The sequence below is a fragment of the Aggregatibacter sp. 2125159857 genome (assembly GCF_017798005.1).
Classification (GTDB): Bacteria; Pseudomonadota; Gammaproteobacteria; order Enterobacterales; family Pasteurellaceae; genus Aggregatibacter.
In genome coordinates this window covers 920179-1035521 of the sequence record NZ_CP072548.1, presented here as the reverse complement: position 1 = coordinate 1035521, position 115343 = coordinate 920179, and the positions used below count along the sequence as shown (strand labels likewise).

The 115343-nt window shown below is 41.4% G+C and carries 104 protein-coding genes, 1 tRNA gene and 5 pseudogenes (1 of these 110 running past the window's edge); 44 read left to right on the top strand and 66 right to left on the bottom strand.

Translation table 11 applies throughout. The features are described from left to right. A protein-coding gene (gene ung, locus J5X96_RS05200) for a uracil-DNA glycosylase (RefSeq protein ID WP_209362044.1) crosses the window boundary here: on the bottom strand, window positions 1–200 show its 5' portion. It extends 469 nt beyond the left edge of the window; the window shows 200 of its 669 coding nt (coding positions 1–200); the start codon lies at window positions 198–200; its stop codon lies off the left edge, out of view. A gap of 285 nt (window positions 201–485) precedes the next feature. Between ung and grcA the strand changes: the two genes are divergently transcribed. Then, window positions 486–869 (top strand): autonomous glycyl radical cofactor GrcA, encoded by a 384-nt coding sequence (gene grcA / locus J5X96_RS05195; protein ID WP_209362042.1) that lies wholly within the window; start codon window positions 486–488, stop codon window positions 867–869. Between the two features lie 895 nt (window positions 870–1764). On the opposite strand, the gene J5X96_RS05190 is transcribed toward grcA, so the two are convergent. Together J5X96_RS05190 and J5X96_RS05185 are read right to left on the bottom strand one after the other, a co-directional pair. Further along, on the bottom strand, window positions 1765–2247 hold the full coding sequence (locus tag J5X96_RS05190; protein ID WP_209362040.1) for a hypothetical protein: 483 nt from the start codon (window positions 2245–2247) through the stop codon (window positions 1765–1767). Window positions 2248–2275: 28 nt separating this feature from the next. Continuing rightward, window positions 2276–3364 (bottom strand): annotated as a pseudogene (locus J5X96_RS05185) (IS1595 family transposase). Between the two features lie 232 nt (window positions 3365–3596). Here J5X96_RS05185 and J5X96_RS05180 point away from each other — a divergent pair. After that, entirely contained in the window at window positions 3597–3773 is a 177-nt protein-coding gene (locus tag J5X96_RS05180) for a hypothetical protein (protein WP_209362039.1), read from the top strand. Between the two features lie 86 nt (window positions 3774–3859). On the opposite strand, the gene J5X96_RS05175 is transcribed toward J5X96_RS05180, so the two are convergent. From J5X96_RS05175 to J5X96_RS05160, 4 genes are all read right to left on the bottom strand, one after another. Further along, window positions 3860–4651 carry a hypothetical protein gene (locus tag J5X96_RS05175; protein ID WP_209362037.1) on the bottom strand — a complete coding sequence of 264 codons (792 nt, stop codon included), beginning with the start codon at window positions 4649–4651 and terminating at the stop codon, window positions 3860–3862. Beyond that, window positions 4632–6068: a restriction endonuclease subunit S gene (locus J5X96_RS05170; protein WP_209362035.1), complete on the bottom strand. Its 1437-nt coding sequence runs from the start codon at window positions 6066–6068 to the stop codon at window positions 4632–4634. Before J5X96_RS05170 ends, J5X96_RS05175 begins: the two co-directional genes overlap by 20 nt. Window positions 6069–6124: 56 nt before the next feature. Further along, complete coding sequence (locus tag J5X96_RS05165) at window positions 6125–8146, bottom strand: N-6 DNA methylase (protein WP_209362033.1); 2022 nt, start codon at window positions 8144–8146, stop codon at window positions 6125–6127. 97 nt (window positions 8147–8243) lie between these two features. After that, window positions 8244–8576, bottom strand: a complete 333-nt coding sequence (locus J5X96_RS05160; protein WP_209362031.1) for a helix-turn-helix domain-containing protein — start codon at window positions 8574–8576, stop codon at window positions 8244–8246. Between the two features lie 131 nt (window positions 8577–8707). Between J5X96_RS05160 and J5X96_RS05155 the strand changes: the two genes are divergently transcribed. Both J5X96_RS05155 and J5X96_RS05150 read left to right on the top strand, forming a co-directional pair. Next, window positions 8708–9745 carry an IS1595 family transposase gene (locus tag J5X96_RS05155; protein ID WP_209362029.1) on the top strand — a complete coding sequence of 346 codons (1038 nt, stop codon included), beginning with the start codon at window positions 8708–8710 and terminating at the stop codon, window positions 9743–9745. Window positions 9746–9749: 4 nt separating this feature from the next. Next, window positions 9750–10172, top strand: coding sequence for a hypothetical protein (locus J5X96_RS05150; RefSeq protein ID WP_209362027.1), 423 nt, complete (start codon window positions 9750–9752; stop codon window positions 10170–10172). A gap of 28 nt (window positions 10173–10200) precedes the next feature. Here J5X96_RS05150 and J5X96_RS05145 read toward each other — a convergent pair whose 3' ends face one another. Beyond that, window positions 10201–10698 carry a hypothetical protein gene (locus J5X96_RS05145; protein WP_209362025.1) on the bottom strand — a complete coding sequence of 166 codons (498 nt, stop codon included), beginning with the start codon at window positions 10696–10698 and terminating at the stop codon, window positions 10201–10203. Window positions 10699–10843: 145 nt separating this feature from the next. After that, entirely contained in the window at window positions 10844–11707 is an 864-nt protein-coding gene (gene hchA / locus J5X96_RS05140; RefSeq protein ID WP_209362023.1) for a glyoxalase III HchA, read from the bottom strand. 127 nt (window positions 11708–11834) lie between these two features. On the opposite strand from hchA, the gene J5X96_RS05135 reads away from it, so the two are divergent. Continuing rightward, window positions 11835–12737, top strand: a complete 903-nt coding sequence (locus J5X96_RS05135) for a LysR family transcriptional regulator (RefSeq protein WP_209362021.1) — start codon at window positions 11835–11837, stop codon at window positions 12735–12737. Between the two features lie 31 nt (window positions 12738–12768). Here J5X96_RS05135 and J5X96_RS05130 read toward each other — a convergent pair whose 3' ends face one another. Both J5X96_RS05130 and J5X96_RS05125 read right to left on the bottom strand, forming a co-directional pair. Then, the gene (locus J5X96_RS05130; protein WP_209362019.1) at window positions 12769–13809 is read right to left on the bottom strand and encodes an LLM class flavin-dependent oxidoreductase; all 1041 of its coding nucleotides are present in this window, start codon (window positions 13807–13809) and stop codon (window positions 12769–12771) included. An 11-nt stretch (window positions 13810–13820) separates the two neighbouring features. Further along, on the bottom strand, window positions 13821–14009 hold the full coding sequence (locus tag J5X96_RS05125; RefSeq protein WP_256436933.1) for a zinc-binding dehydrogenase: 189 nt from the start codon (window positions 14007–14009) through the stop codon (window positions 13821–13823). Window positions 14010–14043: 34 nt separating this feature from the next. On the opposite strand from J5X96_RS05125, the gene J5X96_RS05120 reads away from it, so the two are divergent. The 5 genes from J5X96_RS05120 (at window position 14044) to era (ending at window position 18920) form a co-directional block, all read left to right on the top strand. Continuing rightward, the gene (locus tag J5X96_RS05120) at window positions 14044–14382 is read left to right on the top strand and encodes a hypothetical protein (RefSeq protein WP_209362017.1); all 339 of its coding nucleotides are present in this window, start codon (window positions 14044–14046) and stop codon (window positions 14380–14382) included. Between the two features lie 123 nt (window positions 14383–14505). Then, window positions 14506–16302, top strand: coding sequence for a translation elongation factor 4 (gene lepA, locus J5X96_RS05115; protein WP_209362015.1), 1797 nt, complete (start codon window positions 14506–14508; stop codon window positions 16300–16302). 11 nt (window positions 16303–16313) lie between these two features. Then, the gene (gene lepB / locus J5X96_RS05110) at window positions 16314–17336 is read left to right on the top strand and encodes a signal peptidase I (protein WP_209362007.1); all 1023 of its coding nucleotides are present in this window, start codon (window positions 16314–16316) and stop codon (window positions 17334–17336) included. A gap of 1 nt (window position 17337) precedes the next feature. Further along, on the top strand, window positions 17338–18018 hold the full coding sequence (gene rnc, locus J5X96_RS05105; RefSeq protein ID WP_209362005.1) for a ribonuclease III: 681 nt from the start codon (window positions 17338–17340) through the stop codon (window positions 18016–18018). Then, window positions 18015–18920, top strand: a complete 906-nt coding sequence (gene era / locus J5X96_RS05100; protein WP_209362004.1) for a GTPase Era — start codon at window positions 18015–18017, stop codon at window positions 18918–18920. The genes rnc and era overlap by 4 nt, the downstream gene beginning before the upstream one ends. A gap of 91 nt (window positions 18921–19011) precedes the next feature. On the opposite strand, the gene murA is transcribed toward era, so the two are convergent. Genes murA through mlaF form a run of 7 tightly spaced genes read right to left on the bottom strand, consistent with a single transcriptional unit; the run spans window position 19012 to window position 23708 of the window. Beyond that, on the bottom strand, window positions 19012–20289 hold the full coding sequence (murA, locus tag J5X96_RS05095; RefSeq protein WP_209362002.1) for a UDP-N-acetylglucosamine 1-carboxyvinyltransferase: 1278 nt from the start codon (window positions 20287–20289) through the stop codon (window positions 19012–19014). Window positions 20290–20307: 18 nt separating this feature from the next. Further along, window positions 20308–20565 (bottom strand): BolA family protein, encoded by a 258-nt coding sequence (locus tag J5X96_RS05090; RefSeq protein WP_021616404.1) that lies wholly within the window; start codon window positions 20563–20565, stop codon window positions 20308–20310. Next, window positions 20565–20924, bottom strand: coding sequence for a lipid asymmetry maintenance protein MlaB (locus J5X96_RS05085; RefSeq protein WP_209362000.1), 360 nt, complete (start codon window positions 20922–20924; stop codon window positions 20565–20567). Before J5X96_RS05085 ends, J5X96_RS05090 begins: the two co-directional genes overlap by 1 nt. A 3-nt stretch (window positions 20925–20927) precedes the next feature. After that, complete coding sequence (mlaC, locus tag J5X96_RS05080; protein WP_209361998.1) at window positions 20928–21569, bottom strand: phospholipid-binding protein MlaC; 642 nt, start codon at window positions 21567–21569, stop codon at window positions 20928–20930. A gap of 27 nt (window positions 21570–21596) precedes the next feature. After that, the gene (gene mlaD / locus J5X96_RS05075; protein ID WP_021616401.1) at window positions 21597–22109 is read right to left on the bottom strand and encodes an outer membrane lipid asymmetry maintenance protein MlaD; all 513 of its coding nucleotides are present in this window, start codon (window positions 22107–22109) and stop codon (window positions 21597–21599) included. A 22-nt stretch (window positions 22110–22131) separates the two neighbouring features. After that, window positions 22132–22917 carry a lipid asymmetry maintenance ABC transporter permease subunit MlaE gene (gene mlaE, locus J5X96_RS05070; protein ID WP_021616400.1) on the bottom strand — a complete coding sequence of 262 codons (786 nt, stop codon included), beginning with the start codon at window positions 22915–22917 and terminating at the stop codon, window positions 22132–22134. After that, a complete protein-coding gene (gene mlaF, locus J5X96_RS05065; RefSeq protein WP_209361996.1) occupies window positions 22911–23708 on the bottom strand; it encodes a phospholipid ABC transporter ATP-binding protein MlaF in 798 nt (265 codons plus the stop codon). Before mlaF ends, mlaE begins: the two co-directional genes overlap by 7 nt. 246 nt (window positions 23709–23954) lie before the next feature. Here mlaF and lptC point away from each other — a divergent pair, with 246 nt between their 5' ends. From lptC to rapZ, 5 genes are read left to right on the top strand one after another with little or no spacing between them, the layout of a single operon-like run. After that, the gene (gene lptC, locus J5X96_RS05060; protein ID WP_209361994.1) at window positions 23955–24539 is read left to right on the top strand and encodes an LPS export ABC transporter periplasmic protein LptC; all 585 of its coding nucleotides are present in this window, start codon (window positions 23955–23957) and stop codon (window positions 24537–24539) included. Continuing rightward, on the top strand, window positions 24520–25041 hold the full coding sequence (gene lptA, locus J5X96_RS05055) for a lipopolysaccharide transport periplasmic protein LptA (protein ID WP_209361992.1): 522 nt from the start codon (window positions 24520–24522) through the stop codon (window positions 25039–25041). Before lptC ends, lptA begins: the two co-directional genes overlap by 20 nt. A gap of 8 nt (window positions 25042–25049) precedes the next feature. Beyond that, window positions 25050–25775, top strand: a complete 726-nt coding sequence (lptB, locus tag J5X96_RS05050) for an LPS export ABC transporter ATP-binding protein (protein WP_021616396.1) — start codon at window positions 25050–25052, stop codon at window positions 25773–25775. Between the two features lie 3 nt (window positions 25776–25778). Next, the gene (gene ptsN / locus J5X96_RS05045; protein WP_209361990.1) at window positions 25779–26306 is read left to right on the top strand and encodes a PTS IIA-like nitrogen regulatory protein PtsN; all 528 of its coding nucleotides are present in this window, start codon (window positions 25779–25781) and stop codon (window positions 26304–26306) included. 30 nt (window positions 26307–26336) lie between these two features. After that, on the top strand, window positions 26337–27191 hold the full coding sequence (gene rapZ, locus J5X96_RS05040; RefSeq protein ID WP_209361989.1) for an RNase adapter RapZ: 855 nt from the start codon (window positions 26337–26339) through the stop codon (window positions 27189–27191). Window positions 27192–27353: 162 nt separating this feature from the next. On the opposite strand, the pseudogene J5X96_RS09740 reads toward rapZ, so the two are convergent. From J5X96_RS09740 to rhlB, 9 genes and pseudogenes are all read right to left on the bottom strand, one after another. Then, window positions 27354–27512: pseudogene (locus J5X96_RS09740) on the bottom strand (IS200/IS605 family transposase); the annotation flags it as partial. A 298-nt stretch (window positions 27513–27810) separates the two neighbouring features. Then, window positions 27811–28113, bottom strand: a complete 303-nt coding sequence (gene ybeD, locus J5X96_RS05035; protein ID WP_021616393.1) for a DUF493 family protein YbeD — start codon at window positions 28111–28113, stop codon at window positions 27811–27813. A gap of 98 nt (window positions 28114–28211) precedes the next feature. Next, window positions 28212–29399 carry a serine hydrolase gene (locus tag J5X96_RS05030; RefSeq protein ID WP_209361987.1) on the bottom strand — a complete coding sequence of 396 codons (1188 nt, stop codon included), beginning with the start codon at window positions 29397–29399 and terminating at the stop codon, window positions 28212–28214. 26 nt (window positions 29400–29425) lie between these two features. Further along, window positions 29426–30298 carry a septal ring lytic transglycosylase RlpA family protein gene (locus J5X96_RS05025; protein ID WP_209361985.1) on the bottom strand — a complete coding sequence of 291 codons (873 nt, stop codon included), beginning with the start codon at window positions 30296–30298 and terminating at the stop codon, window positions 29426–29428. A 48-nt stretch (window positions 30299–30346) separates the two neighbouring features. Beyond that, a complete protein-coding gene (gene rodA / locus J5X96_RS05020; protein WP_021616390.1) occupies window positions 30347–31468 on the bottom strand; it encodes a rod shape-determining protein RodA in 1122 nt (373 codons plus the stop codon). Continuing rightward, entirely contained in the window at window positions 31455–33395 is a 1941-nt protein-coding gene (mrdA, locus tag J5X96_RS05015; RefSeq protein WP_245193439.1) for a penicillin-binding protein 2, read from the bottom strand. The genes rodA and mrdA overlap by 14 nt, the downstream gene beginning before the upstream one ends. Then, window positions 33396–33863, bottom strand: coding sequence for a 23S rRNA (pseudouridine(1915)-N(3))-methyltransferase RlmH (rlmH, locus tag J5X96_RS05010; RefSeq protein WP_209361983.1), 468 nt, complete (start codon window positions 33861–33863; stop codon window positions 33396–33398). It abuts the gene before it with no gap. Between the two features lie 58 nt (window positions 33864–33921). Continuing rightward, complete coding sequence (rsfS, locus tag J5X96_RS05005; RefSeq protein WP_021616387.1) at window positions 33922–34230, bottom strand: ribosome silencing factor; 309 nt, start codon at window positions 34228–34230, stop codon at window positions 33922–33924. Window positions 34231–34295: 65 nt separating this feature from the next. Further along, window positions 34296–35552, bottom strand: a complete 1257-nt coding sequence (gene rhlB, locus J5X96_RS05000; protein ID WP_209361982.1) for an ATP-dependent RNA helicase RhlB — start codon at window positions 35550–35552, stop codon at window positions 34296–34298. A 290-nt stretch (window positions 35553–35842) separates the two neighbouring features. On the opposite strand from rhlB, the gene rho reads away from it, so the two are divergent. Further along, window positions 35843–37105, top strand: a complete 1263-nt coding sequence (rho, locus tag J5X96_RS04995) for a transcription termination factor Rho (protein WP_021616385.1) — start codon at window positions 35843–35845, stop codon at window positions 37103–37105. A gap of 89 nt (window positions 37106–37194) precedes the next feature. Here the strand turns inward: rho and J5X96_RS04990 are convergent, their stop codons facing one another. From J5X96_RS04990 to J5X96_RS04965, 6 genes are all read right to left on the bottom strand, one after another. Beyond that, window positions 37195–37413 carry a hypothetical protein gene (locus J5X96_RS04990; RefSeq protein ID WP_209364700.1) on the bottom strand — a complete coding sequence of 73 codons (219 nt, stop codon included), beginning with the start codon at window positions 37411–37413 and terminating at the stop codon, window positions 37195–37197. Continuing rightward, the gene (locus J5X96_RS04985) at window positions 37349–39514 is read right to left on the bottom strand and encodes a hypothetical protein (RefSeq protein WP_209364697.1); all 2166 of its coding nucleotides are present in this window, start codon (window positions 39512–39514) and stop codon (window positions 37349–37351) included. The genes J5X96_RS04990 and J5X96_RS04985 overlap by 65 nt, the downstream gene beginning before the upstream one ends. A gap of 132 nt (window positions 39515–39646) precedes the next feature. Further along, window positions 39647–40693 carry a ferric ABC transporter ATP-binding protein gene (gene fbpC, locus J5X96_RS04980; RefSeq protein WP_209364694.1) on the bottom strand — a complete coding sequence of 349 codons (1047 nt, stop codon included), beginning with the start codon at window positions 40691–40693 and terminating at the stop codon, window positions 39647–39649. Window positions 40694–40709: 16 nt separating this feature from the next. Then, window positions 40710–42767 (bottom strand): iron ABC transporter permease, encoded by a 2058-nt coding sequence (locus J5X96_RS04975; protein WP_209364691.1) that lies wholly within the window; start codon window positions 42765–42767, stop codon window positions 40710–40712. Between the two features lie 66 nt (window positions 42768–42833). Further along, window positions 42834–43868, bottom strand: coding sequence for an ABC transporter substrate-binding protein (locus J5X96_RS04970; RefSeq protein ID WP_209364690.1), 1035 nt, complete (start codon window positions 43866–43868; stop codon window positions 42834–42836). A gap of 155 nt (window positions 43869–44023) precedes the next feature. Beyond that, complete coding sequence (locus J5X96_RS04965; protein ID WP_209364687.1) at window positions 44024–45064, bottom strand: ABC transporter substrate-binding protein; 1041 nt, start codon at window positions 45062–45064, stop codon at window positions 44024–44026. Between the two features lie 262 nt (window positions 45065–45326). Between J5X96_RS04965 and udk the strand changes: the two genes are divergently transcribed. Genes udk through J5X96_RS04945 form a run of 4 tightly spaced genes read left to right on the top strand, consistent with a single transcriptional unit; the run spans window position 45327 to window position 48949 of the window. Continuing rightward, window positions 45327–45977, top strand: coding sequence for a uridine kinase (udk, locus tag J5X96_RS04960; RefSeq protein WP_209364685.1), 651 nt, complete (start codon window positions 45327–45329; stop codon window positions 45975–45977). A 9-nt stretch (window positions 45978–45986) separates the two neighbouring features. Further along, the gene (dcd, locus tag J5X96_RS04955; RefSeq protein WP_209364683.1) at window positions 45987–46571 is read left to right on the top strand and encodes a dCTP deaminase; all 585 of its coding nucleotides are present in this window, start codon (window positions 45987–45989) and stop codon (window positions 46569–46571) included. Continuing rightward, complete coding sequence (locus tag J5X96_RS04950; protein ID WP_209364681.1) at window positions 46572–47771, top strand: hypothetical protein; 1200 nt, start codon at window positions 46572–46574, stop codon at window positions 47769–47771. Then, complete coding sequence (locus tag J5X96_RS04945; protein ID WP_209364679.1) at window positions 47771–48949, top strand: sugar transporter; 1179 nt, start codon at window positions 47771–47773, stop codon at window positions 48947–48949. Before J5X96_RS04950 ends, J5X96_RS04945 begins: the two co-directional genes overlap by 1 nt. 27 nt (window positions 48950–48976) lie before the next feature. Here the strand turns inward: J5X96_RS04945 and J5X96_RS04940 are convergent, their stop codons facing one another. From J5X96_RS04940 to J5X96_RS04890, 11 genes are all read right to left on the bottom strand, one after another. Further along, on the bottom strand, window positions 48977–49501 hold the full coding sequence (locus tag J5X96_RS04940; protein WP_209364677.1) for a DUF1523 family protein: 525 nt from the start codon (window positions 49499–49501) through the stop codon (window positions 48977–48979). Window positions 49502–49532: 31 nt separating this feature from the next. Continuing rightward, window positions 49533–50315 carry a TatD family hydrolase gene (locus J5X96_RS04935; protein ID WP_209364674.1) on the bottom strand — a complete coding sequence of 261 codons (783 nt, stop codon included), beginning with the start codon at window positions 50313–50315 and terminating at the stop codon, window positions 49533–49535. A gap of 3 nt (window positions 50316–50318) precedes the next feature. Next, window positions 50319–51302, bottom strand: coding sequence for a DNA polymerase III subunit delta' (locus J5X96_RS04930; protein WP_209364672.1), 984 nt, complete (start codon window positions 51300–51302; stop codon window positions 50319–50321). After that, the gene (tmk, locus tag J5X96_RS04925) at window positions 51299–51931 is read right to left on the bottom strand and encodes a dTMP kinase (RefSeq protein ID WP_209364670.1); all 633 of its coding nucleotides are present in this window, start codon (window positions 51929–51931) and stop codon (window positions 51299–51301) included. Before tmk ends, J5X96_RS04930 begins: the two co-directional genes overlap by 4 nt. 1 nt (window position 51932) lies before the next feature. Next, window positions 51933–52979, bottom strand: coding sequence for an endolytic transglycosylase MltG (gene mltG, locus J5X96_RS04920; RefSeq protein WP_209364668.1), 1047 nt, complete (start codon window positions 52977–52979; stop codon window positions 51933–51935). A gap of 208 nt (window positions 52980–53187) precedes the next feature. Then, window positions 53188–55239, bottom strand: coding sequence for an ATP-binding protein (locus J5X96_RS04915; RefSeq protein ID WP_209364667.1), 2052 nt, complete (start codon window positions 55237–55239; stop codon window positions 53188–53190). A gap of 63 nt (window positions 55240–55302) precedes the next feature. Then, window positions 55303–57300 (bottom strand): DUF262 domain-containing protein, encoded by a 1998-nt coding sequence (locus tag J5X96_RS04910; RefSeq protein WP_209364665.1) that lies wholly within the window; start codon window positions 57298–57300, stop codon window positions 55303–55305. Beyond that, window positions 57293–58618: a DUF262 domain-containing protein gene (locus tag J5X96_RS04905; RefSeq protein WP_209364664.1), complete on the bottom strand. Its 1326-nt coding sequence runs from the start codon at window positions 58616–58618 to the stop codon at window positions 57293–57295. The genes J5X96_RS04910 and J5X96_RS04905 overlap by 8 nt, the downstream gene beginning before the upstream one ends. Before the next feature lie 37 nt (window positions 58619–58655). Next, the gene (locus J5X96_RS04900) at window positions 58656–59408 is read right to left on the bottom strand and encodes a PP2C family serine/threonine-protein phosphatase (RefSeq protein ID WP_209364662.1); all 753 of its coding nucleotides are present in this window, start codon (window positions 59406–59408) and stop codon (window positions 58656–58658) included. A gap of 10 nt (window positions 59409–59418) precedes the next feature. Further along, entirely contained in the window at window positions 59419–60252 is an 834-nt protein-coding gene (locus tag J5X96_RS04895; RefSeq protein ID WP_209364661.1) for a Sir2 family NAD-dependent protein deacetylase, read from the bottom strand. Further along, window positions 60249–60449, bottom strand: coding sequence for a DNA translocase FtsK (locus tag J5X96_RS04890; RefSeq protein ID WP_209364772.1), 201 nt, complete (start codon window positions 60447–60449; stop codon window positions 60249–60251). Before J5X96_RS04890 ends, J5X96_RS04895 begins: the two co-directional genes overlap by 4 nt. A 227-nt stretch (window positions 60450–60676) precedes the next feature. Here J5X96_RS04890 and rhuM point away from each other — a divergent pair, with 227 nt between their 5' ends. After that, the gene (gene rhuM / locus J5X96_RS04885) at window positions 60677–61672 is read left to right on the top strand and encodes a RhuM family protein (protein WP_209364659.1); all 996 of its coding nucleotides are present in this window, start codon (window positions 60677–60679) and stop codon (window positions 61670–61672) included. Window positions 61673–61729: 57 nt separating this feature from the next. On the opposite strand, the gene J5X96_RS04880 is transcribed toward rhuM, so the two are convergent. From J5X96_RS04880 to rng, 6 genes are all read right to left on the bottom strand, one after another. Next, window positions 61730–62446 carry a hypothetical protein gene (locus tag J5X96_RS04880; protein WP_209364658.1) on the bottom strand — a complete coding sequence of 239 codons (717 nt, stop codon included), beginning with the start codon at window positions 62444–62446 and terminating at the stop codon, window positions 61730–61732. Between the two features lie 10 nt (window positions 62447–62456). After that, window positions 62457–62954 carry an opioid growth factor receptor-related protein gene (locus J5X96_RS04875; RefSeq protein WP_209364657.1) on the bottom strand — a complete coding sequence of 166 codons (498 nt, stop codon included), beginning with the start codon at window positions 62952–62954 and terminating at the stop codon, window positions 62457–62459. 86 nt (window positions 62955–63040) lie between these two features. Beyond that, window positions 63041–63751, bottom strand: coding sequence for an NAD-dependent deacylase (locus tag J5X96_RS04870; protein ID WP_209364655.1), 711 nt, complete (start codon window positions 63749–63751; stop codon window positions 63041–63043). After that, the gene (locus J5X96_RS04865) at window positions 63735–64646 is read right to left on the bottom strand and encodes a hypothetical protein (protein WP_209364653.1); all 912 of its coding nucleotides are present in this window, start codon (window positions 64644–64646) and stop codon (window positions 63735–63737) included. The genes J5X96_RS04870 and J5X96_RS04865 overlap by 17 nt, the downstream gene beginning before the upstream one ends. Window positions 64647–64704: 58 nt before the next feature. Then, a complete protein-coding gene (locus tag J5X96_RS04860) occupies window positions 64705–65658 on the bottom strand; it encodes a YafY family protein (protein WP_209364651.1) in 954 nt (317 codons plus the stop codon). 181 nt (window positions 65659–65839) lie between these two features. Beyond that, window positions 65840–67315 (bottom strand): ribonuclease G, encoded by a 1476-nt coding sequence (rng, locus tag J5X96_RS04855; protein ID WP_209364646.1) that lies wholly within the window; start codon window positions 67313–67315, stop codon window positions 65840–65842. A 137-nt stretch (window positions 67316–67452) separates the two neighbouring features. Between rng and putP the strand changes: the two genes are divergently transcribed. From putP to J5X96_RS04830, 5 genes are all read left to right on the top strand, one after another. After that, the gene (gene putP, locus J5X96_RS04850) at window positions 67453–68973 is read left to right on the top strand and encodes a sodium/proline symporter PutP (RefSeq protein WP_209364643.1); all 1521 of its coding nucleotides are present in this window, start codon (window positions 67453–67455) and stop codon (window positions 68971–68973) included. 23 nt (window positions 68974–68996) lie between these two features. Beyond that, window positions 68997–69962, top strand: coding sequence for a tRNA 5-methoxyuridine(34)/uridine 5-oxyacetic acid(34) synthase CmoB (cmoB, locus tag J5X96_RS04845; RefSeq protein WP_209364639.1), 966 nt, complete (start codon window positions 68997–68999; stop codon window positions 69960–69962). A gap of 86 nt (window positions 69963–70048) precedes the next feature. Next, entirely contained in the window at window positions 70049–71347 is a 1299-nt protein-coding gene (purA, locus tag J5X96_RS04840) for an adenylosuccinate synthase (protein ID WP_209364636.1), read from the top strand. 66 nt (window positions 71348–71413) lie between these two features. Beyond that, window positions 71414–72085, top strand: a complete 672-nt coding sequence (locus J5X96_RS04835) for a DUF484 domain-containing protein (RefSeq protein WP_209364634.1) — start codon at window positions 71414–71416, stop codon at window positions 72083–72085. A 640-nt stretch (window positions 72086–72725) separates the two neighbouring features. Beyond that, a complete protein-coding gene (locus J5X96_RS04830) occupies window positions 72726–74315 on the top strand; it encodes a carbon starvation protein A (RefSeq protein WP_209364632.1) in 1590 nt (529 codons plus the stop codon). A gap of 118 nt (window positions 74316–74433) precedes the next feature. On the opposite strand, the gene nagK is transcribed toward J5X96_RS04830, so the two are convergent. Both nagK and J5X96_RS04820 read right to left on the bottom strand, forming a co-directional pair. Then, entirely contained in the window at window positions 74434–75348 is a 915-nt protein-coding gene (gene nagK, locus J5X96_RS04825; RefSeq protein ID WP_209364630.1) for an N-acetylglucosamine kinase, read from the bottom strand. A 53-nt stretch (window positions 75349–75401) separates the two neighbouring features. Continuing rightward, window positions 75402–76145, bottom strand: coding sequence for a phosphatase PAP2 family protein (locus J5X96_RS04820; RefSeq protein WP_209364771.1), 744 nt, complete (start codon window positions 76143–76145; stop codon window positions 75402–75404). Window positions 76146–76218: 73 nt separating this feature from the next. Here J5X96_RS04820 and ribA point away from each other — a divergent pair, with 73 nt between their 5' ends. Continuing rightward, window positions 76219–76872 (top strand): GTP cyclohydrolase II, encoded by a 654-nt coding sequence (gene ribA / locus J5X96_RS04815; protein ID WP_021615603.1) that lies wholly within the window; start codon window positions 76219–76221, stop codon window positions 76870–76872. A 301-nt stretch (window positions 76873–77173) separates the two neighbouring features. Here ribA and J5X96_RS04810 read toward each other — a convergent pair whose 3' ends face one another. Then, a complete protein-coding gene (locus tag J5X96_RS04810) occupies window positions 77174–77557 on the bottom strand; it encodes a hypothetical protein (RefSeq protein ID WP_209364628.1) in 384 nt (127 codons plus the stop codon). 73 nt (window positions 77558–77630) lie between these two features. On the opposite strand from J5X96_RS04810, the pseudogene J5X96_RS04805 reads away from it, so the two are divergent. Beyond that, window positions 77631–77756 (top strand): annotated as a pseudogene (locus J5X96_RS04805) (meth protein); the annotation flags it as partial. A gap of 275 nt (window positions 77757–78031) precedes the next feature. On the opposite strand, the gene J5X96_RS04800 reads toward J5X96_RS04805, so the two are convergent. Further along, on the bottom strand, window positions 78032–79054 hold the full coding sequence (locus J5X96_RS04800; protein ID WP_209364625.1) for a ParA family protein: 1023 nt from the start codon (window positions 79052–79054) through the stop codon (window positions 78032–78034). Window positions 79055–79431: 377 nt separating this feature from the next. Here J5X96_RS04800 and J5X96_RS09835 point away from each other — a divergent pair. Continuing rightward, window positions 79432–79636 (top strand): annotated as a pseudogene (locus tag J5X96_RS09835) (vitamin B12 dependent-methionine synthase activation domain-containing protein); the annotation flags it as partial. Between the two features lie 194 nt (window positions 79637–79830). Then, window positions 79831–81675 carry a reverse transcriptase domain-containing protein gene (locus J5X96_RS04790; protein WP_209364624.1) on the top strand — a complete coding sequence of 615 codons (1845 nt, stop codon included), beginning with the start codon at window positions 79831–79833 and terminating at the stop codon, window positions 81673–81675. A gap of 328 nt (window positions 81676–82003) precedes the next feature. Here J5X96_RS04790 and selD read toward each other — a convergent pair whose 3' ends face one another. Beyond that, a complete protein-coding gene (selD, locus tag J5X96_RS04785) occupies window positions 82004–83044 on the bottom strand; it encodes a selenide, water dikinase SelD (RefSeq protein WP_209364770.1) in 1041 nt (346 codons plus the stop codon). 633 nt (window positions 83045–83677) lie between these two features. Between selD and accA the strand changes: the two genes are divergently transcribed. Beyond that, a complete protein-coding gene (accA, locus tag J5X96_RS04780) occupies window positions 83678–84631 on the top strand; it encodes an acetyl-CoA carboxylase carboxyl transferase subunit alpha (RefSeq protein WP_021615598.1) in 954 nt (317 codons plus the stop codon). A gap of 64 nt (window positions 84632–84695) precedes the next feature. Further along, window positions 84696–86006 carry a tRNA lysidine(34) synthetase TilS gene (tilS, locus tag J5X96_RS04775; RefSeq protein WP_209364623.1) on the top strand — a complete coding sequence of 437 codons (1311 nt, stop codon included), beginning with the start codon at window positions 84696–84698 and terminating at the stop codon, window positions 86004–86006. A gap of 51 nt (window positions 86007–86057) precedes the next feature. Here the strand turns inward: tilS and J5X96_RS04770 are convergent, their stop codons facing one another. After that, window positions 86058–87389 carry an NCS2 family permease gene (locus J5X96_RS04770; protein ID WP_209364622.1) on the bottom strand — a complete coding sequence of 444 codons (1332 nt, stop codon included), beginning with the start codon at window positions 87387–87389 and terminating at the stop codon, window positions 86058–86060. Window positions 87390–87891: 502 nt separating this feature from the next. Beyond that, window positions 87892–88302 (bottom strand): DUF805 domain-containing protein, encoded by a 411-nt coding sequence (locus J5X96_RS04765; protein ID WP_209364621.1) that lies wholly within the window; start codon window positions 88300–88302, stop codon window positions 87892–87894. A gap of 114 nt (window positions 88303–88416) precedes the next feature. Between J5X96_RS04765 and galE the strand changes: the two genes are divergently transcribed. From galE to adk, 4 genes are all read left to right on the top strand, one after another. Continuing rightward, window positions 88417–89433 (top strand): UDP-glucose 4-epimerase GalE, encoded by a 1017-nt coding sequence (galE, locus tag J5X96_RS04760; RefSeq protein WP_209364620.1) that lies wholly within the window; start codon window positions 88417–88419, stop codon window positions 89431–89433. A gap of 5 nt (window positions 89434–89438) precedes the next feature. Further along, the gene (gene hypA, locus J5X96_RS04755; RefSeq protein ID WP_209364618.1) at window positions 89439–89780 is read left to right on the top strand and encodes a hydrogenase maturation nickel metallochaperone HypA; all 342 of its coding nucleotides are present in this window, start codon (window positions 89439–89441) and stop codon (window positions 89778–89780) included. A gap of 18 nt (window positions 89781–89798) precedes the next feature. Next, window positions 89799–91094 (top strand): AmpG family muropeptide MFS transporter, encoded by a 1296-nt coding sequence (locus tag J5X96_RS04750; protein ID WP_209364769.1) that lies wholly within the window; start codon window positions 89799–89801, stop codon window positions 91092–91094. Window positions 91095–91225: 131 nt separating this feature from the next. Next, window positions 91226–91870, top strand: coding sequence for an adenylate kinase (adk, locus tag J5X96_RS04745; protein WP_209364612.1), 645 nt, complete (start codon window positions 91226–91228; stop codon window positions 91868–91870). A gap of 81 nt (window positions 91871–91951) precedes the next feature. Here the strand turns inward: adk and J5X96_RS04740 are convergent, their stop codons facing one another. Next, window positions 91952–93835: a YadA family autotransporter adhesin gene (locus J5X96_RS04740; protein WP_245193484.1), complete on the bottom strand. Its 1884-nt coding sequence runs from the start codon at window positions 93833–93835 to the stop codon at window positions 91952–91954. Between the two features lie 119 nt (window positions 93836–93954). After that, window positions 93955–95169 carry an aromatic amino acid transporter gene (locus J5X96_RS04735; protein ID WP_209364608.1) on the bottom strand — a complete coding sequence of 405 codons (1215 nt, stop codon included), beginning with the start codon at window positions 95167–95169 and terminating at the stop codon, window positions 93955–93957. A gap of 166 nt (window positions 95170–95335) precedes the next feature. Between J5X96_RS04735 and J5X96_RS04730 the strand changes: the two genes are divergently transcribed. Continuing rightward, window positions 95336–98386, top strand: a complete 3051-nt coding sequence (locus tag J5X96_RS04730; protein ID WP_209364606.1) for a glycoside hydrolase family 2 TIM barrel-domain containing protein — start codon at window positions 95336–95338, stop codon at window positions 98384–98386. A 318-nt stretch (window positions 98387–98704) separates the two neighbouring features. On the opposite strand, the pseudogene J5X96_RS09735 reads toward J5X96_RS04730, so the two are convergent. The 5 genes and pseudogenes from J5X96_RS09735 to uvrB all read right to left on the bottom strand — a co-directional run. Continuing rightward, window positions 98705–99385 (bottom strand): annotated as a pseudogene (locus tag J5X96_RS09735) (hypothetical protein); the annotation flags it as partial. A gap of 109 nt (window positions 99386–99494) precedes the next feature. Beyond that, window positions 99495–99965, bottom strand: coding sequence for a phosphohistidine phosphatase SixA (sixA, locus tag J5X96_RS04720; RefSeq protein ID WP_209364604.1), 471 nt, complete (start codon window positions 99963–99965; stop codon window positions 99495–99497). Between the two features lie 18 nt (window positions 99966–99983). Continuing rightward, on the bottom strand, window positions 99984–101318 hold the full coding sequence (glmM, locus tag J5X96_RS04715) for a phosphoglucosamine mutase (RefSeq protein WP_209364602.1): 1335 nt from the start codon (window positions 101316–101318) through the stop codon (window positions 99984–99986). A gap of 86 nt (window positions 101319–101404) precedes the next feature. Continuing rightward, a complete protein-coding gene (gene folP, locus J5X96_RS04710) occupies window positions 101405–102232 on the bottom strand; it encodes a dihydropteroate synthase (protein ID WP_209364600.1) in 828 nt (275 codons plus the stop codon). A gap of 116 nt (window positions 102233–102348) precedes the next feature. After that, a complete protein-coding gene (uvrB, locus tag J5X96_RS04705) occupies window positions 102349–104391 on the bottom strand; it encodes an excinuclease ABC subunit UvrB (protein WP_209364598.1) in 2043 nt (680 codons plus the stop codon). A 410-nt stretch (window positions 104392–104801) separates the two neighbouring features. On the opposite strand from uvrB, the gene J5X96_RS04700 reads away from it, so the two are divergent. Further along, window positions 104802–104877 (top strand) — tRNA-Asn (locus J5X96_RS04700). 129 nt (window positions 104878–105006) lie between these two features. Here J5X96_RS04700 and zevB read toward each other — a convergent pair. Both zevB and dld read right to left on the bottom strand, forming a co-directional pair. Then, on the bottom strand, window positions 105007–106011 hold the full coding sequence (gene zevB / locus J5X96_RS04695) for a zinc transporter permease subunit ZevB (protein ID WP_209364596.1): 1005 nt from the start codon (window positions 106009–106011) through the stop codon (window positions 105007–105009). 121 nt (window positions 106012–106132) lie between these two features. Further along, the gene (dld, locus tag J5X96_RS04690) at window positions 106133–107824 is read right to left on the bottom strand and encodes a D-lactate dehydrogenase (RefSeq protein WP_209364594.1); all 1692 of its coding nucleotides are present in this window, start codon (window positions 107822–107824) and stop codon (window positions 106133–106135) included. A 265-nt stretch (window positions 107825–108089) separates the two neighbouring features. Between dld and J5X96_RS04685 the strand changes: the two genes are divergently transcribed. From J5X96_RS04685 to J5X96_RS04660, 6 genes are all read left to right on the top strand, one after another. Continuing rightward, a complete protein-coding gene (locus tag J5X96_RS04685; RefSeq protein WP_209364592.1) occupies window positions 108090–109712 on the top strand; it encodes a lactate permease LctP family transporter in 1623 nt (540 codons plus the stop codon). Between the two features lie 97 nt (window positions 109713–109809). Then, window positions 109810–110535 (top strand): (Fe-S)-binding protein, encoded by a 726-nt coding sequence (locus tag J5X96_RS04680; protein WP_209364590.1) that lies wholly within the window; start codon window positions 109810–109812, stop codon window positions 110533–110535. A gap of 6 nt (window positions 110536–110541) precedes the next feature. Then, window positions 110542–111954 carry a LutB/LldF family L-lactate oxidation iron-sulfur protein gene (locus J5X96_RS04675; RefSeq protein ID WP_209364588.1) on the top strand — a complete coding sequence of 471 codons (1413 nt, stop codon included), beginning with the start codon at window positions 110542–110544 and terminating at the stop codon, window positions 111952–111954. Continuing rightward, entirely contained in the window at window positions 111954–112661 is a 708-nt protein-coding gene (locus J5X96_RS04670; protein ID WP_209364587.1) for a lactate utilization protein C, read from the top strand. Before J5X96_RS04675 ends, J5X96_RS04670 begins: the two co-directional genes overlap by 1 nt. Before the next feature lie 199 nt (window positions 112662–112860). Then, window positions 112861–114765, top strand: a complete 1905-nt coding sequence (locus J5X96_RS04665; protein WP_209364585.1) for an FTR1 family protein — start codon at window positions 112861–112863, stop codon at window positions 114763–114765. A 42-nt stretch (window positions 114766–114807) separates the two neighbouring features. Beyond that, window positions 114808–115329 (top strand): iron transporter, encoded by a 522-nt coding sequence (locus J5X96_RS04660; RefSeq protein WP_006718557.1) that lies wholly within the window; start codon window positions 114808–114810, stop codon window positions 115327–115329. Window positions 115330–115343: the final 14 nt, after the last annotated feature.

Below are 115343 nucleotides of genomic sequence, written 5' to 3'. Positions count from 1 at the left end.
TTTGGCCCGTGGTAAGGATCTTGCCCTAAAATCACCACTTTGACTTGATCAAATTCGGTTAACTTGAACGCGTTAAACACATCATGCGCCGGCGGATAAATGATTTTACCGGCCTCCCGTTCTGCGTGAACTCGCTGCAAAACGTGCTGGAAATAAGGCTGTTGTTTTTCTTGTCCAATCACATCTGTCCAAGTTTTCATCATGGCGTCCCAATCAATTTTGAATGACGGAAATTATAAAGAACCTAAGGCAAAATTCATAGCCATAAGTTGCCTTTCTTAGTTTCTAAGATGTAAGAAAAATATCTCAATTCTGTGAAATGCTAGAGAAAAATGACGCAATATTCTTGATTAAAATCAAATACCTCAAAATAATTAAAAAAAGACTTTGGTTCTACATCAAATTTATTTGAAAACTTCAAAAGTTTTGATAGAATCCGCTCAGTTCAATTAATATACAGAAAAGCCAAACTTAGGAGGCATTTTATGATTAAAGGTATCCAAATTACCCACGCTGCTAACGACAATCTTTTAAACTCTTTCTGGTTGTTAGATAGCGAAAAAGGTGAAGCACGTTGTTTATGTGCAAAAGGTGATTACTCAGAAGATCAAATCGTAGCAGTAAGCGAATTAGGTCAAATCGAATACCGTGAATTACCGGTAAACGTTGCACCAACTGTGAAAGTAGAAGGCGGTCAACACTTAAACGTGAACGTATTACGCCGTGAAACATTAGAAGACGCTGTATTACATCCGGAAAAATATCCACAATTAACCATTCGTGTTTCCGGTTACGCCGTGCGTTTCAACTCTTTAACACCTGAACAACAACGCGACGTTATTACTCGTACTTTCACTGAAAGCTTGTAATTTCATATTGAGTAAAAAGAACCCCCGATAAATTCGGGGGTTTTGCTTTTTTCCCCCATGTTTTCCGATCATTCAGTATGACCGCTTGGGCAGTGAAAATAAACGGAAAGTATAGGGTGCCGTCAGAAACGAAACTTACGTTTAATCCGTGGGTAATAAATTACCCATGGTTAGACATAGTTGCTCACTTTTGGGGAACTTGCAGTTTGTAAAATAATTATGGATATGAAACCTTATGTTTAAGAAAAAATCAATAGCGTTAAACCATGATGCATTTTCTATTCCTGAAGATGATCTATTAGTTACTGACGCACTTGTTGGCTAGTATGCCATAGTTATGCCGCCCCCCACAAACCGAAGACACAAAACAGGTGTGAACGTGTTAAATTTCCACCGCTCTTTTTAACCCTTGAATTTACAATCCAAGTGCAACAAACGAATGAAACCCGTCCCAATTTGGTCATTGTGAACGTGAAGCCGTCGGAAAATGAGAAATTTAAAGCCATGGTGTTGCCGGAAATGACGTAATCCCTGAAAGTGGAGCCGGGTGTGCCGGTGATGTATGTCACTACGGTGAAAGAACAACCGAATCGTTGGGTGTTCTTTGAAATCTACGCCAACGATGGGACTTATACGGCACACCGATGAGATGTTGCAGGATAAGCAAAGTATCGAAATCCGTCCGACCTATTTGGACTACAAAGGCAGATTGGTTTTTAATGTAAGTGGCAGATAAGCTTGCACAAACGTAAAAAGTGCGGTCGAAATTCACGGTATTATGTAGCAGTTGCACAAAGACCAAAATTTAAACAAAACTGCACAAAAATGCCCTTATTTCGATAAGGGCATTGTTTTTACTATAATTGTATTTTACAGAATTCTGCTCATTTTTCCATTACTCGCTTTTCGGTTTTCTTCTAAACAATTTTTCACGTTGCTCCTCTAATAGCATTTGTTCCATTATCGCAGGATAGGCTTGCTCGCAAAGTGTAATATATTCTGGTTGGGTAAGGTGTTCCCTAATTTTAGTCGGGCAACGTAGATAGATTTTATCTTCTGCAAAACTACTAATAATAGAAAGCATCTGATAAGGTTTCCCATCTTCGGTTTCAAACACTTCATCGGTAAATTGCATTTCAAATATCGCCACGACTACCTGATTATTAGCGATTTCATAGGCTCCATAAAATATCAATGGATTACGGGGTAAAGTACCGACTTCTTTCGCAAGTTCTCGCAAATTGTGATAGAACAATAGATAGGCATCATCTTTTACGTTTGAATACATCTGAGCCAGTTCTCGCATAAAGGTTTTGAAGGTTTCATAGTCCATCTTTTTTAAATCCACATTAAGTGGCGTGTGTGTCATGGTTTCCATCATTGTTCCTTATGTTGTTTTAAATTATTTAGGCTACGGCTAAATATTGGTTATCGTTTGAGGCTTCCAAACATAAACTTTCCAATCCAAATTTTGCCGTAGGTTTCTTATTTCCCTGCCAGTAGCCAGTTAAATCTCGTGAAGGTCTGGTTTTTAAACAGCGTTTTAGTACGTTGTCGAATTTGTCTTTATCTGACTGGTAACGAAAATCCTCACGCTATGCGGTTTCATTCGCATAGTGCATCATGTAATTATTTCCCATCTTATGATACACACCCATAATCATTCTTCTAAATCTTGCAAAGAAGGATTCAGCTAGGTTATTGGTGGTGCCATCAATCGAGCAATATTCTTGCGAATGGTTTACGCGACATAAGTCATAGTAAAATGCCAAGCCATCATAAGCAGGATTTTCATCAGCACAAATTGTAGATTTTGGTGCGACTAAGCGATGTGTTAAAGCAAACATATCATCAGCATTTTCCTCTTTAACTAACGCAACGAGTGTGCGGTCGGCTCCTTTTGTTATTTCCTGATTTGCAGCTTGTTGACGGAAAACCATAACGCAGGATTTATCTTTACGTTGGTGACATCTCTTACGTCTATCAATTCGCTTATGTTTAAAATTTTTGGGGCGAAGGTAGTTATTCACATAACAACCATTAATATGAATAATGCCTGTGAGTGGTGTGTAATCTTGCGTTTTTTCAACTGCTTCACGGAATTTATGTAGTAATGCCCATGACGTTTTATATTGCACGCCAATATGACGAGATAAGTTAAGCGCAGAAATCCCTTTACTATTGATAGTGAAATAATAAACCGATAACAGTAGCTTTTTTAGGGAAAGTTTAGTGTGCTGAAAAATCGTACCACTTTTTACAGAAAAACGATGTTGGCAATGTTTGCACTGCCATTGCTTACGAGAAGAAATAAAATAGGCTTTATGCTCAATCTGGCAACGAGGGCATTCAACCGTGTAAAAACAATGAGAATTTCCCCAACGAGCATTTTTCAGAAAGATAAGGGCTTCACTATCAGATAAATCATAGATCGCAGAGATAGATAAATTGCGATAGGCAGAAAGTAATTGTGGTGGCGTTTGCTTCTTTTTCATTTATTTGTTCAACATTCATAATTAGCTCCTGACTTATTGCTTTATGCCCAATAAGTCGCGTTTCTCTTGTTAAATTGGTTGAACAAATTAAATATAAAAAAAGCAAACGAGAAGATTTGCTTAAAAGTGGGAATATTCTAGTTCAAAATTTACTTAGTTTGCAATAAAAAGATGCCCTTTAAAGCTCTTATCGCCATCACTATAACAGCAAGAATATTGATTAATTAAGGTTATGAGCTATGTGAATTTCCTTGTGTTGCAAGGTGTTAGCCAAACGCTGGAAATGAGAAATCGCCCACTTGAAAATCTTAAGTCAGCTCAAAGCGTTTGGGTTTTGAATACCTATGAACACTACAAGGAAATCATGCTAGAAATCAATAAACCGAAAGGCATAATGCTTGCCAGTTAGCCGAGTAATTGGCTTAGTGATTTACTGGGGCTTACTAAAAGTATTGAGCAAGACTATTATAAATGTATTCACACAACAATTTTATATTAAAGTCCAATAACTAATTGTCTCATTACTCTATACGCCGCTTCGTAAACTTTATTTGTATCTTTATCAGGGGCAATTTCCCCGTGAAATAAAGCATTTCTTAAATTATAAATTATTTCTAAAGTAGCTTTATAAATTAAATCTTCATTATCAATAAACTGATATTCTCCAATCTTTAAATAAGGCTCAGATTTTGTTAATAATGAAATCTTTTTTCTTGGATTAGCTTCTTCAAAAATTCCATTGATCTTACGTTTCTGAGAATCACTTAAACATTTAAATTCTTTGTCACAATTAAAATGCGCTAAATCATACTCGTTGTGAGTGTAGCATAATACAGTTTTTTTACTTGAATTCTTCACTGTGGCAGTGACTCTTTTTATACCAACTCGTTCTAATTCAATATGAACGTGATATGAAATATTTCTATTATAATAGTTTTGTGTTAAATTTTTTTTATCTAGCTCTACCATAAATTCTTCAAAATATAGTCTATCTCCGCCATATACTATATGATTATTTAATAAAAAATAATGGAAGTGAGCGAGATTATTTTTAAAGTACGAGCTATCTTCATTATTTCCATTTAGTAAACTTAAAAATCTCTTCCTAAATAAGCATTCTGGAGATGATTTTATTTGATTAATGGCTTCTCTATCTGTTTTTAAGTTAGGATAAGAATTTTTATACCAAGCATTAAATGAAATCCAACTTTTAACAAAATATGTGAAGTAATCTATATCAGATAATGACTTCCATTTTTCTATATTATCAGTGTACATTGCAGTCATTAGTTTGTTTTCCTTTTATAAAATCCAAAGCTGATTCTTGATCTTTTTCAATTGCTAACTCAACAGCTTTCTTAGCTTTTTCTAACAATCCTTTACTCTTAATACGTAAGTAATTAGATTGTCGGATTAAATCGGCGATTTGGGTTTGAATTTTCTCTTCTACATTTGGAATAACAATTTGTTTAATATCGTTTGCAGAAATATTTGTTTGAACGCCACCAGTTCCCATACGCTCTAATTGATATTTTCCGATAATCGAATTAATGATGAGCGGCAATACCTCGACATTAATATTTTGAGGAGAGATTCGCATGATTCTTTGATTTACTACCGCATTTACACCTTTAGGCACTTTACAAGAGTTTCCAATAGTACCGGACATTGATATTAGTATGTCATTTTCATTTGCAACATCTTTAGGACTTAAACTAATATCTCCTTGTGGAATCAACATAGCATTAGATATATCTAATGTGCCATTCCCGATATTATTAATTCGGATTAAAGGGATTCCCGTTTCTGTATATGTCTCACTTTTGTAAGCAAAACCAGTTGAAAAATCTTTAATAAAATAATCTAAGGTATTATATCCTTTAGGATAGCTCTTGATTTTATCTATCAATTTTTCATACTTTTCCTGATAAAACTCCGCATCCAGCCTACCCGATGTACCGAAACTGTCGGCAAAGGATTTGATATTGATCGTTTGTGAAGGTGGATTGAAGTCTTTTAATTTTAAAGTGTCTAGTAGCAGTAGTTCTGCTTGTCTATACATACTTTTAGCTTCAAGTTCTAAATCAAATACTTTATCTACTAATGATGAAATTTCATAAATGAAGTCACTTTCAAATTTAGGAACATATAAACTTCTAATTGCAGCCTTATCAATTGTTAAAGGAACTGTCCCATTAATTTTTCTATTGATAATTTTTAAACCAAAATTTGTATTAAAGTAAATATAAAGAAATTTTTCATTTATACATGAATTTTCATTTGTTCTAATTAAGAACAAATTCATTCCTAATGATGTTGGTCTATTTAAATATGGCATTAAATAAGATTTACCTGGCGTTCCTATCTTATTTATAAGCAATTCACCACCAAAAACTTGGCTTTTAGATAAAAAGTTATAGGCTTTTTTTGTTATATATTTAACATTATCTGAAAAATTATTTATTTCTAGGTCTGTCGTTCTAACCATATAAGCAAAATTAGGCTCATCTAACAGTTCAAAAACTTCAGATATGGCTTCATAACTTCCATTTGCATGAAAATCAGTCAATACTGAAATCTCATCTTTTAGTACGATATTAGGAATAGATTTAATTTTTCTATAAGCGGAAATATATTCCTTCATAAAAAATTCATCATCTATTCTAAACTTTTCATTATCTAGTATGATTTCTGAAAATAGCACTTCTTTTACCTCCAGCCCCTCCAACAGTCGCTGGTATTTCGCAGCATCAAAGGGGCTTAGGGCTTTCCCACAAAAGACAATTTTTCTTTTTTAGCAAATTCTAAAAAGGCTTCAGCTATCCCATCTTGAGTTTTGCCGTCGTGGTTAAACAGGTCGTGCTTAACGATTAAATGCCCATGACTATCCAGCACTGGTGAACCATCTTCATTACGGACAAAGATTTTATCGCCGCTGTTGTCTTTACTCGGCTCCTGCATTGTGGCAAAGAAAATCGGGTAGTCTTCGACTTTCGGGCAAAGTTCATCATGCCATTTTTGCACGAATAAAACGCTGGTTTTGGTGCCAGTATGTGGTTTAAATACATTCCCATGCAAACCAACTACTGCAAGGATGCGACAACGTTCTGCAATAAATTCGCGAATGGCTTTGTCAGAGCTGTTATTGAAACGTCCTTGCGGTAATACTATCGCCATGCGTCCGCCGTCTTTTAAAAAGTCCAAATTGCGTTCGATAAAAAGAATATCGCGTCCGACTTTAGTTTGCGCTTTGCCGTTCGGTTTCTTGCCTAATTCATATTTAGCTAAAATACGACTTTCTTTTATATCGCCAGCAAATGGGGGATTAGCCATTAAAATATCGAACTTGAAATCCCTATTACTTTCATTACTTACTCGAAGCTTTCTAATTTTTTTCCAGCCTTCACCATAAGTATCTAGCCATTCTGTATCTCCTACAATTTCTTTTTTTGTATTACCTGTTTTTTCATCCCAACGCTCCCAATCTAAAGTATTTAGATGGAGAACATTCGTCTGTCCATCACCGGCAATGAGATTTAACGTTCTTGCAACACGTACTGCTTTTTCATCAAAATCTATTGCAAAGACTTTAGTGGTTACATAATCTGTACACTCAATAGGTTTTGCTTCACTGGTAAATAAATGGCTCTTATGTAATCCTTTCTCTTTAAGGATTTGTTCCCATACATGAAAAATTGTATGTACAGGGAATCCACAACTACCAGATGCAGTATCAATTATGCTTTCATCCTTTGTAGGATTAAGCATTTTTACACACATATCAATGATATAACGAGGAGTAAAATACTGTCCTTTCTCGCCCTTGCTTGATTTACTTATTAGATATTCGAAAGCTTCATCGACTACATCTAAGTTAGAATTGAATAATTTCACATCTTGAAGTGATGACACACAAACCGATAAATGTGATGGCGTAAGTTGAATTTTTGCATCTTCAGAAAATACACCTTCCCATTTTTCATTCGCTTTTTCAAATAAAGATTGAATTTTATTTTTTAATTCAATTTCTGTATTACCATTATTTCTAAACTCTAAATATCGATCTTTATTTCTTCCACTTTGCATTTCATCATAAAGTTTTGTGAAGATAAGTTTAAATACTTCTTCGAATACATCTATTCCTGCATTCGCTAGAACTTCATCCTCCATTTCTAGAATAAGATCTTTTAATGATTTTCTCTCATTGACTAATTTATCACGTTTAATTAGATCACTTATTGTGTAGCGCTCGTTTAATATATCTGAAAGTTTTTCATTTATATTAGGGATATTAGGTATATCTTCAAAATAGTTAGGATCTTTGCGGTGATAAAATGAAATTGACTCACCATTTGTCCAAACTCCCATCGGTGAACCGGTGGCATTACAATAAGATTTTAATTGCTCTTTACCATCTTTTAGTTTTGGTTTTTTAAGTTCTACTATAATATAGGCTGATGTAATGTTATCTTTATCCCATATAATAATATCTGCACGTTTCTCTTCTCTACCAAAATTTACCGCACTTTCCACGCTTATTCTATCTATTGGATAACGGTATTTATTAATAAGAGTAGATAAATATAGCTGTCTAATAACCTCTTCAGGAGTTAGTTTAATTTCTTTTTTTCGGATAAGACAAGTGACAAAATAGACTGTTTTTTCTTTTTGTTCTTTTAAAATTATTTTTTCTTCTAATTCCCTAATTTGATCTTGCGTAAATTGGGTTAATTTATATTGACTATCTTTAAGGATGGTTTCTAATTTAATAGTGTTAGTCATTAGAAACCTCCCATAAGTTTTGAAAGGTTGGTATAATTAGGCTTGTAGGTTTGTAGGGACATATTTGTTCCTTATTGAGTTAGTGTAAAATTAGCGTTTATTGTTTTTCTGATATTTCTTTAAAAGAAATAGCAAAGGCATTCTTTAAATTTTCAGGCATTGCGCGATAATCTGCAATCAGTTTTTCTTCTTGCGCTGAGATAGTATTTTTTTGCGTTACAGCTTGAAACATCTCACCTTCACCACTCACAAGCCAGTTCAAATTGACTCCCGCTCTGGCGATCCCAGCCATTCCTTCTGCATTGGGTTCACGTTCACCACCGATATAACCTTGCATTGTGCGATAAGCTATTCCTGCCTGCTCTGCAAAATCTGTAATTTTCCAGTTTTTGGCTTCACAAACTTGTCTTAATCTTTCTGATATGCACATTTGAGTGTTCCATTTTCAATTTATAATTGATAAATTACGCAAATGAGCGTATATTTGTTTTAAGTTTAAACGCATTTTATCACGTTTGAGCATATTTAAAATCTCTATTAACATAAATTTTAAACAAGACGATGACTCAGCACTTTTTACTTTCCAGCAAAGCTCGCACGCTTTCTTCCTACGAGATTGCACAACTCACGGAAGAAGAAGCGTATGATTTGCTTTGTGAATTAAGATGGGGTGGAAAAGAGTTCATCACTTGCCCTAAATGTGGGGTGCAACACAAGCCTTATTATATTTCTACACGTAAACAATGGCGCTGCAAACATTGTAATCACACTTTTAGTGTCACTTCTGGCACCATTTTTTCCAATCGCAAGAAACCGATTAAGGTTTATCTCTATGCTTTAATGGAATGGGTAAATGCCGTCAAAGGCTTATCTTCCCTTCAATTAGCTCGTAATGCAAAACTTAATCCTCGCACGGCATTTGTTTTATCACATAAATTCCGCAAGGCATTACTGGAAAGTCGTGATATGAAACCCCTTTCAGGTGTAGTGGATATGGACGGTACTTATGTTCATCCTGCACCACGTAAAGCAAATAAGAAAGCTGACCGTATTGACTATCGTTTAAAGGAAAATCAGAATCCTGATAAACGTTGTGTCATGGTTGCACGTGAGCATTATTCACCAGAAGAAAAAGCCAGTAATATGCTGCATTGTGGGGCAAAACGCTCTCACGTTTTTGTGGCGCATACAGAATCGCAATCGGTAGTGAAAAATTTTGCCGATAAATTCATTAAACCGAATACGCAAATCAATACCGATGAAAGTACGGCTTATGATGTCTTGTTGCCTTACTATGATTTGAGAACTGTAAACCATAAGGAAGAATATCGCAGCGATTTAGGTGTAACAAACAATCAGGCAGAAAGTTTGTTCAGTCGTTTCAAACGTATGTACTACGGACAAGTTCACCGTATCAGCAACGAATACTTACTAAACTATGCTAATGAAATTGCCTACCGTGAGGACAATCGCCGTACCTCAAATAAAGCGCAGTTTATTGATGTATTAAGCCGATGTTTAAAAACCACCAATGATAACAATGAATGGTGCGGTTATTGGCAACGTAAAATTATTTATCAAGAAGTGATTTGGCAGTAGATATATGGCATATAACCTAGATAAGAAACTCAAAGAGTTTGAGTTTGAGCGTAAACAGGTATTGCATCATCTTGCGTTACTTGATACGAATATCGCCATATTAAAACGTGCTATTGAGCTTACTCAACAGGAAAGTGATGTAGCCCTTTATAATACGGACAACTTTGTGTACCGTTCCAAATATAATCTCTTTAAAGGGAAAATTCGTAAATATATCGTACAAATGATGCGAGAAGCACCAGATAAAACCTTTACAATTGCCGAACTCACGCAGCGCATTTTTGATATTGAACAAAATCCTGATACACCGTCCGAAAAACACCTTGATTCCGTTCGTAAACAACTGAATGAGTTTTACAAAAGAGAATGGATCAATAGGGTTCAAATCAGCCGAAATGAGGTTCACTGGCAATGGAAACAAAAATAGCGGTATTTCTACCGCTACTTATCCATTTTTACGCAAGAGGTTTTAATCTCCATTCAGAACGCCTGAAAAATCTTCGCTTTAGTGTCCGTTTATGTAATTCAACTTCTTTCCGTTCAATAATTCCTTTCTTATACAGTTCTTTCAATACGCGAGCAACAGCTAATTCATGTTCTATTTGGGGTAGAGGATAATTTTTGCCAGTGTCTAATTCCAACGCCGCCTCTGTAATAAAGTATAATGTTTTCCAATTATCACTTTGCTTGAATACTCTTGCAACCAACAATTGAAGATTTTGCTTAAACAATCGAGGTTTTATTAGCCTTGAAACATTAAATTGTGTTTTGATTTGCCTTAAATCGAAATTGGGTTCAATGTATATCAAGGTATTCTCAAAACAAAGTATTTTATCCTCTAAATCTGATTTCTGTTGGTTTAACTGATCAAGTTGATGTTCAAGAATTGCTTTTTCTTTATAGCTACTTTCGATTAATTTGGTAAGTTGAGAAATAAGGTGGGATTCTGCCATAATAAAAATCTCCATTGAGTTAAACTTTCAATGGAGATTCTAGTATTTTCAAGCGGTTAGGTCTTTGTGCAACTGCTACATAATACCGGAAATTCATGGTGTTTTTCGACCGCACTTTATGTTATTTCAAGAAGGAGAAGGGTGATTAAGCGACGGCTTTTAACAACTCCTCTGCAGCTAAAATGCCTAAATTGTTAGACGCAAGTGGGCTGTCGCCGGTGAGCACGTTGCGGTCTTTGTTCACTTGACCGGTAATGCCTTCGTTCAACACTTTCACGCCTAACGCTTCTAAACGTTCAGCCAATAACCATTGTAATTTACCCGGAATGTAGCCGATATCCACGTTTGCGCCTTCGTCTAATGCATCTGGGAACACACAGATTTCATAACCTTTGAATGGGAAATCTTCCGGTTTTTCGCCTACGCTTGCTGCTAAGAATGCCGCAGGACCATGACATAAGCTGATGATATATTTATCATTTGCAAACGCCCAATTTAACACCGCTTTCACATCGTTACTGAACGGAAGACCGTGTAATGCTGCGTGACCACCCGGGATCAACACACCTAAATATGGTGAATCTTCCGCTGTGACTTCCGCCAAAATATCCGCTAATTTATGTGGATTTTTGAATTTCGGCAAGTAAGTTTCGTATAAGCCCATCACCGCTTCATCTTCGGTTGGCATCGCCCACATTTCAAATTTTACCGAGTTACCTGAAAGGGTTGCTACTTCAATTTCAAAACCAGCGTGGTGAATATGCAACATTGGCAACATCGTTTCCACAGGGTGGTTACCCGTTGAAAATAATTTGCCGTTTTTCATTTCTAAATAGCGTTCGTCAGAAGCCACCATTAAAATTTTGTATTTGCCACCTGTGTAAGGTTTGTCGAATTTAAAACCGTCGAAATCCGTTTTTTTCGCCACATATTGGCTTAATGAGTATTCTGATGGGAAAAATGCGTTATGTTCTGCACGGTCTGCTACTGGGCTTTTTAAATCTGCCATTTTTTTCTACTAATGTTAAAAGAATGTTTAAAAAAGATTGTTTGTTGTAATGGAGGCATTATATCCTAGTCTTTCAATTTGAAAATTAATAGAATAAGAATAAACTATTCTGAAAAAAGGAATAATGATGAATAAATTAGAAGCTCTTCGTTATTTTTGCTCCGCTGCGGAAACCCTTAATTTCCGTGAAACCGCTCAACGCCTTGCCGTTTCGCCCCAAGTAGTCACGAGAATGATTGCCGATCTCGAAACGTTATTAGGCGAAAGCCTGTTTAAACGTAACACGCGAAACATCAAACTCACCGAATTTGGCGAGCAATTTTTACCGAAAGCGACGCAATATTTGGCGAAAGGCGAACAGCTATTTGCTAAAAACAATGTAAAAGAAAAAGCAATGCAAGGTGTAGTTCGGATTACCCTGCCGCCGATGCCTTACAACGATGAAATTCTGTTTGAATTATTGACCGCACTTGAGCCCTACCCCGACATTGCGATTGATTGGCGGGTGGGCATTGATAAGCTCAAAAGCGTAGATGACCAAATCGACATTGGCTTGCGAATTTGCCAAGAACCTGAGTTGGATTGGGTGGCGCAGCATATCTGCACTTTTTCGGAAAAAATTGTCGCCTCGCCCGCCTTACTCAAGCGATTGGATTTCCCTAAAGATTTGCAAGATTTAGCCCAAAATTATCCACTGAGTGGTTTGATTGACCCCAAACTGAAACGTATTTGGCAATGGCAAATCAACGCTGAACAACGTTTTATGCCCAACAGAGCGATATTCTTCGCCTCTGACGTGCAAAGCGAATTGCAATCAGCTCTCGCTGGGCGCACTTGTTCTTATCTTATAAACAGCGTTTGTGATCCCTATTTAGAAAATGATCGATTGGTGGAACTCTTCCCCGAAATTGAAAAGCAAAAATGGCAGCTTTATTTATACCGACCATATCAAACGATCGTCGCAGAGCGGGTGATGTGGGTGTATAACAGGCTGAAAGAGATCTTGTTAGCAAAAATAGTTCAGACATAAAAAATGGCGAGATAATCTCGCCATTTTTGTTTCACGATTGCTTATCTACAATCGCTTTCAACATCGTGTAAGATTGGGCTTGTTTTTGCTCATCAAAAATATAGCTCACTGCCATAATTTCATCAAAATGTACCCGTTCGCGTAATTGCTTGAGTTGAAAATCCACGCTTTCAGGGCTACCGATAAGCGAACAAGCAGTCATTTGTTCCACTACGGCTCGCTCTTGGTTGTAAATCGAGATTTCCTCGAAATCGACTGGGCCAAAGTGCGGTTTCTTTTGAGCGTGCATTTGAGCTTTCCAAACATCTTCCTCTGATGCCAAAGGCGGTTGTAAATTTTGTTGCGCGTTAGTGACCACATTTAAGAAAAATAGTGTTTGTGTTGTCGCCAGTTGTCTCGCTTCATTATCGGTTTCGGCAACAATCGCGTTCACACCTAAGATGACATAAGGCTCAGCAAGATAGGTAGAGGGTTTGAAGTTTTTGCGATAAATCTCCACCGCCATTTCCATCATGCGTGGCGCAAAGTGTGAAGCAAAGGCATAAGGCAAGCCAAGCTCGGCCGCAAGATAGGCACTTTCGGTACTGGATCCTAAAATATAAAACGGTATATCCAAGCCTGCGGAAGGGTAAGCTGAAACAGGATTGCTATCTTTAAAGTAACCTCGAAGTTCCGCGATTTCCACAGGGAAATCCAGACTGTTTCGTCCACGACGAAGTGCTGCAGCCGTTTGCATATCAGTTCCTGGTGCACGGCCTAAACCGAGTTCAACACGGTTTGGATAAAGCGTCTCCAGTGTGCCATATTGCTCAGCCACCACATAAGGCGAATGATTCGGTAACATCACGCCACCTGAGCCCACGCGCAAGGTCTTCGTATTGGCTAGCGTATGCTGAATTAAAAGTGCGGTCGCTGAACTCACCAAATTTTTCATATTATGATGCTCAGCAATCCAATAGCGTTCAATGCCAATGCGCTCCGCGTGTTTTGCAAGATTTACCATCGAATCGACCGCTTGCGCATAAGTTTGCCCTTCACGAACGGGGGCAAGGTTGAGAATGGAAAGTTTCATGGTGTTTCTCCTTATTGATTGAGCAAAGTGAAATCCAACATCACTTTCCCAATATGCGTGCCTTTGTCCATTTCTATATGGGCTTTTGCTACGTCGTTAAAATCAAATACTTGATGAATAATCGGTTTGCCGATTTCACCGTTGCCGAGTTTTTCCCAGAGCTCGTTAATTCTAACCGCTCTTTGATGATTTACTTGTATTATACGCTGACTATCATGAGTTAAAATACATAAAATGCGAATAAACTATTCTGAAAAAAGGAATAATATAAATGAACCGGATGCTCTGCGCTCTTTTTGCGTCGCCTGCGAAACCTTCAATTTTCGTGAGACTGTGCAGCGTTTGCGCTACGTCTTTGCAAGTGGTAACTCGCACGATCACCGAGTTGGAAGAATTGCTGGACGAAAGACGGTTTTAACGCAGCTCACGGAATATTCCCCCGAATTTGGCAAAATTTTTGCCGAAAATCACGCAATTTCCGGCGGAAAGCGAGCGTTTATTTGCTTCCCCAAAATTGAGCGAGAAAGCGATATATGGTGTGGTGTATATTATCTTGCCGCCAATGCCTCATAACGATCAAATGTTGTTTGAATTACTGACCGCACTTCCCTTTTCTTTTCTAGCGATTTCCACGCTTTTCGGGTACAATCCGCCAGTTAAATTTAATGACTTTTGAATGAGAAAACTGACTGATTTATGAAGAATATTCGCAACTTTTCTATTATTGCCCATATTGACCACGGTAAATCCACCTTATCTGATCGTTTAATTCAAACCTGTGGGGGACTTTCAGATCGTGAAATGGAAGCGCAAGTGCTCGATTCTATGGATTTGGAGCGCGAACGCGGGATTACCATCAAGGCACAAAGCGTAACGCTGAACTACAAAGCCAAAGATGGCGAAACCTATCAACTGAATTTTATCGACACACCGGGACACGTTGACTTTTCTTATGAAGTATCTCGCTCTCTTGCGGCTTGTGAAGGTGCATTATTGGTAGTCGATGCCGGACAAGGTGTAGAAGCACAAACGTTGGCAAACTGTTACACCGCTATCGAAATGAACTTGGAAGTGGTGCCGATTTTAAACAAAATTGACTTACCGGCGGCCGATCCTGAACGTGTTGCGGAAGAAATTGAAGATATTGTGGGAATTGATGCCATGGAAGCCGTGCGTTGTTCGGCTAAAACCGGCGTGGGCATTGAAGACGTATTAGAAGAAATTGTTGCCAAAATTCCGGCACCGGAAGGTGACCCAAATGCGCCATTACAGGCATTAATTATTGACTCTTGGTTTGATAATTATTTGGGTGTAGTGTCTTTGGTTCGCATTAAAAACGGCACGTTACGCAAAGGCGACAAAATCAAAGTGATGTCCACCGGCCAATCATATAACGTTGATCGTTTGGGGATTTTTACGCCGAAACAAGTGGATACCACTGTATTAAATTGTGGCGAAGTCGGTTGGGTCGTTTGTGCCATTAAAGATATTTTAGGTGCACCGGTGGGAGATACCTTAACGCTACACAATAATCCGGCAAGTTCCGTTTTACCGGGCTTTAAGAAAGTTAAACCACAGGTTTACGCCGGCTTATTCCCGGTCAGCTCTGATGATTATGAAGCATTCCGTGATGCGCTTGGTAAATTAAGTTTAAATGACGCCTCCTTATTCTATGAACCGGAAAATTCCACCGCACTTGGCTTTGGTTTCCGCTGTGGTTTCCTTGGGCTGTTGCACATGGAGATTATTCAAGAACGTTTAGAGCGTGAGTACGATTTAGATTTAATCACGACGGCACCAACCGTGGTCTATGAAGTGGAATTAACCAATGGTGAGATAGTCTATGTGGACAGTCCGTCAAAACTGCCGCCGCTAAACAATATTGCTGAAATTCGTGAACCCATTGCGGAATGTAATATGCTATTGCCACAAGAATATCTCGGCAATGTGATTACCCTTTGCGTTGAAAAACGTGGCGTGCAAACCCATATGGTTTATCACGGCAATCAAGTGGCGCTGACTTATGAAATCCCGATGGGCGAAGTGGTGTTGGATTTCTTTGATCGCCTGAAATCCACCTCGCGCGGTTATGCCTCTTTAGATTACGGTTTCAAACGTTTCCAAACGGCAGATATGGTGCGCGTGGATATTATGATCAATGGTGATCGTGTAGATGCGTTAGCGTTAATTGTACATAAAGACAATGCACCATATCGCGGTCGAGAGTTGGTAGAAAAAATGCGTGAACTTATTCCACGCCAACAATTTGATATCGCGATTCAAGCCGCGATAGGCAACCACATTATCGCCCGTTCCACCGTGAAACAATTACGCAAAAACGTGTTGGCAAAATGTTATGGTGGTGATGTCAGCCGTAAGAAAAAATTACTACAAAAACAAAAAGAAGGTAAGAAACGAATGAAACAACTCGGCAATGTTGAAGTGCCGCAAGAAGCATTCTTAGCCATCTTACACGTAGGAAAAGACAAATAAGGAAAGAATTCATGTCGAACGTATTTACGATTATTTTAATCGCTGTCGGATATGGTTTGTGGAAAGTATTGGATCATTTTCAGTTACCCAATACCTTTTCCATTTTACTCATTATTTTTACCGCACTTTCTGGTGCCGTTTGGTGTTATTTGCGCTTTGGCGTGTTACCAAAACGCGCCAGACAAATTGCACGCTTGGAGCAACGCAGTGGCAAACCGCTAAACGACGAGGAAAAAACTCAAATTGAACCGATTTCAGAAAGTTCTGAATTTGTCGCGTCTTTATTTCCGGTATTAGCTTTTGTATTGATTGTTCGCTCATTTATTTTCGAGCCATTTCAAATCCCTTCTTCTTCCATGGAACCCACATTGCGTATTGGCGATTTCATCCTAGTCAATAAATTTGATTATGGCATTAAAGATCCGGTTTTCCAAAATACGTTGATAAAACGAGGCGAGCCTCAACGTGGTGATGTCATTGTGTTCAAAGCACCGGAATCCCCTAGTACCGACTACATTAAACGTGTTGTCGGCACCCCCGGCGATCGCATAATTTATAACGAAGCGAATCGTCATTTAACCTTGGTTTACGCTAAAGATGGCAAAGAATGTTTGACCGATTGTGAAACCAAAGAATTTAGCTACACGCTGCCTCAACCGAATGACAATTTCCGTTTTATTTTAGGGCGAGATCACAGCGGTAAAGTGCAATATGGCCCTGCCCCATTAGAAACCATTGAAACCGGTGATGTGACACACGCCATTCATTGGTATCCACAGCCGATTAACGAAGGATATCGTTATAAAGCCTTTAGCAAACAAGAAAATTATGTAACAGAATGGGTTGTGCCGGAAGGGCAGTATTTTGTCATGGGCGATAACCGTAACAACAGTGAAGATAGCCGTTTTTGGGGCTTTGTACCGTCACAAAATATTGTCGGGAAAGCCACCTATATTTGGCTGAGTTTAAAGAAAGAACAGGATGAATGGCCAACCGGCATTCGTACTGAACGCTTATTCCAAAAAATTCAATAATATGAGAGACCATAATTTAGATCGTTTACAACAAAAAATTGATTACCAATTTCAAAATACCGATCTTCTTAAACAAGCCCTCACCCATAGAAGTGCAGGGCATAAACATAACGAGCGCTTAGAATTTTTAGGCGATGCCATTTTAAACTTAACCATTGCCGATGCCTTATTTCATCAATTTCCCAAGTGCAACGAAGGGGAACTCAGTCGAATGCGGGCAACATTGGTGCGTGAGCCAACCTTAGCGATTTTAGCGCGCGATTTCCAGTTGGGAGACTATCTTTCACTGGGACAAGGGGAATTAAAAAGTGGCGGGTTTCGTCGTGAATCTATTTTAGCTGATTGCGTAGAAGCCATTATTGGTGCGATTTCGTTAGATAGTAGCCTCACTCACGCCACTGAAACCGTAATCCGTTGGTATCAACCTTTATTAAAAGAGATTCAACCGGGCGATAACCAAAAGGATGCGAAAACCCGTTTACAAGAATATTTACAAGGCAAAAAACTCCCTGTGCCGACATACAATATTGTGAATATTCAAGGGCAAGCCCATAACCAATTATTTATTGTGGAATGTTCCATTAAAAATGATGACCGCACTTTTATCGGTAAAGGTTCCAGCCGTCGTAAAGCAGAACAAGCGGCAGCAGAACAAATTCTTCAAGAGCTAAATATCAAATGACAGAACAACTTGAAACGTATTGTGGCTTTATTGCCATTGTAGGTCGTCCGAACGTAGGGAAATCTACCTTACTGAACAAAATTCTCGGACAAAAAATTTCGATCACTTCGCGCAAAGCGCAAACCACTCGTCATCGCATTGTGGGCATTAAAACTGAAGGTCCGTATCAGGAAATTTACGTGGATACGCCGGGGCTGCACATTGAAGAAAAACGCGCTATCAACCGTTTAATGAACCGTGCCGCCAGCAGTGCGATTACTGATGTGGATTTAGTCATTTTTGTGGTAGATGGCACACACTGGAATGATGACGATGAAATGGTACTGAACAAACTGCGCAAAACCAATGTGCCGGTTGTCCTTGCCATTAATAAAATCGATAACATTAAGCATAAAGACGATTTATTGCCATTTATTACGGAAATCAGCCATAAATTTACCTTTACCGACATCGTGCCGATTTCTGCTGAAAAAGGGAATAATTTAGAGGTAATTGAGAATATCGTGCGCCAATCTTTGCGCCCAGGTGTGCACCATTTCCCAGAAGATTATGTCACTGATCGTTCTCAACGTTTTATGGCATCGGAAATTATTCGTGAAAAATTAATGCGCTTTATGGGGGAAGAATTACCTTATTCTGTGACCGTAGAAATTGAGCAATTTAAGGTGAACGAACGCGGAACTTACGAAATCAATGCCTTAATTTTAGTTGAGCGTGACGGGCAGAAAAAAATCGTCATTGGCCATAACGGTGAAAAATTGAAAAAAATTGGTACGGAAGCCCGTTTAGATATGGCGCGTTTATTTGATAATAAAGTCCATCTGGAACTTTGGGTCAAAGTAAAATCCGGCTGGGCAGACGATGAGCGCGCTTTGCGAAGTCTGGGGTATATGGAAGACTAACCTTCAGCTAAACACCATCACTTGATTTAACTCACTTCATACCATCAAAAATCCCCTAAGACTATCGCCTTAGGGGATTTTTATTTAATCATTACATTTCTTCGTTTTCTTCAGAGAAACGCTCAATGCGAGCGCCAATACCCCGAAGTTTTTCTTCAATGCGTTCATAACCACGATCGATATGATAGATACGATCAACAATGGTTTCACCGGTTGCAATACAGCCGGCAAGAACCAAACTGATAGAAGCACGTAAATCCGTTGCCATGACTTCTGCGCCGGATAAATGATCAACGCCGTGGCAGATTGCCGTGTTACCTTCAATTTCAGCTTTGCCGCCCATCCGAATCAATTCAGGAATATGCATAAAACGATTTTCAAAAATAGTTTCGGTGATGATACTGGTACCATTTGCCACCATGTTTAGCAAGGTAAATTGGGCTTGCATATCCGTTGGGAATCCCGGGTAAGGTGCGGTGCGAATATTCACAGCTTTCGGACGATTACCCAACATATCGAGTGTAATCGTCTCTTCCGTTACATCCACTTGTGCACCGGCTTCACGTAATTTATCAATCACGGCATCTAAGGTGTCTGCCTTGGTATTTTTACAGACAATGCGTCCACCGGAAATGGCTGCTGCTACAAGGAATGTCCCGGTTTCAATACGATCGGGAACGATACTATGTTGACAACCAGTTAAGCGTTCCACGCCCTCAATGGTAATGGCATCAGAACCGGCACCGCTAATTTTAGCACCCATTTTATTTAAGAATTCTGCCGTGTCGGCAATTTCCGGTTCGCGTGCGGCATTTTCAATTACCGTTGTGCCTTTGGCTAGGGTTGCAGCAATCATAATGGAGAGTGTAGCTCCTACACTGACTTTCTCCATCACAATACGCGTACCACTTAAACGTCCATTGACGTGCGCTTTTACATAGCCGTCTTCAAGAACAATTTGAGCACCAAGGCGTTCTAAACCGCTAATGTGTAAATCCACAGGACGGGCACCGATAGAACATCCGCCCGGCAGAGAGACTTGTCCTTGGTTAAAACGGGCGACTAAAGGAGCAAGCGCCCAAATGGAGGCACGCATGGTTTTAACTAATTCATAAGGCGCGACAAAGTGATCGATTTTAGACGCATCTAAGCTCACAATACCTTGCTCATTGCGCGTTACCATAACACCGAGTTGGCGTAAGATTTTTAGTGTTGTTTCAATATCTTTAAGATCAGGCACATTGGTTAATGTGACAGGTTCTGTCGCTAAAATTGCAGCAAAAAGAATGGGTAATGCCGCATTCTTCGCACCGGAAATTTCTACGGTGCCTTTTAAACAAGATTGACCATAAACACGAAATTTTTGCATGAGAATACCCTGTAGGAATTAAGCCGGTGGATTAAGTAAACGTTCGCGTTTCCATTTTTCAACGGTATAAGTGCGAATGGAAAGTGCGTGGATTTCATTGCTGGAAATATGCCCTAACAATGGCGCATAAATCATTTGCTGCTGTTTAACTTTAGATAACCCGGCAAACTGATCGCTGACTGCGATCACGCCATAATGGGCATTTTCACCTTGGACATAAACTTCATCAAGCTGAAGTGCTTCTTTTAAAATTCGTTCAATTTCTTGCGTTTCCATTAACGATTTCCATTTTGCGGGATAAATTGTGCAATCCAATCGGATAATCCGAAAAGATCAGCTAATGTTAGTAATTGTGATGGTGGATTTTGCAGAATTTGTCTCTGCGCTTTTGTTAACAAGGTTTGGCTATGTTGTAAAAAGTCACAGAGTAATGCAAAACCGGCGGAGTCAATACGGGTAATTTGGCTTAAATCCCAAACAATCATTTGCCCGTCTAACTGCCCTTCCAATAAAAAAGAAGCACGTTGCTGCCAAAGTGGCAACAACGTGTTACGAGATAACTCTCCTGATAATTGGAGCGTCATTTTACCATCATTTACCTGTGATTCCCAATGTAAACTTTGTGTCTCTTGCATGGATTATTTGCTCAACGTAATTGGTGTATCCGCTGATTTTTGTAGCTGTGCAGTCAATGCATCGAGCCCTTGTTTACGAATGATTGGGCTCCATTCTTGCTGTTTGGTATTCACCATGCTTGCGCCACCGGCTGTCATGTCATACACCTGCCATTGACCGGTTTTACTGTTTTTATACCAATAGAAATCCACGTTTAAAGGCGGTTGATTATTCGGTTGCGCCACTTTAACGTTCACGGTCGCAAGGCTTGCAGATTCTTCCTTCATTTTGCCGATTTGAATACTTTGATCGCTATACATGGTTAACACTTGTGCATAAACCTGCTCGATGTATTTATCTAAAACGGCAAAGTAACGATCCCGCTCTTCTTGGGTTACGGTTTTATAGTTTTGTCCTAAAATTTTAGAGCCGGCATACTTCACATGAACATACGGCATTAAATCTTGGCGTACAATTGTTCTGAGGTAATTCGGATCTTGTTTAATTTTACTTTGGTTCGCTTTAATATCGCTAAAAAGTTTATTGGATACTTTTTGCGTTAAATCATAGGGCGTATCTTCCGCCATCACTTGTTGCACGGCAAAAAGTGCGGTGAAAATAACCAACGTTTTTGCTAACCAGCGTTTTACATTCAGTTTTAACATACATCCTTCTCCTGTAGGTTGTGTAAATTAGTGACTTTCGGCGGCGTCATTTGCTTCGCCTTCCGTTTTCTTATCTTCTTTATTACCGTATAAGAACTGGCCGATAAGATCTTCCAGCACCATGGCAGATTTGGTATCAACAATTTTGTCGCCGTCTTTCAGCATCGCAATTTCACCGTCGTCAAAACCGACATTTAATGCAATGTACTGTTCGCCCAATAATCCTGAGGTTTTAATGGATAACGAACTGGTTTCAGGAATCTTGTTGTACTCTTGATTAATCGCAATCGTTACTTTCGGCAAATACGTTTTCGGATCCAATTCAATATTGGATACGCGCCCAACCACGACACCGCCCACTTTAAGTGGCGCACGCACTTTTAGTCCGCCAATATTATCGAAAGTTGCATAGACTTGGTAAGATTTTGTTTCACTAAAGCCTTGTACGTTGGCAACTTTTAGGCCTAAAAAAACAAGCGAGGCAATGCCTAAAAGCAAAAATAAACCCACCCAAAATTCATATTTAATTGTTTGTCGCATACTCTTTCCTTACAAACAGAGATTAATTTGCACCGAACATCATCGCTGTCAGCACAAAGTCTAAACCCAATACCACTAATGACGCATGAACTACCGTTCTCGTGGTGGCTTTGCTAATACCCTCGGACGTTGGCATACAGTCATACCCGTTAAATAACGCAATCCATACAACAGCAATGGCAAAAAAGACGCTTTTGATTGTGCCGTTTAGAATGTCATGTTCCCATGTGACTGCGTTTTGCATAACAGACCAAAAACTCCCGGCATCCACACCTTTCCAGTCAACCCCGACTAAAGAACCGCCCCAAATTCCAATGGCGATAAAAATCATGGAAAGAAGCGGCATGGCAATAATTCCTGCCCAAAAACGCGGTGCAATCACCCGACGCAACGGATCGACCGCCATCATTTCCAAGCTGGATAATTGTTCGGTGGCTTTCATTAAACCAATTTCTGCCGTTAGGGCAGAACCGGCTCGACCGGCAAATAAAAGTGCGGTCACCACCGGGCCTAATTCTCGCAACAAGGATAAGGCGACTAATTGCCCGAGGCTGGTTTCTGCGGAGAAATCCACTAAGACCACATAGCCTTGTAACCCAAGCACCATGCCGATAAATAAACCGGAAAGCATGATGATTAATAAAGATTGCACGCCAAGAACATGCAGTTGCTTAATAAGAAGTGGGAAATGCTTCGTCACTTGCGGTTTCCCAACTAATGCGCCGAACAATAAAAAGCCGGCACGACCTAGCGCCCGTACAAAATTAATCACATTGCGCCCGAGGGCTGAAATGAAATTCACTAACATTCAAACAACTCCTCAATATAATTCGGTGCAGGGTAATGAAAATGCACCGGACCGTCTGCTTGACCTTGTAGGAACTGAGTCACCTGAGGATCTTGGCTTGCCAGCAGCTGCTCGGAAGTGCCTTCCGCGATAACATGTTTATCCGCGATAATATAAGCATAATCTGCAATGCTTAACACTTCTTGCACATCGTGCGACACCACGATCGATGTGAGATTTAAGGCTTCGTTTAACCGTTTAATGAGGCTGAGAATCACCCCCATACTAATCGGATCCTGCCCGGTGAACGGTTCATCGAACATCATTAAATCCGGATCTAATGCTATCGCGCGGGCAAGGGCGGCACGCCGAGCCATCCCACCGGAAAGTTCGGAGGGCATTAAATCGGCTGCACCACGTAAGCCAACCGCTTCCAGTTTCATTAACACGATCTGACGAATTAATGACGGTGGCAAATTCGTATGCTCACGAATCGCAAATGCCACGTTATCGAAAGTAGAAATATCGGTAAACAATGCACCCGATTGAAATAGCATTCCCATGCGTTTGCGCACTTCATAAAGTTCACGATTTGACAGTTTGCAAATATCTTGCCCATCAAACAAAATTTCCCCCTCGGTCGGCAACAACTGCCCACCGATGAGTTTTAATAACGTGGTTTTACCAATACCGGAAGGCCCCATAATGGCAGTAATTTTGCCCTTGGGAATCCTCAGATTAAGGTCATTATAAATAATTCGATCGCCACGCTTAAATGTCAGATGTTTAACTTCAATTAAAGATTCGTTCATAACACATTCGTTGCAAATAATAAGAGGCTATAAAATCGCCCCTAACTAAAATAAGCTGCGATACTCTATGAAATTCCACCGAATGTCAAATAGAATTATCTGAATTTACCCCATCGATTTTCCTTGCCGATACCTCAGTGCCCTATGTAAAAACATCATAAAATCAGACCGCACTTTTACATGCTTTTCGCAAAACTGTGCTATGATTGCGCCTTCTTATTAACTAGACTGACTTAACATAGGCTTATGAATATTCGCTGGAATATTATTTTATCGGTCATTGCGCTGGGGTTATTAGCTTGGTTTTATCGTTTACATCAAGACGATAACCATTTAACTGAACTCATTAAATCAGAAGATCGGCCGGAATATATCGGACAAAAAATGGATACTGTCGTTTATTCGCCTAGCGGTAAAAAGCAATACCTCGCCACCTCTTTGCAAGTGGAATACTACACGGCTGACGGGCATACCGACTTTCAACAACCTAAAGTGACATTACTCGAGCTGAATGTCCCCAATGCCAATACCGCAGAAAAAGAAAGCTGGGAACTCCGTGCCGATAAAGCGAGATTAACCAAAGATAATATGTTGTATTTAGAGGGCAATGTGGTGGCACAAAGCCTCTCTCCCCTCTCCCGTTTACAGCGCATTGAAACCGAAAGTGCGGTGGTAAATTTAACAACGCAGGATATTCGTTCGGACAAAATGGTTACGCTCAACGGACAAAATTTTAGTTCGACCGGCTTGAAATTAACGGGCAATTTGCAGCAACAAGTGGCTAATTTAAAAGAACAGGTAAAAACACATTATGAAATTAATAAGCAATAAACTTTTCCTTGCTTCCACATTAACTTTAATCGCCTTCTCCGCATTCGCGTTAAAAGACGATACCAATCAACCGATTAACATCGTATCCGATAACCAATCGTTGGATATGAACAGCCGTGTGGTCACCCTCAGTGATAACGTGGTGATTACACAGGGTTCTATTCTTGTCAAAGCGGATAAAGTGATCATTACCCGCCCGGAAGAAAACGCCAATAAGAAAGATACCGTTGAAGCTTTTGGCAATCCTGTTACGTTTCATCAAATGATGGATGATGGCAAACCAGTAGACGGTAAAGCCAATAAAGTGTTTTATGATTTGAGTACAGAATTTTTAACCTTAACCGGCAACGCCGAATTAAAGCAATTAGATAGTAAAATTAGTGGCAATGTCATTACTTATGATGTGAAAAAACAACAGTTGAAAGCAAACGGTTCTTCCGGCTCTCGTGTAAAAACTGTCTTAATTCCAAACCAATTAAATGATGCTAAAGGCAAGAAATAAGGTGAAACATGGCGATTCTGTCTGCTGAAAATTTAGCGAAAAGCTACAAAAAACGCCAAGTGGTTTCTGATGTAAGTTTAACCGTCAACTCCGGTGAAATTGTCGGTTTACTCGGGCCAAATGGCGCCGGAAAAACAACCACGTTCTACATGGTGGTTGGCTTGGTGAATCATGATCAAGGCAAAATTCGAATTGATGAAGAAGACATCAGTTTGTTACCAATGCACAATCGCGCTCAAAAAGGCGTAGGTTATTTACCACAGGAAGCCTCTATTTTTCGCCGCTTGAGTGTGTATGAAAATTTAATGGCCGTATTAGAAATACGCAAAGATCTGACCGCACTTCAACGTCGCGAACGTGCTGATGAGTTGATTGATGAATTCAACATTGGTCATATTCGAGACAATCTAGGGCAATCACTCTCCGGCGGCGAACGTCGTCGCGTGGAAATTGCGCGTGCCTTGGCAGCAAATCCGAAGTTCATTTTATTAGATGAACCTTTTGCCGGCGTTGATCCTATTTCGGTGATTGATATTAAGAAAATTATCAAAGACTTACGCGATCGCGGCTTAGGTGTGCTGATCACCGATCACAATGTGCGGGAGACGCTCGATGTGTGTGAGCGCGCCTATATTGTGAGTTCCGGTAAAATGATTGCCACCGGCACACCTACTGAAATTATGAATAACAAATTGGTAAAAGACGTGTATTTAGGTGCCGATTTCCAACTATAGCTTATGAAATTTACCGAATTATTAACGCCTCAGACCCTTCGTCAGGGAATGATCTCTTCCAGCAAAAAACGTGTGTTTGAATCTATCGCGCGCATTGTGGAAGAACAATTACCCATGGAAAATGGGGAACAATATTGTTTTGATTGTTTATTTAATCGTGAAAAATTAGGCAATTCCGGTTTAGGTGGTGGCGTTGCGATGCCGAAAGGCCGTCTGCCACAAGGTACAAAACCCATTGGTGTATTTATTCAATTAGAAACCCCCATTGAGTATGATGCTGCCGACAAACGGGATGTGGATTTAATTTTTGCGGTATTGATTCCGGAAAATATGTGTGGCGATTATGCCCAGTGTCTGCCGAAATTGGCTGACTATTTAATGGATAAATCACTGTGCAAACAGCTGCGTTCGGCAAAAAGTGCGGATGAAATTTGGAAAATTTTTCTGCATTATGATCAATGTGAAAATGAGCCGTCAGAATCCGATGAGGAAGATACGCTAATCTCAATGCCGGATAACGCGGAAGAGTAAGTGCCATTTGAATAAATCAAGGGGAACATCATGGAAATTATCATCATTAGCGGACGGTCGGGTGGCGGTAAATCCGTCGCATTAAGAGCGTTAGAAGATATGGGCTATTATTGCGTGGATAATTTGCCATTGGATTTACTGCCGAAATTAATTGAAATCCTGTCAGTTAGCCAAACGGCCGCTGCGATTAGTTTAGATATTCGTAATTTACCGGCGTCCCCACAAGTGTTGGAAAAGACCATTAATGATCTGCAACAACAGCACAATGTTAAAATTATTTTCTTAGATGCCGATAACAGCACTTTAGTCCGCCGCTACAGCGATTCTCGTCGTTTACATCCGCTTTCCACCCATGATCTTTCTCTGGAAGCCGCCATTGAAGAAGAAGCGAAACAGCTTGACCCTTTGATTCAACAAGCCAACTTGATTATTGATACGGGCGCGTTATCCACCCATGAGCTTGCGGAACGCTTACGTGAATTTTTACGTGGGCATTCTGATAAAGAATTAAAAATCGTGGTGGAGTCTTTCGGATTTAAATACGGCATTCCACTTGATGCGGATTATGTATTTGATGTGCGCTTTCTGCCTAATCCGCACTGGAACCACGCTTTGCGACCGCTGACAGGATTAGATGAGCCGGTAGCGGAATTTTTAAATAAACACAATGATGTACACCAATTTATTTATCTAACCCGCTCTTATATCGAAACTTGGTTGCCCTTGCTGGAACAAAATAATCGCAGTTATTTAACCATTGCTATCGGATGCACCGGCGGAAAACATCGCTCCGTTTATATTGCCGAACAGTTGGGAAGATATTTCCAAGACAAAGGCAAAAACGTCAAAATTTTACACCGCTCTTTAGAAAAACATAAAAAATAATGCCCTTTCCATATCTGAAGAATGCGTGGTCATTTAAAAATACAAAATAACAATCCGCACGTAAAACGTGCGGTTTTTAGGTTCCCCTATAAGGGCCTATACTTCACAAGCCCCTCAAGGGGCTTGTGAAAACTGACAGCCGTGTCTAATGACTTCCTTGACTTACCCCTTAAAGGGGTCAATATGTTCTTTCGTTGATAAATTATCTTGAACCATGTCTTCTTTTTCTTGATTCTTTATATAGTTCTCCACAACTTTTGCATTTAAGCCCACGATGCTGACAAAAAATCCTTTCACTCGGAAATGTCTATTTTCATATCTCTATTTTAGTGAATTGTAGCGTGCAACTTGTTGCACGAAATCGTGAATGCCCGAAAGGGTTAAATAACGTTCCGTGCGTGATTCGGTCGTGCATCAAGATGCACGCTACGAGGGGTAAATAACCCTCCTATATGTTGAATTTTGGTTGTCAGCCTTGTTCATTATATAGCGAGGATTTTTTTCTGTTCATCGCTTAAGCTATTTGGCTCCATACGCATAGCGTATGGTTTTTATAGCCAGTCTTTGGCTGGCTATAATAAAAATAGGCGGAATAATGAATTTTATTCCGCCTATTTTGCTATAACACCATGCGAACGCCTTTAATTTCTGCCAATGTTTTGTAAAGCGTTTCAATCTGTTCAATATTGTCTGCACGCACCTTGATTGAAACAGAATGATACGTACCTTTGCCGCTTTCTTTCATGGTTGGCGTATAATCCCCCTTAATGGTTTTATGCACGGTTTGCACAACATCATCAATCAAATCTGCGCGTGCCGCACCGACAACTTTAAATGTAAAATCACAAGGGAATTCAAGTAAATCTTTGAGTTTCTTATTATGTGCAAGATCCGTCAAATTAACGGTTTTATCGTGAGTCATTGTTTTTCCTAAAATAAATAAAAAATTCACCGTACTTCGTCGCCGCTGATTACATCAAAAAATCAAAAAATGCGGTCGTTTCTGCCAAGATTTTAAGTCTAACTAAATAAACTTTTAATCGTCAAGACCAGCCAATCCCAAACACGGCCTAATATCCCCGCTTCTTTGACTTCTTGCATCACTTGCAAGTTTAAACTGGCAACATCTTTTCCATCCAGTTGGTAAACGACTTTCCCGACGACTTGACCTTTGGCAAGTGGCGCTTCGAGATATTTTTTATCCAACTCATAACGAGCTTTCAACTCGGTATTTTTACCTTTCGGGATGGTAATAAATCCATCTTGCAACACACCTAATTGCACGTTATTTTCATCACCATAATAGACACGCTGTTCAGAAATCGGTTTGCCTGCTTCTAATGTTTTAAAGGTCTCAAAGTTCGCAAAACCCCATTGTAATAATTTTTTGCTTTCCACCTCTCGCCCTTTGTAAGTCGGCACACCCATCACGACAGAAATTAAGCGCATATTATTCGGGTTTGTCGCTGAAGCCACCAGATTATAACCGGCTTTATCTGTATGACCGGTTTTCATCCCATCTACATTAATAGTTTTATCCCATAATAAACCGTTGCGGTTTGGTTGCTTAATTTTGTTAAAGGTAAATTCTTTTTCCGCATAAATTTTATATTCTTCCGGCAAATCATGAATAATATGTAAACCGATAATCGCCATATCACGTGCTGAAGAATACTGCCCTTCTTCGTCTAAGCCATGCACTGTCGTAAAATTCGTATTTTTTAGCCCAAACTGACGCACATATTTGTTCATGCTCTCAATAAAGTTGGTGGTATTACCGGAAATATGCTCTGCCATAGCAACACAAGCATCATTTCCTGACACGATAATAATCCCACGATTCAGATCTGCTACGGAAACCTGTTGGTTTAAATTTAAGAACATTTTTGAGGAGCCCGGGAAATTTTTCCCCCATGCGCTTTCCCCAATGGTTACCATATCTGTGCTATGGATTTTTCCCTGTTTTAATGCTTGCCCCACGACATAGCTAGTCATCATTTTGGTTAATGAGGCGGGATATTGTCTTTGATCCGGATTCAATGCCGCTAACACCGCACCGGAATTGTAGTCCATTAAAATATAGGTTTGTGCGTTAATTTGTGGCGTAGTTACATCGTAGGCTACGTCATTTGCATTTGCGATGATGGAGGCACTGAGCATTCCGGTAAGAAGTGCGATTTTTGTTTTTGTCGCGATATGATGAAACATAATATTAAACATCCTAGATTAGGTCATTATTTGTTGTAAGCATACACAATTAAAGGCTCGGAATGTTTCCATTGTCTCAATTGTGTTTTGAGTTTTTCTATTTCGTTTTTTGATTTAAAAGGGCCAAAGTGAACATTGTATTTTTTACCCTGCGCAATCATTTCCGCTTTAATATTTTTTGATGATAATTGCTTAATGATTTTTTCAGCCTCTTTTTTGCTGGGAATATTCACCATCTTGATTTTATAACTTTCTTTTTTATTCCCTGCCTTATCCTTTTTAGCAATACGATTTCCATCGGTGGAAGCATTATTTTTAGCATTGGGTTTTAACCGTTTTAAGCCCTCCACATTTTTTGCTGATTTTGCCAATGTGGCACTCCCCGGTCCGGAAATATCGCCATTGGTATGCACGTGAAGGGCTTCAATCTGAACTAACCCCATTCCATAATTCACAATCCCAATTTCCTTTGCCGCCGCATGGGATAAATCAATAATGCGATCTTTAGCAAACGGCCCTCTGTCATTAATCCGTACAATGACTTTCCGCTTGTTATACATATTAGTCACTACCGCATAGGAATTGAGCGGAAGTGTCTTATGGGCTGCCGTGTATAGGGTGGAATCATAAGGCTCCCCCGTTGAAGTCGGGCGTCCATTAAATTTATGATGATAATAACTTGCAATACCTTTTTTCGTATATTCCTTGGCAGATTCAGGTGGATGCGTTACATAGACTTCACCATTGACTTCATAGGTTTTAGGCGAGTTAGATAACTGACGATAGATTAAACTCGGCCCTTGTATCCCATATAATTTTTTGGTTTCCGCTTGCACAGAAAGTGCGGTCAAAAACAGAAACAAAAAAAGCACGTATGTTACAGTTTGTTTTATATTCATAGAAGTTATCCCCTTCTGTCGAGTTATCTAACTAAGAAAACTGAAAACTTAATGAGTTCCCTTCAGAAAGTGTTCTTTGTGAGTATGAATCGACATAATGAGTCCGAAACCTGCCATAATCGCCACATAAGAGGTGCCGCCATAACTCACCAACGGCAACGGCACGCCTACCACCGGTAAAATGCCACTGACCATACCAATATTCACAAAAACGTAAACAAAGAAAATTAACGTTAATGCGCCAACTAAAATGCGTCCGAATGCACTTTGTGCACTCACACCAATCATGAGACCGCGCGCAATAATAAATAAGTAAATCGCTAGTAAAATTAAAAAGCCCACCATGCCATATTCTTCACTTAATACAGCAAAAATGAAATCCGTATGCGGTTCCGGTAAAAATTCTAATTGGGATTGCGTGCCTTGCATCCAACCTTTACCCCATAAGCCACCTGAACCGATGGCAATTTTGGACTGCCAAATGTGGTATCCCGCCCCTAATAAATCTTTTTCCGGATCAAAAAGGGTTAATACGCGGGCACGTTGATAATCGTGCATTAAGTAAAACCACATAATGGGGATAAAGCCGGCAAGCCCGATAATTGCGGCTAAAATCAGCCACCAACTCATCCCCGCCAAAAATATCACAAATAACCCTGAGCCGCTAACCAACACGGAAGTCCCTAAATCCGGCTGAACTGCCACCAGCAGGGTCGGCACAATAATAATGATTAAGGCAATAAAGGTTTCTTTCAGTTTAATCGGTTGTGGGCGATTCCCTAAATATACTGCCACCATTAATGGCACCGCTAACTTCACAATCTCCGACGGCTGAAAACGCACGATCCCTAAATCTAACCACCGTTGTGCGCCCTTACTCGTTGCCCCAATTAAATCCACTAGAATGAGCATCGCAATTCCAAGCCCAAATAAATAAGGCGCAATGCGCTTATAAAAATTAGGCGAAAGCTGTGCCATTACGAGCATAACCGTAAACCCTAAAACAACCTGAATAATACGGCTCTGAAACATCGCCTCATTCGCGCCGGACGCGCTATATAACACCAGCATGCCGTAACCGGTAATCACGACCAGACCAATAAATAACCACAAATCAATGTGCAGGCGACGCCATAATTCCTGCCAAACCTGACGCTCATTCATTTTCATTTGTTGATACTCCTGCCGGCATAAAGTCAGTGGGTTCGCCCATGAGCGGTTCACTTGTCTGTCTAAAATAATAATCCATAATTTTTCTCACCAGCGGTGCGGCATTACTTGAACCGCCTCCGGCATTTTCTAAAATAATGGACACCACCACTTTGGGTTTGTCATAGGGCGCAAAGGCAGTAAACCACGCATGGTCATGTAATTCTTTTTTTAGCGCACCGGCATTATAACTTTGATTTTCTTTTAAACTAAATACTTGTGCTGTGCCGGATTTGCCTGCCACCCGATAAGGCGCACCGGCAAAAGCTTTACGACCGGTACCTGCCGCCGAGTTCACGACGTTATACATACCGCGTTTTGCGACATCCCAATAATATTGCTTAGGCTCGGTAATATCAGCGTATAATTTTGGATCTTGATAAGGTTCAATCGTTGTTCCCTCAATACGTTTCATTAAATGAGGTGTCATGACTTTACCGTTATTTACTAATATAGTGGTGGCTTTCGCTAATTGAAGTGGCGTAGCCGTCCAATACCCTTGCCCGATTCCCACAGAAATCGTATCACCTTGCACCCAAGGTTTTTTGTAACGTTTCTGTTTCCATTCTCGAGTGGGCATATTTGCACTGGTTTCCTCTTGAATATCAATACCGGTTGGCACACCAAAACCAAACCGTTTCATCCAACCGGATAAACGATCAATGCCTAAATTATAGGCGGTTTGATAAAAATAGGTATCCGACGATTCGGTAATTGCCTTATTCAAATCCGTCATACCATGCCCACCACGACGCCAATCACGGAAGCGTTTTGTGGTATTCGGCAACACCCAGTAACCAGGGTCAGAAATGGTCATTTCCGGCGTAATCACATTCTCCTGTAACGCCGATACCGCAATAAACGGTTTCACCGTAGATGCCGGCGGATACGCACCTTGGGTCACACGACTATACAAGGGGCGATTCGGATCATTTAATAAACGACGATAATCTTCACCGGAAATACCATCTACAAACAAATTATTATCATAACTTGGTACTGAAACCATCGCTAACACGCTGTTATCTTTCGGATCCATCACCACAACCGCCCCTTTTTGCCCCGCCAAGAGATCGGTAATATAAAGCTGCAAATTTAAATCAATCGTCAGATGAATGCTCTTGCCGGCGACAGCCGGTTGTTCACGTAATTTACGAATCACTTTGCCACGGCTATTTACTTCTACTTCTTCAAAACCGGTGGTGCCGTGTAATGCTTCCTCATAATAGCGTTCAATGCCTAACTTGCCTAAATCATGAGTGCCGGCATAGTTAGCCAACTTTTCCTCTTTCTTTAAACGCTCTACATCACGATCATTAATTTTAGAGACATACCCTAAAATGTGCGTTAACGGCTCGCCGTATAAATAGTGCCGTTTGAAATAAGGTTTCACATCCAAACTTGGAAAATTGTATTGGTTTACTGAAAAACGCGCGATTTGCTCTTCCGTCAAATTAGGCTTTAATAAAATCGGGGTATAGCGTGAAGAACGTTGACGTTCTTTTTTAAAATTCTCAATATCGGTATCGGTTAAGCCGACCAACGCTCTTAATTCCTCGAAAGTGCGGTCTAAATTTTCAACTTTTTCCGGCACAATATACAATCCGAAAAAGGTTAAATTTTCAGCTAAAATTTGCCCATTACGATCATAAATCAACCCACGTGTCGGCGGTAACGGCAACAATTTAATTCGATTGCCATTAGAACGGGTTTGATAGCTATCGTAATTCACCACCTGCAAATCGTAAAGATTTAAGATTAAAATTACTGATAACGCCAACACCCCGATAAATGACACCAAGGCGCGACGAGCAAATAAATTGCGCTCGGCCTTTTTATCACGAATCGGATCGTATTGTGGTTGCGACAATAATTTTTTTAAGTTCATTTATTCTCGATGATAAGGATGATTGGTGGTTAACGACCACGCACGGTATAAGCTCTCTGCGACAACCACGCGCACTAACGGATGTGGCAAGGTTAAAGGCGATAATGACCAACTTTGTTCAGCTGCCACCTTACATTCAGGTGAAAGTCCTTCCGGCCCACCAATCAATAAACACAGATCGCGGCCATCATTTTTCCAACTTTCTAATTGTTGGGCAAGTTGCTCGGTGGTCCAAGGTTTGCCGGGAATATCCAGCGTCACGATTTTGCCCTTGCCGGCCGCCACCAACATGGCTTTGCCCTCCTGTTCCAAAATCCGTTTAATATCCGCGTTTTTGCCCCGCTTACCGGCAGGAATTTCAATCAGCTCAAAAGGCATCTCTTTCGGAAAACGACGTTGGTATTCCTCAAAGCCTGTGGTTACCCACGAAGGCATTTTGGTTCCAACGGCAATTAACTGAATTTTCACCTTAGCTCCTCAAAAAACAACGCAAAAAACGACCGCACTTTATATGTTTTAATATGCCTTATGCCCAAAGTTTTTCTAATTGATACATCTCACGGCTTTCCGCCTGCATGATATGTACAATAGCTTCACCTAAATCCACAACGACCCAATCAGCCGTTTCTTTGCCTTCATCACCAAATACATCGATGCCGGCAAGTTTACATTCAGTGATTAATTTCTGCGCCAAGGAAGAGACATGACGGGAAGAGGTGCCGGTGCATAAAATCATGGTATCGGTGATGGATGACTTCCCTTTTACGTTTAACGGTAAAATGTCGGTGGCTTTTAAATCCTCTAATTTATTCACCACAAACTCGACTAACGACATATTTTCTCCTCAATTCAAAAAACGGCAAATTTTAGCATTGAATAAAATCAACGCCAATCCTTTGACTAGCGTTTCGCGCGAAACGGTTTACGACGCTGATTATTCTGCGCACTGAAATTACCTTCCCGTTTTAACCGATAAGGCTTCGGAATATCCTGCAACAATGCATTCGGATCATATTGACTTACCGGAATACTGTGCCCAATGTATTCCTCAATCGCCGGGAGATTCATGGCGTATTGTTCACATGCAAAGCTAATGGAAATCCCGCTTTCGCCTGCGCGGCCGGTACGCCCAATTCGATGAACATAATCTTCCCGATCATCCGGCAAGTCATAGTTAAAAACATGGGTGACCTCTGCAATGTGCAAGCCACGCGCTGCCACATCAGTCGCCACTAAAATATCCAACTCACCGTCAGTAAATTGTTTCAACAAAGAAAGGCGTTTTTTCTGTGCCACATCGCCGGTCAACAAACCAACACGGTGTCCGTCCGCGGCTAAATAGCCCCAAATTTCCTCACATTGATGTTTCGTGTTAGCGAAGATAATGCAGCGTTCCGGCCATTCTTCTTCTAATAAGGTCAACAACAACGGGATTTTGTCTTGATTAGATGGATAAAACAGTTCTTCTTTAATTTGTTGTCCGGTTTTCTGCTCCGGTGTAATTTCCACATATTCCGGGTCATTCATATCTTCAAAGGCAAGCTCGCGCACTTTATAGGAAAGCGTAGCGGAAAACAGCATCGTCAGACGTTGTTGCGGAGACGGGCATTTGCGCAATAAATAACGAATATCGCGAATAAATCCCAAATCAAACATTCGATCCGCTTCATCTAACACCACTATTTGAATGGAATCCAAACGGATAATGCCTTGTTTCACATAATCAATTACCCGCCCGGTCGTGCCAATAAGCACATCCACACCGTTTTCAATGGCTTTTAATTGCTTGTCATAGCCATCCCCACCATAAGCAAGTGCGGTCTTAAATTTCGTTGTTTTTAAGAAAATCTGCGCATCATGTTCAATTTGCACCGCCAATTCACGGGTTGGTGCCAAAATCAACGCACGGGGTTGATTCTTATCCGTCTCGGTTGGATGAGTTAATAAATGGTGAAAAAGTGCGGTCAAAAATGCGATTGTTTTTCCCGTGCCGGTTTGGGCTTGCCCTGCCACATCTTTTCCTTGCAATGTTACCGGCAAGGACAACGCCTGAATTGGCGTACAAAATTCAAACCCATTCATCGTTAATGCTTGCAGTACCAAAGGATGCAACGGTAAATCGGCAAAACGTGCCGAACTTAAATAATTCTCTTGCATAATCATCAATTCAATCATAAAAAATTGGCGCTAAGCATAGCATGAACGGGAAAAATCCCCAAAAATTCGGCACAATTAATTTAATGGCTACTGTGAAATACGAAATATCCCTCAAAAAAACACCGCTAAAAAGAACCGCACTTTCAATTTTTCTCCGCTCAATAAAATTGGAAAAAGACCGTTTAAAACTAGACAGGCTAGTAATTTAATGCTAATTTACGCACCAATTTCAAAATCACCTCTTTTTATTTATATCTAAATATCAAATCTAAACAACTCTCAAATTAACTATGCATCTTACAGAACTTAAAAATATGCCGGTTTCCGATCTTGTGAGACTTGGCGAAGGACAAATGGGTTTAGAAAACTTAGCCCGTTTACGCAAACAAGACATTGTTTTTGCCATTTTGAAACAACACGCGAAAGGCGGAGAAGATATTTTCGGTGGTGGCGTTTTAGAAATTTTGCCGGACGGTTTCGGTTTCCTACGTTCAGCAGATAGTTCCTATTTAGCCGGTCCCGATGATATTTACGTCAGCCCAAGCCAAATTCGTCGTTTCAATTTGCAAACCGGGGATAAAATCGAAGGGAAAATCCGACCGCCGAAAGAAGGCGAACGCTACTTTGCCCTCCTTAAAGTTGACCAAGTCAATGACGACAAACCGGAAGTCTCCCGCAGCAAAATCCTTTTCGAAAACTTAACGCCATTACATGCCAACTCCCGCTTAAGAATGGAACGCGGCAACGGCTCTACCGAAGATTTAACCGCCCGAATTTTAGATTTAGCCGCCCCTATCGGGAAAGGCCAACGTGGTTTGATCGTGGCGCCACCGAAAGCGGGTAAAACCATGTTGTTGCAAAATATTGCACAAAGCATTACCCACAACTACCCGGATGTCGAACTTATCGTGTTATTGATCGATGAGCGCCCGGAAGAAGTTACAGAAATGCAACGCTCCGTAAAAGGCGAAGTCATTGCCTCTACTTTCGATGAACCGGCAACCCGTCACGTTCAAGTGGCTGAAATGGTGATCGAAAAAGCCAAACGTTCTGTAGAACACAAAAAAGATGTGGTGATTTTACTTGACTCCATCACCCGTTTAGCGCGCGCTTATAACACCGTGACCCCGGCATCCGGTAAGATTTTATCCGGTGGTGTGGATGCTAACGCATTACACCGTCCAAAACGTTTCTTCGGGGCCGCACGTAACGTGGAAGAAGGCGGTAGCTTAACGATCATCGCCACCGCATTAGTAGATACCGGTTCCAAAATGGATGAAGTCATCTTCGAAGAATTTAAAGGTACCGGTAACATGGAATTACATCTTTCCCGTAAAATCGCGGAAAAACGTGTGTTCCCGGCTATCGACTTTAACCGTTCAGGTACCCGTAAAGAAGACTTGCTCACTACCCCTGACGAGTTGCAAAAAATGTGGATCCTCCGCAAAATCCTTAACCCAATGGGCGAAGTGGAAGCGATGGAATTCCTTATCGACAAACTCGCTGTGGCAAAAACCAACGAAGCCTTCTTTGAAATTATGAAACGTTCATAATGAATCCTTGGATAGGCTAAATATACCTATTCCGTATATGAGATAAACAAAGGGCTTGATATGAATCAAGCCCTTTTTTAGTGTCTCTTTTAATGGGATGTTGTCGTCGATTTTTCGGCTTTTTCCTTGTTGATGTCTTTTCCCTTATGGGTTTCAACGCTTTCTGATTTTTGAGCGACATTCTCTTTAACAGGATTTTCTTGAACCGCACTTTCATTCGTGGAATGTTCCTTTACCTCCGGTTTACCGGAATCCTGTGGTGCCGCCGCATCTTTCGTTGCTTCTTTCGCTACCGCAGGAGGATTCATCACCAGCCTTGTCGTTCGCCTCTAACACCGCAGGCGTTTCCGTTTCATGCTGTTCAGCTTTCTGAAGCGTTTCTTGTTCAAGTGCTTCCTGTTCAGCCGCGGCTTTCCGTTCGGCTTCCGCCTGAGCAAGACGTTCCTGACGAATCGCCTCTAATGTCTTACCATTCACAAGCCATTCCTTATCCTTTTCCAAGGTCATGACATATTTTCCATCTTGCTCAGTGAAAAGGGGTATCAGCTTACCTTCGGGTTTGAGTTCCGTCTGCCATGATTGCCAAAACATCGAATTCTTTTTGATTTTTGAAGCGGCTTCCTGTGTATCATCTAGTAGCGCCTTATCAAATGAAAACGTCATTTTTCCCTTAAGATTTTGCTTAAACAACCCAGCAGACTTTTTACTCTCTTGTGGCACAGATGCCGCCCCTTTAAGAGCAAGGTTCACAGGATAAGCTTTGGTTGTCGGATAGGTATTGAGATTCAATGCTACCGTTGTGCCCTCTGTTGACAGATCCAGCGTAGTCCAGAGATTATCGAACATTTTCTTATAGCTTTCCGGTGGAAAATACGCAGTACACAAGAGACTATGCATTCCCATACAGAATTGCGTTATTGCTAACTGAGGGTAATTGTTTAGCACCATCGGCATATTTATCTGCAATCCCTCAAGTTGCACTTGCAAATCAGGCAAGGCTAACGTTTTTAATGAAAGGTGCGATGTCCCGTAATAATGTTGATTTTCCACCTTCGCATCACCGTTTACCGCCAACGCCTCCAACGCTACATCACCATAGCGAAAAGCCTTCAGCGTCATCTCCCAATGTGCCTTATCTTCCATGGACTTCACCCATTGATCTCTCAAGGCAGATAATGCTTGACTCGCTTCTTTCGGTGGTGTTTTGGTCGCCAGCGCTTCTAAATAAAACGGAATAAACGCGAATTCATTTTGTAACGGATAGTCATCCAGTTGATAGCGAATATCCGCACCGCTAAGTTGCCATTGTTTCGTTGGTTCTGTCGGTGTTTGTTTGATATCGGCTGCCTTTAATTGCAATGTAATACCGGCTTTGGCAAGATCTGTATTATTTAATTCAAGCTGGAGTGCAGTGTCCTTTAAAGAAAAATAAGGTTGCTGATCTTTTGGCACGTCAATGGATTTCACCGACAGCGAACCGTTAAAACGGTCATTATGGGTCAGCACACCAATGACAAAATTCACGGCATTTTTAACACTCGGCTGCTTGTTCAATGCGTTAAATTCACTGGCAAAATCCACCGCACTTTGCACGCCTTGTTGCTCAAGATTCAGTGATAAGCCACGCACAATCGTTGGATTTTCCTCCGCTTTATGTGCTTTATCGGTAATTTGGAAGGTTTCGCTGTTCAATTGCGTCAATAAATCTCGTTGCTGTGTCTCGGGATGCGGTTTGACATCAAGACGATAAGCAGCGTTTTTTAACTGAATTTTCGTGTTTTCACCATTTAATAAATCCACCCCAACTTGCTTGGCATTCAGTTCTAACAGCCGAATAGCATATTCATTGTCATCGACCCGCTGTAATTGTGCGTGCCCTTGCAGCTGTTCTAATTTGCTGTTTTTATCATAATTAAATCCACTCAACGTGGATTTCACCTTGATATTTTTGCTACTTGGATCAAAGTTAAATAGCACAGAAAGGGTTTGCGTTTTGTTCGTAAAATCACGAAATTCAGCAACAAGATCCGATTGCAAATAATCGCCTACCGGAGAAAATTTGCTGTTAATGGTGTTTTTATCAAGCGTGATATTAAGATTTTTATTTAATTGACGCACCAACTGTTCGGAAAGCTGAGATTCTGCCGTAATAAAAAAAGGCAACGCCGTCAGTTTGGTTGAAATCACCTCTGTGCGCTTACCCTCACTATTTTCCAAGCTAAATGTGAGGTCTCGACTAAAAAAATGATTTCCCGTTTCGGTGACATGAAGGCTGAGCTGATTATCTAAAGAATAAGGGAATTTTTGCAAAACCCGCTCCACTTGCTGATTGGTATAAAACTGTGCGCCCCCACCCAGTGCAACAAGGATGGCAGCAAGGGTTAAAGTAACTTTTCTTTTTTTACTCATGTTATTCTCAAACTTAGATGAAAAACGTTTAGACGAATTGATCACGTCAAATTTAAAAGTGCCGTAAATAATAACCGCACTTTACTCTTTTGAATACAAAGTGCGGTTAAAATTTCAATTATTTTTTAATTTTTACTGATTTTTTAACAAGAAAATGCCTTGCTCGGAAAGATGCACATAGGCTTCTTGCGATGCCGGGTTGAACTGTTCCGGACGGCAATTAATCAACAAATCTTGACCATGCCATATCGCCACAACTTCCCAATGGTTGCCCATGTACACCGCACTTTTAATCGTGCAACGTTGCGCTTCTGTGCCGGTTTCATGAAGATAAACGGCTTCCGGGCGAACGCCTGCCAAACAATCACCGTCCGGTAAATTGAATTGCGCCGCATTATTTAAGGCAAGTTCATAGCCATGAATGTTCACGGTATTGCCTTGCAATTTTGCAGGGAAAATACTGGATTCGCCCATGAAGTTAGCCAGGAATAACGAGTTCGGGCGTTGATACAGATCTTTCGCCGGTGCTTTTTGCATGATCTTCCCTTTATTCATCACGATAACTTCATCGGATACGGCAAAGGCTTCTGTTTGGTCGTGGGTCACGTATAGAGACGTGATGCCAAGGCTTTGTTGTAATTCACGGATTTTTTCCCGCATCGCACGGCGTAAGTTAGCATCAAGGTTACTTAACGGTTCATCGAACAGTAACACTTTCGGCTTGAGAACAAGCGCACGAGCAAGCGCCACACGTTGTTGTTGACCACCGGAGATTTGGTCCACATAACGATCTTCAAACCCGGCCAAATCCACCAATTCCAAGGCTTCTTTAACGCGCTGTTTACGCTCTTCCTTGCTGACGTTTTGCATGCGTAAGCCGTAACCGACGTTGTCACCGATGCTCATGTGCGGGAATAATGCATAAGATTGGAACACGATACAAATATCGCGATTTTGAATGGACGATTTTGTTACGTCTTCACCATCAATGAAAATTTGCCCGGAGGTTGGATTTTCAAGACCGGCAACCAAACGCAAAATGGTTGTTTTGCCGCAACCGGATGGCCCAAGCAACGTCACCATGGTGCCGCGTTTAATGGTTAAATCCAAATCATCAATTACCACAGATTTGCCAAAGGCTTTCGTGACATTTTTTAATACTAAGAAATCATTACTCATATTTTTTACCTACAACTTAATTCATTTTTTTCGCTTTGGAACGGGAAATGCGGGTGTCACCAACAATCCAGTCGAAGAATAAAATAATCGCCATCATCACCACAATTAAGATAGAGCCGTATGCAATGGCAATCCCATATTCACCGTCTTCGACACGGTTTAGGATGTATGCGGTTGCTACACGGGTATCCGCAGTCACCAAGAAGATGATTGCACTCACTGTCGTCATGGCACGCACGAAACTGGTGACAAGCGCAGAAAGCAAGGCCGGTTTTAATAATGGCAACACGATATACCACAGGGTTTTCCATGAGCTCCCTTTCAGAGAAAGGGAGGCTTCGTCCAGAGATTTATCTAATTGTCCCAAGCCTGCAATCGCAGCACGCATACCGATTGGCAAATCACGCATCACCATGGAAATCACCACGATAATGCTGGTGCCGGTGATGTACATTGGCGCATTGTTAAAGGCAAGAATGTAAGAGACCCCCGCCACCGTGCCCGGTACGGCAAAACAAAGCATGGTTAAGAATTCAAGGGATTTTTTCCCTTGGAAGTCTTTACGCACCACAATATAGGCAATTAATAAACCAAAAATGGCGGTAAGTGGTGCCGCGATACCGGCGTAAATTAAGGTATTAATTAAGGAAGGCCATGCACCATCACTCAATCCTTGTCCGAACAACATGGCGTAGTTCTTCAAGGTTAAGGTATAGTCCACACCCCAGTTGACGGTGAAGCTTCCGTAGAAAATACTGCCGTATAAAGCAAGGTTGAAGATAACCCAAGAGCCGAGCATGAAAATAATCGTGTATTTCAAGCCAGCAGGGAGTTCTTGTACATCGCCGCGATAAGATTTACCGGAAACGGTCACATAAGAGCGGTTACCAATCCATAAATATTGAATGATAAAAATCGCCAAGGAGAAGATTAACAACATGGATCCAAGAGTACTGGCGGAGGCGTAATCTAATTGTGAACCGGCAATGTAGAAGTAAATTTGCGTTGCAATCACATCGAAGCTACCACCCAACACCAACGGGTTACTAAAGTCTGCGAGCGATTGGATGAACACAATGAGGAACGAGTTAGCCAAGGCAGGGCGCAGTAACGGGAAAATGATGTTATAGAAGGTTTGATAACGGTTAGCACGCAACGTATAAGACGCTTCTTCAATAGACGGATGCACGGATTTTAATGCGCCATCTAAAATCATGAAGGAAATTGGCGCAAATGCCAAAATCTGTGCAATGGCGATACCGTTAAAACCGTATAACCAGTTATGATTGGTAAAACCGAAATTGGTGGATAAAAACTCGGTCACATAACCGGAGCGACCCAGCATTAAGGTAACCCCTAACCCGACGACAAACGGTGGCGTCACAATCGGCAAAATAGAGAAGATTTTACCGATAAATGCGGTACGGCGTGCGATACGGGTTGTGTAAAGGGCAAAGGCTAAACCGAACACTGTAGAAACAATACCCACGAAGCCGGATAGGAACAAGGAGTTACTGATGACACGCACAATGTAGCTTTGCGTCAAAATACGCATCACTTGTTGTGGTGCAAAGGTGTCCCCGTCGTAGAACATGGAGACAAAAATCGCCAATGTCGGGTAAACGATAAAGAAGAAAATCAGCAACACAATGCACAGCAAGGAGGCAATAATAAATTTGTCGCCTTGCATAATCTTTAACTTCGCCAAAGAGAGCGTAGCAAGTGCGGTGAAAGTGATGAGTAAAACGATCACCGAATAGCCCATGCTGATTTTCAGCACGCTGGCGCTGATAAAGGTAAATAATGTCGCCAGTGCTAATAAGTAAAGTTCCGCTTTGGCTTGTGTATTGGTTGGTAATTTTAGCCACGGCAATAAACCGTACAAAATCACCGGCAAGAACCAAAAAGCGGTAATGTTAAAAGATGACCATCCCATGGCATCAAAGAATTCATCGGCGGTGCTGTCAAACAAGCCGTAATCTAAGGCGTGGGAAGGGAGAACAAGAAATGCAACAATGGACAAGATTATCCAAAAATTCGCAGAATGTGTGATTGGTAGTTTATTTGCGTTCATACAACCTCGCATAAGAAGAAATAGAGAAGCAATGCAATAGACATTGCTTCTTTATTTAACAACAATTTATTTGGCTAGTTTAACATCATCAACCCATTTCGTGATTAAACGTTTGCGCAAGTCAGTGGCGCCGTATTTGTCAAAATCATAGTTAATCAGGTTAATCGATTTAAAATCCAACGCATAAGGGGATTGTTGCGCTGTGGTATTGGTTAAAATGGAATAGGCTTCGCCTTTTTGCCATGTTAATTCTTGCGCTTCTTTCGATAACGCCCAATCCACGAAAAGTTTCGCATTTTCAAGATTACGTGCGCCTTTAATTACGCTGACTCCACCAATTTCATATCCCGTACCTTCGCAAGGTACCACTAATTCAACCGGGGCACCTTTGGCTTTTTCTAACGAATATTCGTGTAAAAAGCCGATGCCGATTGCCGTTTCGCCACGCGCCGTGTTACGGGTTGCGGTGTTACCGGATTTGGTATATTGCGACACGTTTTTGTTTAACGCTTTCAAGTATTTGAAGGCCTCTTCTTCGCCCCAAAGCTGGATATAGGTCGCTAATTGTGTATAGCCGGTTCCTGAGCTTTGCGGATCTGCCGCTTGAATTTCATTGCGATACATTGGATCAGCTAAATCTTTCCAGCATTTTGGTATTGGCAAATTGAGTTTTTGTAAACGTTCAGGGTTCACACCAAAACCTAATACACCAAGATAGATAGCTGAGGAATAGTTGCCTTTCATTTTAGCCGGATCACGGAACTGCTCTACAATTTGTGGCAGATTTGATGATTTATAAGGCTCTAATAAGCCCATTTCACCCGCTTGGGAATGCGGATCCATGGTGCCACCATACCAAACATCACCTTGTGGGTTATCTTTTTCCGCATCGATTTTGGCTAAGATAGTGCCTGTGCCGCCACGAATAAAACTGGTTTTTACATCATATTTTTTCTCGAATGCCATGGCTTCTTGCTCGCACATAGTATTTTGTGCGCTGCAATAAATGACTAAGCGACCTTTTGCCACAGCATTGCCACTTAATAACATCCCACCGAGTACAACGCCTGAAAGCGCTAACGCAATTTTTGAGAGTTTCATTTCAACACTCCTGTGTTTTTGATTTCGAGGTAACGCACTTTTGTTGATGTGCGTCCTAATGATGGCGATAGGCTCACGCCGTGAGGACACGAACCATCAATATAAGAAAAGTGCGGTGAGAAAAATACAAGAATTTTCGACCGCACTTTGGCGTGTTATTTCGCTAATTTAACGTCTTGAACCCATTTTTCAATTAAGGCTTTGCGTTGTTCGGCGGCGCCGTATTTTTCAAAGTCATAATTGATGAGATTCAATTTATTTGGATCAAACGCCGTTGGCGATTGTTCTGCCGTTGTGTTGGTTAGGATTTGTAAGGATTCACCTTGTTTCCATGCCAATTCTTGGCCTTCTTTAGATAACGCCCAATCCACGAATAATTTCGCGTTGTCGATATTACGTGCACCTTTTAAGATGCTCACACCACCTAATTCATAGCCCGTACCTTCACATGGCACTACGAGTTCCAATGGTGCGCCATTACGTTTTTCAAGGGCGTAATCGTGTAAGAAACCGATACCCACGACCGCTTCACCGCGAGCTGCATTACGGGATGGGGTGACACCGGATTTGGTGTATTGGGAAACGTTTGGATGTAACGCTTTTAAGAAATCAAAGGCTTTGTCTTCGCCCCAAAGTTGTACGAACGTGGCAAGCGCCGTATAGGCTGTACCGGCACTTTGTGGGTCAGCAATTTGCACTTCGCCTTTCAAACGTGGATCCGTTAAGTCTTTCCAGCATTTCGGCACTTCTTTGATGCCTAATTTTTCCAGACGTTCTGTGTTCACGCCGAAACCTAAGATCCCCATGTAAATAGCAGAAACATAGTGACCTTTGGTTTTTGCCGGATCGCGGAAACGTTCTACGATTTCATCAATGTGTTTAGATTTGTAAGGTTCGATTAAACCTAATTCAGCGGCTTGCGCTTGTGGGTCGAATGTACCGCCGAACCATACGTCTGCTTGTGGGTTATTTTTTTCCGCTTCTACTTTGGCAAAAGTGCTGCCTGAGCCGTTACGAATAAAGGAGGTTTTAACATCATATTTTTCACCAAACGCTTTGGTGGTGGTTTCACATAAAATATTGGTGGCGCTGCAATAAACGACTAAGCGACCTTTTGCCACAGCCGCTTGGTTTGCCATTAAACCACCAGCTAAAAGTGCGGTGGAAATTGCAAGAGAAAGTGATTTTAACTTCATGTTGTACCTCTTTATTGTCCATGAGATGAAAATAACATGCCGATATCGCTCGGTATGCGCTTTTTAGGTGAGCATGTTACATAAAATCCCACGCCATTAATGTGAGAAGTCTCACAAAACGAAGAATTTTATGGGCGAATATGTTGCGTAAAAAATTAATTGTAGAAAAATTGTTTGTAAATGGATCTATTTATGTCAAAAAAACGCTTTTTTCTTTATAATTTCGCTAATTTATTTACTCAATGAGAGAAAGGGAAACGGTATGTCAGAGCATCAAGCATCATCTTGTATTATTATCGCCATTGCAGGCGCTTCGGCTTCAGGAAAAAGTTCTATCGCCTCTACGGTGCACAAAGAGCTTTGTCATGAATTGGGCTGTGAAGAAATCGGTATTATTGCAGAAGATAGTTATTACAAAGACCAAAGCCATTTGGAGATGTCTGAACGGGTTAAAACCAATTATGACCATCCAAACTCCATGGACCGTGATTTGCTCATAGCCCATTTGAAAGCCTTAAAAGCCGGCAACGCCGTTGATATTCCCGTGTATAGTTATGTGGAGCATACCCGAACCGATGAAGTGACCCATTTCACGCCAAAACGTATTGTGATTTTAGAGGGAATTTTATTACTCACAGACGAGCGTGTACGCCAGTTGGCAGATATTTCCGTGTTTGTGGATACGCCGTTAGATATTTGCTTTATTCGTCGTTTACAGCGCGACATGGAAGAGCGTGGACGCACCTTGCAATCCGTCATTGATCAATATCGTGCTACTGTGCGTCCGATGTTCTTGCAATTTATCGAACCGTCTAAACAACACGCCGACATTGTGATCCCTCGCGGTGGTAAAAACCGTATTGCTATCAATATGTTAAAAGCGCAAATTATGCAATTATTAAGCCAAAAATAGGAGCCTGGCATGAGATTATGTGATATCGACATTGAGCGTTATCTGGATGAAGGCTTGATTTCTCTGAATCCACGACCGTCTAACGATAAAATTAATGGCGCGACGATTGATGTTCGTTTGGGAAATTCTTTTCGTGTGTTTCGTGAACATTCCGCACCTTACATTGATTTAAGCGGCCCGAAAGAAGAAGTCTCCGCGCAGTTAGAGTCGGTCATGAGCGATGAAATTATTATTGCTGATGATGAAGCGTTCTTTTTGCACCCCGGTGTACTTGCCCTTGCCACCACATTAGAATCAGTAAAACTGCCGGCGAATATTATCGGTTGGCTGGACGGTCGTTCTTCTTTAGCCCGGTTGGGTTTAATGGTGCACGTAACGGCACATCGTATCGATCCGGGTTGGGAAGGCAAAATTGTGTTGGAGTTTTATAATTCCGGTAAATTGCCGTTAGCGTTGCGTCCGAATATGGTGATTGGCGCCTTGAGTTTTGAAGTGTTAAGTGGCGCGGCGGCACGTCCATATAACAGCCGTAAAGATGCTAAATACAAAAATCAACAAAACGCGGTTGCCAGTCGCATTGACGAGGATAAATAAATGAAAAAGATCGCCCTGATGACATTGGTCGTGATGTTGGCGATCTCAGCACTTTTTTACGTTCAACTGAATAAGCTGGAAAGTGCGGTCAGTACCAAATTAGCGCAATATAACACAGTTGTTCAAGATCTTCATATTGGCTTTTTCCCGCAGCCCTATGTGGCTTTTGAAGGGGTTAAACATAACCAAGTGACTATTGGGAAGTTAACCGGGAAATTGAATTTTTCCACGTTAATTTCCGGCAATGTGCAACTTGCGCAGTTAGATATTCAAAAGATTCGTTTTTCCGATAAGGCACATAATGCAGCGAATATACAAATATATTTCTCCGATTTCAGTCTGGATAATGTTCGCCAAGATCGCGTGCAATTCAATGGGCCTCAGCCCTTAACGCTTGAATGGGACAAACCATTATATGGTGATCTACAGCGTTTTCATTTTCGTTTCAATAAAGGGGAAATTTCCCGATTCGCCGAAAAAGACTTTGCGGTGGTGTTTGAAGACGCTGAGCTAAACCAACAACCGCTAGGCACTCTCCGTGCGGAAGTCGATTTATCCAAAGACACTAAATATGTTACCGCTGATATTATCTCGGATTGCGATTTCGTTTGCCTCGCACACCTAGATTATGCGAGCGATCCCGATCAAAGTGCGGTCAGTTTTCGAGGCAAAAATTACCCTATCGAACGTTTATTGGCGTTATTTAACTTTCCGAATACGCTCACCGGCAACACGGATTTTGACATTACCGCCGAGTTCGTTCAGTCGCGAATAAAAGCCGGTAAATTCTACTTTAGTGCGCATGATGGCGAGTTATCTGGTGTAAATTTACTGGAACTTGCCGGGCAATATTTACCGATCAATTGGCAAAATGCCGAAGTTAAACAAAAAGACGCGATCAAAACGCCGTATAAAAAATTTGTTATGAGTTCTATGCTTCAAGAGAATCAATTGAAGATTGACAAAATCCTGTTAAAAACCACCGCACTTTCAGGGGAAGGAAGCGGTCAGGTAAACTTAAAATCCATGCAATGTGATGTGAATTTAACGCTTCGAGCAAATAATGAAAAATATTCGGAATTTGTTCTGCCCCTGCGTTTCTTTAATAATTGCTACTCCCCACAATATGAAGTGCTATTTGACAAAAACTTGCGCAATCAACTTAAAGATCTTCTTAAACGTAAATTAGGGCGGGAATAATGGCCACTTTAAAAATCGTACGACGCTTAAAATTTTTTCGCGTCATTTTGTTGTCATTTGCCGCCTTTGTTTTTAACACAACAGAATTCTTACCGGTCGCCTTGCTTTCAGATATAGCCCAAAGTTTTCAGATTCCGGTAGAACAAACCGGGCTGATGATTACTATTTATGCGTGGATTGTGTCGCTGATGTCCTTACCTTTTATGCTCATGACGGCAAAGCTAGAACGACGTAGTCTGTTAATCAAATTATTCATTATTTTTATTGCCAGCCACATTTTGTCAGTTTTGGCGTGGAATTTCTGGATATTGCTACTTTCCCGTATTGGCATTGCCTTTACGCACGCCATTTTCTGGTCAATCACCACGTCCCTTGCAGTGCGTGTCGCGCCAAAAGACAAAAAAGCACAAGCCATCGGGCTGTTAGCTATGGGCAGCGCATTAGCAATGGTGCTCGGCTTGCCGATAGGACGGATTATCGGACAATATCTCAGTTGGCGTGAAGCCTTTGGGATTATCGCTTTTCTGGCGTTTTGTCTTCTTCTACTTCTCTATCGTTTCCTACCGCACTTAGCCAGCCGCAATGCCGGTTCGCTAAGCAGTGTGCCTTCGTTATTTAAACGCCCACTTTTGGTGGGGCTCTACGTGTTAACGATACTGATCGTTTCGGCGCATTTTACCGCTTACAGTTATATTGAGCCTTTTATTGTTCGCATTGGAGAAATGAGTAATGGCGTTGCCACGGCAATCTTATTGATTTTTGGGCTTTCCGGCATTACCGCCAGTCTGCTCTTCAACCGCTTACATCGTTTAGCACCGGCAAAATTCCTCTTAACGTCCATGGCGATTTTGGTCATTTCTTTAGCCTTGCTATTACCTTTTAGCCACAGTGAATTTTCCATGTATTTGTTGGCATTTGTCTGGGGAATCGGTATTTCAGGGATTGGTCTAAGTTTGCAGGTTCGTGTGCTACAACTGGCACCGGATGCTACAGATGTGGCGATGGCAATTTATTCCGGACTCTACAATATTGGTATCGGCGGCGGTGCGTTACTTGGCAATCAAGTTATGCAGCACCTCGGTTTATCCAGCATTGGGTTTACCGGTGCCGCCTTTGCAACGATCGGGCTAATGTTCTTTCTCTATATCCATCTGCGTTATGGCAAAACGCGTTCCTAGGAAAAGCCAGTTTTGCCACTGAACACATTAATTTTCGCTATCAAACCAACCACGGATAAATTGAATCGCGAAAAAGAGCGTAAAGAGCAAAACAACATAAAGAATATAAGAAACAATCGGATGGCTGGGCGAATCTGTCTCAGCCATTGCTTTTATGGATAACGCATTCGGGAATTCATCAAACATGGTCAGACGCCAGCCGTAATATTTGATTTCCACGGTTTTTTCTTCATTACCCAAGGCTTGCGCCAATGCCTGTAAATTTGCTGAGCCGAATTTGAAATAGAACGGAAAACCCCAACGGGTATCTTCGTTGCGATATACCATCACTTTGCCGTTTTCATGTTGCGTATTGATAAAATACACATCGCGGGTCGGGCCGTCTGCCGGATTGGCTTTTGTAATCGGTCCGTCTTTATCCACCCGTTTCACCTCAACGCCGGTCACTTTAGTGACATCATAGCTCGGCATCGCATAATTTATCGCCGCAGCAATGCATAAATGAAAAATAAAAATGACGGAAATAAAAAAATATTTTAAAAATTTTCTCATCTTTTTGTCCTATTGAAATGAGGTTGGTTAATTATTGTACCTGAATTTTAAATAAACGCTCGAAGTTTTGTGTGGTGATTTGCGCCATTTCCTCGGCTGACACGCCTTTCAATGTCGCAATATATTCACAGACTTCGCGGGTATATGCCGGTTGATTTTGTTTACCACGATAAGGTACCGGTGCCAAGTAAGGCGAATCGGTTTCCACCAACAGGCGGTCTAACGGCAGTTTGCGCACCACATCCCGAAGTTCTTCCGCATTTTTGAAGGTGATAATCCCTGAAATGGAAATGTAAAAACCCAAGTCTAACGCTTGTTTTGCCATGTCATAGTTTTCGGTAAAACAATGCAAAACACCACCGCACTTTTCTGCCTGATTATCGCGCAATAGGCGAATCGTGTCTTCTCGTGCTTGGCGTGTATGAATGATGACCGGTTTATTTAGCTGGTTGGCCACGTCAATTTGGCTGGCAAACACGGCTTGTTGGGCAGCTTTGTTTTCTGCACTGTAATAATAATCTAAGCCGATTTCGCCGATGGCGATGACTTTAGGATCTTGCGCCAAGCGTAACAAACGCGCGGCATCATAAGGTTCTTCTTCAAAATCCAGCGGGTGCACGCCACAGGCTAAAGAGACGTTATCGAATTTGGCTAATTCCGGATACACTTTTTCAAAACGGCTCAAGGTTACGCCAATTGCCAATAAATGTTTCACATCGCGTGCTTTTGCCTTTGCTACCACATCAGCAATATTTTCATGTAATGTTTCGTAATCCAAGGCATCCAAATGGCAATGGGAATCCACAATAAACATATTTTATCCTTCAAATACTTCAGTAATTAAACGGGTCAACCCGTCGAGTAAAATCAATTCTAAATTCAACGCCGAATTTGCTGATAAATCCGATCGCACTTTGCTAATAATTTGTGTTGCTTTTAATAATGCCGGGGCAGACAGTCCTTGGCTAAATTGAATGACACCCTGTTCAATATCCTGACAAATCCAGTCTTGGTGAATATGCAGTTTATTTTTTAAACTATCACTCAAAAAGGCTGACAACCAATCCAGCTGCTGCAAGACAAGTTCTTTAGTAAAAAATGGCAGTAATTCTAAAGGCGAACAACGGCGATAGAATAGCCAAAATTGGCGTAAAAATTCCCGTCGTTGCGCTAGTAAATTTTGCTCTAACATGGCAAGCGCGAGAAGTGGTCGACCATAATTCACCCGAAGTGCGGTCAATATATCTTGCGTTTCGGCGGACGTTTGTGATTGCAACCACTGTAATGCAGTGTCTGTGTCCGGTGGTAAGAGATTCCACACTTGGCAGCGACTGTAAATGGTTGGCAACAACGCCTTTTGCATATCGCACTGCAAAATGAAATAGGTATTTGGACGCGGCTCTTCCAGTGTTTTTAAAATGGCGTTGGCAGCGGCCTCCGTCAGACGATGCGCCTGTTCGATATAAATGACTTTATTGCCGTTTTGCTGCGCATGCTGCGTCGCTTGTTCGTTCATGGCACGAATTTGATCCACGCCGATGTCTTTGTTCTCAATAGGCGCGATATGCTGGAAATCCGGGTGGCTGTTGGCTTGCATTAAATGGCAGGCATGGCATTCGCCACAAGCCTCCGCCCCGTTGGGTGTTAAGCACATCAGACGTTTTGCCAACGCGGAACAAAGCTGTTCGGTGCCGAGGCCGTCATCGGCGCGAATCAGCAGGGCGTGATGCCCTAAAGCCTCATCAAACGCCTGTGTGATTTTGTGATAGGTCGGCACCAACCAAGGAAGTAACGGGATCATTTTGATAGCGAAACCCACCAATTTTTGACCGCACTTTTAATGTCTGCCTGCACTTGCTCAATGGATTGTTCCGCATTGATCATCACGGCTTTCGGATTGTCTTTTACCAGTTCTAAATAACGGGCACGGGTGCGGTGGAAAAAATCCAGATGTTGTTGTTCAATGCGATCCAGTTCGCCGCGTCCACGAGCTCGCGCTAAACCAACGGCTGGATCAATGTCTAAATACAGGGTCAAATCCGGTTCAAAATCGCCCAAAACGGTTTTTTTTAAGTTAGTTAAAAAAGCTGCTCCCAACTGGCGGCCACCGCCTTGGTACGCTTGAGACGACATATCATGGCGATCACCTACCACCCATTTGCCTTGAGCTAACGCAGGCTTAATGACATTGTCCACTAATTGAATTCGGGCAGCATATAACATCAACAATTCGGCTCTGTCTGTGACCGGTTCCTCTGTTTCATGTTTAATGAGGTGACGTAATTTTTCCGCTAACGGTGTGCCACCAGGTTCTCGGGTGAACACGACATCGTTAACACCCAATTCCTTTAAGGTATCCACGACACATTGATGGGCGGTGCTTTTGCCCGCTCCTTCCAAGCCTTCAATAACGATAAATTTGCCTGCCATATTATTTTCCGTTTTGTTGGCGGTACCAGCGTAAATATTCCTGCACCGCTTTATTGTGTTCATTCAAGTTCCGACTGAATTTGTGACCGCCCGTGCCGTCGGCAACGAAATAATAAAATTCCGTTTGCGCAGGATGCGCCACGGCTTGTAATGCCTCTTCGCTTGGCATGGCAATCGGCGTTGGCGGTAAACCGTCAATCACATAGGTGTTATAAGGGGTCGGCGTTTCGAGATCTTTTTTACGAATATTGCCGCTGTAATCCTCACCCATGCCGTAAATTACTGTCGGATCGGTTTGAAGCTTCATTTTGGCTTTCAAACGATTAATAAACACCGAGGCAATTTGGGGACGCTCTGCGGCGATGCCGGTTTCTTTTTCCACGATGGACGCAAGAATTAACATTTCATAAGGATCGGCTAGAGGCAAATTTTTATCCCGATTATTCCATGCCTTCTCCAACGCTTTTTTCATGCGTTCTGCAGCGCGTTGCAACAGTTCTAAGTCGGTAGAATTCGGCGTGTAATTATAAGTGTCTGGGTAAATCCAGCCATCGATAACGTGGCTTTCTGTTAAATTTTTATTGAGGTTCGTATCTATATCAAGCAGTCCGAAAACCTCATCATTGGACTTCCCTTGCAATGTCTGCTTCAAGTGCGGTGCATTTTCAAGCCGTTTTCGTAGGGTTTTAAAGGTTTCGCCTTCAACGAACATCAGCGAAAATTGCGCCTCTTTGCCGGAATTTAACAATTTCAGTAACGCTTCTACGGTGTTAATCCCATTAAGCGAATAGGTGCCGGCTTTAATTTTATTGAGCTCAGGATGCAATTTTAATAACCAAGACAGCCGATCCGCATCCTCTAAAATGCGTTCTTTTTCCAGCAATGCCACCAATTTATTGCCGGTTGTGCCACGTTCTATGGTTAATAATTGATCGTTTTGCACATTCACCGGTTGATGCAAAAATTGTTGTAATTGCTGAAATCCCCAAAATCCTGCACCGGCAAGCAGAATGAGGCATAAAAAGAAAAATAAAACGATTTTTTTCATAAACTTAAGAAAACGAGAAATTTTGCGGATTATACCACAAGCTTTCCTTTTTCAGCCCTGTTGTTTTACCGTTTTTAGCGCAAGAAAGTGCGGTGGCTTTTCACGGTGTTTTTCGCCGTGTTTTTTAAGACTGTCGCTCAATCACCACTTTAATAGCTTCCGGTGGGGCGTAAGACATCTCGCGCTTTGTCTGAAAACATAACAACGATTAAAAACCGACCTTTTTGCGGGAAAATTCCGGTTTCACAAGACATTCACCACGCAATGCGTCTAACCACTCTTCTAGATTCTCAAAGGGTGAAAAATTGTGTCGTCTCGCAACGGCAGCAAAATCGCCCGGTGTGAGTAAATTCAGCTCAAGAATACGTTTTGAATGGGGTTCATCCCATGCGCCCAAATTCAATTTTTCCACTTGTTGTTTAGCAAAATCCAAACGCTGTTGTGGCGTTAAATAATCAAATTTTAGCTTTAAATCAAAACGCCGTAATGCTGCCGGATCCAGCACATTCATCAAATTCGTTGAAACCACCATTAAACCTTCAAAACGCTCAATTTGTGTCAACATCTCATTGACTTGAGAACGTTCCCAACTACGTTCTGCACCGTCGCGTGAAAACAGGAAGGTATCCACTTCGTCCAGCACTAGCAAACAATTATCACGCTTCGCCGATTCAAATGCCTCCGCAATTTTTTGCTCTGTTCCGCCCACATAAGGATCGAGTAAATCAGACCCTTTGCACAGCAACAACGGCATATCTAACTGCTCGGCAAGCCAACCTGCCCACGCGGTTTTCCCTGTGCCCGGCGGGCCATAACAACAAATTCGACCTTTCTTGGTTCGCATTAATCCTTCACTGATTTTATGAATATTTTCATTGCAGGAAACCCACTCAAGCTGATAACTCAGTTTACTTTCCACCAACGGCTCAATTTTCTTTTTACCTTGTGCCTGTAAGGCTTCATTAAATAGCGTAAGCAAAACGTCAGAAAAGGCTTTTTTGCCGTTATCAACCGCATTTGCTACATTGAACACGCGCGTTAAAATCGCCGGCGAAAGCGACCGCACTTTGGCAAAATGCTGCACATATTCTGCCGTTAATTTACCGCCTGCCAGCTGCGAAATTAACGCCGATTTATTTTTTAACGGTAAATCCGGCATTTCAAACACAAAATCAAAGCGACGTAAAAAAGCCGCATCTATGCTGTGTACCGAATTGGATAACCAAATCATCGGCACGTTATTGTTTTCCAACAACTGATTTGTCCATGCTTTATTTTTTTGCGCAACAGAACGCTCCATAAACGAGCCGTTAAAAACATCTTCAATTTCATCAAAAATTAAAAGTGCCTGCTTGCCGTTCAATAGCGTTTGAGCAAGACGACTGTAGTTCAGGCGTTGCTCTGCCTTCACGACATCACCGTCAGAATCCATGTAAGTAATGTTATACGCCGAAATCCCTAATGCTTGTGCAAGCAATCCGGCAAATTCGGTTTTACCGGTGCCAGGCACGCCATAAATTAAAAGATTCACACCTTTCCGATGATGTTTTAGTGCCTGTTGCAAATAGGTCAACATCATCTCTTTCATGCCGGCAATATGGGCAAAATCATCCAGTTGCAAACTTGGCACTTGAGCGACTTCCGTACAAGATTTTAATAGGACGTTTTCGTTTAGTGGTTGTGTCACAAATTCATCAAAATCTAAGGTTTCGCCCCAATCTAAATAATCATGCACACTATCGGGGCGATAATCGCGATCAATCAGGCCATAAGCATCGAGTTTACTGCCTTTCTTTAAGGCAGATAGAATCTGATTTTTCGGCTGTTTAAGTAAATCCGCCATGATCGCAGCCGTTCTTTGTAAATCCGATTTCGGCAAGTACTCAAACAAATCTCGCATAGCTACTTCACTGCGTAAATGCATGGCAAAGCGGAGAAGTTCCTGTTCAACGGGATTCAGTTGCAAAAATTCTGCCAACGTTGCCAAATTTTCATACGCCTGTTTCCATAACTCCGGTAAAAGTGCGGTGGATTTTTGAAGTGTTTTATAACGCGCTTTTAAAAGCCGACGAGCAACCGTGCGTAGATTTTTATCATTCTCTAATTCTTCAGGCAGCCCAAACGCACTGGCAATTTCATCACTTCGCCAACTACTCTCCCGAAACACTTCAGAAAAACCTTTATGCTCAAATAAAACTTTAAGCATCATATTTTCAGTATAAGAAGACACTGTCGGTGGGTTTAATTTATATTCGGACATAAAAAATACTCCTTACTGGGTTAGTAAGGAGTATTTTAGTGAGGGGTGCGACAAAAGGTGTCGTTAGGAATTAGCCTTAGATAGCGGTTGATTTAGAATTTCGAGCATTTCTTTTCCATGCTCCTCTATCTCCCTTTCAGTCCACTCATTGTAGTTCATCATGATAGCTTGTTTCAGACTATCGTATTCATTATTACGATAATGCTTTTTTTTCTCTTCAGGAGAAGAATTACCCAAGCTAGAATTTTTACTTTGAGAAAGTAGATACAAATTACCAAAATCATTTAATCCTGACTCTAATTCATCTCCAACACTAGGATGCTGTGGATAATGATGCTCTACTGAACTTCTAAAGGTAAATCTAAACTTTTTCCAAATAGCCTCTTTATTTTTAATAGTTAACCATTTGTCATTTTCTGACAAAATTTCTACTCTTTGTTCTTGTTCTTGTTCTCGTTCTTGTTCTTGTTCGTGGAAAAGTTTCCATAACTGATAATCTAATCGATTAAATACAAAGTTAGGAACATTTACTCCATCATCCCAATCTTTTTTATCTCCTGAGTTTAACTCAAATTCCACTTTTTCTAATATAATCTCTGTAATATCTTTTCCTTGGCAGTTATTACCAAAATAGAAATCATCACACAATTTTTCTAGAAACTTAACATATTCATCAGACTTTATATTATCCTTATTATTAAATAACCAACGTAATACAGCATACAACCAGTTTTTGTAAATACGAGATGGGTTAGAAACATGGAACATTGAAAGTAACATCACGGCTTTTTTTGTAGGATCTGCATCATTAAGTGCTTCATCATCATTTTTATCTAAACTATTGTCGACAGACACATTTTTATAACTACCAAATGCATTTTTATAGTAATAACCTGATTTTCCTTTAACTATTTTCCATAACGACCAGTTTTCATAATCAGTTCGAATCATATTAGATTTAATCACATATAAATCAAATAAATAACGACAAACCAATAATGTATAAATAAATATTCTAACTTTTTTAGGTTTTCCTTCAAACTTACCTTCAAATGATTTTAATAGTAATTTTTCATCTAATGACACATTGCATGGATCATTTGGGGTAGAATATTTATACTTATCAAACATTTCTAAATAAATTCGTAAAACATGCATTAAGAAATTAGGAAAATCAATTACTGAAGTAAATTCGCCATCATATTTATCCTGTGATTGCTCTTCATTTTTTTCTATTTTTACCTCGGCATTAATAAGTTTTACGATACTATTTTCAGGTTCTTCAGAATTTTCAGAATTTTTAGAATTTTCATTCAAAATAGTCTTAAAAAATCCACGTACTTTTCTCCAATCATTACCTAAAATGACTTTTCTTAATTCAGAATCAAATCCCATCACAACATAACGACTCATATCTGAGCATGCATCCCAGATTTTTGCAAATAATGATTGTTCAATAGCTGTTGGCAACACCTTCATCAAACGAGCTTTTAGAATTTCATGCTTTTCAAGCTGTTCTCCACGGGTATTCATTATTTCAAAATAATGGTTTAAATCTGTACCTTCTGGTACTTCAGTTCGGATAATTTCAACTTTATCCAAAAGGAATTTTACAATTTCATCTTTATTATTTCCCCATTCATAAATTACTTTCTTAATTGTTTTTAATGCTTGTGAAAAATTACTTGGTAATTTTTCAGAATTAAGATTGGATAATGCTCGTTCAGATTCATCTCGATGTTCAAAAGAAACATTTCTAAAACTTAATTTACCAAGATAATGCATTATTAACGTGAATGTTGTTAGTCTTTGCTGGCCATCAATTACTTCAAAATCACCATTTTCTCGGCAATAGACAACTAAGCTTCCAATATAATAATTTTTATCTTGTTCTTTATTTTGTTCACAAGCATTTTTTATATCTTGAAGCAATGAACTAATTTCATTATCACCCCAAGCATAATTACGTTGGTAGATTGGAATAATATACTTACATTTATTCTCATCATTAAATAAATCAGATATGGTTAATGTTTTTACATATTCTTTAGCATTACTCATTTTCCACTCCAAAAACTTCCTTTATTTTCTTGTCTATGTTACCAAACTTATTTTCACGTATTACTGAGGTATATCTCAGCACTTGTATTGGTGTAGAGGATTTCTCTATATGATTAAATAATCCATTTTTTGAGTGAGCTTCATCTTCTATAGTTTTGAAAGTAATACGCTGATATTCAAAACGAATTCGATAAACCCATAAAAATGCTTTATTTATAAATTCATCTAAATGTACTTCACCAAACTTATCAAAATAGAATAACACTATGCATTCAAATAAATTTTTTAAATACTTATCCCCTACTCTATAACAATAATCTTGATTATTGAGAAAAGTATTTACACCCTTTCCTAGATCTTTACCGTTAATTTTTATCACTTTATCAACAAGTCCAATTCCTTCTTTAAATAATTTTTCATAGCTTTCAGCATAATACTGAACATAATCAAAAAATTGCTCACCATTTATTAGAGTTTGTATCGTTTGAAAACTTGTCTTCACAAATCTTGGATGACAAAACATAGGATTTTGTTGTGCTAATTTCTCTACAACCTTTGTTGCAAACACTGGGCTAAGATAAGGATAGGTAGCACTTTCTGATACACCTTTAAATGTCTCCAGCTCGTCCGATGTAAAAACCTCTCCGCTTTCTTGATAATGCCATCGACGTAATCTAAAAAGAATATAGTTGATAATTTTATCTAAGTTATTGATTTCTTGAGAAAGTGCAGACTTTTCCCAACGTTCAACGCAATTGTGAATAATCTCTTTGGGTTTATCATTCATTTCTCTTAAATGATACGCTTTAAGTAAATCATAAGATTCTAAAGGTTTCCCTTTTGAGTTTTGCGAGTCAAAAAATTGGAAAGCCTCATCTAAATCATCAAGTTCAATACGAACCATTTCGCAAATCTCTAAAATATAATTTTTAAATTTATCTTTATCGGAAACAGAATAATTTTTAATGAAATTATAATTATTAATTATATTATTCTTACTAACAGTATGTGTTATAGTTTCATCTAATAAAGATTTATTTGACGGTTTATTTTGATCATTTAAATAATAAAGTAACAATGAAAGTGTAATTAAACGTTGTTGACCATCAACAATATCGAATATTTCCCCATTTTTATGTATCACCACAGTTCCAATACGGTAAACTTGTTTCTGATGATGAAAATGTGTAAGTAAATCATCAATCAATTGCTGAACATTTTTAACTGTCCATTTGTATGGTCTTTGATAATCAGGAATGCTCAACTTCAAATCAAATACATCTTTAATCTTAAGTATTTTTGCTTTTTCATCACTCATAATAATTTAGGTTCCTTAGAATATTTTTTAACATGAATCAAAACGCACAGATTATAACCGACAAATCATCCGAAAACGATTGCCTTTCAATCATCTTGCGGCAAACCGTGAGGCGAGCTTTATCATCGGGATATTTCTGCCAAATTTTTTCGCGCATTTCATCTGAAAGCCCGTCGGTCAAGCCGTCAGAACAAAGTAACAGGCTTTCACCCTGTTTAATTTCAATTTCCTGATAAAAGATTTTATCTTGAAACTCGGAATAATCGGCAACCAAGCAAGAAGAAACGCCGCTATAAATTGTGGCGAAATCTTCTTCTTTTTGATAAGGAGACAGTTCTAACAATTCGGACAAAATAGAATGATCTTTTGTAATTTGTCGCCATTTTCCTGCTTCATCGATAATGTAAGCTCTACTGTCGCCCACACTGAGAATTTTGGCTTTTTGATTGAGTTGATCAATTTCCGCGGCGACGAATGTGGTTGCCGAACCAAAATAGGAGTCTGCCAACTGTTCCGATAATTTATCTTGCAAATAAGGAATGGTGTTTCGACTTAATGTCTGAATCGTTTGCAACGCCGACATGACACACTTACTGGCTTTTTCCGCGTGATTGCTATTGGAAATACCATCGGCAATGCCAATGATAAAGTGCGGTCGATTTTCAACGCGTTTTTCTGCTGTTTTTAATTTAAACTGAAAAACCGCTTCACCATTAAATAACGCATCTTGATTGTGCTTTTTATTTTTTCCAATTTGCTGACAAAAAGTGATTTGGCAGACATTTTGCATATTGGTTTCCTTATGTTGATTGATTCAATAAAACATCGATTGCTTTTAAAGCCTCAAGTGCGGTCATATCCAGCCCTAAAAAATGATGTTTTGATACGCCACCGTCTTGCGGATTAATGCGAATAAAACCGGCTTTCTTGGCTTTTGCCGTGCGTTCGGAAAAATATCGAACCGTTGGAATCGCTTTGCCTGCGCCGAGTTCAATCACCACTAAATTCGGCACGCCTTTAATCCATTGGTCTAAGGAGGTTCGTTTCAAATCTTGATAATTGCTATTGTAAAACCAGTCGTCAAACATTAAGACATTTTGTCTCGCTAAACCACCACAAAAAGGACAGCGTGGATAAGGGCTCGTTAAGCGCAAGTTAACATTATCCACTTCCGGTTGAAAATCCTTCGCCGTCCAACTTTGATGATGGCAATCATGAACACATTGCATACGTTCTAGCGTGCCATGCACTTCATAAACCCGTTTTTCTTCAAATCCGGCTTTTTGAAAATGGCCATCTACGTTGCTGGTAAACACAAAATAACCATGTGGTTTTTCAGCTGCCCAGCGTTTTAAAATTTGGTAACCTTCATGTGGCGTAGTGTTACGATATTGCACTAGACGGTGTCCGTAAAACCAATAGATCAGCTCCGTATGCGTTTCAAAGGACATCGGTGTCGCAATATCCTGAAAATTCAAGTTATGTTCACGAAATGCCGGATAGGCATTCCAAAATCCTCCACTACTTCTAAAATCCGGTAAACCTGAATCCACACTCATGCCTGCACCGGCAGTAATCAAAATGCCATCCGATTTGCGGATAAGCTCCACAGCATAGTTCAAATCATTTTTCATAGTACTTTTCTCTGCCCATTTTTCATTGTTGAAATAACACCGGCTTCTTCTAATTGCGCTAAAATTTGCACCGCTCGATTAAAACCCAACCTAAATCGTCGTTGAATCATTGAGCAAGACGCAATTTTTTGTTGTTGTACAAATTTTTTTATATCTTCAAAAAGCGGATCTCGATTAAAAGTGACTTTCATTGGCATCATTTTTCTCCTGTTTTGCGATGACAAATGGATTGAGAGAATGGTAAAAAGTAAAAAATCTCTCTTTTATAAAAAATGATATGCAAACAAGCGACAATTTTTGTCGCTATAAAATTTAAGAAGCAATTCTTTTGCAAAAATTTTTTGAAAATTAAGGTTATACAGTATTGCAATACATTTCTTTACCTGTTTATATATACATATATTTTATTATTTAAAGGAAGAATATGAATAACCAAAACCCGATTGAAATTTACCAAGCGCAAGATGGCACGACACAAGTGGAAGTCAGATTTGAAAAGGATACGGTTTGGCTTTCTCAGGCGCAAATGGCAAATGTTTTCGATACTAGCTCAGATAATATTAGCCTACATTTAAGGAATATTTTTAATGAGTCTGAACTTGATGAAAATTTAACCTCCGAGGATTTCTCGGTAGTTCGCCAAGAAGGAAAAAGACAGGTTACTCGTAAAGTTAAACATTATAATTTGGATGCAATTATTTCTGTTGGCTACCGAGTGAAATCTAAATCAGCAACAAATTTTAGAATTTGGGCAACCGCTCGTTTAAAAGAGTATCTTACTCAAGGCTATACCATTAACCAACAGCGTTTAAAGCAAAATGCACATGAACTGGAACAAGCGCTTGCACTTATTCAAAAAACGGCAAATTCCTCCGCATTAACACTAGAAAGCGGTCGTGGATTAGTGGATATTGTCAGCCGTTATACGCATACATTTTTATGGCTACAACAATATGATGAAGGTTTACTTGCCGAACCGCAAACCCAGCAAGGCGGTATGTTGCCCACCTATTCCGAAGCCTGTTCTGCACTGGCTGAGTTAAAAGCACAGCTTATGGCAAAAGGCGAAGCAAGTGATCTGTTTGGACGTGAACGAGATGATGGCTTATCTGCCATTTTAGGCAATTTAGATCAAAGTGTGTTTGGTGAACCTGCCTATCCAAGCATTGAAGCAAAAGCCGCACATTTACTGTATTTTGTCGTCAAAAACCATCCTTTTTCAGACGGTAATAAACGTAGCGGAGCGTTTTTATTTGTGGATTTTTTACATCGAAATGGGCGTTTGTTTGATCATAATGGCTATCCGGTTATCAATGATACCGGGCTTGCTGCACTCACTTTATTAGTTGCCGAATCTGATCCGAAACAAAAAGAAACGCTCATTAGGCTTATTATGCATATGCTTAAGAAAGGAGAATAACGATAAATAGCGACCGAAGTCGCTATTTACCTATCAACGTTACACTTGGTAAAAACGTTATTTACATAATTCTTTTACCGAAGCAACTAATGTTTCCATTTTGTCATAAGAATTGATACCACTCGCGCCACCAAAAAATGGACAAACACAAATTAACGTATTCTTATACTTACGATAGAATATATTAAATTCTTCTAATTCTTTAGCTTCGTATACGGCTTCTCCAGTGAAAAACTTAAAGAAGTTATCTTTTTCTGTCACTCCCGTGCAAATAATCACTTTAGGATTACATTCATCTATAAGTTGACGGTAAAAAGCACCTCGATTTTCAACACACCAATTTCTATATTCATCAAAAGTTTCAAATCCAGTCAGCTTAATGAATTGTTCATTCCACTTAATCAATGATCTATTTTTAAAATTGATTGGTAGCATATTTAATTTAAAACCAATACCTTGTGGGTAAAGCACATTATAGGTTTTAACAAAATGCTCCGTACTTTCTCCATTTTTCCACTCTAAATTGTAGTAGTACCACAAAAACCAACATATTTTTCTATTATATTGAGCAGTCCAACTACCATCAAAATCATCTTCTAACCAAGAGTGCGGTATTAATTTAGGGCTTAAACTAAACTTCTCATAAAAATCATCCGAAGAGCTTTCATCGCCAATTCCCCATTCTAACCCACAAAACCAAACATCTGAGTTAGGATTTCCGCCATCTCCTCCAGCGAAGGATACTGCCACTTTTTTAAAATCTTCTGTTACCATCATTTTGTCCTTATTGTTTAAGTAGATTTATCCAAATTTCCATTGTTTCTTCTTGAATTACGCCTTTTTCTTGACCTAATTTTATCGCCAGTTGTTGTAAACTTTTAGCCAACTCAGGATGACCACAATAATTTAAACTACGAATAATACGAGAAATCTTCTTACTTTCATGCCCAATATTGCGTAGCCAAACTTTACGTTCAGTTAATTCAGGTCTTGGGAATACTTGATTATCTTCACGATATAAACAGAAGTAATCCAGAATAAAATCAATAGAATGTAAATATTTATTTTGAATTGCTTCATCTCCAATAAAAAAAGCGCGATCTTCTTCCTTAAAAACTGGTACGGAACGATTCCATTTTGAACTCTCTGTTACGGGTAAAAGCCAAGGAATATAAAAATAAGCATCACCAATCATTTTTTTTGGCATTGACCACATATCTTGCAAAGATAAATTATGTTGGCTTTTTCTTTGTTCTAAATAAAATTCGATTACTGGGTGCATATATTTCTCATTAATTTATCAACCGCAAAACCATGCAACATAGCGATACTAAACTCGATATTTACATGAAAAGTGCGGTCGTTTTTCTATGTGTTTTTAACGTTCTCCAATAACTCTGCCACCACCTTCGGCACGCCTGCCCCGGCTTTTTCTTTTATTGCAATCACTTGCTTGCGTACAAAGCCGGTATTGGGATTAGGATCGATTAAGTAAATCGGCGTGTTGCGTGGAGCTTCATTAACCAAACCATTCGCCGGATACACCTGCAAAGAGGTGCCAATCACTAATACCACATCCGCTTGTTCAACAATCTCAATAGCTCGTTCTAGCATCGGCACCATTTCACCAAAAAAGACGATATAAGGGCGCATCGGATGTCCGTTTGGATCTTTATCGTCTAATTTCTGATCGCCAAAACAATCCACGATATAACTTTCATCAAAGCTACTGCGCGCTTTGTTTAATTCACCGTGTAAATGCAACACATTTGAGCTTCCTGCTCGCTCATGTAAATCATCCACATTTTGCGTAATGATGCGGACATCATAGTTTTTTTCTAATTCAACCAATGCAAGATGGGCTGCATTGGGCTTAGCTGCAGCGGCATTTTTACGGCGTTGATTATAGAAATCGAGCACTTTCGCACGGTTCTTTTGTAAGGCTTCCGGTGTACAAACTTCTTCGACTTTATGCCCTGCCCACAAACCGTCTTCCGCTCTGAAGGTAGGAATGCCACTTTCGGCACTAATCCCAGCACCGGTTAATACGACACAAATTGGTTTATTTTTCTCTGTCATGCTTTTTCTCCCCTCTCATTTTTAGAATCTCATCAATCTGTCTATCTCTTCCCATCATGCCAAAAATATTCCCTGCTTTATAAAGTGGTTGATAAGCATAGCTTTCAATATGCAAGAAAGGCTTATCAGAAAGGCGTTGGAAGTATTGTTTTAATTGTTCTTTTGAACGTAAGAACACCTCATATTCAGATTGAATATGAGTACACATTGCTTCAATGCGTATTTTAAATTCGTTACTTTGATGAAGACTGATAATTAAATAGACGGTTTTATGGTCTGTTGTTACCTCATCCGCATAAACACAGGCTAAATTAAATACCTGCCATTTATAGCGATCCGCAAATCCACCTATGATTCGGCTTTGCTCCTCATTTTCAACTTGCACAAGTGCGGCTGATTTTTTTAAACAATCTTGCAAAATGTCACTTGGCGTAAAAGGCCCACAACCTAAGTAAGATAAGACACAATTCCAATTAGCAAATTGTTCTGTACCAAAATGAACATGCTCGCCTTGAAATTTTCCCGCACCATTTTTAGTGCGATCATCAATTAAATAATCGCCTTGGTTGAGGTTTTTATGGTGGGATAAAATTAATCGCTTATATAATGCGGAGCCTTTCTCTTCGCCAAAATAATGCTGAATCCATTTCACTTTATCACTCCAAGCAGATGGATTATGCCAAGGTGCGGTAGAAAGGACATACACATGGTATTTTTTCATCAATTTATGGACGGCAGAAATGGCGTTTGGCATAGGCTCCATTAAGCTAAAAATGCCCTCGACTTCATCATATCGACCTTCATATTCGTGCTTGGTTTTCTCATCTAATTTTGCAATACCAGATGGAAAATCCACCATAACATTGTCCATATCTATATACACAATTTGCTTCATCTTAATGTCCTCTCTGTTGATTGCTTCATCATAAAACATAAAGCGACAATGTGTGTCGTTAGGAAATGTCCTCGAGATATACACGCTCAATTTCTTGATAATTTTCGCCAAAATGCGCAATCCACCAATTCAACATTTCACTTTCAATGACCGTGGCGGAAATTTCGTATTCACTACCGCAATCTTTCACATTTTGATCAACCGATAATGGCGTTTCTGTCAAAAATCCACCAATCGCTTTATCCACTCTGAACGTTAAGCGAATTTTTCTGCCATAACTAAAACCGAATTTTTGGCTTTCAACATACGCTTTCAAATTAAAATCCGGGCGATCAAATTGCATGGTACTCACAGTAACCTCAAGCAAACGATGCAAAGCAAGATGCAAAATATCGCCATGTTCATATTGCGCGACTAAATAACTACTCGGGCCTTGTTGCACCAAAGCAAGTGGCTTAACTTGTGCTTTGTGCTCTTTGCCGTGAATACTTCGATAATGCACCTGTAAAAATCGATTTTGATAAAGTGCGGTGCTGATTTGAGCAAAAATTTCGGGCTCAATTTTGGCGGGCAATAACGGTTGGCTGGTTGGCGCAATCGCCACTTTGTTTAGCCATTCGGAACCGGATTTTTTATTGGCATCATAGACCAAGTTATATTCGGCCTGCTTAAAAAAGGACTCCATCGAATTGAGAATATTTGCAGGCAAAATGCCTTTTAAATATTGCTTCGCCAACATTAACACCAAGGATTGCTGCTCGTTTAAAATCGGCAAATCCAACCCTTTGGTATTTTCTTTCCAGCGATAACTGTAAGGCTTGCTGAGAGTATTGCACTCAATATCAAACTGTTCAGACAGGCTTTTTAATTGACGTTGAATGCTACGAATATCGCGAGAAAATCCCATATCTTCCAGCTTCTGTTGGATTTCATGCGTGCTGATATAACTGCGTTTTGGAATTAAACGTAAAATTTCTAATTGAAAGTGCATTGTCTTGGATTCTTTTGCCATATTATTTCTCAGCGTTGTTATGTAAAAATCCCCAACATATTGTCGGGGATAAGAATTAAATTGCGTTATCCCAATACAACGATACGTTGCTCAGGACAGTTATTGTAGTGAGGGAAAAAACAACATTCGATGACGAAAAAGCTAAAACGTTCAAAAAATAGATTGTTTTCCCACCGCACTTTTACATCACCACTACATCAAACTGCTCTTGAGTGTAAAACGGTTCGGTTTTTATTTGGACTTGTTTTCCGATAAAGACTTCCAATTCTGCCAGTAAGCCGTGGGATTCTTCGTTAATTAAGTAGTCTGCAACTGCGTGAGAGGCGTAAACCACAAATTGTTCGCTGGCAAATAAATGGTGTACACGAATAATTTCGCGCATGATTTCGTAGCATACGGTTTCGACAGTTTTTACTCGCCCACGACCTTGACAAGCCGGACATTCGCAACAAAGAATATGCTCCAAACTTTCCCGCGTACGTTTACGGGTCATTTCCACCAAACCTAGTTGTGTAAAGCCATTCACATTGGTTTTCACCGGATCGCGCGATAAGGCATCTTGCAAGGATTCCAACACGCGATTACGGTGTTCTTCACTTTGCATATCAATGAAATCAATAATGATGATGCCGCCGAGATTACGCAGTTGAAGTTGTTGCGCGATGGTTTTGGTGGCTTCAATATTGGTGTTGAAAATGGTTTCTTCCAAATTACGATGCCCCACGAATGCACCGGTATTGATGTCGATCGTGGTCATGGCTTCTGTTTGCTCAATGATCAAATAACCACCGGATTTGAGATTCACTCGTCTATCTAAAGCATGATGAATGCCTTTTTCCACACTGTACACATCAAAGAGCGGTTGATTTCCCGTGTATAAAATCAATTTATCCGTGAGATTCGGGATAAATTCTTCGGTGAATTGTTTCACTTCATTGAAACAAAGTCGGGAGTCAATGTGAATGCGATCCAATTTGCCACCGATAAAATCGCGCAGAATACGCTGTGTCAGCGCCAATTCGCCGTAAAGCATAGAACGGGTTGGATATTTCGCTCGACGTTCTAGCACTTTTCGCCACAATCGTTTTAAAAACTCGGCATCTTGTTGCAAATCCAGTTCAGTCGCTCCCTCAGCCGCAGTACGGATAATAAAACCGCCCAATTCATCGCATAAAGGCAAGGTGAGTTCTTTCAAGCGATTACGTTCTTCCTCGCTTTCAATGCGTTGTGACACGCCCACATGGCTATTTTCCGGCATGAATACTAAATAACGGGAAGGCAAGGTAATATCGGTGGTGAGGCGCGCACCTTTCGTGCCAAGCGGATCTTTTACCACTTGCACCACAATATCCTGCCCTTCATGTACCAGTTGGGAAATATCTTTCACCACAAATTGCTTTTGTTCACTTTCTTCCACACATTCGGTGTGCGATACAATATCTGACGCGTGTAAGAAAGCGGCTTTTTCCAGCCCGATGTCCACAAATGCCGATTGCATTCCCGGTAATACACGGGTGACCCGACCTTTATAAATATTTCCCACAATACCGCGTTTGCCTTGACGTTCAATATGCACTTCTTTGAGCAAACCCGTTTCCACTAAGGCAATGCGCGTTTCATTTGGTGTCACATTGACCAATAATTCAACAGAATCCATAAAATATCTTATCCAAAATGTCGTTGTAATTGATTTTGCCGATTAGTCTAACGAAAAGGAAAATAGAATAACAGGGGCAAATAAGGTAAAATGCCCCCCTTTTTTTGAATATAAGAACTATTTTTAGGGTTGATAGGATGTTTGGTTTAGATCCGACAATTGTTACATTTACTATTTATATTTTCGGCATGATTGGCATTGGGGTTGCCGCCTATTATTACACCAAAGATTTATCCGATTACATTTTGGGTGGTCGTCGCTTAGGCAGTTTCGTCACAGCGATGTCTGCCGGTGCCTCGGATATGTCCGGTTGGTTGTTAATGGGGTTGCCGGGCGCCGTGTATTTATCCGGTTTGGTCGAGGGCTGGATTGCCATTGGCTTAACCTTAGGGGCCTATTTAAACTGGCTCTTCGTTGCCGGACGTTTACGGGTTTACACCGAATTTAATCATAATGCTTTAACCCTGCCCGAATATTTCCATCATCGTTTTGGTACGCGCCACAATGCGCTAAAAATCGTTTCTGCCTCTATTATTTTGGTGTTCTTCACTATTTATTGCGCTTCGGGCGTAGTTGCCGGTGCGAAATTATTCCAAAATCTTTTTTCAATCGATTATTCCACCGCACTTTGGTACGGCGCGCTCGCCACCATCGCCTACACCTTTATCGGCGGTTTCCTTGCGGTGAGTTGGACGGATACCATTCAAGCCACGCTAATGATTTTCGCCTTATTGCTTACCCCTGTTTTTGTGGTGATTTCTATCGGCGGCATTGACGACTTACAAAGCATCGTGCAACAAGCGGAAATGAGCGCACAAAAAGAATTTACGGACTTATTCCGTGGCACCACCATGATGGGCTTGTTAAGCCTTGCGGCCTGGGGCTTAGGTTATTTCGGACAACCACACATCCTCGCTCGTTTCATGGCGGCAGACTCTGTGCGTTCTCTCAATAAAGCCCGCAAAATCAGCATGACCTGGATGGTACTTTGCTTAGTGGGTGCCGTTGCCATCGGTTTCTTTGGTATGGCGTATTTCTATACGAATGCCAACACCGCTTCTGCTGCCTTGGTAAACCATGAACCTGAGCAAGTTTTTATTGAATTATCCCGGTTATTATTTAATCCATGGATTGCCGGTATTTTGCTTTCCGCGATTCTCGCTGCAGTGATGAGTACCTTAAGTTGCCAGTTGTTAATTTCTTCCAGTGCCATTACGGAAGACTTTTATAAAGGCTTTATCCGCCCGAACGCCTCAGAAAAAGAATTGGTTTGGTTAGGTCGCGCCATGGTATTGGTAATTGCTGCCGTCGCCATTTGGATTGCTCAAGACCAAAACAGTAAGGTGTTGAAACTCGTGGAATTTGCTTGGGCAGGCTTTGGCAGTGCCTTTGGTCCGGTGGTTTTACTTTCCTTATTTTGGAAACGCATGACCTCCTCAGGCGCCATGGCAGGCATGCTCACCGGTGCAATCACGGTATTTGTTTGGAAAGCGTGCTTACCGCAAGAAAGCGAATGGGCGCAAATCTATGAAATGATTCCGGGCTTTGTATTCGCCGCCATCGCCATTATTATTGTGTCGCTCTTGTCTGCGAAACCCGACGAAGCCATTACCGACACCTTTGAAAAAGCCCAAAAAGCGTATCATGATGCGCTGTAACCCTGATTAACCGAGATAACGACATGATCGATTTTCGCCCTTTTTATCAACAAATTGCTACGACCCATCTTTCCCCTTGGTTAGAAACCTTGCCATTACAAATGAAACAATGGCAACAGCAAACCCACGGGGAATATGCCAAATGGGCAAAAGTCGTGGAATTTCTACCGCACTTGCCGGCTTCCCGTATTGATCTAAAAAGTGCGGTCAAATCTGAGTGTGATTCCGCGCTTTCCGATGGCGAACGCCAGCGCATTATTCACCATTTAAAACAACTCATGCCATGGCGCAAAGGGCCTTATCATTTGCTTGGCATTCATGTGGATTGCGAATGGCGTTCCGATTTCAAATGGGATCGCGTGTTACCACATTTAGCGCCGTTGCAAGATCGCACGATTTTAGATGTGGGTTGCGGCAGTGGGTATCATATGTGGCGTATGGTGGGCGAAGGCGCAAAAATGGTGGTGGGCATCGACCCGACAGAATTGTTCTTATGCCAATTTGAAGCGGTTCGCAAACTGTTAAATGACGATCGTCGCGCCAACTTGATTCCTCTCGGCATTGAGCAAATGCAACCCCTTGCCGCGTTTGATACGGTGTTTTCTATGGGGGTGCTATATCACCGCAAATCGCCCCTAGATCATCTTTCCCAACTGCGTGCGCAACTGGTTAATGGCGGTGAATTGGTGCTCGAAACCTTAGTGGTGGACGGCGATGAAAACACAGTGTTGGTGCCGATGGATCGCTACGCAAAAATGAAAAACGTGTATTTCATTCCATCCGTTGCCGCACTGATTCATTGGTTACAAAAAACCGGCTTTAAAAATGTACGTTGCGTGGATGTCGCCGTCACCTCATTAGAGGAACAGCGCAAAACCGATTGGTTAGAAAATGAATCCTTAATTGATTTTCTCGCTCCAAATGATCACAGCAAAACCATCGAAGGCTATCCTGCTCCGAAAAGAGCGGTCATTTTAGCGAATAAATAAAGGAATAACATTGAGATTCAACGTTGAAAATAGTAAAGTAAGCAACCGTTGATTTTTATAAACTAGCTTAAAAAAGGCGGAAAATTATGGGTAAAAGTGTTGTTGTTCTCGGCGCGCAATGGGGCGATGAAGGAAAAGGAAAAATCGTTGATTTGCTCACCGACCGCGTCAAATATGTGGTTCGTTATCAAGGCGGTCATAATGCAGGTCATACCTTAATCATCAACGGTGAAAAAACCGTTTTACGTTTAATTCCATCAGGCATCCTGCGCGATAACGTCACCTGTTTAATCGGTAATGGCGTTGTACTTTCCCCGTCTGCCCTCATGCAAGAAATGGGCGAATTAGAAAGCCGTGGCGTGAACGTACGTGACCGTTTATTAATCTCCGAAGCCTGCCCATTAATTCTGCCTTACCACGTTGCCATGGACCACGCGCGTGAAGCGGCGCTCGGTAAAAAAGCCATCGGTACCACCGGTCGTGGTATCGGTCCGGCTTATGAAGACAAAGTGGCTCGTCGCGGTTTACGTGTAGGCGATTTATTTAATCGTGAAGCCTTTGCCGAAAAACTCAAAAATATTCTTGATTACTACAACTTCCAATTGGTGAACTACTACAAAGTTGAGCCAGTTGATTATCAAAAGACCTTAGACGACGTGTTTGCTGTTGCCGATATTATCACCGGCATGGTCGCCGACATCACCACCATTTTAGATACCGCCCGTAAAAATGGCGACAACATTTTATTTGAAGGCGCACAAGGCACCATGTTGGATATCGACCACGGTACCTATCCGTATGTGACCAGCTCCAATACCACTGCCGGTGGCGTTGCTACCGGTTCCGGTTTTGGCCCGCGTAACTTGGATTATGTGTTGGGTATCATCAAAGCCTATTGCACCCGCGTGGGTGGCGGCCCGTTCACCACGGAATTATTCGATGAAGTCGGTGCAGAAATTGCCCGTAAAGGGAACGAATTCGGCGCGGTTACCGGTCGTCCACGTCGTTGCGGTTGGTTCGACGCAGTCGCCATTCGTCGCGCGATTCAATTGAACTCCATTTCCGGTTTCTGCATGACGAAATTAGACGTGTTAGACGGTTTCGATGAAGTGAAAATCTGCGTGGGCTACAAAATGCCAAACGGCGATATTGTAGAATACGCACCACTTGCCGCGAAAGACTGGGAAGGTGTTGAGCCGATTTATGAAACTATGCCGGGTTGGAAAGAAAATACCTTCGGTGTCACTGATGTGAATCAATTACCGCAAACCTGCCGTAATTACATCAAACGTATCGAAGAAGTCACCGGCGTACCGGTTTCTATCCTATCAACCGGACCGGATCGTGTACAAACGATGATTTTGCAAGATCCATTTGCTGTGTAAAAACACATAGAAAAACGACCGCACTTTTGAGCCATCAAAGTGCGGTTCTTTTTTGGAGAGTTTTTTATGAATGAGCAGGAACAAAACATCATTACTTATTTGCGTGAACACCCCGATTTTTTCACTACCCACCCCGAATTGCTCGCCAAACTATCTGTGGTTCATCCGCAAAAAGGCACGCTATCTTTAGTAGAAGCACAGTTGGAACAGCAACGCCAACAAATCAAGACCCTTACGGCATTCTTAGAAAAATTCCATCAACTTGCCTATCAAGAGGCGGACATTTTCTACGCGCTCATGCCTCTACAAAAGAAATTGTTTCAAGCGGAAGATTTCCAACGGGGCGAAGAAAAACTGAAACAATGGGCGCAGTCCTATGAACTGGACGGTGCAAAAATATTGCTATTTCGAGATGCGTGGCCAAAAAATGAAACCATTCCCGAACAATATTGGATTGACCGCAAGGCATTTGAACTGATTCGCTTGGAACGCCTCGGTTTGCGCCAATTTTACTTGGGCGATTTAAGCAACAAAGAAAAACACCTGATGTTTCTGCCGGAGGAATTTCCCATTGGCTCCGTGGCAATTTGTCTGCTTGGCGCAAAAACAAGTCATAAACCTACCGCACTTTTATTATTTACCTCCCGAGATACCGCCCGTTTCCATAACGGACAAGATACCACCTTCTTAAAACACATCGTAGATATTGTGGAATTGCATTTAACACGTTGGCTGTGAATCCATTTAGACGAGAAAGTGCGGTGCTTTTTGGCGGCATTTTTCGTTGCGAAAAAGAATCAGACCGCCTTTTCATCTTTCCCACCAACTCCAGTAACAATCCGCACGTAAAACGTGCGGTTTTTAGGCTCCCCTATAAGGGCCTATACTTCACAAGCCCTAAAGAGGCTTGTGAAAATCGGTAATCGTGTTTATTTTCATATCACTATTTTAGTGAATCGTAGCATGCAACTTGTTGCACGAAATCATAAATGCCCGAAAGAGTTAAATAACTTTCCGTGCGTAATTTGGTCGTGCATCAAGATGCACGCTACGTATGAAATCGTGAATTACGCATCGAGGTTAATTATTCGTGCAACAAGTTGCACGCTACGAGGGGTTAAATAATCGTCCTATATGTTGAATTTTGGCTCCATACGCATAGCGTATGGTTTTTATAGCCAGACTTTAGCGGCTATAATAAAAAACGTGACCGCCATCACATTTCAAAAAGATATTTCCCGCCGATAGATTGCTGTCTGTTTACATCATTCGCCCTCCACCCTACAATAGCGCCGCCTTACTCACTTTTGAGTAAATCATTTAAATATCAATCTGAACCTGTTGTGTTGTAACCGGTTCTTCATATAGGAACTCTCATATGTTATGGTTTTTCTTCTGTATTTTGATGCTGCTTTTAGGCTACTTTGTTTATGGCAAAATCATTGAAAAGATTTTTGTCATTAATCCTAAGCGCCAAACGCCGGCCTACCAAGTCAATGACGGCGTGGACTATATGCCCATGTCTAAAACCAAAATTTGGTTAATTCAATTATTAAATATTGCCGGTACCGGTCCGATCTTCGGTCCTATTCTTGGTGCCTTATACGGACCAGTGGCGATGTTGTGGATCGTTATCGGATGTATTTTTGCCGGTGCAGTACATGACTATTTTTGCGGTATGTTAAGTATTCGTCACGGTGGGGCAACCATGCCTTACTTAGCCGGGAAATTCTTAGGTCGTCCGGTAAAAGTCTTTATCAACGCTTTAGCACTTGTTCTTCTTCTATTGGTTGGTGTGGTCTTCGTTGCAAGCCCGGCGCAATTAATGGGAGCAATTACCATGGACATCATGGGTGCTTCCCAAGGTGCATTGCAATTAGGCGATGCCGAAGCCGTTCACAAGGCTGTTGAAGCCGGTGGCTTGACTGTTTGGGGAATGGACAAAGCAACAGTCGTTTCTGTATGGACAGCGATTATTTTTGCTTACTATATTCTTGCAACCTTGTTACCAATTGACAAAATTATCGGCCGTATTTATCCGCTCTTTGGTGCGTTATTGCTCTTTATGTCTGTAGGTATGGTGTACGGTTTAGTGTCTGCGCACTTCAGTGCAACGGATCCAATTGAATTTTTCCGTACAATTAATGCTGACGGTCAGGGTTTAACCTTAGAGAAATTCACACAAAACTTCCAAGTGAAAGGTGATGTACCGATTTGGCCATTATTGTTCTTAACCATTTCTTGTGGTGCATTATCCGGTTTCCACGCAACACAAACCCCATTAATGGCACGTTGTGCAGAAAATGAAAAAGAAGGTCGTTTTATTTTCTATGGTGCGATGATTGCGGAAGGTGTTATTGCATTAGTATGGTGTATGGTGGGTCTGGCATTCTATGAAAACCCACAAGCATTACAAGACGCGATCAGTGCCGGCACACCTTCTAAAGTGGTATATGACAGTTCATTACACTTCTTAGGTTTCGTAGGAGGAATTTCTGCTGTGTTAGGCGTAGTTGTATTACCAATTACTTCCGGTGACACAGCATTCCGTGCAGCCCGTTTGCAATTAGCGGAGATTTTCAAAATTGATCAACGCTCATTGACAAAACGTTTGTTCATTGCTGTGCCATTATTCGTATTAGGTTACTTTGTTTCAACCATTGACTTCAGCTTGTTATGGCGTTACTTCACTTGGGCGAACCAAATGACAGCAATGGTGATGTTATGGACAGCGGCAGCTTATTTATACCGCTATCATAAATTCCACTGGGTGGCGTCTATCCCGGCATGGTTTATTACCACTGTCTGTGCAACCTATTTGTATTACAACGAAATTGGTTTCGACTTAGACTATCAATTGTCCGTTTACCTCGGCTTTGCAACAACAATTGTTTGTGTCGTGTTGTTCTTCGCATTGGTTAAACGCTCCGGCGAAGCTGATCCGGAAGCCTTAGTTAATGCGAAATAAACAAGCGCTTCCGCCAACATCGTATCGTGCAACAAGTTGCACGCGATTCTGACGGAAACCAAATAATCGATAAAAAAATAGCACCATTTTAGGTGCTATTTTTTGTTTAACGAGAATATTAACGAGATAAAAATAACGCTGCCGCGCCACGCACACCGCCGGAATCGCCGTATTTGGCTTTTTTAATCACAGGCACTTTGGCACTACGCATTAAATGTGCCGGCAAAGCTTTTGGCAAGGCATCGTATAAGTAATCGAAATTGGATAATCCCCCGCCGAGCACAACAAGATGTGGATCGAAAGCCGTAATAATATTGCCGATCGAAATTGCCGCAAGCTCAACAAAAACACTAACAAAATCCACCGCACTTTTATCACCGGCATAGAAACGTTGAATGATGTCTTTTGCCGGTAACGCTTCACCTTTTAAATCACGGTAAAGCATTTCAAAACCTCGGCCAGATAAATAGGTATCCAAACAAGCTTTGTTACCGCAACCGCAATCATAAATCGGGGCGTTATCCCAACCCAACAGTTTTAGTGCGTGATAGTTCAGTTGCAAATGCCCTAATTCCCCTGCCATGCCGGTTTGACCCGAGTAAATTTTTCCGTTAATCACAAACCCGCCGCCAAATCCGGTTCCCAAGATTAACCCTAACACGGAAGGATATTGCGCATTTTCAGCATCCCAAGCCTCTGATAAAGCAAAGCAGTTGGCGTCATTTTCAGCACGCACTTCACGATCCAACAACGCCGATAAATCACGCAAAATTGGTTTATTGTCCGCCACGCGAATATTGGTAATTTCCGCAATACCGGTGGATTGATTGACAAACCCCGGAATGCCTAATCCCACCGACCCTTTACAGCCAAATTTTTCATCGGCTTTTTTCACTAAATAAACAATGGTATTTAACCAATCTTCATAACTGCTTTTCGGTGTTTCCACACGTTCGGAATATTGTTTTTCCAACTGAGAATTGAACACTGCCAATTCAATTTTGGTTCCGCCGATATCTAATCCGTACAGCATTTGATGCTCCTTTAAAAATACCTAAAAAAACAACCGCACTTTTTGCTAAAAAATTAGCGCCCCGTTGGCTTAAAGTAATTTTTCTTGGCCAAAAATTGAAAAATCCCTAAATGAATGAGCCAAGCAATCATAATAGAAATCAACAAATCAATCGGGTAATGCATACCAAAACGTAAGCGGCTCACCAGCATTAAAATTGCCCAAAGGCTCATAAAGCCGACCAATAATTTTGCGCGACCGCTTCTGTTACCCATTAATTGCATGAACCCCACCGTCAACATGAGCCAACTGGCGGCAAAAATGGTATGCCCGGAAGGAAAAGAATACCCGACTTCCGCGGCATAATGCCCCTTGATCCATTCCGGCACATTGCGTTGTGTTTGATAGAATTGGTCAACAATTTGCGCTCGTGCTTGACGATCTTGTGCATAAAAAGCGTCGGCGCTGCTACCGGTTTGTTCGGTAACATACGTCACAAAAGGACGCGGTTCGGAAAAGGCATTTTTTAAGCCGGATTTCACACCTTGGGTGATGACCATGGAAAAAGCCATAACAGCAACAGCTAAAATCCATTGTTTACGATTGGAAAATAATGGTAAAAATAGCAACGCAAAAACGCCGCAAGTAATGATGGCGTAAGGCACACTGCCGCTTTCCGTTAACCAATACAAAGGATGTTCGTAGCTCTCGAAGACGATATTGCCATTCCACTGCCAAGCGAACAGCCAGACAAAAAGAGGGACAAGGCAAAGCAATAATGTATATAATGACAATCTTTTTAACATATTTATAACCATAAGTGATAATCGGACTGCCATTTTATCATCAGAACTCACTAAAAGAAAAAGAATCAGGACAAAAGGACAAGTTATGGCAAAAATTGAACTGGTCGCCCAAGCCAATTTACCCACAGAATTCGGTTTATTTAAAATCGTGGGCTTTGAATTTCCGGACACCAAAAAAGAACACGTTGCCCTCGTTTTAGGCGATATTCGCAACACTGACGAGCCTGTATTGGCGCGTATCCATTCTGAATGTTTAACCGGCGATGCCTTGCACAGTTTAAAATGTGATTGCGGTTTCCAATTAGCTGCCGCATTGCGCCAAATTAATCAAGAAGGACGCGGCGTACTAATTTATCATCGTGAAGAAGGACGTGGCATTGGGTTAATTAATAAAATCCGCGCGTATTCCCTGCAAGATCAAGGCATGGACACAATCGAAGCCAATCTTGCTTTGGGGTTTGCCGCCGATGAACGAAATTTCAGTGTGTGTGCCGATATTTTTGATTTGCTTGGGGTGAAAAAAATTCGCTTGCTGACCAATAATCCGGAAAAAATCGACACCATGAAACAAGCCGGTATTAATGTCGTGGAACGCGTACCGCTAAACGTAGGTGAAAATCGCTACAACACGGCATATCTGGACACCAAAGCCAAAAAAATGGGGCATTTTATTGTGCATAATGGCGAACAACATTTAATGGAATGCCCCTATTGCCAAGAAGAAGTTCCACAAAAATAACAGAAAAAATGACCGCACTTCTCTGATAGATCAGATAAAAAATAGCTCGTTTCTCCCGAGCTATTTTTTTGACATAAGACAATGCGCGTTTATTTTATGCATTGATTAACTTCGTTCTAAAAAATCTATGAAAAATCTTTGTATTCCCACAATGACTCACGTTTCCTAACGCGAGCCCAGAACATCAATTTCATTTGATTCAGATTTTCACTATTTTCATTAATGAATTTAGGTTATTTATTTTGGGTTAAAAGCACGCGTCAGGAGACTCGCGCTATCTGAGACTGAGCATCAAAAGAATTTAAACCTCATCTATAAAAGGAAAAAAATATTTAAATTTCTTCAATAAATAATTATTGAATTTAAGGTAATGAATGGCTTTATCCATTTCAACTGGCGCATCTAAAATATTTCTATTTCTAATATACGCAATACCATAAATAGAGTATTCCTCTTCAAGAGAAAAATAATTCCTCAATGAAAAACCTATCACTTCTGATATCTTAAATAAGGGGCCATCAAAATCAGCAATATCATAAATATACATAGGTATGTCATCTGTATTAGAGGTTTCAATTACCCTCAAAAGCCATAATTTAAACTCTTTTAAATCTATGGCTTGACAATAAATACAACCTAATACGAAACTAAGATCTTGATCATTATCTTTATATATTTTCCACATATTATTTTCCTTTTTGGATATAATCTCCCCCATATGCCCCGTCGTTAAATGCTACCCCACGATGGCGCGCGTCTCCTATCCGGTAAGCAACTATTTCACACTTGATCGCATTGATGAAGACCAAGCTCAAGATTATGCCAAACGTAAAGGTTGGGATGAGAGAGAGATGATGAAGTGGTTGGGGGTGGCGATGAAGTGATACTAACTAGCAGAAATAAAATCATAATATTGAATAAATACTCAGATATCAAAGTCATTCACGTAGTATTGCTATTTGCCTAAAAGATAAAGAGCAAGTTTCAAATATTAAAACAGCCATATTTTCAGGCTGACCACATAGAATCCACAGCTATAGAAGACGGTTCAGGACATAATGATAAAATATATCAATTAAACAAGGTAATAAAAATGGCAGTATACACCTGCCATTTTCTATTGATTCTAGATATTTAAAATGTATGCATTAAGGCAAAATTACTTAATTTTTTTTACTAAAGCATTTATAGCATCTGATACCTTAATTAGCTGTTCTTCTTTAACCTGAACACGCTTACCATTTAGTGAGAGAGAGCCTGGTTTCATCATAAAAAATGGACAGCCTCTAGCGAAAGCAACAACTCCAGCTGTTTGAAAATCTCTAACACTAATGATTCCATCATTTATGTTAGTAAATGTGAAGTTATTAAGGTATTGAGCAATAGCATTTTGTAAGTCTGATTCAATTCCATTTAAAACTGCTTGGTATGCAGAAGCATCTCCCATGTATTGGGTAATTCTATTTCTTATCACTAATCCAATTTTTGGTAACATTCTCTTAGCAGCAATCATTTGACTAGAAAATGTATATTTTTTGTATATTGGTGACGGAAGTCTAATACCATAAATTAAGGATAAAGCGTTTTGCAAGGCTCTTCTAGAAGAGTCATCAGCCATCAAAGGAACTATTACCTCATCAGAAGAAGCTAAAGCAATTTGAGTATGCATTGCAAAACTAGGATTTGTATCAATAAATACATAATCGAACTGGTCTTCAACCAATGCCAGAAGATCATTTAACCAATCTATTACAGCTAACCAGGAGTTAACTCCTGGTAATTGAACATTAGCTAGAGTATTCATAGCAATAGCTTGCAATTCAATTAACGGATCTCCTGGAATTAAACTTATATTTTCCGGAATATTTCCATTATGTTGATAAGGATGAAGAATATAGTGTTGAGCATTAAAAGCAAGCACGTTATATGGAGATGACATTCTCAAATCAAAATACCCACCTATACTTTTTCTAGGGATTAATCCATGGGCTGCTAATAAGTTCTTATTTCCCTGATTTTCCTGCCCACCAAGTAATAACTCTGATAAATTAGCTTGCGGACATAAATCTACTACTAATATTTTCTTATCTTGATGAGTGTTTGCAAAAGAACAAATTGTTTGAAAGGCTAAACTTGTCTTTCCTGTACCACCTTTGTTATTCCAAAAAGAGAATTTTTTCATTCTTTACTCCTATGATTAATTTAAATTAACCACACTATAAAGTAAAAAATATACATTGTAAAGTTTTTTTTTGACATTTAATTGTTTTTTTATTACACCATAAAATAGGACAAGTATCCTCGCTTGTGCCAATCAACTGAAAGTGCGGTCACAAAATCCAACGGATTTTGAATATAGGTTCTACCGACGGTTATGAGTAAAATTCACAATGTTTTATTAAACAGCACCAGCGTGGACGCTGGCGCTATCTTTCTTTATTAGCATAATCTGTTGGTGCACGCTTCCTAGCGTGTGCCTAATTCCAACCAAAACACTTCAAAAACTCACCGCTCTTTATTTACTTTCTACGGCACGCATTAGGAAACGCGCGCCAGCATAAACTAGAACAACTCATCGGCATGAAGCTCACCGAAACTACACCATGTACCGGCCGCTTCCGTCTGCGGTTGCTACTTCACCCACCCGGCAAGCAACTATTTCACTTTAGGTCGCATTGATGAAGACCAAGCTCAAGATTACGCCAAACGTAAAGGTTGGGATGAGAGAGAGATGATGAAATGGTTGGGTGTGGCGATGAAGTAAAACTAGATAATGAAAATAAAACCTGATAACATTAACCTCGTGGGTGTGAATAGAATTTTTGCTTTGTTTCGAAGTAACTATTAACAAAGTCCGGTGGATTTTGTATATTTAACTGCATAATTATCATGATATTAGTAGCTTAATATATAAGTCACTAATGAGTTTTCACACCCACTCTTATATTCCAATATTGTATGAATCTACAAAAACTAAGAAACTGCCAATCCATAGAAGATCTAATATCTTCATTCTCGATAAAAACAACACCCAGAAAATTTGCTTACGTTGTCTATAAAATTCCTGACAACCAAAAATATATTGAATTTGAAATAAAAAAAGCTAATGGTTCATTAAGAAAAATAGCCGCCCCCAACTCAACCTTAAAATATTTACAGAAATTATTTGCAGATATAATTCTAAACTGTGTATTAGAGATTCAACAGAAGGATAAAAATTTTCTAGTTACTAATCATGGATTTGAAAAACATAAATCAATAATATCAAATGCTAGAATTCATCAAGGGAAAAAATATCTACTAAATCTCGATATAAAAGACTTCTTTGAAAGTATTCATTTTGGTCGTATAAAGGGATTCTTGTCTAATGATCAACACTTTTTATTACATAATAAAACAGCTGAGATTATAGCAACTCTAGCAACATATGGTGAAAGAAAAACATTACCTCAAGGATCTCCATTATCACCTATATTATCGGTATTAATAGGGAGCATATTAGATGCAAATTTGATGAAAATAGCAAACAAATATAATCTGTCATATACAAGATATGCTGATGATATCACTTTCTCTTCTAATAAAGACTTTTCTAAATTCCTATTAAGAAAAGATCAGAATGGAAATTGGCAACTAAAAGGAAAATTCGAAAAATACATAAATAAAGTTGGATTTCATATAAACAAAGAAAAAACAAGATATACTAATATAAATAATAAACAAATTGTGACAGGTTTAATAGTTAATAAATTTACTAACACAGATCAAAGATATAGAAAACAATCTAGAGCAATGGTTCATAAACTTTTCCAAACTGGAACGTTTACTCCTGACTCAAAAAATGATGGCAGACTATACAATGAGGATTATCTAATTGGAAGAATATATCATTCAATATCAGTTAAATATAGAGAAATTGTAATAAACCCAAATTTACTCACTAATGATATAAATATAATAAACAAAGAAATAAATAAAAAAATATCTAACCTTATAAGATATGATAAAGTTTGTGCTCCTGATTACAAACCTAATTATACAGCTAATGATATTCTTAATAAATTAACTCCTCCATTTACAGACGGACTAATTGAGTCACTTTCGAAATCACTAGTCAAACGAAATATGCCTATCGACTCTGATAATCAGATAAAACTCCTCAGAGATATATTATTTTTTAAATATTTTGTTAACATTAACTCACCAGTCATAATCCCTGAAGGTCATACTGATTCAAAATATCTAAAAATAGCAATGAAAATGCTAAACATAAATATTGACTTGAAGTTTTACAATATAAATCCATCATTAGATAAACTAGGGCTAAATGGAGGTACCGCAAAGATAAACAGCTTTATACAAAACTGTTACTCCGATAATAACTTTGTATCATTCAATAAGTTGAAAATCAAAAGCAAGCATCCAATAATTTTTATATTAGATTATGATGAGGGATTAAAATCTTGTGATGAAATATTAAAATATTTTAAAGATGGAAGTAACTACGCAAGAATAAAAGAAAATATTTTTGTTATATTACTAAACAAATATAAGATTTTGGAAGATAAAAAGAAAAAGGATTTCAATATAAAAGATCATCAAGTTTGTATAGAAAACTTAATTTCTCACAATTCCCAGAGAATTAATGTAGACAAAGATAATCACGATAAGGTATCTTTTAATAATGAACTAATTTCTAAATCAAAATTTTCTGAACTTGTAGAAAATAATACACATTTATTTCAATTTTTAAATTTCTCTACTATATTTGATACTATAAAAAAAATTATTCATGAATATTAAATATATAATAAATAGACTTTCTTCTATGGCACAAGCTTCAAGGCTTGTGCTTAACTTTATTTAATTATTATAAATCTAATTGTACAGTAGAGATTATCGATTGACTATAATATTTCCCTCCGCGATGGTGCACGCTTCCCAGTGTGTGCCTAATTTCACTAAAAAAACACTCCAAAAACTCACCGCACTTTATTTACTTTCTTTAGCACGCGTTAGGAAACGTGCGCCAGTATAAGTTCATTACTAAAAAATGCGGTCATTTCCTCAAACGTTTTTCATTTCAAAAAACACTTGGAAAAATGACCGCACTTTAATCCCAAAATCAACGCTATTTAACCACAATAAATTCCGGTGTAGCTTGTCGTTCGATGAGTTTACCGACAGGATATAGCTCAACACCGGCGTTTTCGGCGACAGTAAAAACCGCTTTTTCCGAATCCGGTTTGACGGCGATAAGCAAACCACCGGAAGTTTGCGGGTCGCATAGCACGGCTTTTTGTAAATCCGTAATTGGTGCGATTTTGTGTCCGTAGCTGTCGAAATTACGGTTTGTACCGCCCGGAATACAACCTTGCGCAATATAATCATATACACCGTCTAAGGTTTTGATATTGGCAAAATCCACTTCGGCATTAAGGTTAGAGCCTTCGCAGATTTCGGCTAAATGCCCTAACAAACCGAAACCGGTAACATCCGTCATGGCGGTGACGCCGTCAATATTTGAAAGCTGACTTCCCAGCAAATTCATTTGGCACATCCACTTGGTCGCCAAGCCTTTATGTTCGGATTTTAATTTGCCTTGCTTTTCCGCGGTGGTTAATACACCAATGCCCAGTGGCTTGGTTAAATATAAGTGGCAGCCTGCTTGTGCGGTGGCATTTCGTTTCACTTTCTCGGTGTCGATAATGCCGGTCACGGCTAAGCCAAAAATCGGTTCCGGTGAGTCAATGGAGTGTCCACCGGCAAGGGCAATGCCCGCTTCCTGACAAGCAAAACGGCCGCCGTCAATAATGCGCTGTGCCACGCTTGCAGGCAACTTGTTAATCGGGAAGCCAAACACCGCAATCGCCATAATCGGCTTGCCACCCATGGCAAAAATGTCGCTCACGGCGTTGGTTGCCGCAATGCGTCCAAAATCAAAAGGGTCATCTACAATCGGCATGAAAAAGTCCGTGGTACTGATAATCGACGTACCATTGCCTAAATCATACACCGCCGCGTCATCCTTGGTGTCATTGCCGACAAGGAGATTCGGGTCAATAAACGGTGCCATTTCGGTATGCAAAATTTCCTCTAAAACCTTAGGCGATATTTTGCAGCCTCAACCGGCGCCGTGGCTGTATTGCGTCAGCCGAATGTCGTTTGTTATGAGACATTCATTCTGTTCCGCGTGCAAAGCCTGCTCTGTCATGCTTACTTCCTTTTTGTTAAACGAATGGCGTAATTATAGCGTGATTGGGTTTAGGATTCATTAATGGAAATGCCTTTTTCAAGACAAAAAGCAGGTGATATCGATAGTGTCAAGATGTATAAATGAATGTTGAAGATGAGAGAAAAAGGGTGGTGAACTAAGCAGAATTGGTCTTAACAGCAAGCGGTTCGCTGCGTCGCGTCCTTGCGGGTTTCTACCTAGTCCACCATTGATGGATGATGGTTTGTAGTTTGCGACATACTGATACTAAAAGTGTTCTATACCTTCAGCCCGCTTATTTCAGGAGACCAATCCTGACTTTCAAACATCTTATCTTGAAAGTGGTTACATAATAAAATCGTTTTAGCAGATTGTCAATTAGCGCATAACCTGATATTTCACGCATTTTTTTCATTTTTGTTTCCCGCGTAAAGGCAATAAACACTTTCATTACATAGCCTTAGCTGGTGTTACCAGATGAAATGGTATGACTTTTATGAAAAAAACGCATAGAATAGCGCGTCCAATTGCACCACTACCAAAATCTTGTTAAAGTGCGGTGCAAAATTTTCACAAAATTAGGAATCACACATGAGTCAAGAATACTTAGATTTTGAATTACCCATTGCCGAACTTGAAGCGAAAATCGAATCTTTGCGTGCAATGACAACACAGGATAATGAAATTAATCTTGATGATGAAATTGCCCGTTTGCAGAAAAAAAGCATCGAATTAACCGAAAAAACCTTTGCAAATTTAGATGCGTGGCAAGTATCAAAAATGTCTCGTCACCCGAATCGTCCTTATACTCTTGACTACATCGAACATATTTTCACCGAATTTGAAGAACTTGCCGGTGATCGTGCTTTTGCCGATGACAAGGCCATTGTTGGCGGATTAGCACGTTTAGACGGCAGACCGGTGATGGTAATTGGCCATCAAAAAGGGCGTACCGTGAAAGATAAAGTAAAACGCAACTTTGGTATGCCGGCACCGGAAGGCTACCGCAAAGCTTTACGCCTCATGCAAATGGCAGAGCGTTTCAAATTGCCTATCATCACCTTCATTGACACTCCGGGTGCTTATCCGGGCGTAGGCGCGGAAGAACGCGGTCAATCAGAAGCTATCGCACGCAATTTACGCGAAATGTCCACCCTCAAAGTGCCGGTGATTTGTACTGTTATCGGTGAGGGCGGTTCCGGCGGTGCGTTAGCGATCGGCGTAGGCGATAAAGTCAACATGTTGCAATACTCCACCTACTCTGTGATTTCGCCGGAAGGCTGCGCTTCCATTTTGTGGAAAAGCGCTGACAAAGCTTCCACCGCGGCAGAAGTCATGGGATTAACTGCCAGCCGTTTAAAAGAACTCGGCTTAATTGATAATATCGTGCCGGAACCGTTGGGCGGTGCACACCGCAATTACGATGAAATGGCGCAAAACTTGAAAAAACGCCTGCTCGCCGATTTAGACGACCTTGACGTCTTTGACACAGAAAAGCTGCTAGAACGTCGTTATCAACGTTTAATGAGTTACGGCTACGTATAAAAAAGTCTCATTTTAATCCCTCCCGAAAACGGGAGGGAATGTCCTCTACCCGTGCCATTCGCCTATGCTCCTCGACTGTTTTTCACAGCAACTCCGCCAAATTGCGCCAAACCAAACTCACTTTCTTATCGGGTTTAGCGGTGGTTTGGATTCCACCGCGCTGCTCGCTTTATTTGCAAAACTTCGTGAAAAACAACCGCACTTTCAGCTGCGCGCCATTCATATTCATCATGGATTAAGCCCCTATGCCGATGCTTGGTCAGCCCATTGTCAACAAATGTGTCGTCAATTCCATATTCCATTGCAAATTCAACATGTGAACGTCAGCACAGAAAATGGCATTGAGGCAGGTGCCCGCCAAGCCCGTTATGAAGCCATTGCACAGCAAATTTTACCTACCGAATGGCTCGTCACGGCACATCATCAACAAGACCAAACGGAAACATTTTTCCTTGCCCTAAAACGCGGCAGTGGCGTGCAAGGCTTAGGCGCTATGCCGTCGAAAAGCAATGTTTACAGCGTACCTATTTTTCGTCCCTTATTGAATTTTAGCCGCCAACAATTACAGGAGTTTGTACAACAGGAAAGGCTGAGTTGGGTTGAGGATGAAAGTAATGAGGATAATCAATACGATCGCAATTTCCTGCGTAACATCGTGTTGCCTGAATTGCGCCAACGCTGGGCGCATTTTGATTCGGCAGTGCAACGTTCAGCACAACATTGTTATGAACAACAGCAACTGCTTAATGAGCTGTTAGCGGAAGAATATCAAAAAAACATCGTCAAAAATGACCGCACTTTTCAGCTACAACATTTCGCCAGCTATTCCTCTGTGAAACAACGCGCCTTGTTACGCTTATGGTTGCAAGATTGGGGCGTTGCCCTGCCCTCTCTCGTGCAATTAGAGCAAATCATATCGGATGTTATTTTCGCGAAAGTCGATGCGCAACCGCAATTTCGCCTAGACGATAACATTGTCCGCCGCTATCAAAACCGTTTATTTCTCACGCCGAGATTTAACGATATTTCACAGGAATATATTAAGGCAACATTTAAACACCCTATTTCCTTGCCGGATCATTTAGGCACTTTGTTACTGAAAAAAACACGCGAAAAAATGACCGCACTTTGGCAAGACGAAAACGGGCAAACACATCAAGAAACGTTAAATTTACCCTTAGAGGGAACGAAAGTTTGGATTCGATTTCGTTATTCGGGCAAAGTGAAATTAACCCAAAACGGCGTGAATAAAGACATTAAAAAAGTGTGGCAACAGTTGAATGTCGCCCCTTGGCAACGACAGCGCATTCCGCTGATCTTCTACGATGATAAGCTACAAAGTGCGGTCGGTTTTTTCACTGTTTTTCAAAATTAAGGCAAACAAAAAGGCGCATAAAATGCGCCTTTGTTGTCTTTATTGGCTGAATTAAATCGCCCAACCGCAAGCGTAGAAAGCCACTAAAACAACAGCAATCACAACGGTGCCGATATTTAAGCGTTTGAAGTCGCCACTCACCACACGGCCAATCACCAATGCGGCAAAGCCCAACATGATGCCGGTCACGATATTCGCCGTTAACACGATAAACACCGCACAAATCAAGCCGCTCATAGCGCCAACGAAATCATCAAAATCCAATTTGCTGACGTTGCTTAGCATCAATAATCCCACGTACATTAACGCCGGTGCTGTCGCATAGTTTGGCACCAAAAACGCTAATGGTTGGAAGAACAACATCAACAGGAACAATACGCCAACAACGATCGCGGTGATACCGGTTTTACCGCCGGCGGCAGTCCCTGCTGCGGATTCGATATACACGGCTGCCGGTGCCGTGCCGAAAATCCCGGAGAATAAGCTACTTACGGAGTCGGACGTTAAGGCTTTGCCGCCGTTAATGATTTGACCGTCTTTGTCCAATAAATCCGCTTGCCCTGCCACGGCACGGATGGTGCCTGTGGCATCAAATACTGCGGTCATCACTAAAGCAAATACCACCGGTAAAATGGCCGGTTGCAATGCGCCCATAATGTCTAATTGCAAGAATAAAGAGTCTTCACCGAAACTTGGCATTTTGAAGACTTGACCGTTAAAGGTCACATTGGGATCGAAAATTAAGCCGACCACGGTAATGGCGATAATCACCCATAAAATGCCGCCTTTCACTTGCATTTTTTCTAAGCCGATAATTAACGCCAAACCAATTAATGACATCATCACCGGAAACGCAGTGAACTCGCCCAATTTTACCGGCAAACCGGCTTGGTTACTCACCACAAGACCTACTCCGTTTGCGGCAATTAAAAGCAGGAATAAACCGATACCAATCCCCGCACCGTGTGCGATACCCACCGGTAAATTACGCAAAATCCATGCGCGAATACCTGTGGCAGAAATGAGCGTGAAGAAAATCCCCATTAAAAAGACCGCACCTAAGGCTACCGGAATACTCACTTTTTGTCCGATAACCAAGCTAAATGCCGTAAATGCCGTTAAAGAAATAGCACAACCGATTGCCATTGGCGCATTCGCCCAAAAGCCAATTAAAATCGAGCCTAAACCTGCCACTAAACAGGTAGCAATAAAGACCGATTCCGCAGGAAAACCCGCCGCACTTAACATGTTCGGCACCACGATAACGGAATACACCATAGCAAGGAAAGTGGTTAAACCGGCAACAATTTCTTTGCGTACGGTGGAACCGCGTTTAGTCAACTCAAAGCGTTGTTCTAAAGCGGAAGATTGAGAAGATGACATGAAATTACCTTTTAATTTGTCGTTGAAAAAAGAGGGCGGTATTTTACCGCAACGCCAAAAGAAGTAAACGTTTGCGCAAGAAATAAAAAAGAGACAGCGAATATGCTTCTCGCCTTCTCTCTATTTGAATAAAAAATTAGAATCGTAGCGTGCAACTTGTTGCACGAAATCATGAATGCCAGAAAAGGTTAAATAACGTTCCGTGCGTGGTTTGGTCGTGCATCAAGATGCACGCTACGCACGAAATCGTGAATTACGCATCGAGGTCAATCATTCGTGCAACAAGTTGCACGCTACGTGCGAAATCGTGAATTACGCATCGAGGTTAATCAATCGTGCAACAAGTTGCACGCTACACGCGAAATCGCGAATACCCGAAAGGGTTCAATAACATTCCGCGCGCGGCTTGGTCGTGCATCAAGATGCACGTTACGTACGAAATCGTGAATTACACATCGAGGTTTATCATTCGTGCAACAAGTTGCACGCTACGTACTGATAATTAGCTGATAAAACGATCGGTTTCGACCGGAGGAATCGTTTGTGATGCGGCTTCTTTCGGATTTGCACCAAAACGGTTTGTTCCCGGTTGGCTGTCTAAACAAATGAACACAAACAACACAATAACACCGATAAGAGGAATTAATGAAATTAAAATCCACCATCCGCTTCGATCCGTATCATGTAAACGGCGAACGACAACTGCGATACTCGGGATCAGAATCAGCAATGAATACAGCCCGCTAAAAAGCCCGGCTTCATATTCCACGCTATACGTTCCTAGCAAGATATCCAACAGCGTCAATACAATGCTGATTAGTGCACTGATTAAAAAGAACATCCAATACTCTTTTCGTCTTGCTCGTCCTGAAAACGTGGCGTAGTTTTTAAGTACATGCAAATACCAATTCATAGTTTCCTCCCAAGAATAAATAAGCGGTTAATCCATCTCATGTTTTGATTTAAAAACAGTGTTATACTAGCACACAATTTCTATGAGTTATATTCGCAATAAGGGGAAATTAAAATGTCCATTCTAGTCACCGGCGGTGCCGGTTATATCGGTTCACATACTGTCGTCGAATTATTAAATGCCGGCAAAGAGGTTGTGGTATTAGACAATCTTTGTAACGCCTCACCAAAATCCTTAGATCGCGTGAAACAAATCACCGGCAAAAGCGTAAAATTTTATGAAGGCGATGTATTAGATCGCGACTTGTTACAAAAAATCTTTGCTGAAAACAGCATTCATTCCGTCATTCATTTTGCCGGTTTAAAAGCCGTCGGCGAAAGCGTGCAAAAACCGGCTGAATACTATATGAACAACGTCACCGGCTCATTGGTCTTATTACAAGAAATGAAAAAAGCCGGCGTGTGGAATTTCGTCTTCAGTTCTTCTGCCACCGTTTACGGTGATCCTGAAATCATTCCGATTACCGAAAATTGCAAAGTAGGCGGCACCACCAATCCGTACGGCACCTCTAAATTTATGGTGGAACAAATCCTGCGCGACATCGCCAAAGCCGAACCGAAATTCAGCATGACCATTTTGCGCTATTTCAACCCGGTCGGTGCCCATGAGAGCGGTTTGATCGGGGAAGATCCGAATGGCATTCCAAACAACTTATTGCCTTACATCAGCCAAGTAGCTATCGGCAAATTGCCACAACTTTCCGTATTCGGTAGCGATTACAACACCCATGACGGCACCGGCGTGCGCGATTATATTCATGTGGTGGATTTGGCGATTGGTCACTTAAAAGCGCTAGATCGCCATCAAGATGATGCCGGTTTGCACATTTATAATTTAGGCACCGGCGTAGGCTATTCCGTCTTAGACATGGTGAAAGCGTTTGAACAAGCAAATGGCATTCAGATTCCTTATAAATTAGTGGATCGTCGTCCGGGCGACATCGCCACCTGTTATTCCGACCCGAGCCTTGCCGCCAAAGAATTAGGCTGGAAAGCAGAACGTGGCTTAGCTCAAATGATGAAAGACACGTGGAATTGGCAAAAAAATAATCCGAAAGGCTATCGGGATTAAGCCTCATGCACGAACTCTCTTTGTGTCAAAACATCATTGAAATTGTTGAGCAGCAATGCAAACAACACAATGTCAATAAAGTCACCGATCTCTGGTTGGAGGTCGGTGCCCTTTCATGCATTGAACCCAGTGCGTTGGAATTTGGCTTTGAAATGGCGGCACAAGGTACACCGGCGGAAAATTGTAAGCTTCATTTAATTTCCATTCCCGCCAAAGCTTGGTGTTGGGATTGCAAACAACTGGTCGAAATTCAAGCCAATAACAGCACTTGCCCCCATTGCGGCAGCGCGCATTTACAACGCCAAAGCGGCGATGAACTCCGCATTAAAGAAATTGCCGTCGAATAAAATTTCCCTGAAATCATGATGACAGAACAACCGATTAAGCCCTCTCTCGCCACCCAAATTTTCAGCCGCAATATGCTGATTTGTGTTTTTACCGGCTTCAGCTCCGGTTTGCCGCTTTTCGTGCTGTTGCAGATGTTGCCAATTTGGTTGTCGGATAATGGCATTAGCGTTCAAACCATCGGGGCTTTTACCTTAGTCACGCTGCCCTACACGCTCAAATTTTTGTGGGCGCCCTTGCTGGATCGTTATTTTCCCCGATTTCTCGGTCGTCGTCGCAGTTGGCTTGCCATATCCCAACTCTTGCTTCTGCTAAGTCTTTACCTGATCGGTTTATACAATCCGAAAGAACAAATGCAGATTGTCATTTTTCTTGCCACGTTCATCGCCTTTATGTCCGCCACCCAAGACATTGTCTTAGATGCTTATCGACGGGAAATTTTGCGCGATAACGAATTGGGCTTAGGCAACACGATTCACATTAATGCCTACCGAATTGCCGGTTTGATTCCGGGCGGACTGTCATTGTATCTCGCCACATTCCTGCCATGGAAAACGGTGTTTTTATTGACTGCACTTTTCATGCTGTGCGGGCTGTTTATGACCTTCTTTTTAAGCCGCGAACCACAAATTCAAATTCATCAAAACAAGCAGCCGTTCTATCAAGCTTTTACCATTCCGCTACAAGAATTTTTCCAGCGTAAAGGGATTTATGCCGGTCTCGGCTTTATTGCATTTCTCTTTCTGTATAAATTCGGCGATGCCCTTGCCACTACGTTACAAAGTAAATTCATCGTGGACATGGGCTTTAGCAAAACCGACATTGCCTTAGTGGTGAAAAGCACCGCATTGTGGTCAAGCATTATTGCCGGCATGGCAGGCGGCATTGTGATGTTACGCCTCGGCATTAACCGCGCCCTTTGGGTCTTTGGTTTTATTCAACTGATTACTATCGGCGGGTTTATTTGGCTTGCCGGATTTGATTATTTCCACGTTGTCGATAACGCTGCGCGCTTAAAACTTGGCATTGTGATTTGTGGCGAATATATTGGCGTGGGGCTTGGCACCGCAGCGTTTGTTGCCTTTATGGCTCGGGAAACCAACCCGCTTTACACCGCCACTCAACTGGCGTTGTTTACCAGCCTTGCCGCCTTACCGAGCAAAGGGCTCGGTGCGCTTTCAGGCGAAATCGTTGCCGCAGTGGGCTACTATCATTTCTTCTGGATTTGCTTATTTTTAGCCATCCCGGGCATGCTCTGCTTATGCTGGGTTGCCCCATGGAATGAAAAAGTCACCATGCCGAATGCTGGCAATTGACATTTTTAGGGAATTAAGCAACCATACGCCACGATTAATAAAACATTTTCAAAACCGACCGCACTTTCTTCCCAAAATAGGAAAAGTGCGGTGGTTTTTTCAGTTATTTTTCATTTAAAAAAGAGGACAACATGAAAATTATTCTATTAGGCGCACCGGGCGCAGGAAAAGGGACACAAGCACAATTCATCATGAATAAATTTGCCATCCCGCAAATTTCCACGGGCGACATGTTACGCTCTGCGATCAAAGCCGGCACTGAACTAGGCAAACAAGCCAAAACCTTAATGGACGCCGGTCAATTAGTGCCGGATGATTTAATCATTTCCTTAGTGAAAGAACGCGTAGCCCAACCTGACTGCGCCAAAGGTTTCTTACTTGACGGTTTCCCACGTACGATTCCACAAGCTGACGCATTGAAATCTGCCGGCATCGCCATTGATTATGTGTTGGAATTTGATGTGCCGGATGAAGTGATCGTAGAACGCATGAGCGGTCGTCGTGTGCACCAACCTTCCGGTCGTTCTTACCATATCGTTTACAACCCACCGAAAGTGGAAGGCAAAGATGATGTGACCGGCGAAGATTTGATTATCCGTGCCGATGACAAACCGGAAACCGTGTTAGACCGCTTGAAAGTCTACCACAACACCACCAAACCATTAGTGGATTACTACCAAGCAGAAGCCAAAGCCGGCAACACCCAATATTTCCGCTTAGACGGCACTCAAAAAGTGGAAGATGTCAGCAAAGCATTAGATAAAATCTTAGCGTAATTCCCCATAACAACAAAAAAGCCATTCTATTTCAGAATGGCTTTTTTATTATGTTCCGATTAACTCGGGATTAACGGTTTATTACCATTGGTAAAGTGCACCTACACCTACACCATAGTTACCGCGGCTATTGCTAGAAACGCTAGCCTTAAACACCCATTTTTCATTAGAGGTTACACCGGACACACCTAGAGAAACAGCTGATTGACCACCATAAAAACCACCACCAACACCCACACCAACTGCACCCGCTTTTGTGGATTGAGGAACAGAAGCATGCGCGATCGCACTCGCAACGCCACCTCTCAAGTCTTTATTTAAGAGATTTACATTACCACGCAATTCATTAATGGAATTATTATTAGCAGACAATTTACTATTAATAGTCGCAATATCTGCTTTGTTGGTTGCGATATCCGCTTTGTTGGTTGTGATATCCGCTTTGTTGGTTGTGATATCCGCTTTGTTGGTTGTGATATCCGCTTTGTTGGTTGCGATATCCGCTTTGTTAGTTGCGATATCCGCTTTGTTAGTTGCGATATCCGCTTTGTTAGTTGCAATATCGGCTTTGTTAGTTGCGATATCGGCTTTATTGGTTGCAATATCCGCTTTGTTAGTTGCGATATCGGCTTTGTTAGTTGCAATATCGGCTTTGTTAGTTGCGATATCCGCTTTGTTAGTTGCGATATCCGCTTTGTTAGTTGCAATATCGGCTTTGTTAGTTGCGATATCGGCTTTGTTAGTTGCGATATCCGCTTTGTTAGTTGCGATATCCGCTTTGTTAGTTGCAATATCAGCTTTGTTAGTTGCGATATCGGCTTTATTGGTTGCAATATCCGCTTTGTTAGTTGCGATATCGGCTTTGTTAGTTGCAATATCGGCTTTGTTGGTTGCGATATCCGCTTTGTTGGTTGCGATATCTGCTTTGTTAGTTGCAATATCGGCTTTGTTAGTTGCGATATCCGCTTTGTTAGTTGCGATATCCGCTTTGTTAGTTGCAATATCGGCTTTGTTAGTTGCAATATCGGCTTTGTTAGTTGCGATATCCGCTTTGTTAGTTGCGATATCCGCTTTGTTGGTTGCGATATCCGCTTTGTTAGTTGCGATATCCGCTTTGTTGGTTGCGATATCCGCTTTGTTGGTTGCGATATCGGCTTTGTTGGTTGCGATATCCGCTTTGTTGGTTGCGATATCTGCTTTGTTCTTCTCAACTTTACCGTCTAAAGATTTTAACTGAGCCACGTTCACTGCATCAGTATCGTTTGTACCCGCGGCAACGCTAGTGATTTGACGGGTGATCTGGTTGTCAACATCACCAACAGAAACTGCGCCTTTCGTTGCTTTCCAAGTGGCATCGGTTTTGTTTCCTGTTGATGGATCATAACCTTGAACATTGCTATTTACTGTTGTTCTAGAATAAGATCCCAATGCTACCGAATCTTGAATACTTGCCCCAGCCTGATCACCAATTGAAACTGCACTTGAGCCTGTCGCACCGGAGCCTGCCGTCGTGGCTAAACCAATTCCTACAGACGAATAGCCTGTAGCCTTAGCATTTGAACCTACGGCAACAGAATGCGCTCCCGACGCTTGGGCTGATACCCCAACTGCAGTTGTAGCTGACCCTGTTGCACTAGCCATATTACCTAGTGCAGAATTATAAGAGCCTATTGCTTTTGCTCCACGGCCCAGTACAGTAGCACCAGCACCTGAAGCTTCAGTATCAGCACCAACTGCTGTCGCACCGCCAGTATTGACGCTAGTGTTTCCATCATTAGCCTTAGCATCGCTACCAATAGAGGTATCATTGGCAATACCCACCTTCGCATCTTTAGCACCGGCACTAGCATTAATAAAGTTATCTGTCGCATTAGCAAGTGTAGCGACACCGAATGTAGAAAGAAGCACCACAGCAGTGGTGGATAACGTCGTGATTGTTTTGTTTAAATGATTTACTTTTTTCATAATAAGCATCCTAAAGTTAAAAAATAGGTAATTTACTATCATTGATGATATAGAATACAATAGCGTATTCTATCTAGAATTCTAACACAAAATCAAAGTGCGGTTATTTTTTATACTTTTCAACCCACCACAAACGGTAGATAGCCGGCGCGGATGGCGAATGGGATGGAAGTAATGATGACGCCAAGGACCAAAACGAGCATCAATGTGACTTTGCCGCCCCAGACTTTATACGGCAAATTCGGGTGAATGCGGCGCGCTTTCCATACCAGCGAAACCGGAAGAACCACGGCATAAAACGCAAACATTTGACCGGCGTAGCCTAACGCTAAAATAAAACCTTGTGGGTAGAATAAGGCGAAGACGATTGGCGGAATGAATGTCATTAACCCTAGAGAGAAACGTCCTGCATGAATGTTAAAGGAACGTTTTAACAAGTCTTCAATACATTCCAACAAGCCGAGCCCTACCCCCAAGAAGGAGGTGATTAACGCCAACGTGGAGAAGATTTTCACGGCGTTTGCCATCATACTGCTTTGGGTAATGGTTAAGGTGGCGGTGACTAAGCCATTCAATGTGGCATCTTGTTGCAAGATTTGTAGAAACTCGTTTTGTGTAAGCAAGCCGTGAGTGGAAAGTTGCCATAAAATGTAGGCGAATAAGGTGATACCGGAACCCACTAAAATGGAAATGCGCAAGGATTTGACATTGCCGCCGAGGTATTTGTTTAAGCTTGGAATAGAACCGTGAAAACCAAATGCGGTGAAAAATACCGGGCTGGCGGAAATGATCAGCGCATTATCAATGGGCATTGCCATTAAGTTATCGAGTTTAATTTCCGGCAACATCAAACTTAACACCATCACGAATGTGGCAATCATCACAAAGAACAACACGCGGTTCATTTTATCGACGCTGTGTGTACCGATAATGATAAAAGCGCCAAAGAAAAGGGTGAAAATCAATACAGCGACTTTGCTTGTAGTATCACGATCAATGATGGTTGGCAACGTATCAGTCAACAAAGAGCCGCCGCCACTGATGTAAGCCGCAATGAGTGCATACAAAAAGACAATTAATACGGCGGTGGAAATAATTCGTCCCAGACGACCGAAATACTGCTCTGCTAGCGTGCCGATGCCGGCATCACTTGGTGCGGTTTGGTAAAGCTCAACGAACAGCAACGCACTAAAGGTTAACAGCGTCCAAAGTCCGAGCAAAAGAAATAACGTGGCACCAAAGCCAATACCTGCAGAAGTGAGCGGCATTGCCAACATACCTGCGCCAATCATCGTACCCGCTACGAGCAGTGTACTTCCCACGGTTTTATTCATAGAGGCTCCTTATTGTGTATTTTACAATTGACAGTGATTGTATTGTAAATTTTACACTGTGTAAAATAAAGATTGTGATTTAAATCACAAAATTACCATTTTGTCTAAAATTGAGCGGAGAAATTGCATATATTGGTTTCACAATTTGTTGTTTTTAAGGTGCATTATGTCATTGCCTCACTATTTTCAAGACCTTTCCATACTCCACATTAATACCACGCCGCACCATGCCTATTTTATTCCTCATGCGACACATAAAAGTGCAGTAGAAAATCCCAGAGAATATTCAGATTATTTCATTCCTTTAAACGGAAATTGGCAGTTTCAGTATTTTTCAAGCTATTGGGATCTGCCAGAAAACTTCCTTCAACTCACTCCAAATAGTCAGCTTCCCGTGCCGTCAAATTGGCAGAATCACGGATACGATCAACATCAATACACCAATGTCAATTATCCTTTTCCCTTTGATCCGCCTTATGTTCCGCAACAAAACCCATGCGGTTGGTATCAACGCCGATTGAACTTGACACCCAAAGCCAATAAGCGTTATTTGCTGAATTTTGAAGGCGTGGACAGTTGCTTGTTTTTATATCTCAACGAACAATTTGTGGGTTATAGCCAAATCAGTCATTGCACCTCAGAATTTGATGTAACGAATTATTTACAATCTGGTGAAAATAACATCACGGTCATCGTGCTGAAATGGTGTGATGGCAGTTATTTGGAAGATCAAGATAAATTCCGAATGTCGGGCATTTTCCGTGATGTTTATGTGTTGGAACGGGAAGTCCATTATTTACAGGATTTCTTTATAAAAACGGCATTAAACGATAATTTCACGGCAGCGAATATCACGGTGGAATGTGTTTTCTCTGATCATCATGGGCAAGACATTCATTGGCAACTCTTTGATCCCAAACAGCATTTAGTGGCGGAAAAGTGCGGTCAAGATTTCGAATGTTTTCTTGCTCAGCCGATCTTATGGAATGCCGAACAACCAAATCTTTACACGCTAGTTTTTCGTTATGGTTCAGAGGTGATTTGTCAGCGTATCGGCTTGCGTAAAATTGAGGTAAAAAATGGCGTGTTATTGTTCAATGGGCAAGCGATTAAATTTAAAGGGGTCAATCGACATGACAGCGATCCACGCACCGGTTATGTAATTCATTGTGAGCAGGCATTGCAGGATTTACGCCTGATGAAACAGCATAATTTTAACGCCATCCGTACAGCACATTATCCCAATGCGCCTTGGTTTACCGAACTCTGCGACCAATACGGTTTTTATGTCATTGCCGAAAGCGATATTGAATCTCATGGCACCAATGCCGTGTATGTGCCGATACCGGAAAGCAGCATTTTACTTGGCGTGAAAACAGATATCGATCAGGATGCCATTCGACAACAAACGATTGACAATTATTGTTACACGGCTCGCGCGCCTGAATTTAAAAACGCGATTTTAGACCGTACCTATGCCAACGTGGAGCGGGATAAAAACCGCACTTCGGTGGTGATTTGGTCGCTCGGCAATGAAAGCGGCTACGGTGAAAATTTTGAAGCGGCCGCCTGGGTGAAAGCGCGTGATCCCAGCCGTTTAGTCCATTATGAAAATGCGATTTTCCAGCATTCCGCTCATCAAAATGACACCTCAAATTTAGACTTGCACAGTGAAATGTATACGGCCCCCGAAGACATGGACGCCTATTTTGCCCATCCACAAAATCGTAAACCTTATATCTTTTGCGAATATTTGCACGCGATGGGCAATTCTTGTGGCGATGCGGAAGATTATTTTCTTGCGATGCAAAAATATCCCGGTGCCTGTGGTGGTTTTGTATGGGAATGGTGCAACCATTCGCCCTATTTGGCAGGAACCGACCGCATGGGCTACGGTGGCGATTTTGGCGATGTTCCCAATGATGGAAATTTCTGCGCTGATGGTTTGGTGACGGCAGATCGTCAAATTCAAAGTAACTTATTAGAGCTAAAAAATGTACAACGTCCCATTCGCGCGCAGTTAAAAGACGGCAAGGTGTGGCTTACCAATTATTGGGATTTCACGAATACCGCCGAGTGCTTAAGCATTTGCTATCAACTTTTAGAAAATGGCATTGTCATGCAAGAAGGAAAAATAAATGGGATCCAAATTGCGCCAAAATACACCGCACTTTTGCCACTGGAACTGCCTGCGGATAACGGCAATTTATGGTTGTTAACCTTATTCTACGAACAATGTCGAGCCACCGATTTCGTGCCGGCGACATATATTTTAGGCTTCGATCAACTCAATCTTTTTCATCGCCCAAGATTGCCAATCATGCCGCCATTGGGCGTTGAGCCACCAACAAAAGCCACGTTTTCGGTACAGGAAGATGCCAAGCATATTCGTGTACAACAACAAAATCATTGTTATGTATTTGATAAACAAAAAGGCATTTTGCAGCAGGTTTTCCATCAGGGCGAATCCTTGTTGCAACAGCCGTTGGATTTCAATATTTGGCGCGCACCTTTAGATAACGATAGCTTAATCAACGCGCACTGGCAAGCGGCAGGATACGATCGCACAATCACTCGCGCCTATGAATGCCATGTGACACAATATGAAAGTGCGGTTGAAATTAAAGTCAAATCAGCATTAGTGGCGGTATCCAAGGCCCGAATTTTAACCTTAGACGTCATCTATCGCCTAGATGAAGCTGGCACATTACACATCAAAATTCATGGGAAAAAAGCACCGCACTTGCCTTTCTTACCGCGTTTTGGTTTACGTTTCTGTTTAGCTCGCGCCTATCAACAGGCTGAATATTTCGGTTATGGCCCAACAGAAAGCTATATTGATAAACATCAGTCTTCCCTGTTAGGTCATTATCACACCACGGTTCGGCAAAATCATGTGCCTTATTTGAAGCCACAGGAAAATGGTAGCCATTATGGCTGTTCTTACGTTAAAGTGTGGTCAGAAAATCGGCAGATTTTTATCACGGCAACCACACCGTTTAGTTTCAATCTTTCGCCTTATCGCCAAGAAGAATTGGCAATGAAAAAGCATCACGATGATCTTGTCGAAAGCAACAGTACTGTGCTGTGTATTGATTACAAAATGAGTGGCATTGGGTCAAATTCCTGTGGACCTGCATTAAAACAGGCATACCGTTTAAATGAAACACTGTTTGATTTTGACGTGAAATGCCATTTTTTGACGCATTCAATTTAGAGCAAGAAAAAAGGGGGATTTCTCCCCCTTGTTACAAAATAATTTTCTGCTTTACTTGCCTTCCATTTCGCTTTTCACTGCATTTTTTACTTCCGCTGCTTTTTCAGATACGGCATCCTTTGCTTGATTCACTTTTTCAGCAGCCACGTCTTTCATTTCTGTTGCTTTGGTTGCCATGGAATCCATTTTCGCTGCAGCGGCCTCTTTCATTTCGCCCGCTTTGGTTGCCATAGATTCTTTCATTTCACCAGCTTTGGTTTTCATTGCATCCATTTTTTCTGTAGCAGCGTCTTTAGCCGCGGACATCTTTTCAGCTGCAGCATCTTTCATTTCGCCCGCTTTGGTTTTCATTGCATCCATTTTTTCAGACGCAGCGTCTTTGGCTGCGGACATCTTTTCAGCTGCAGCATCTTTCATTTCGCCGGCTTTCGTTGCCATCGCATCCATTTTTTCAGACGCAGCGTCTTTGGCTGCGGACATCTTTTCAGCGGCGGCCTCTTTCATTTCGCCGGCTTTGGTTGCCATCGCATCCATTTTTTCAGATACGGCGTCTTTGGCTGCGGACATCTTTTCAGCGGCGGCCTCTTTCATTTCACCCGCTTTGGTTGCCATCGCATCCATTTTTTCTGCAGCCGCGTCTTTAGCCGCGGATATCTTTTCAGCTGCAGCCTCTTTCATTTCGCCTGCTTTCGCTGCCATCGCATCTATTTTTTCTGCAGCCGCGTCTTTAGCCGCGGACATCTTTTCAGCTGCAGCATCTTTCATTTCGCCAGCTTTGGTTGCCATGGCATCCATTTTTTCTGTGGCAACGGCTTGCGCGTCTTTTACAGCATCTGTTGTGCTGTTTTTCATGTCTTTTGCGGCATTCACAACCGCGTCTTTCGCTTCAGACACACTGGCTTTTGCCTGTTCAACGTGCTGTGAGGTTTTGCTGTCATCACAACCGGTCATGCTGAATGTTGCGCCTAAAACTAACATGGCTAAGAGTGATTTTTTCATAATAGCTCCTAATGCATATGAATGATTAAATTAAATTGAAATGCTTTACGGCATCAATCCGTAAAGCCCTTCATAGTCTGTCGTAAAACAGCATAAAAAGAAACCGAATTTACGCAATTTTACTCACATATTTTATGTCGTTTACCTTCGGCTGATCGTTGCCCCAATAAATATCGACAATGGCGCCCGGATAAAAACTCGCCGGATTTCGACCGCACAATTCCTTCACAATATCCCCCACCAAAGGCAAATGAGAGATCAGCAGGAGGTTGCGGTGTCCTTCTTTTTCCAACAAAGCCACATAAGAACTGACCAAGCCGGAATCACCATAAGGCGTAATACCTTCCCACACTTCCAATTTATCGGAAAGTTGTTGCTCAAAAACCTGATTAATTTCATCAAAGGTTTCTAAAGCTCGGGTATAAGGGCTCACCAAGACTTTATCAAACTCAAGTGCGGTGGATTTTAGCCACATTCCCTGAAATCGGGATTGTTCTCTGCCGTTAGCGTTAAGATGACGCGCTTTATCCGAGTTCGCCATCAATTCCGCTTCGCCATGACGCATAATAAATAAATGCATTGATAACGACCTTAAAGATTAATTGGCCTTCACCGCTTCTGCGATTTCTTCTGCACATTGCTGAGCCAATGTGCCATCTTCACATTCCACCATCACGCGAATTAGCGGCTCAGTGCCTGATTTACGCAGTAAAATACGTCCTTTGCCGGCAAGGCGTTTTTCAACCTCTGCGGTCACCGCTTTCACGGCATCGCTTTCTAATGGATTATTACCCCCGGCAAAACGCACATTAATTAACACTTGTGGGAATAATTTAACTGCGTCAGCAAGTTCATTCAGCGACAAACGATGTTTTACCATTGCTGTCAACACGGCTAAAGAAGCGATAATGCCATCGCCGGTCGTATTGCGATCAGCAATAATAATATGCCCCGAGTTTTCACCGCCTAAGCCCCAACCGCGTTCTTGCATTTGTTCCAACACATAACGGTCGCCCACATTGGCGCGCACAAACGGAATGGCTAATTGTTTTAAGGCAAGTTCAAGACTCATATTGCTCATTAAGGTCCCTACGACACCGCCTTGCAAACGTCCTTCGCGCAAGGCTTCACGCGCAATAATAAATAATATTTGGTCACCATCAACTTTATTCCCGAGATGATCCACCATAATTAAACGGTCGCCATCACCATCGTATGCCAAACCAACATCCGCTTTTACTTCTAACACTTTTTGTTGCAAGGCTTTGATATCCGTTGCACCGCATTTTTCATTAATATTCATGCCATTCGGATGGGTGCCAATTTCAATGACTTCCGCGCCTAATTCACGCATAACATTCGGCGCAATATGGTAGGTTGCGCCATTGGCACAATCCACTACAATTTTATATCCCTCTAAACTCAAGTAAGCCGGAAACGTACTTTTACAGAATTCAATATAACGGCCTGCAGCATCTTTAATTCGGCTGGCTCGACCTAGTTCGGCAGATTCAACACAGTCCATCGGTTGCTCCAACATGGCTTCGATGGCTTCCTCCACATCATCGGGTAATTTCGTCCCTTGTGTAGAAAAGAATTTAATCCCATTGTCATAATACGGATTATGGGAAGCTGAAATCACGATACCGGCTTCCGCGCGGAAAGTGCGGGTTAAATAAGCAATGGCCGGGGTCGGCATTGGGCCGGTGAATGCAGCAGATAAACCGGCTGCCGCTAAACCGGCTTCAAGGGCAGACTCAAGCATATAGCCCGAAATTCGGGTATCTTTACCAATCAGCACGACGCGAGATCCTTGTGTCGCTAACACTTTACCTGCTGCCCAACCAAGTTTTAAAACAAAATCAGGCGTAATCGGATGGCTACCGACTTTGCCACGCACACCATCCGTCCCAAAATATTTACGTTCAGCCATGTTTCAATTCCTTCTCAATAAAAATATTATTTTATGCTATCGTTCTTCCGATGACACAGCTAGCGTCCGATAGCACAACTACGTATTTAAGCATTTTGTGTAGCCAGCCAAATTTTAAGGGCATCGGCCGTTTCACCAACATCATGCACACGCAAAATGCTGGCGCCTTTCATCGCCGCAATTAATGCGGCAGCCACACTACCCACTGTCCGTTGTTCGACAGGCTTATCCAACACGGTACCAATCATGGATTTACGGGAAATTCCTGCCAACACCGGATACCCTTGTTCACAGAAAACCGAAAATTGTTGTAATAAACAATAATTATGTTGCACGCTTTTGCCAAAACCAAAGCCGGGATCCCAGATCAGATTTTCTTTTTTGATTCCCGAAGCCAAACATTGTTCCGTTCTCTGCTGCATAAATTTTAAAACATCCGCCACCACATCATCGTAATGCGGATTGAGCTGCATTGTTCGTGGCTGCCCTTGCATATGCATAATGCACACAGGCAATGCCAAACGAACGGCAGTTTGTAGTGCATCAGGTTCTTGTAAAGCGCGAATATCATTAATCAAATCCATGCCCACCTTAGCAGCCTCTTGCATCACCTGTGCTTTGGAACTATCTACCGAAATCCAGCAATCGAACCGTTTTCTCACCGCCTCAACTAAAGGAATAACGCGCTCAAGTTCCTCTTCTAACGTTACCTCTTCTGCCATCGGACGGGTTGACTCTCCCCCAATGTCAATAATCGATGCGCCTTGCTTCAACATCGCTTCTACTTGGAACAACGCCTTGTCTAATTGGAAAAATTTACCGCTATCAGAAAAAGAATCCGGGGTGAAATTGAGGATCCCCATAATTTTAGGGGTAGAAAGATCGAGTGTTTTATTATTTGCTGTTAATTTCATAGATTATTCGCTTACCGTTTAGGTAAAAAGTGCGGTGTATTATAAGCGAATTTTTGATGCCTGCAAAAATCCGCCGCCTTATCAAGAAAAATTCGCCCTTGAAAACGACCGCACTTTTACTCGCCAGATAACATAAAACTTTCCCGCAATTGCTGTAATTGATCCCGCACCGCAGCGGCTTTTTCAAATTCCAAATCTTGAGCAAACTTATACATTTGCTGTTCCAATTTCTTAATTTGTTGTTGATATTCCTTCGGAGATGTAGGTAGCGCATAAAGTGCGGTCGGTTCTGCCACCATTTTTCCGCGTTGTTTATTGGCTTTCGCTTTTTGATTGGCGCCCTGACCGATGTCTAACAATTCGCCCACTTTTTTATTTAACGCCTGTGGCACAATGCCGTGATCTTCATTGTATTTCGTTTGTTTTTCACGGCGGCGATTGGTTTCCGTAATGGCTTTTTCCATAGACTTGGTGATGCTGTCCGCATACAAAATCGCTTTACCATTCAAGTTTCGTGCGGCACGTCCGATGGTTTGAATTAAAGAACGTTCAGAGCGTAAAAAGCCCTCTTTATCTGCATCTAAAATCGCCACGAGGGACACTTCGGGAATATCCAAGCCTTCCCGTAATAAGTTAATCCCGACCAACACATCAAATTCACCTAGGCGCAAATCACGGATAATTTCTACACGCTCCACCGTATCGATATCGGAGTGCAAATAACGCACGCGAATCCCGTGTTCATCTAAATAATCCGTTAAATCTTCCGCCATTTTTTTCGTCAGCGTCGTCACTAAAACGCGCTCATTTTTATCCGCTCTTTGACGCGCTTCAGAAAGCAAATCATCCACTTGAATAGACACCGGGCGAATTTCAATTTGCGGATCCAGTAAGCCCGTTGGACGCACAACCTGATCGATAATTTCAGCGCCGGATTTTTCCAATTCATAAGGCCCTGGGGTAGCCGAAACATAGATGGTTTGCGGAGCCAAGCGTTCAAATTCCTCAAAACGCAACGGGCGGTTATCCAACGCTGAAGGCAAACGGAAGCCATATTCCACCAACGTTTCTTTACGGGAACGGTCGCCACGATACATCCCGCCAATCTGCGGCACGGTGACGTGGGATTCGTCAATAATTAAAATGGCGTCGGACGGCATATAGTCAAACAAAGTCGGTGGCGGTTCGCCTTCATTTCTGCCCGACAAATAACGCGAGTAGTTTTCAATCCCCGAGCAATAGCCCAATTCGTTCATCATTTCAATATCAAATTGAGTACGTTGGCTAATGCGTTGTTCTTCTAACAATTTATTCTCTTTAATGAAATATTCCCGTCGTTGCGCCAGTTCCACTTTGATTTTTTCAATGGCATCTAAAATGCGCTCGCGTGGCGTCACATAATGCGTTTTCGGATACACGGTGAAACGTGGCACGGCACCAAAGCTGCTGCCCGTAAGCGGATCGAATAAGCTTAAATGCTCAATCTCATCATCAAATAATTCAATGCGTACGGCGCGCTCATCGGATTCTGCCGGGAAAATATCGATAATTTCCCCGCGCACACGAAATGTACCGCGCTGAAATGCCTGATCGTTACGTGTATATTGCAATTCTGCCAACTTCGCCAAAATCTGACGCTGATTGATTATTGCCCCTTGCTGCAAGTGCAACATCATTTGCAAATAAGAATCCGGATCGCCCAAACCATAAATAGCGGAAACCGAGGCAACCACAATGGTATCCCGACGTTCTAAAAAAGATTTGGTGGCAGACAAACGCATCTGCTCGATTTGATCGTTAATGGACGCATCTTTTTCAATGAAGGTGTCACTGCTCGGCACATAGGCTTCCGGCTGGTAATAATCATAGTAAGAAACGAAATATTCCACCGCATTTTCCGGAAAAAAGGCTTTCATTTCAGCATAAAGCTGCGCCGCGAGGGTTTTGTTTGGGGCAAGCAACATAGCCGGTCGGTTTAACTTTGCTATCACATTGGCAATGGTAAAGGTTTTTCCGGAACCGGTAACGCCCAGTAAGGTTTGGTGCGCTAACCCGTCTTCTAAATTTTCGGCGAGTTTGGCAATCGCCTGTGGCTGATCGCCGGAAGGTTTGAAATCGGAATGAAGAATGAAAGGTTTGGTGTTAATTTTCTCTGACATAAAGTGCGGTCATTTTTTACGGTATATTCTAAATGCCGCATATTTTAACATATTTCTCACTCCAAATTGAGTGATAAAAAATGAAGTTTTACACAGAGTTATATTTGTCAAGTGGCCGAAATCACAAATTTATAAAAAATTTTTAAAAATTTCTCTAGATTTTTGTTAACTATCTGAAAAATAAGAAAATGTCATTTTACAATCAATTTTATCTTGGATTTCAATAAAGCCTGATTTTATCGGGGATGGCAGGATTTTTAAAATAATAACCCACAAACTTATCCACAGACTTTGTGGATAGAAAATTGACGCTGAAAAAGTAAAAAATTTTTCTTTAGGGTGTTGACAAGATATGTTCGGATAAGTAACATACGCCACCTATCTTTTGATACCAAATGATACTGAATTATTCCTCCTTAGTTCAGTCGGTAGAACGGTGGACTGTTAATCCATATGTCGCTGGTTCAAGTCCAGCAGGAGGAGCCAATTTTTTGTCTTTTGGTTCAATCGTTTTTATTTGTCTCCTTTTATAAAAACAGTAATTTCCAAAAGATTTTGAGCCCATAGCCTCCTTATGGGCTTATTTTTTTCTGCTGAATCCTTTTTGTTTTTCTATCATCTCGCAAATAACACCGCGCCTCCACTCATCGGCAATGTTGTGCCATAAAGCAAAGCCAGCGCAAAGAACAGCATAATGCCACCTGCTACCAGTTTCATCAGAGCCTCACTGTGATAACGTGTAAAACCTTTGCCGTACCAATTCCCAAGCGTGATCGCTAGATGTCTCGTGTATTTTACAAGCGCCGCAAAAAGCGCCAACATCAACCCTGTTCCTAATGACATTGCCAAAGTCGCCACCACACCCCATAAGTAAATATCCAGCATATAAGATAAAAAGAGCACAAAGATAGCCCCGCTACAAGGGCGCATACCAATGCTTAAAATCACCAGTAACTGCGATTTCCAATCTTCGGCTTTTTTTAATTGTTGGGCATTGGGTAAATGCTGATGACCACAGGCGCAGACATGAGCGTGGGCGTGTTCCGTGGAAAAAGTGCGGTGATTTTTGACCGCACTTTGCGAAGAAGTTTGCGAAGAAGAAAGTGGCGTAAGTTTGTTAATTTGAAAAAGGGTTGTCGATGGTTTTTTCCGCAAGCGGCTACCTTGATAGATCCAATAGAGCCCTAACCCGGCAAGCAATAAAAATGCGCCTCGCTCCAGCCACAACTGGCTTAATTTAAAATAACGGGAGGAGAGATTCAACACGATCAATACGACAGAGGTCGCCACCACCGCCACAATGCCCTGTGTAAGGGAGGAAAAGACACTCAGTTTAATGCTTTGCTTTAACCGACTCTCATGTGTCGATAAATAACTTGCGATGATGAATTTGCCGTGCCCCGGTCCCAACGCATGGATAACACCGTATAAAAAACTCGCTGTAATGAGCGTTACGCCGGCCGCCGCTGAATGTTGTTGAATGTGGTGTAAATTATCGCTGATCAACTGATTGAACAGTCGCTGCCAATCGGCTATCTGAGTAAACAACCAAGGAAAGGCGTAAGCAAGAAAGAAAATTAAAAAAAGAAGAAAAGTAAAATAAACTAGCCGTAATTTCATAGACATGGTTGATGAACAAAAGGACTTCGTTCTCCTTATGTGACGGAAATTCCGTCAAGCAATATTACATTCAAAAGGCGCATGGCAATGACCATACGCCTTTCCCTTATTAGTCAATGGGTTATTCCCAGTATTTTTTCTTCGAGGTATGCCCCAGCCCCGGATTGAAACTATTTGTCGGATCAAGAGATTTATAGAATTTACGCAACTCCGGCTTGGCTTCATACAAATGCCCCACGTTGTGTTCTGCCGGGTATTGTGCGCCGCGTTTATCAAGCAATTCTAGCATTTGATGCTCTAATTCCATACAATCATAGCCTTTTTTGACAATGTAGTCCTGATGGAAAACATGACACATAAAATGCCCGTAATACAATTTATGGCTGATTTTTTGGTCGATCTCCAGCGGCAGGGTTTCAAACCAGTCACGATCATTGCGACGTAATGCAATATCCAGCGCCACAATGTCTTCCACTTCTTTTTCATGAATCGCACGATAACGAATCGCAGCTGAAGCCACAGCAAAGCGGTGTAACATTGCCGCTTGCGTTTCTACGGCATCACATTCAAAGAAAGCGCCTTTGCTGCCCTCTTTAAAGTAAGAGGTTAAATAATCTCGTGCTTCTTGCACGCCATCACCGCCCATTTTAACAATCAAGTGATGTTCGTATTGATCACGATATTGCCACAATTTTTTCGGCAAATGTTCCGGCAAGACCGTTGAAATGGCTTGCATCATCTTATCACTGAGATGGTTTGGCAAGAAATCTATTTTTTTCGCCCATCGATCGACTTTAGCTTTCAAAGCAAACAATTTCGGTAACCAATGCGTACCAAATTTTTTAATCACCCAAAACGTATCTTTGCCGTACTTAGCCGCCACATCAAACGCATCGCGGTGAATATATTCGCCGGAAATCGGTAGCTGTTTAAAATTCGCCAACATATGACGACGAAGATCATTTAATGCCTCAGTTTGATTGGTGCCAATATAAAATACTGCGGTCTTGTTCTCTGCAACAAAGGTATCTAGCCGCACCGCAAAAATCACTAATTTCCCTGCACAACCGGACGCCTCATAATGACGCGCCGGATCCGCATTAAAACGTGCCGGGCTGTCTTCATCCACTTGACGCACATGGTTGCAGTAAGCATGGTCGTGACCTTTGCCACAATCTAATTGGATGTCTTTGCGTTGATAACGTTGATTCTCTAAATTCGCTAATATTTCCTCTGGCGTTTCACCTAAATCAATACCTAAGTGATTCACCAGTTGTAATTCGCCCTGCTCTGTTAATTGCGCATAAAGCGCCATTTCTGTGTAAGCCGGACCACGTTGCACCAATGCTCCACCGGAGTTATTACAAATACCGCCAATCACCGATGCACCAATACAGGAAGAACCGATGACAGAGTGCGGTTCACGTCCGTGCGGCTTTAACGCGATTTCCAGCTCATTTAAGGTCGAACCCGGCAAACAAACTACTTGTTGTGCATCATTAATTAATTGAATACCTGAAATGCGCATGGCGTTGACAATCACAATGTCGCGATCATAGTCATTGCCATCAGGCGTAGAACCACCGGTCAAACCGGTATTGGCGGCTTGGGCGATAACAATGACATCGGCTGCCACACACGCTTTAAGAATCGCCCAAAATTCCGTTAAATTTCCCGGTCGAACCACCGCCAACGCGTTTCCATTCCCAAAACGATAACCGCTACGATAGGCTTCCGATTGGCTTGGGTCGGTAATCAAATATTTGTCGCCGACAATTTGACGAAGTTGGCTAATTAATGCAGCACTGGTCATCGATTGTTACTCCTATGTTAAAAACTATGTTGCCAAGAAACGCAAAAAGCATAACAGAATATACGCCACAAGACAGTGAAAAACACGCTTTTTTTGACCGCACTTGAGCCGAGAAAGCAAGATTTTAAGCATGGCTGAAACAATTAAGTTAACGAGATCACAAATTTTAAAAAAATGTTAACTTTTTTTTGATAACTAGATCACATTTTCCCAAAATAGGTATATTTTTTTTAGGACTACTCCATAAAATGCGACAAATGTTTTAATGTCCCATTATGATATAGGAGCCAATATGTCTTTTTTCCTAAGCGTATTCCCCATTGTTTTACTCATTTATCTCATGGTTAAGCGTAATGCTTTACCGTCTTATGTTGCTTTACCTTGGGTGGCAGTGCTGGTGATGGTCGTGCATTTATTGCACTTCCATACGGATATTGTCACGATCAGTGCAAACATCGCTTCTGCGATCGTTGCCGTACAAACCCCGATCACCGTTATTTTCGGTGCGATTTTATTTAACCGTTTCAGTGAAGTCTCCGGTGCAACCGACATCATGCGTAAATGGTTGGGTAACATTAACCCAAATCCGGTGGCGCAACTGATGATTATCGGTTGGGCGTTTGCCTTTATGATTGAAGGCGCCAGTGGTTTCGGTACGCCAGCCGCCATTGCCGCGCCAATTCTGATGGGCTTAGGTTTTAATCCGTTAAAAGTCGCGATGCTTGCCTTAATTATGAACTCCGTTCCGGTGTCTTTCGGCGCGGTCGGTACACCAACATGGTTCGGTTTCGGTCCACTTAAATTATCTGAAGACATGGTACTAGAAGTCGGCTCCATCACAGCACTGATTCACTCTGTGGCAGCCCTGCTTATCCCATTGTTGGCATTGCGTGTACTCGTCAGCTGGAAAGATATTCGCCAAAACTTGGTCTTTATTTATATCAGTGTCTTTGCTTGCGTCGTGCCTTATTTACTGATTGCACAATTTAACTATGAATTCCCGTCTTTAGTTGGCGGCGCAATCGGGTTGTTTGTTTCCGTCTGGGCGGCAAATCGCAATATCGGGTTAGCAAAAGTCGAAAACACATTAGATAGCAATGCGGTAACCACCGGTCAAGTGGTTAAAGCCCTCTTCCCGACCGGTTTGTTAATTGCGTTTTTAGTCGTAACACGTATTCACCAACTGCCGTTTAAAGCGATGATGAACGACACCACCGTTTGGTTTACTACCGCGCTAGGTTCATTAGGGACATTCGAAATCAGTAAAGGCCTTATCTTCAGCCTAAAAAATATCTTCGGTTCAGATGTTTCCTCAAGCTATAAATTACTTTATGTGCCGGCATTAATTCCATTTGTTATTACGGTATTAATTGCCATTCCGGTATTCGGCGTTTCCGGTGCAAAAGTCAAAGATATTTTTGCCACCAGCTTGAAACAATCCAAAAATCCATTCATCGCCTTAATGGGTGCCTTAGTGATGGTGAACTTAATGTTAGTGGGTGGCGAACATTCTATGGTGAAAATCATTGGCCGCACCTTTGCAGAAGTCACCGGTGATGACTGGACGATTTTCTCCTCTTACCTTGGTGCAGTTGGTGCGTTCTTCTCCGGTTCTAACACCGTATCCAACTTAACCTTCGGTAGCGTACAATTATCCACTGCAGAAACGACCGGTTTATCCGTGGCATTAATTTTGGCACTACAATCAGTCGGCGGTGCGATGGGTAACATGGTATGTATTAATAATATCGTTGCCGTGTCCTCTGTATTAAACATTCAAAATCAAGAAGGCACCATTATCAAAACCACGATCATTCCAATGGTGATTTACGGTATTATTGCTGCGCTTTGTGCCACCCTGTTAATTCCGTTGTTATACACGTTGTAGCGGCAACATATAAAATTAACTCAAAAAACGACCGCACTTTTGCGGTCGTCATTTAATTTTTTAACTGATTTTTCTTTTTTAATATTGGAGTATTACGATGAATGTGAATTTCTACGTGACCTGTATTGCCGATGTAGTCAAAAGCGGTGTGGCAAAAAACACCGTTCTGCTACTGGAAAAGTTGGGCTGTCAGGTGACCTTTTTAGAAAAACAAGGTTGTTGTGGGCAACCGGCATTAAATAGCGGTTATACCAAACAAGCCCTTCCCGGCATGAAAAACTTGGTCGAAACCTTTGAAGCTAATGATTACCCAATCGTAGCCCCTGCCGGATCTTGCGTTTATGCCGTTAAAAATTACCCGGATTACTTCACTCGCGCCAATGAGCCGGAATGGGCGGAACGTGCCAAAAAAGTCGCCGCTCGTTTCTATGACTTAACGGATTTTATCGTCAATAAACTCGGCGTGACCGACATCGGTGCACACCTGCCCGGCCGCGCCGTTTATCACCCCTCCTGCAGTCTTTTCCGTAAACTCGGTATTGTGAACGAGCCGATTGAGTTGCTCAAACATGTTAAAGGCTTAGAACTGTTGCCTATTCATAATCAACAAACCTGTTGCGGATTTGGTGGCACGTTCTCGGTCAAAATGGCAGAAATTTCCGGTGAAATGGTCAAAGAAAAAGTGGAACACGTTGAGGAAGTCGAACCGGAATATTTAATTGGGGCGGACGTGAGCTGCTTACTCAATATTGGTGGTCGCCTACAACGTGAAGGCAGCAAAATCAAAGTGATGCACATCGCAGAAGTGTTAATGCAGGAGTAATAAACTATGTCATTAAAAACCAGTAATCTTGCATTTAAAGCACGCGTTGATCGCGAAGTCCATAATGAAATCATGCGCAAAGCGGTGGTAAAAGCTCAAGAAACTATCGGCACAAACCGTCAAAAAATGGTGGATGAGTTAGGCCACTGGGAAGAATGGCGTGATTTGTCGAAACAAATCCGTAACCACGTTTTAGCAAACCTTGATGCCTATTTATACCAACTTAGCGAAAAAGTCATGGAAAACGGCGGCAAAGTTTATTTTGCCGAAACCGCCGAAGAAGCCACCGAATACATTCGTCAAGTCGCTCTGAAAAAAAATGCCAAGAAAATCGTGAAATCCAAATCCATGGTAACCGAAGAAATCGGGTTAAATGATGTTTTGGAAAAAGAAGGCATGCAAGTCATTGAAACGGATTTAGGGGAATATTTACTGCAAATTTCCGGCGACAAACCATCGCATATTGTGGTACCGGCGATCCATAAAGATCGTCACCAAATTCGTAAAGATTTACATGAAAAACTGGGCTATGAAGGTGCTGAAACCCCGGAAGACATGACCCGTTTCGTGCGTGAAAAAATTCGTCAGGATTTCTTAGAAGCAGACATCGGCATCAGCGGCTGTAACTTTGCCGTAGCAGAAACCGGCTCTGTTTGTTTGGTGACTAACGAAGGTAACTTGCGTTTAGCCACCACCCTCCCGAAAACCCACGTTGCCGTGATGGGGATGGAACGCCTAGCGCCAACGTTCCAAGAAGTGGACGTGTTAATTACCATGCTGGCACGTAGTGCAGTGGGTGCCAGATTAACCGGTTACAACACATGGCTTACCGGCCCTCGCCTTGCCGGCGAAACCGATGGTCCGGAAGAATTCCATTTAGTCATTGTCGATAACGGTCGTTCCGATATTTTGGCCTCCGAATTCCAAGAAGTTTTACGTTGTATCCGTTGTGGTGCCTGCTTAAATACTTGCCCGGCGTACCGTCAAATCGGTGGCCATGGTTATGGTTCTATTTATCCGGGCCCAATTGGCGCGGTGATTTCTCCGTTACTTGGCGGCTATGACGAATTCAAAGAATTGCCGTATGCCTGTTCCTTATGTAATGCCTGTAACTCAGTTTGTCCGGTACGCATTCCGTTAGCCCAACTGATTTTAAAACACCGTGAAAAAATGGTGGAACAAGGTAAAACGCCGGCATTGGAACGCTTATCCATTTTCGGTTTTGGCTTTGCCAACGCCCATCCAACCCTATGGAAAATCGGTGTAAACACCGGCGCTAAATTAGCGGGTAAACTCATTAAGAACGGCAAAGCACCAATTAAAATGGGGGCCTTGGCAGAATGGACAAAAGCCCGTGATTTACCAAAAGCTGAAGGCGAAAGCTTCCGTCAATGGTTCAACAACAGAGGATCAAACTAATGGATTTACAAAATAGAGAAAACTTCCTCAATAAACTGGCGGCAAAAATGGGCAAACCACGCGCCAATGTGCCGGAAACGATGGCGACACCGGTGAATACTTACCCAACAGAACGCCTGACCCATCTCACCCAAGCAGAACTTTGCGAAGAATTCGTAAACTTCGCCAAAGTGATGATGGTGGATGTGGTTGTGACGTCAGAAACGCTAGCAAAACAGACCGTACTTGAGCTTTGCGAAAAATATGGTGGCGGCGATATCGTGTTAAACGATGACCCGCGTTTAGAAGAACTGGGCATCACCGAAGCGGTTCAAGAAAAATACACTTGTCATATTTGGTCGCCGGAACACGCAGAAGCGAACATTACCAAATCAGAACAAGCCAATATTGGGATCGTTTACGCCGAATATGGTTTAACCGAATCTGGCGGTATCGTGCTATTTTCCCAAGCTGAACGCGGTCGTTCTGTGAGCTTACTGCCGGAAAAATCCATTGTTGTCGTGCGCAAAAGCAAGATACTCCCTCGTGTGGCACAACTGGCAAAAATCCTACATGAAAAAGCCCAACAAGGCGAACGTATGCCTTCTTGTATTAATATCATTTCCGGTCCAAGTTCCACGGCAGATATTGAATTAATCAAAGTGGTTGGGGTACATGGCCCGGTGGCGAAAATCTATCTTGTCATTGATGACTTGCCAACGAATTAATCATTCTTTCTCCTCACGCTAAAACAATAGGAAAAGTCACCGCACTTTTCCTATTTTTTTCACCATCAAGACACAAAATTCAATGACTTTATGATCTAGCTCTATTTTTTTACACGAATTTCCCTTGCATTAAAAATCCATTAGAGGATAATTATTCTCAATTGCAAACCTAAAATGGATAGACGTAAAAAGAGGGATTATGCGCATTTCTCGTTGGTATCACTACGCTATTTTTAGCATCTTTTTGTTATTTTCCACCTTAACGCACGCCGAAGATAACTATCAACAATGGGTACAGGATATTGAAAATCGGTTGGATAAAACCGCCGCACTTTATGCTGAAAATAAAGTCGATGATGCCCGTACCCAAGTCCAAATGGCTTATTTTGAAGTGTTTGAAAATCTTGAAGGGCCGATTCGCATTAACTTTTCTGCCCAAAAAAGCTATCAAATGGAAGCCACCTTTGGTGAAATTCGTAAAATGATTGGTGAAAATCAGTCGCAAGAACAAGTCAAAGCGAAAATCGATGGTCTTAAAGCGGCGTTACAAGAAGTGCTTCCTTCCCTAACCGCAGGACACCAACTTAATGCCTCCGGTCAGCACGGCGTATATGAAAACGCAACGATTGTTGCACACTGGCAAAAAAGCTTTAAAACCATTGACGATTTGTTAGCCCAAGCCATGACAGCGTATGAAGCGAAAGATTACGCCACCGCCAAAAAACTGGTGCAACAAGCGCAATACGATGGCTATAAAAACTCCGAAATGGAAATGTCCATTCGTCAAAATCGTTCCGCTGCCATTTCCGGCAATCTTAATCAACAATTTTATGATTTGATCAAGCTTAGCGAACAACCGGATCAAATCAGCGACTTTGGTTATCAAATCACAACGCTGTTACAAGATATTGAAGAACAGCTTCCTAATTTACCAACGACCCGAGAAAACCAAATAGAACAAACAACCGATAAGGTTGCCGACACAACGCCGGATAAAGATTGGGCACAAATCAGCACACAAGTGAACGCCGGCATTCAACAAGCCATCCGTTTATATGAACAAGGTGATACCACAAAAGCCATGGTAACGGTGCAAGATACTTACTTTGACATTTTTGAAAGCACCGGCATGGAGAATAAAATCGGTTCTCGTGACAGCAATTTCAAAACCCAATTAGAAGGCTATTTCACCCGTTTAGTGAGCTTAATGAAAGCCGGCGCGGAGAAAGAAAAGTTACAAGAACAAGCACAAGGATTAAGCCAAGGTTTAAGCCAAGCTGTCGCCATGTTACAAGGTGGAGAACAAACCGACTGGAGTATGTTCCTCTACAGCTTATTAATCATCGTGCGTGAGGGCTTAGAAGCACTACTCATCGTGGCGGCTATCGTGGCGTATTTAGTGAAAAATAATCATCAAGACAAACTGCCGGTTATTCGCCAATCCGTCTATGTGGCATTGCTTGGTAGCGTCATTACTGCCGTGATCTTCCAACTCATTTTCTCAAATTCCGGTGCCAGCCGTGAATTATTGGAAGGTTTCACTATGATGATTGCGGTGGTAATGTTGTTCATGATGAGCTATTGGTTGCTTTCAAAAGTCGAAGCACAGAACTGGAAACGTTATTTGGAAGGCAAACTCTCCACCGCATTAACCGCCGGCTCGCTTATTGGCTTATGGCTCACCAGTTTCTTAGCAGTATATCGTGAAGGCGCAGAAACCGTGTTGTTTTATTACGCGCTCGTTGGCGATGCCAAAAGTGCGGTCAGTTACGCTTATCTTTTTGCCGGCTTTGCCGTAGGTGTTGTGATTTTGGCCATTTGCTATTTTATTATGCGCTACACCGTGGTGAAATTGCCGCTTAAACCGTTCTTTATGTTCACCGGTTCGTTCATGTATTTAATGGCATTCGTGTTTGCCGGTAAGAGTGTACTTGAGCTGATTGAAGGCAAACTCTTTGAACCAACCTTAATCTCCGGTGTACCGGAAATTTCATGGTTGGGGATCTATCCTTATGTAGAAACATTGGTTCCGCAGGCTGTCTTGTTGGTGGCTGCTGTTTTTGCATTCATTTATATGAAGTACGAAAGCAGAAAATCTGCTTAATGTCGCACAAGTTATACTTATTCAGTTAAGGAGAAACTAAGTATGAAAAAAACATTAATCGCCACCGCACTTTTAGCCGGCATGATCACCGCACCGGCAGCCTTAGGCTTTAAAGAGTTCCCTGTGGGTGAACCGGTCACCATGAACGAAATGGAAATTGCCGCCGTGTATTTACAACCGGTTGACATGGAACCACGTGGTATGGGCTTGCCGGCAGCGAAATCCGATATTCACTTAGAAGCGGATATTCATGCCACCAAAGGCAACAAAAATGGTTTCGGTGAAGGCGAATGGATGCCTTATCTCACCATCCAATACACGTTGGTAAACTCCGATACCGGTGAAAAACAAGAAGGCACCTTCATGCCAATGGTGGCAAGCGACGGTCCTCACTATGGTGCAAACATCAAAATGATGGGCGTGGGTAACTATAAATTAACCTATCACATTGACCCACCACCAAAAGCGGGTATGCACCGTCACACCGATGAAGAAACTGGTGTTGGTCGCTGGTGGAAACCGTTTGATGTTAACTATGAATTCAAATTCACCGGTTTGAAATAAGCCTTTCAGGTGTT

Bases quoted from the DNA above. Each gene is read 5' to 3' on its own strand.
- grcA (WP_209362042.1), top strand. From the start codon at position 486: ATGATTAAAGGTATCCAAATTACCCACGCTGCTAACGACAATCTTTTA.
- J5X96_RS05190 (WP_209362040.1), bottom strand. From the start codon at position 2,247: ATGGAAACCATGACACACACGCCACTTAATGTGGATTTAAAAAAGATG.
- J5X96_RS05180 (WP_209362039.1), top strand. From the start codon at position 3,597: ATGAGCTATGTGAATTTCCTTGTGTTGCAAGGTGTTAGCCAAACGCTG.
- J5X96_RS05175 (WP_209362037.1), bottom strand. From the start codon at position 4,651: ATGACTGCAATGTACACTGATAATATAGAAAAATGGAAGTCATTATCT.
- J5X96_RS05165 (WP_209362033.1), bottom strand. From the start codon at position 8,146: ATGACTAACACTATTAAATTAGAAACCATCCTTAAAGATAGTCAATAT.
- J5X96_RS05160 (WP_209362031.1), bottom strand. From the start codon at position 8,576: ATGTGCATATCAGAAAGATTAAGACAAGTTTGTGAAGCCAAAAACTGG.
- J5X96_RS05155 (WP_209362029.1), top strand. From the start codon at position 8,708: ATGACTCAGCACTTTTTACTTTCCAGCAAAGCTCGCACGCTTTCTTCC.
- J5X96_RS05150 (WP_209362027.1), top strand. From the start codon at position 9,750: ATGGCATATAACCTAGATAAGAAACTCAAAGAGTTTGAGTTTGAGCGT.
- J5X96_RS05145 (WP_209362025.1), bottom strand. From the start codon at position 10,698: ATGGCAGAATCCCACCTTATTTCTCAACTTACCAAATTAATCGAAAGT.
- hchA (WP_209362023.1), bottom strand. From the start codon at position 11,707: ATGGCAGATTTAAAAAGCCCAGTAGCAGACCGTGCAGAACATAACGCA.
- J5X96_RS05135 (WP_209362021.1), top strand. From the start codon at position 11,835: ATGAATAAATTAGAAGCTCTTCGTTATTTTTGCTCCGCTGCGGAAACC.
- J5X96_RS05130 (WP_209362019.1), bottom strand. From the start codon at position 13,809: ATGAAACTTTCCATTCTCAACCTTGCCCCCGTTCGTGAAGGGCAAACT.
- J5X96_RS05120 (WP_209362017.1), top strand. From the start codon at position 14,044: ATGCGAATAAACTATTCTGAAAAAAGGAATAATATAAATGAACCGGAT.
- lepA (WP_209362015.1), top strand. From the start codon at position 14,506: ATGAAGAATATTCGCAACTTTTCTATTATTGCCCATATTGACCACGGT.
- lepB (WP_209362007.1), top strand. From the start codon at position 16,314: ATGTCGAACGTATTTACGATTATTTTAATCGCTGTCGGATATGGTTTG.
- rnc (WP_209362005.1), top strand. From the start codon at position 17,338: ATGAGAGACCATAATTTAGATCGTTTACAACAAAAAATTGATTACCAA.
- era (WP_209362004.1), top strand. From the start codon at position 18,015: ATGACAGAACAACTTGAAACGTATTGTGGCTTTATTGCCATTGTAGGT.
- murA (WP_209362002.1), bottom strand. From the start codon at position 20,289: ATGCAAAAATTTCGTGTTTATGGTCAATCTTGTTTAAAAGGCACCGTA.
- J5X96_RS05090 (WP_021616404.1), bottom strand. From the start codon at position 20,565: ATGGAAACGCAAGAAATTGAACGAATTTTAAAAGAAGCACTTCAGCTT.
- J5X96_RS05085 (WP_209362000.1), bottom strand. From the start codon at position 20,924: ATGCAAGAGACACAAAGTTTACATTGGGAATCACAGGTAAATGATGGT.
- mlaC (WP_209361998.1), bottom strand. From the start codon at position 21,569: ATGTTAAAACTGAATGTAAAACGCTGGTTAGCAAAAACGTTGGTTATT.
- mlaD (WP_021616401.1), bottom strand. From the start codon at position 22,109: ATGCGACAAACAATTAAATATGAATTTTGGGTGGGTTTATTTTTGCTT.
- mlaE (WP_021616400.1), bottom strand. From the start codon at position 22,917: ATGTTAGTGAATTTCATTTCAGCCCTCGGGCGCAATGTGATTAATTTT.
- mlaF (WP_209361996.1), bottom strand. From the start codon at position 23,708: ATGAACGAATCTTTAATTGAAGTTAAACATCTGACATTTAAGCGTGGC.
- lptC (WP_209361994.1), top strand. From the start codon at position 23,955: ATGAATATTCGCTGGAATATTATTTTATCGGTCATTGCGCTGGGGTTA.
- lptA (WP_209361992.1), top strand. From the start codon at position 24,520: ATGAAATTAATAAGCAATAAACTTTTCCTTGCTTCCACATTAACTTTA.
- lptB (WP_021616396.1), top strand. From the start codon at position 25,050: ATGGCGATTCTGTCTGCTGAAAATTTAGCGAAAAGCTACAAAAAACGC.
- ptsN (WP_209361990.1), top strand. From the start codon at position 25,779: ATGAAATTTACCGAATTATTAACGCCTCAGACCCTTCGTCAGGGAATG.
- rapZ (WP_209361989.1), top strand. From the start codon at position 26,337: ATGGAAATTATCATCATTAGCGGACGGTCGGGTGGCGGTAAATCCGTC.
- ybeD (WP_021616393.1), bottom strand. From the start codon at position 28,113: ATGACTCACGATAAAACCGTTAATTTGACGGATCTTGCACATAATAAG.
- J5X96_RS05030 (WP_209361987.1), bottom strand. From the start codon at position 29,399: ATGTTTCATCATATCGCGACAAAAACAAAAATCGCACTTCTTACCGGA.
- J5X96_RS05025 (WP_209361985.1), bottom strand. From the start codon at position 30,298: ATGAATATAAAACAAACTGTAACATACGTGCTTTTTTTGTTTCTGTTT.
- rodA (WP_021616390.1), bottom strand. From the start codon at position 31,468: ATGAAAATGAATGAGCGTCAGGTTTGGCAGGAATTATGGCGTCGCCTG.
- mrdA (WP_245193439.1), bottom strand. From the start codon at position 33,395: ATGAACTTAAAAAAATTATTGTCGCAACCACAATACGATCCGATTCGT.
- rsfS (WP_021616387.1), bottom strand. From the start codon at position 34,230: ATGTCGTTAGTCGAGTTTGTGGTGAATAAATTAGAGGATTTAAAAGCC.
- rhlB (WP_209361982.1), bottom strand. From the start codon at position 35,552: ATGCAAGAGAATTATTTAAGTTCGGCACGTTTTGCCGATTTACCGTTG.
- rho (WP_021616385.1), top strand. From the start codon at position 35,843: ATGCATCTTACAGAACTTAAAAATATGCCGGTTTCCGATCTTGTGAGA.
- J5X96_RS04990 (WP_209364700.1), bottom strand. From the start codon at position 37,413: ATGAATCCTCCTGCGGTAGCGAAAGAAGCAACGAAAGATGCGGCGGCA.
- J5X96_RS04985 (WP_209364697.1), bottom strand. From the start codon at position 39,514: ATGAGTAAAAAAAGAAAAGTTACTTTAACCCTTGCTGCCATCCTTGTT.
- fbpC (WP_209364694.1), bottom strand. From the start codon at position 40,693: ATGAGTAATGATTTCTTAGTATTAAAAAATGTCACGAAAGCCTTTGGC.
- J5X96_RS04975 (WP_209364691.1), bottom strand. From the start codon at position 42,767: ATGAACGCAAATAAACTACCAATCACACATTCTGCGAATTTTTGGATA.
- J5X96_RS04970 (WP_209364690.1), bottom strand. From the start codon at position 43,868: ATGAAACTCTCAAAAATTGCGTTAGCGCTTTCAGGCGTTGTACTCGGT.
- J5X96_RS04965 (WP_209364687.1), bottom strand. From the start codon at position 45,064: ATGAAGTTAAAATCACTTTCTCTTGCAATTTCCACCGCACTTTTAGCT.
- udk (WP_209364685.1), top strand. From the start codon at position 45,327: ATGTCAGAGCATCAAGCATCATCTTGTATTATTATCGCCATTGCAGGC.
- dcd (WP_209364683.1), top strand. From the start codon at position 45,987: ATGAGATTATGTGATATCGACATTGAGCGTTATCTGGATGAAGGCTTG.
- J5X96_RS04950 (WP_209364681.1), top strand. From the start codon at position 46,572: ATGAAAAAGATCGCCCTGATGACATTGGTCGTGATGTTGGCGATCTCA.
- J5X96_RS04945 (WP_209364679.1), top strand. From the start codon at position 47,771: ATGGCCACTTTAAAAATCGTACGACGCTTAAAATTTTTTCGCGTCATT.
- J5X96_RS04940 (WP_209364677.1), bottom strand. From the start codon at position 49,501: ATGAGAAAATTTTTAAAATATTTTTTTATTTCCGTCATTTTTATTTTT.
- J5X96_RS04935 (WP_209364674.1), bottom strand. From the start codon at position 50,315: ATGTTTATTGTGGATTCCCATTGCCATTTGGATGCCTTGGATTACGAA.
- J5X96_RS04930 (WP_209364672.1), bottom strand. From the start codon at position 51,302: ATGATCCCGTTACTTCCTTGGTTGGTGCCGACCTATCACAAAATCACA.
- tmk (WP_209364670.1), bottom strand. From the start codon at position 51,931: ATGGCAGGCAAATTTATCGTTATTGAAGGCTTGGAAGGAGCGGGCAAA.
- mltG (WP_209364668.1), bottom strand. From the start codon at position 52,979: ATGAAAAAAATCGTTTTATTTTTCTTTTTATGCCTCATTCTGCTTGCC.
- J5X96_RS04915 (WP_209364667.1), bottom strand. From the start codon at position 55,239: ATGTCCGAATATAAATTAAACCCACCGACAGTGTCTTCTTATACTGAA.
- J5X96_RS04910 (WP_209364665.1), bottom strand. From the start codon at position 57,300: ATGAGTAATGCTAAAGAATATGTAAAAACATTAACCATATCTGATTTA.
- J5X96_RS04905 (WP_209364664.1), bottom strand. From the start codon at position 58,618: ATGAGTGATGAAAAAGCAAAAATACTTAAGATTAAAGATGTATTTGAT.
- J5X96_RS04900 (WP_209364662.1), bottom strand. From the start codon at position 59,408: ATGCAAAATGTCTGCCAAATCACTTTTTGTCAGCAAATTGGAAAAAAT.
- J5X96_RS04895 (WP_209364661.1), bottom strand. From the start codon at position 60,252: ATGAAAAATGATTTGAACTATGCTGTGGAGCTTATCCGCAAATCGGAT.
- J5X96_RS04890 (WP_209364772.1), bottom strand. From the start codon at position 60,449: ATGCCAATGAAAGTCACTTTTAATCGAGATCCGCTTTTTGAAGATATA.
- rhuM (WP_209364659.1), top strand. From the start codon at position 60,677: ATGAATAACCAAAACCCGATTGAAATTTACCAAGCGCAAGATGGCACG.
- J5X96_RS04880 (WP_209364658.1), bottom strand. From the start codon at position 62,446: ATGGTAACAGAAGATTTTAAAAAAGTGGCAGTATCCTTCGCTGGAGGA.
- J5X96_RS04875 (WP_209364657.1), bottom strand. From the start codon at position 62,954: ATGCACCCAGTAATCGAATTTTATTTAGAACAAAGAAAAAGCCAACAT.
- J5X96_RS04870 (WP_209364655.1), bottom strand. From the start codon at position 63,751: ATGACAGAGAAAAATAAACCAATTTGTGTCGTATTAACCGGTGCTGGG.
- J5X96_RS04865 (WP_209364653.1), bottom strand. From the start codon at position 64,646: ATGAAGCAAATTGTGTATATAGATATGGACAATGTTATGGTGGATTTT.
- J5X96_RS04860 (WP_209364651.1), bottom strand. From the start codon at position 65,658: ATGGCAAAAGAATCCAAGACAATGCACTTTCAATTAGAAATTTTACGT.
- rng (WP_209364646.1), bottom strand. From the start codon at position 67,315: ATGGATTCTGTTGAATTATTGGTCAATGTGACACCAAATGAAACGCGC.
- putP (WP_209364643.1), top strand. From the start codon at position 67,453: ATGTTTGGTTTAGATCCGACAATTGTTACATTTACTATTTATATTTTC.
- cmoB (WP_209364639.1), top strand. From the start codon at position 68,997: ATGATCGATTTTCGCCCTTTTTATCAACAAATTGCTACGACCCATCTT.
- purA (WP_209364636.1), top strand. From the start codon at position 70,049: ATGGGTAAAAGTGTTGTTGTTCTCGGCGCGCAATGGGGCGATGAAGGA.
- J5X96_RS04835 (WP_209364634.1), top strand. From the start codon at position 71,414: ATGAATGAGCAGGAACAAAACATCATTACTTATTTGCGTGAACACCCC.
- J5X96_RS04830 (WP_209364632.1), top strand. From the start codon at position 72,726: ATGTTATGGTTTTTCTTCTGTATTTTGATGCTGCTTTTAGGCTACTTT.
- nagK (WP_209364630.1), bottom strand. From the start codon at position 75,348: ATGCTGTACGGATTAGATATCGGCGGAACCAAAATTGAATTGGCAGTG.
- J5X96_RS04820 (WP_209364771.1), bottom strand. From the start codon at position 76,145: ATGGTTATAAATATGTTAAAAAGATTGTCATTATATACATTATTGCTT.
- ribA (WP_021615603.1), top strand. From the start codon at position 76,219: ATGGCAAAAATTGAACTGGTCGCCCAAGCCAATTTACCCACAGAATTC.
- J5X96_RS04810 (WP_209364628.1), bottom strand. From the start codon at position 77,557: ATGTGGAAAATATATAAAGATAATGATCAAGATCTTAGTTTCGTATTA.
- J5X96_RS04800 (WP_209364625.1), bottom strand. From the start codon at position 79,054: ATGAAAAAATTCTCTTTTTGGAATAACAAAGGTGGTACAGGAAAGACA.
- J5X96_RS04790 (WP_209364624.1), top strand. From the start codon at position 79,831: ATGAATCTACAAAAACTAAGAAACTGCCAATCCATAGAAGATCTAATA.
- accA (WP_021615598.1), top strand. From the start codon at position 83,678: ATGAGTCAAGAATACTTAGATTTTGAATTACCCATTGCCGAACTTGAA.
- tilS (WP_209364623.1), top strand. From the start codon at position 84,696: ATGCTCCTCGACTGTTTTTCACAGCAACTCCGCCAAATTGCGCCAAAC.
- J5X96_RS04770 (WP_209364622.1), bottom strand. From the start codon at position 87,389: ATGTCATCTTCTCAATCTTCCGCTTTAGAACAACGCTTTGAGTTGACT.
- J5X96_RS04765 (WP_209364621.1), bottom strand. From the start codon at position 88,302: ATGAATTGGTATTTGCATGTACTTAAAAACTACGCCACGTTTTCAGGA.
- galE (WP_209364620.1), top strand. From the start codon at position 88,417: ATGTCCATTCTAGTCACCGGCGGTGCCGGTTATATCGGTTCACATACT.
- hypA (WP_209364618.1), top strand. From the start codon at position 89,439: ATGCACGAACTCTCTTTGTGTCAAAACATCATTGAAATTGTTGAGCAG.
- J5X96_RS04750 (WP_209364769.1), top strand. From the start codon at position 89,799: ATGACAGAACAACCGATTAAGCCCTCTCTCGCCACCCAAATTTTCAGC.
- adk (WP_209364612.1), top strand. From the start codon at position 91,226: ATGAAAATTATTCTATTAGGCGCACCGGGCGCAGGAAAAGGGACACAA.
- J5X96_RS04740 (WP_245193484.1), bottom strand. From the start codon at position 93,835: ATGAAAAAAGTAAATCATTTAAACAAAACAATCACGACGTTATCCACC.
- J5X96_RS04735 (WP_209364608.1), bottom strand. From the start codon at position 95,169: ATGAATAAAACCGTGGGAAGTACACTGCTCGTAGCGGGTACGATGATT.
- J5X96_RS04730 (WP_209364606.1), top strand. From the start codon at position 95,336: ATGTCATTGCCTCACTATTTTCAAGACCTTTCCATACTCCACATTAAT.
- sixA (WP_209364604.1), bottom strand. From the start codon at position 99,965: ATGCATTTATTTATTATGCGTCATGGCGAAGCGGAATTGATGGCGAAC.
- glmM (WP_209364602.1), bottom strand. From the start codon at position 101,318: ATGGCTGAACGTAAATATTTTGGGACGGATGGTGTGCGTGGCAAAGTC.
- folP (WP_209364600.1), bottom strand. From the start codon at position 102,232: ATGAAATTAACAGCAAATAATAAAACACTCGATCTTTCTACCCCTAAA.
- uvrB (WP_209364598.1), bottom strand. From the start codon at position 104,391: ATGTCAGAGAAAATTAACACCAAACCTTTCATTCTTCATTCCGATTTC.
- zevB (WP_209364596.1), bottom strand. From the start codon at position 106,011: ATGAAATTACGGCTAGTTTATTTTACTTTTCTTCTTTTTTTAATTTTC.
- dld (WP_209364594.1), bottom strand. From the start codon at position 107,824: ATGACCAGTGCTGCATTAATTAGCCAACTTCGTCAAATTGTCGGCGAC.
- J5X96_RS04685 (WP_209364592.1), top strand. From the start codon at position 108,090: ATGTCCCATTATGATATAGGAGCCAATATGTCTTTTTTCCTAAGCGTA.
- J5X96_RS04680 (WP_209364590.1), top strand. From the start codon at position 109,810: ATGAATGTGAATTTCTACGTGACCTGTATTGCCGATGTAGTCAAAAGC.
- J5X96_RS04675 (WP_209364588.1), top strand. From the start codon at position 110,542: ATGTCATTAAAAACCAGTAATCTTGCATTTAAAGCACGCGTTGATCGC.
- J5X96_RS04670 (WP_209364587.1), top strand. From the start codon at position 111,954: ATGGATTTACAAAATAGAGAAAACTTCCTCAATAAACTGGCGGCAAAA.
- J5X96_RS04665 (WP_209364585.1), top strand. From the start codon at position 112,861: ATGCGCATTTCTCGTTGGTATCACTACGCTATTTTTAGCATCTTTTTG.
- J5X96_RS04660 (WP_006718557.1), top strand. From the start codon at position 114,808: ATGAAAAAAACATTAATCGCCACCGCACTTTTAGCCGGCATGATCACC.